Source organism: Acinetobacter sp. YH12097, from assembly GCF_013419225.1.
In the GTDB taxonomy this organism is placed as follows: domain Bacteria; phylum Pseudomonadota; class Gammaproteobacteria; order Pseudomonadales; family Moraxellaceae; genus Acinetobacter; species Acinetobacter amyesii.
On the sequence record NZ_VPAN01000011.1, the window covers coordinates 1 to 85,888 of the forward strand.

The following is an 85,888-nucleotide window of genomic DNA, read 5'->3' on the forward strand; positions in this document are numbered from 1 at the left end:
CAATTAATTTGATGGCTTCAGCTTTAAATTCTGTGGTGTAAGTCTTGTGTTTCTTGCTCATGGTAAACTCCTGATGAGTGTGTTTAGTTTACCAAGTTAAAACCTCCTGTTTTTTCAGCACACATCAAAAGGTCGTGGGTGCAAAAGAAAGTTGGAGAGATACATGGAAATCATTTCGAATCATTTATCATTATAATTGGGTTCCAGCTTTATTTGCTTATCCATTTGATGTATGTAACTTTGTTGCACGAAGAATTTTACTGCATATCAAACCATTGCCCGTTTGGCATGAAGATGTAGTACGAAAAAACAAAATGGATTTAGAGCGCCCAGAGGAAATCAGCGCAAAAGATAATTTTGAATTTACGATGTTTAAAATGATGGATAAATAAAAAGCCCTTTCGGGCTTTTTTTATATTAATCAAGGCAACTGCTTAATCGGACTGCCACCCAACGCCTGCATCAAAGTCACATAAGCATTGTATTGACTTTGCTTGGTTTGAACCAAAGACAGTCGAGCATTACGTGTGGTCTCCTGTGCATCAAGCAAGTTTTTCAACGCAATTGCACCATTTCGATAACGTACTTCAGTCAAACGCTCAGTCTTTTCTGCAAGCTGTACATTACGCTCTTGCAAAGCAACTTGTTGACTGAGCTCAGTACGATTAGAAAGCGCATTTTCCACATCGGCAAAAGCCTGATACAAGGTCTGACGATATTGAATAATAGATTTTTCATAATCCAAATCACTAATCGCGAGGTCTTTCTTCATATCGTTATATTGCAAGAAAGGTAAACTCAAACTCGCACCCAAAGCCAAAGCAGGGTTTTGTAATAAGTTACTCAAAGAGGTACTGCTCGATCCTAAACTGCCAGTCAAACTAATCGAAGGGTAGTAACTCGCTTTCGTTGCATCTTTATTTGCCAAAGCTTTACGTAATCTTAATTCGCTCGCTTGTAAATCTGGACGGCGAGACAACAACTCGGCAGGTAAACCTGCTGCAATTGTCGGTAATGCAATTCGAGGTAAACGCTGCGGCTCTGAAATATTCAGTTGTTGCACAGGTTGATGTAATAACACAGCCAATGCAGTACGTGTTTCCACTTTTTGTTGGGCAATTTGGCTTAAGGTTGCTTTTTGACTTTGTACAGATTGTTCCGCTTGCGTTAGATCTAAACCTGATACGGCTCCAGCTTTATATTGCACCTTGACCAAGTCATAGGTTTTTTGCGTACTGGCCAAATTTTGCTGCGCAATACTGTAGCGCTCATTTAAATAGCCAAGTTGCCAATATAGGTTTGCTGTTGTTGCAATCAAACTTTGGGCAGTGGCTTGCAGGTCTTGTTCAGTTGCTAAAGCTTCCCATTTTGCGGCCTCAGTCTGGCTAGCCAAACGACCAAATAAATCTACTTCATAACTGACGCCACCACTGAGTGATACACCTTTTGAGGAATCATCACCTGAGTTAAGGTCAAAGTTATGTCCAGTAGAGACACTTGAACTCACGCGTGGCCCTTGTTTATTTTCAGCCAAACCTGCTTGTAGTCGAGCTTGCTGTAAATTAATACCTGCTACAGCAAGGTCTGTATTGGCCGCTAAAACTTGATTCACCAACTGGTTTAATTGAGCATCATTAAACAATGTCCACCATTGGTCAGCATAAGTATCTGCATGAACTTGCTGACTCATGGCTTTTGCATTTTGAAATTGCGTCGGGATTTGTGTTGCAGGAGCTTCGTACGGCGTTTTAACCACAGCGGCACAGCCGACTAAGCTACTTCCGAGAATGAAGGCACTTGCAAGTTTAGTTAAGGTCATTTGCATCATTATTTCCTTATTCGCGAGAAAGCGCATCGACAGGGTTAAGCTGTGCGGCATTACGTGCAGGAATAAAGCCAAACACAATACCAATCATACTTGAGCAGACAAATGCAGCAACGATAGACGTCGTTGAATAGGCCATTTGGAATGTTCCACCGGCAAAATGACTAATCAATTGTCCAATACCCAAAGATAATAAAACCCCAAGCACACCGCCTAAGATACACACCAACACCGCCTCAATCAGGAACTGCTGTAAAATGTCACTTTGACGGGCACCCACGGCCATACGTACACCAATTTCTTGAGTACGCTCAGTCACAGAAACCAACATAATGTTCATGACCCCAATACCACCGACAATCAATGAAATCACCGCAATAGCAGACACCAATAAAGTCATTGTTGCAGTGGTTTGTTGAATGGTTTCACGGATACTATCGGAGTTCTGTGTAAAGACATCTTGCGCGCCATGACGTTGCACCAACAAGTTCAATATGGCGTTCTCAGCCGCAGCACTTGGGTATTCATCTTTTACGCGGACAATGATGCTGCGTACATTCGACTGACCTAACATACGACTCATGACCGTTGAATACGGCAAATACACATTCAGGCTATCTGAGTTACCCATCATGCTTTTTTGTTCTTCGATCACGCCAATGATACGGCTCGGCACACTGCCTAACAAAATGACTTGACCCACAGGGTTGGTGCCATCGGCAAAGAAGGTATTTTTAGTATTACTATCAATCACCACATCTTGCGCTTGCTCAGTCACGCTTTCTTTATCAAAAGGCTGACCCGAAGCGAAGTTCATTCCTTTGACATAGAAGAAATCTTCACTCACGCCATTCACTGTGGTCGACGCTTCTGTATCTTTAAAACGTGCTGTAACAGATGAATTGACTGAAGGACTAACGCCATCGACATAAGGTTGTTCCGCAAGGGCCGTCGCATCGGCTGGAACCAATGTTTTGGCTTGCGATGATCTAGAATTATCACCAAATCCACGACCTTGATACACCGTAATGGTATTGGTCCCCAAGCTGCTGATATTTTCTAAAATTTGCTTTTGCGAACCATTACCCAAGGCCACCACGGAGACCACAGAGGCAATACCGATAATAATCCCGAGCATGGTGAGGAAGGTCCGCATCCGGTGTGCATTCATGGCAAGGATCGCCATACGGAATGCTTCACCAAGACGGTCAACGGCAGAGCGCCAACTCGAGGTTTTTTTCTGGGTGTTTGGAACGAGTTGTTGCTTTTCTAAAGGTTCATCATCTGTTTCAGGCACATTGGGCTGATCTGAAATGATGTTACCGTCTGAAATTTCAATAATTCGAGTCGCATTTTTTGCAACATTATGATCGTGCGTGACCAAAATAATGGTATGACCTTTGGCATTGAGTTCGCGTAAAATCCGCATCACTTCAATACCACTATTCTTATCCAATGCACCGGTGGGTTCATCGGCAAGAATAACGTCACCACCATTCATGAGGGCGCGGGCAATCGACACACGTTGTTGCTGACCACCCGAGAGTTGGCTCGGACGGTTTTGAGTTTTTTCACCCAATCCTAGGTCGGTCAGCAGTTGCTTGGCACGTGCATTACGTTCGGTTGCATCTGCACCGGCATAGATAGCGGGAACTTCGACGTTACCCGCAGCATTCAAATCACCGAGTAAGTGATAACGCTGGAAAATAAAGCCGAAATATTCACGGCGTAACTGTGCCAGTTCATCAGGTTCAAGTTCACGGGTTTCACGCCCCTTGACCTTGTAACTGCCATTGGTTGGCTTATCAAGGCACCCCAAAATGTTCATGAGGGTAGATTTACCAGAACCGGACTGACCTACAATCGCCACCAGTTCACCTGGGTAAATCTCAAGATTAACCCCTTTTAGAATCTGGACTGTGCTTTCACCAGCAGGGAATTCACGAGTCAGATTCTTGACCTCGAGTAGAGGCGTCTGATTTTGACTCATCATTACATTCTCATTGGGCCGCCGCGATTACTGCGTTTTGCAGAATCATTACTAGTGTCTGAACCGTCGGCAATCACGACTTGATCACCTTGTTTTAAGCCACGAATCACTTGTGCGGTCACACGGTTATTTAAGCCAAGTAATACGGGTTGAGGTTGCGCAGCGCCATCCGCTTGTAATACACGCACCATGGCAACGCTCGCTTTACCTTGTTTGACCAGTGCCTTTTCAGCTTCAGTCAGTTCTAAACCTTTAGGACGATTTGGATGGTCTTTGTTCGATTTAGCTTCTGCGTTGGCATTTTTATCCGCAGATTGACCATCGGTAGACGTATTATTTCGGCTACGTTGTGGACGGTTTGAGGTTTGTACGGCAGCGGCAGGTACCGTTAAGACATTCTTGGCTTCATCTAAAATGATATACACCTGAGCGGTCATATCGATACGCAATTTGCCATCTTCATTTGGGACATCAAATAACGCATTGTAGTAAACCGCAGTACTTGAAGACGAAGAGGTATTGCTGTTGCTTTCGGTGTTAATTGAATTTGGTGCAGGTTCAACTTGGCGCAGGGTAGCATAGTGTTTTGTTTCACTGTCGCCCAAGGTTGTAAAATAAACACTTTGACCTTCTTGGACTTTCATGACATCGGCTTCAGAAATTTCAGCTTTAATGGTCATGGTGTTGAGTTTTGCCAATTTCACAATGGTTGGCGCACTTTGGTTGGCGTTTACGGTTTGACCTTCTTCCGTCACAATCGCCACGATGGTGCCATCCATGGGTGCAACAATTTGTGTATAGCCTAAGTCTTCTTTTGCAGTCGCTAAAGTTAAACGTGATTGTTCGATTTGTGCATTAATGGCTGCAATATCAGCTTGCGCAGTTTTATAACTTGCTAGCGCAGATTCAAGTTCTGCACGACTAGTCGCGTCTTGAGCGTACATTGCTTGTTGACGATTATATTCAGCTTGGACTTTTGCAAGATTTGCTTGTTTAACTGCCAATTGCGCTTGTTGGTTTTTGATGCTGGCTTCTGCAGTTTTTAAATCATTTTCCTGACGTACCGAGTCAATTCGGGCAATCAGCTGACCTTGTTTCACTTCATCACCGAGTTGCACATACATCTTTTTCACCTGACCAGAAACCTGTGCACCAACACTCACCATTTTGGTTGCTTCAAGTACACCTGTTGCAAGTACAGAGTTTTCAATGTCACCACGACTCACTTCAGCAGTAATATATTGCGGCTGAGTTTCTTTAGGTTTTAGGAAATGCCATGCAGTGACAGCGATTGCCAAAGCAACGATGATGGCTACGATCAATTTTGCTGGTTTTATTTTTGGCATGATTGGCAGTTAAAAGTTTAGAAAGATGATTGAATTATAAGATTTAAATACGGATAAATTGTGAACTTTTTGAACAAATAGTAATGATAATTATTCTTTTATACTGGAATGCAAGTTATTACAGCCTTTTTATTAGACTAGAAGAGTCTGCGCCCACACAAGCTGGCAATAGCTTGTTGTACCAAATGCTCAGGATTTTCATGACCTAAACCTTTTATTGACGCGTCTAAACGAAGTAATAGGGCAGGCCAAGTCAAAAAATCGTTGGCATTTAAACGGCGTAACGCTTGTTGATACAGCCCGACTTTGGTTTTCCAAATACCAATTTGCAAGGCATTTTGTGGCTGCTCAAACAGTTGCATCAGCAAACGCATTTCCTTACTGATACTCCATAAAATCAGCGACATCGGCTCGCCTGAAGCAATTAAGTATTGAAAAATTTTAATTGATTGCGCCAAATTGCCTTGCAGCATGGCATCATTTAAATCATAGGTAGTGTAGCGTGACTGATCTTGTAAGCAAGAGTACAGATGATCTATCTGAATCATCTCTGCTTCAGGAAAAGTATCTGCGACACGCATTAAACTATTTTTTGCAGCCAGTAAGTTATGCTCATGATGCTGTTCTAACCATTGCCAAGCATCATTGGCGAGTTGAATGCCGAGCTTTTGCGCCTCGGTGGCTAAGATTTGCTGACGATCTTTAGGGTAGTTTGCAGTCAGTGCAACATTGACCCCATTGGCATCAATGGTTTGGAAAAAACTGGTCTTTAAACTCGCACTATCTTGCTTCGGCATTACCACGAGCAGCAAGTTGCTTTCATTTTGCTGCAAATAGCTTTTTAACAGTTTTAGCCCATTGGCATCGGGTTTAATGTTGCCATGTGCCTCAATAGCCAGTTGACTAGAAAATAATGACAAGCTGTTTAAAGCATTAAAGACATTTTTCCAATCGGCCGCAGAGCTAATGTCATACCGTTGACGCTCGATTTCTCGAACGTTCCAACTCTTACGAAATGCATCCAGGAGATTTTGTTCAAGTAATGGCTCTTGACCATGCAGCACCCAGGCACCTTGCGCTTCATCTACACGTTTTAATGCCTGAAGATAGTCAAGTTTCATAAATCAAAATTACTCAGCTTTGGTCGGTGCAGTTAGTGGATTCGCTTTCGGTAAGCGGTTTGATGAAATTTGGCGCACGATCTGTTGTGCAATGTCATCAATAATCACTTGTTTTAAATATTTTTCTTCTTGGTCATCGGTGTTCACGGTTGCTACGTCGTATTGGTAGCTACGTGTTGCCATCAATGTACGTGGTTCAGTCACAGGGTTGCCTTGGGCATCTTCAATTTGGAATGTCACGTTCAAGCGCAGTAAAGTTTCAACCAATTTACCATTGAGTTCTAAACGACGCGGAGTGTAATCCAACACATGTAAGACATAGGCATTTTGATTATTGCTCAATTGCACGCCTGCAGAGCCTAAATAAATCGCTAACTTTTCATGTAAGTCATCTGTATCTTCAGGAAGTGCCAATCGCATATTGGAATAGGCTACAGGTACAGCAGCAGGGTTGGTGCCTTTTAAATGAAAACCACAACCGACCATGCCTGCGCTCAGGCCCATAGTTAATACAATTGCAGCAACACGTTGAACCAAGTGCATAAAGTGTCCTCTGTTTCCCGAAGGGATAATGTTGAAATCCTGTGTGGATTGTAAAGTCAAAGCCCGTTGACTGGCAACGGGCTTTGTTTGGGAATTGTTTTTTAATCCCTCCCGACCTCCCTTTAAAAAAGGGAGGAGACCCGATTTTTTATTGGGAGCGGGAAGTCCCCCTTTTATAAAGGGGGATTTAGGGGGGATTAAATTAAACCACCAAATTCACTAATTTATTCGGCACCACAATTTCTTTTTTGGTTGGACCTGTCAAGAATTGTTGAACTTCAGGTAATGCTTTTGCTTGTGTAAGAATGTCATCTTTAGAGGCATCTACAGATACTTCTAATTTGCCACGAAGTTTACCGTTTACTTGCACCACAATCGTTTGTGTATTGCGAGTCAGCGCAGATTCATCTACAGCAGGGAAGCGTGCTGATGTTAATTCGATACCAAACTCAGCCAATAAAGTTTGGCTTAAATGTGGTGCAAACGGTGCAAGTAAAGTTAGAAGGGTTGTGATTGATTCACGTGCAACGGCAACGTCATTGTCATCTTTCGCTTCAAACTTATTGTTGGCATTCAAAAGTTCCATCATCGCAGCAATTGCGGTGTTGAAGGCGTGACGACGTGCAATGTCATCACCCACTTTTTGAATGGTTTCGTGTGTTTTACGACGCAAGTCTTGTGCAGCGGTAGATAGTGTCGCTTTGTCGATGTTTGCAGCAGAGTTGCCTTGTTCAAGGAAACCAGTTGCTAGTCGCCATACACGTTTTAAGAAGCGGTTTGCACCTTCAACACCAGCGTCAGACCATTCTAGTGATTGATCTGGTGGAGCAGCGAACATCATAAATACACGTGCAGTATCTGCGCCGTATTGATCAATAATCGCTTGCGGGTCGATACCGTTGTTTTTCGATTTCGACATTTTTTCTTGACCGCCAACCACGACGTCTTGACCATCACCTTGATATTTCGCAGAAATGATACGGCCTTTTTCATCACGTTCTAAGTCGATGTCGGCAGGGTTAAACCATGTTTTCTTACCTGACTCAGATTCACGGTAGTAAGTATCTGCAAGAACCATACCTTGAGTTAAAAGGTTAGTGAATGGTTCGTTGCCTTGTACCACACCTTCATCACGCATTAATTTATGGAAGAAACGTGCATAAAGTAAATGCAGAATCGCGTGTTCAACACCACCGATGTATTGGTTCACAGGTAACCAAGTTTGACCCGCTTCAGGTTTCACCATACCGTCAGTGAAATCTGGAGATGCATAACGTGCATAGTACCAAGATGATTCTACGAAAGTATCTAAAGTATCTGTTTCACGACGAGCATCGCCACCACAGCATGGGCAAGTGGTTTCATAGAATTCAGGCATTTTGTTTAGTGGATTGCCTGAACCATCTGGAACCACGTCCGTTGGCAATACAACAGGAAGTTGTTCTTCGGGTACTGGAACCTGACCACATTTTTCACAGTTGATCATTGGAATTGGACAACCCCAATAACGCTGACGAGAAACACCCCAGTCACGTAAACGGAATTGAACTTTCGAGTTGGCAAGTTCAGTCGGTTCTAATTTTGCAAGGAATGCATCATATGCACCTTGTAAATCTAAACCATCAAATTCGCCTGAATTCACCAGTTTGCCTTCTTTAGAACCGTACCATTCCTGCCAAGTTGTTGCGTCAAAGTCTGCATCGTCTGCACCTTTGGCATCAATCACTTGCTTGATGGTTAAGCCATATTTGTTGGCAAACTCGAAGTCACGTTCATCGTGTGAAGGCACTGCCATCACCGCACCTGAACCGTAAGACATCAAGACGTAGTTCGCGATCCAAACAGGAACTTCTTCACCTGTAACTGGGTGCTTCACAGAAAGACCAGTTGCCATGCCTTTCTTTTCAGCCGTCGCAAGATCGGCTTCTGCAACAGAACCCATACGGCATTCTTCAATAAATGCAGCAAGTTCAGGGTTTGTTTCAGCAGCTTTTAACGCCATTGGGTGTTCTGCTGCAACTGCAACATAAGTCACACCCATGAGTGTGTCAGCACGAGTGGTAAATACAGTTAAACCATCTGCATAAACGTCTGGATTCGCTGAAGGGAAGGTGATTTCCATACCCTGTGAGCGACCAATCCAGTTACGTTGCATGGTTAAAACTTGCTGTGGCCAGCCGTCTTTTAATGTTTCTAAATCGTCAAGTAATTCTTGCGCATAGTCAGTGATGCGGAAGTAGTACATTGGAATATCACGTTTCTCAACCAATGCACCTGAACGCCAGCCACGACCATTTTCAACTTGTTCGTTTGCTAAAACAGTTTGGTCTACAGGGTCCCAGTTCACTGTTGAAAGCTTACGGTAAATTAAACCTTTTTTATAAAGCTGAACGAATAACCATTGTTCCCAACGGTAATATTCAGGTGTGCAAGTTGCAAATTCACGATCCCAATCTACAGAAAGACCTAACTTTTTAAGCTGATTACGCATGTAATCAATGTTTTCAAAAGTCCATTTTGCAGGAGCGACTTGATGGGCAATTGCAGCATTTTCAGCAGGTAGACCGAAAGCATCCCAACCCATTGGTTGTAGCACAGTTTCACCTTGTAAGCGGTGGAAACGGCTGATCACGTCACCAATTGTATAGTTACGCACATGACCCATATGCAGTTTGCCACTTGGATAAGGGAACATAGAGAGGATATAACGACGTGGTCCTTCTACTTGGTCGGCAACTTTGAAGGCTTTGCGATTTTCCCAGTCTTGTTGGACTGTAGGTTCAATCGCACTGGCTTGATATTCAGGGTCAATATGAGTAGTCATAAACGTAAATAGAAATAACGGTTAAAAAGTTTGTGCTACAGCATAGCGCAAAATACGCCTAGAGTGAATTTTGCGATGCTGCCTAGATGTAAATAATTTAAGTCAAAATTGAAGGCTTTGGCGTAAATTATTGTGGTGCGGAGGCTACGGCTTGACCTTGGCGGAGCGCTGCATTGGCTTCGCGTTGTTGTTCCGCTAGTTGCTCATTTTGTTCATTCGACTGTTCGGCTTCACGTGAAACCTCTTCTTGGTTTTTTGCTGGAGTTGATTGCGTAGTCGTTGTTGCACCATAGGTATTCACTTTACCTTTACGCTGCGCATTTTTTGGCGGTGGCGTGGTGGTGTAATGCGTTGAACCTTTTGCATCCACCCACTTGTAATATTCTTTCGCTGAAAGGTCCAAACTGGTCAGGCAAAATGCCATGCTAGATAAAATACAGGCAGTGCGAGCAATCGTCGTCTTCATCATAAATTCAGTCCCAAAGTTAGAGTGATCATGCAAAATTATGCTGAAAATTTTGCGCTTTTTTGACAGCAGAATCTATGCATTTTTTAGCACAAAGGATAAAAGGGGCATCGTGTGGGATGAATAACTTTGTGAATGATGAATTGTGGAATTAATAAGCAATCAAAATATTGTGTTTTTATCATTTAATCCATGCCTTAAGTTGAAAGTGAGGCAATTGAATTAAAAACCCACAGCAATTCATTTAATTTATTTATTAGATTTATAAAAGTATTTTATTAAATACATGCTAACTGGTTATAAATAAACAAACTACAAAGAATGCAAAGAACGGGAGTGTGCTTAAAAAACAAACGGTCTGTAAGTAATCAGAAAAAAGCCCATTTTTAAACTTGACTTTAATGGTTGAAACTACAAAAATGCTGTCTTTAGTTTTATATGCCTTAGATCGATCACCCTTCGAATGAGTGCATTTTAGCAATGGACTTCTTCTCTAGCCGAGAGGTTGAACAAAGCCAACAAAATATGTTTATCCCAACATGTTTTAGACCCCATATTGCTCAAACAGCAAGCAGGTCAGATTTTTTTCTTATTGCTATGAAAACTATGAAATTTGTGTGCTATAACAGAGCACACAGTTAATGAATTAACCACGACAAATGCCCTCCATTTGTGCGTGAAAAAAGATTAGGGTGAATCACGTTGGAACTTTTATCTGGTGGTGAAATGCTTGTTCGCGCTTTAGCGGACGAAGGCGTTGAACATGTTTTTGGATACCCAGGCGGCGCAGTACTGCATATTTATGATGCGCTATTTCAACAAGAAAAAATCAATCATTACCTAGTGCGCCACGAGCAAGCTGCTGGTCATATGGCTGATGCTTACTCACGTGTCACAGGTAAAACAGGTGTCGTACTGGTGACATCTGGTCCGGGTGCAACAAATACCGTAACTCCAATTGCAACTGCCTATATGGACTCAATCCCAATGGTGATTTTGTCAGGTCAGGTTGCAAGCCATCTTATCGGTGAGGATGCGTTCCAAGAAACGGATATGGTTGGTATTTCGCGTCCAATCGTAAAACACAGCTTCCAAGTACGTCATGCAAGCGAAATCCCTTCGATTATTAAGAAGGCATTTTATATCGCTTCAAGTGGCCGTCCGGGTCCTGTTGTCGTTGATATTCCAAAAGATGCGACGAATCCTGCAGAGAAATTTGCTTACGAATATCCTGAAAAAGTGAAAATGCGTTCGTATCAACCGCCGCATCGTGGTCACTCAGGTCAAATTCGTAAAGCAATTGATGAATTGATTCATGCTAAACGCCCAATTATTTATTCAGGCGGTGGTGTGGTTCAAGGCAACGCTTCTGCACAGTTGACAGAACTTGCACATTTATTGGGTTATCCAGTAACCAGTACCTTAATGGGTCTTGGTGCGTATCCGGGCAATGATGAACAGTTCATCGGTATGTTGGGTATGCATGGTACTTACGAAGCCAATATGACGATGCACAATGCAGATGTGATTCTGTGTGTAGGCGCGCGCTTCGATGACCGTGTAACCAATAATCCAGCGAAATTCTGTCCAAATGCAAAAGTCATTCATATTGATATTGACCCAGCAACGATTTCAAAAACAATTATGGCGCACATCCCAATTGTGGGTGCAGTAGAGCCTGTATTGACTGAAATGTTGGCTCAATTAAAGCAATTGAATGTGTCTAAACCAAATCCAGAAGATATCGCGGCTTGGTGGAAACAAATCAATGAATGGCGTCAAGTTCATGGTTTGAACTATGATAAACCAACTGATGGTTCAATGAAGCCACAGCAAGTTGTTGAAGCGTTGGATAAAATTACCAATAGCCAAGCCATCATTACTTCAGACGTTGGTCAACACCAAATGTTTGGTGCGCTTTACTATAAATACACACGTCCACGTCAATGGATCAACTCAGGTGGTCTAGGAACCATGGGTGTAGGTTTGCCATATGCTATGGCAGCAAAACTTGCCTTCCCAGATCAACAAGTAGTGTGTATTACTGGTGAAGCATCGATTCAGATGTGTATCCAAGAACTTTCTACATGTAAGCAATATGGCTTGAATGTAAAAATTCTATGCTTGAATAACCGTGCATTAGGTATGGTTAAGCAATGGCAAGACATGAACTACGAAGGTCGTCACTCAAGTTCTTATGTTGAGTCACTTCCTGACTTCCCTAAATTAATGGAAGCGTATGGGCATGTAGGTATTCAAATTGATCATGCAGATGAACTCGAATCGAAGCTTGCTGAAGCAATGGCGATCAATGACAAGTGCGTGTTTATTAACGTGATGGTTGACCGTTCAGAGCATGTATATCCAATGTTGGTTGCTGGCCAGTCAATGAAAGATATGTGGTTAGGCAAAGGAGAGCGCACACAATGAGACATATTATCTCTGTACTTGTAGAAAACGAAGCAGGTGCGCTTTCACGTTTGGTAGGTTTATTCTCTCAGCGTGGTTATAACATTGAGACATTAAACGTAGCGCCAACAGAAGATCCGACGCTTTCGCGTTTGACTTTAACCACGTATGGTGATGAGCACAAAATTGAACAAATCACTAAGCAACTCAACAAGCTTGTAGAAGTTGTAAAAGTTGTTGATTTGTCTGAAGGTGCTCACATTGAACGTGAATTAATGTTAATTAAAGTCAAAGCACTCGGTTCAGCACGCGCAGAAATTAAACGTACTGCGGATATTTTCCGTGGACAAATCGTAGACGTAACGCCAACGACATATACCATTCAAATCGCAGGTACAACTGAAAAGATTGATGGTTTTATTGATGCCTTAGCTGAAAATACAATTCTAGAAGTTGTACGTTCAGGTGTTTCAGGTATCGCACGTGGCGAAAAAGTTTTAACTATCTAATTTTATATATTCACCTCACTCCTATGGGTGAGGTACTTGAAACGTGAATAATCAAACGGAATCACGGTATCAAGTTAAAGGAAACAAAAGCATTTTAGCGGAGACAGCAATGCAAATTTTTTACGATAAAGACACAGACTTATCTATCATCCAAGGCAAAAAAGTAGCAATCATTGGTTATGGTTCACAAGGCCATGCTCATGCGCTTAACCTTAAAGATTCAGGCGTTGACGTAACTGTAGGTCTACGCGCTGGTTCTACTTCTTGGAAAAAAGCTGAAAATGCTGGTCTTAAAGTTTCAGAAGTTCCTGCTGCTGTAGCTCAAGCTGACTTAGTTATGATTTTGACTCCAGATGAGTTCCAATCACAACTTTACCGTGACGTAATTGAGCCAAACATCAAGCAAGGTGCAACACTAGCATTTGCTCATGGTTTCTCTGTTCTTTATAACCAAGTTGTTCCACGTGCTGACCTTGACGTAATCATGGTTGCTCCAAAAGCACCTGGTCATACTGTACGTTCAGAATTCCAACGTGGTTCAGGTGTACCTGATCTTATTGCTGTTCACCAAGATGCTTCTGGTAATGCACGTAACGTTGCGCTTTCTTACGCTTCAGGTGTTGGTGGCGGCCGTACTGGTATTATCGAAACTTCATTCCGTGAAGAAACTGAAACTGACCTTTTCGGTGAGCAAGCAGTTCTTTGTGGTGGTGCTGTTGAATTGGTTAAAATGGGCTTCGAAACTTTGGTTGAAGCTGGTTATGCACCAGAAATGGCTTACTTCGAATGTCTACACGAACTTAAATTGATCGTTGACTTAATGTTCGAAGGCGGTATCGCGGACATGAACTACTCGGTATCAAACAATGCTGAATATGGCGAATACGTAACTGGTGTTGAAGTAATCAACGAACAGTCTCGTGAAGCAATGCGTAATGCACTTAAACGTATTCAATCTGGCGAATACGCGAAGATGTTCATCCAAGAAGGTGCGTTGAACTATCCTTCTATGACTGCTCGTCGTCGTCAAAACGCGGCGCATGGTATCGAAGTAACTGGTAACAAGTTACGTGCGATGATGCCTTGGATCCAAGCGAACAAAATCGTAGACAAAGAAAAGAACTAAGTTCTGATATCTAAGTCAAAAAGCCCTTGTTTTTAACAGGGGCTTTTTTATGCCTTACAAAAGACGGTATCAAGGCTGCGTGCCTCAAATGATGTAAGCAGTGCTTTTATTCCTTGCGCTTCACTCAGAACAGTGTTCTGAGTTTGCTCATACCTTGGATTCAAGCGAACAAAATCGTAGACAAAGAAAAGAACTAAGTTTTGATTTCTAAGTCAAAAAGCCCCCTGTTTTTAACAGGGGCTTTTTTATGCCTTACTGAAATCAGCATAAAGGCAAGTAAAACCGTTGATAAAGAGAAAAACTAATTTCTCCAATCAATTGATTTGAATGTGAAAGCCCACTCATTTGAGTGGTATTTAAATTTGCTAAGTACCTAGAAAGGATAAAAGGCAGTACGTGGCCTCTTTGCGTCCACAACAGTGATTTGCTTTTTGGGCTTCATTCAAAGCAGTACTTTTTCTTCCTTGTATTCAAGTAAAAAAAGTTGTAGAGCAATAAAAGAACAAAATTTTATTTCTCAGTCAAAAAAGATGTTTTTAATGGGGATGCCAAAGATTGGAAACATGGGCTTTAAAAGCGGCACCAATTTAATCTAATGGTTTGAGTCATAGATAGTTTCAAAACTCCTATATTTGTGTCATCTGTGTTGAATTTAGGTTGTGATAGAGTAGGCATTATTCATGCTGCATGGAGTGTGTAATTGCAATGAAAATATCAAAAATCTCTCTTTTACTCGCTCTTTGTCTACCAGTGGTGAGTTTTGCACAAGAGGCAGATATAACACTGCCTGAGTTAAAGCCTTTACCTGATGTTCGCATATCCATGCAGCGGATGCTTCGCTCGACTGAAGGACGCTATTTCTTAGATTTGTATGCTGGTATATGGAATCCGCATGGGACTTTAACTGATCTACAAGAACCAAAACAAATTAACTTTAAAGGGACTCAAAAAGCAGATTTTCTCGATCTGAATTCAGTCAATGTTGGGACTGAACAAAATGCGGTAACAGCTTATCGATTGGCAGGAACATTGAATGCCAATACAGGCTACTTTAAAGCTGAACTGACGGAACAAACGGTACCACCATCTACAAGTTATCTACAGTTTGAGCCTGCGTTTAAAGCTGCAGATAAACCTATCCTGCTGTTTAAGTTTTATGGGGTGCAATCTGCAGACCAGCCTTATGGGAAGTCTCTAAAGCGCGTAGATGTGATTAATAAATCAAATGGCAAAGTTCTACAGTCATTACAAGGCTTTAATGCTTTTGGGAATAGTATCGGATTCTTAGATGTAAACTTTGATGGATACTATGATGTTGTACTTTCGGATACATCTGATGGTCGAAAAATAGAAGATAAGCAATTTATTTATTGGATGTACAACCCTAAAACGAAGAATTTTCAGCGCTCACCACAATTGGAAAAAATTGCAGGCTTCCCAAAATTAAAAGGAGAGTTGCAGCAGATTGATTTTGGATCAGGTCAAATCTTTCGAGTCGATCAAGGATTGCTTTATCCAGTCAGTGAGTAAGTTAAATTTTTTAAAAAGCCCCATAACTTGGGGCTTTTTTTATTTATAGAATTTTCTAAAGAAGAATGTAGGCAGTTTTAAAAGAGGTATTCAGTATTTTGAATAAAAAATCAAAGTAAAAAGTGCGTTGAAAGAGAGGAGCTGAATTTCAATATGCGTGATAATTCATGTAATAAATGAGATTCTAAAAAATTGAAAAACAAAAATCTGAAATTTAAAGAAAGAAAATATGATTTACAAAAGCTTAACATTGGAAACTAAGACGTGTTTCAAAACCTGTAATTTAATACAAAGGCTCAGTATTTGGTGACGTAATTCTTGTATTGCGTTTCAAAAGACATACCTGAAAGTGGTGATTATACATTCGAGATTCTATTTAAAATTTAAATTTAATCGGTCTTTACTATTAATATAGTTGAATATTCACGTAGTATTGGTTTGTTTGAAAATTATTTTGAACTATTTCACAAATATTTGGTGAAATATGTAACAGCCTATATTATTTTTAATGTTACTAAATTTAATAAAAACAATAAGATATGTTATACCAAAAAATAGGGATATGAAAAAAATCCCCAAAATTTGGGATAAAGAGAAAAATTAAATAAAAATATAAAAATTAAAAATATTTAATATATTACAGCCACATAATTTAAATATTCGTAAAAAATAATATTACATTAATATTCGTGTGAATATTCCACATTAGGTTCTTTTTTTCTCCACATGATTAAGAATGAATCAGCACCTAGGGAAAGTAAGATTAATTAGTTTTTCTTAACAAATATCCTTTGATGCACATACTAATAAATCTCATATGAGAATGGAGAAGTGAAATGTCTACATCTAAAATTTTAACCGCAGTACTATCTGCAACATTGTTCGTAGCACTTCCAGCAACATCTGCAATCGCTGGTGGTAAAAAAGAATCTAAACAATGTGGCGGTGCGCCGTGTGAAGGCGAAATCGACATCGAGTTACAGATTCTTAAAGCATGTGAGCTTTTGGTAGGTAAAGACATCAAACTCGTTGAAGACAGTTATAGGGGTGCTAGTGGCTTTACAGTTACAACGAACACTCCATATACATTAAATCTATCTACGCTAAACGCGGGTTCAAGTGCAGATACTTTTGTAAAACATGAAACCACTAGTGACAAAGTATTTACAAAAATCACGACTTCAAAAGGTGGTGTGAATTATCCAATCGGTTCTACACCTGTAACTGGTATGAGCGTTGATAACTTTGCTGTATCTGTAGCTCCAAAAAATACAATTTCAGGTACTCAACGTGCTGGTACATACAAAGATACTTTATATATCAAAGTAGCTTACTAATCCAAATTTCGGGAGTTGATTCTACACAGTTAGGGTCAACTTCTTTTTATTTTGAATTGATAATAATATTTAAATGTACTGGGGTGGGTATATGAAAAGTTTATTCAAAGTCGTTTCATTTAGTTTAATAACTTGCTTATTGAGTCCTCAAATATTTGCAGGAATTTCAATTAGCCCTGTGCAGTTATATTTAACCGATAAATCTAAACAACGCAGTGCGACATTTACTTTGGAGTCGAAAGGGGATGATGAGACACCACGTATTTTTGAGGCTCAAGCATTTAAATGGACTCAAAATGCTGCAGGCGAAGATGTTCTTTCACCTGAATCCAATATTATTATCAATCCGAAAAACTTTATTTTAAAACCAAATTCAAAACAAATGGTTCGTGTGGGATTTACTCAATCTGTGGAAAGTATGAATCTACAACAAGAAGAAGCATGGCGTATTCTTTATACTGAGCTACCACAAGTGACGAACTCTGAATCGAAAATTGCACTGTTATTAAGTATTAATGTGCCATTTTTTGTCGGCAAACAAGAACCCGCTTATTTGAAATTTATTGCTAAAAAATCGAATGGTCGCACCATTATTCAGGTTGAAAATTTAGCAAAATCACACATTCAAATCCAAAAACTTTATGTCATCGATAAAAGCAAGAAAACAGTCGCTGAATCTTCCGATATGAAATATTTATTGGCATTAGGTAAAAACCAATACGACATCGGGAGTGTTTCTTTACAAGGCGCTAGTAATTATAAAGTCGTTGTGGAAACAGATAAAGGTGACACTCCTTTGGAGTTTAATTTAGTTGAGTAGTGGCTATGAATAGAATTACATTGCTTCTATATTGTATTTTATGTGCTAATTCTGCTCATGCAGAAGCTGTTGATATGCCTGATGATTTATTTCCAACCAGTATTTGGGTAAACGAAGTAGACCGCAAGAGCGAAGTATTATTACTGACTGAAAATAACAAGTTTTATATAGAGTGCGCAGATCTTGATAAGCTGCAAATTAAAGTAGAAATTCTGAAACGACATGCAACTAAAAATTCATTTTGTTTGGTAACGGATCAAGATATTCATTCTGGATTTGATCCTCAATTGCAAGCTATCAAAATTAATCTTCCATCAAAATATTTCTTTGGGCTAGAAACGGATGCCTTAATCAGTCAGCCGATGCCTGCAAATTTTGGTGCATTTCTCAATTATGAAATGCACTTTGAAAATAACACTCAACATAATAATTTTGGTGTACTGCCTGAACTTGGGGTGTTTAAAGACAATTGGATTTTAAGAAATAATGCCTTTTATCGAAATAATAAAGGGGATGATTATCGTGAAGAAAAATTTGTAAGGTTAAATAGTAGTCTTGAGTTTGATTTCTCCAAAAATGCGACCAAGCTGATTATTGGTGATACGACCTCTGCCTATAGCGCATTAATTCATGGTGTGCGATTTGGTGGTTTGAGTTTTGGTACAGACTATACGTCACGTCCAGATTTTGTGTATTGGAATATTCCAAGTCTAAAAGGTAGTGCAGTTTTACCTTCGACTGTTGATTTATATATTGATGGCGTAAATATTTATCAGAAAAAGATTTCACCTGGAGATTATAACCTACAAACAGGTGCCAATATTGAAAGTGCTGGTACAGCGCAAATGGTTGTACAAGATGTATTGGGGAATACCACTGTTCGAAGTTTTCCGGTGTTAATTAGCAGTAAATTGCTCAAAGAAAATTTAAATGATTACAACATATCATTAGGGAAACTACGCTTCAGTTATGACGAAGAAAATAGCGATTATCGCGATTTTTTCAGTTCAGCCTATTGGCGTAGAGGTGTCACCAGTCGTACCACGTTGGGTGCAAGTGCTACCTATAGTGACAAAGTAAAAAATGCAGGACTGCTATGGACGCAAGCGGTCAATCGATGGTTTGTTTTAGACAGTATTTTTTTAGGCAGTAAAACCGATAATGACGATGGCTATTCTGCAGGTTTGGCTATCAGTCGTAATTTCGGGAAACTTAATTTTGGTGTGAGTTCACGCTACGCTACAAATGATTATCGGGCGTTAGGTTATGAAGATAATCATATTTTTCCAAAATTTGAAAATATGGCGTATTTGAGTTTTGCTAATTTTCCATTCTTTCAAAATTTAAATCTGAACTATATCGAACAAACCCAGTATGAATCTAATGATCCTTTATTTGAGTTAGAGGATCGCAAAATGCTCACTGTGGGTGTGAGTCGCGAAATTACACCGAATTTAATGTATACCGCCAACTATTTCCAAGAATTTGGAGATAGCGATGACTCAGGTGCCTTTATTACATTTTCTTATAATTTTGGTGGTGGTAAGCGTATTCAGGCTGATGCGGGTACCAATAAATCCGGCGGTGTCCGTTTCATTCAAAATGCATTCGGTGAATATGGTGCAAATTATGCGCTCGGTGTGGATTATCGTAATGATGAAACGGTATTAAATGCCTATGGTGGTTTGTCCACTGATGTTGGTGATTTAACCTTAAGTCATCTCTATAGTGAAAATGATTCAACAACACAGGTTGGCTACCGTGGCGCTATGGTGTGGTTGGGTGGTCAATACGCATTGACCAGTTTTGTCGATAATGCCTTTGCTTTAGTGAATGTTGGTGGTCGTGAAGATATTGATGTCATGCGTTCAATGTCTCCAGTCGCGAAAACCAATAAAAAAGGCTATGCCTTTGTACACGATATCGTTCCTTATATTAATTACGATATTTCATTTGATGAAAATCAATTACCGATCGAAAGCAAAGTTCCAAATGCTGCACATCGTTTAGTCGCATTAAGACAGCGTGGTTATAACATTAATTTTTCAGTATTTGATACACAACAAATATTGGTCAAAATATTGGATGAACAAGGTCATCAATTTGTTGCAGGAAGTGAAGTTGCAATTGATACCCCAGAAGCTGATGTTTATCCAGTGGGTTCAGATGGCACGGTAATGTTATATGGTTTGGTTGAAGGCTACTACAAGTTGACGGTGAGGACCAGTGGTGGTCGATCTTGCCAAACAGCATTAACAGTGCCGAAAAAGGTAGAAAACCAAACTCCTGAATTAATTACATTGCAGTGTAAATAAAGGAGTATTTCCAATGAAAAGTATTTTACTCATCTCAGCAGCGTTATTTAGTTCAATAACATTTGCTGCACCGAATCGTTGTGAAATGGGACGAATCAGTGAAACCAATATGCGCTTGGCGAATTACTATAATAGTCAAGCGGCGAGTTCATTTAGTGTCGATTGTTCCGGTAAATACCGCATACGCTTTAATAGCCGTAATTTGCAGGATACTTCGGGCAGTAGTTTTGTGACGAATGGCCCGATTAAGCTCAAAACACGAATGACTGTTTCAGGTGCGATGGAAAATCTGTGGAATGTTTCTACAGAGCAAGGCGCTGGCAAAAATAACTATGTGATTGCTGTGCGTTTGGTGGAGCGAGTGAATGCAACGACACCTGCAGGAATCTACCGCGATACAGTCTTTGTAAATATGGTGTTTTGAGAGGCTTAGCGAGTGATTTTATTTCATGGTTAAGGTGATTATATGCAGAGTGCTAAGTTCATGTCGCTAGATTGAAGCTTGAGTATAGATATTAATGTGAGTCTCTAGCTTCAATCTAAGTAGCTCCATTCTCTGTTGCAAATATAAAGTTGGATGTGAATGTCTTGAGTATTCGAGATGTTAAAATATCGATATAGCGTTAAGAATAAATAATTCAGAAAAAGTTTTTCTTATTAGAGTTCATAGGTTTAATATGTGATCTTGTTTTTATTTTAGCCATTTTATTTCGGCTAACGGGGAAGGTCAGTATTGAATCGCTATCATTCAAATGCTCCAAGTTGCGCATGTCGGAAAAAAGGTTCGATGTGCTTGGCGTATTGCGTTCAAACACGTCTGACATTTTTAAATGTCCTCATTTCTCTAATTAAACCTTTAAAGCTGAAATTTACCGTTCTTTGTCTTGTATTTGGTGCAATTGGGCTAAGTCCACAAGCTATTGCCCAATCATGTCAGTCAAAATTAGTCAGTCAAGAAGTCGCTCAGGCGCAGATGCCAAGCGGAGAATTGACCGGGCATGAGCATTGGCAAACGATAGAAAAGTTACCAGATCGTTGGAAAGATCGTTGGGATAATTATTCTGGCACAGCTTGGTATCGCTTGAAATGGCAATACACGTGTCAAGATGCAGGCTCAGATCCGCTTTCTTTGATGGTGAGTTACATCAATATGGCAGGGCAAGTGTATTTGAATGGTCAGCTGTTTTGGCAGGATGATTCATTACAAGAGCCTTTGTCACGAAGTTGGAATATGCCTCGGCAATGGGTAATTCCACCCAACAGCCTAAAGCAAGGTCAGAATGAAGTGCTGATACGAGTGGTGGGCGTCAATGCACTGAATCCAGGGCTTGGTGAGGTTAGTTTAAACCGCTATCACGATAATACCAAAGTGTATGAAAAACATTGGTTGGCTATGCGAGGCTTGCATAGCTACACCACTATTTTTGAGTTTATCTTGGGGATCATTGCGGGGCTGGTTTGGCTGTTTCGACGCGAAGAGAACGCTTTTGGTTGGTATGCCATAACCAGTTTTCTTTGGGTGCTATACGTTGGGCAACTTTTAGCTACCGAGACGCTTTGGGGGCTATCAACGCTAGATTTCTATCGTTTGCATATCTTTATCTTTCTTTGTTTTACGACAGCGACTTGTCTCTATCCTTGGCGTTTTGCAGGACGAAAATTTCCACGTCTTGAAAAAGTCATGGGGATGACTGTTTTTGTATTGGGTTGCTTGATTTTTTTTACACCACAGTCTTTGGTACAACCTGTCTTAGATTTGAGTTTTATGGTGGGCTATGCTTGCTATATGCTGAATTGCCTGACATTTTCGTGGATTGCTTATAAATCAGGACAAGTTGAAGCCAAGTTGCTGGCAGGGATTATGTTGTTGATTTATGTCCCAATTGGTGCCCATGACGGTTGGCGCTTAATGATGAATGAAGGGGATTTGATTTCGGCATATGCTTCCCCGATAACAACCTTGGGTGTGGCGATTATTTTTGCACTACGCTTGACTAAAAGTGTGAGACGAATTGAAAAGTTTAATCAAACGTTGGCAACAACGGTCACTCAAGTAAAGGAAGAGTTGACGCATACCCTACAAAATCATTATCAGTTAGAAATGGAAAATACCCGCTTGCAAGAGCGTATTCAAATTGCACATGAGCTACATGATGGCTTAGGTGGCTCCTTGGTTCGTTCAATGGCATCGGTTGAGCAGAGTTCCAAAGATCTGACCAATTCGCAATTTTTATCGATGTTGAAAATTTTAAGAGATGATTTACGACATATCATTGATAGCGGTTCAAGTTTAGGCACCAAACTGCCTGAAACCCCATTGTTATGGATGGCACCCTTTAGGCACCGTTTTAATCAGTTATTTGATTAGCTCGATATACACGCTAAATGGTCAGTTCCTGCAAAATGGGAAGTGGATGTTACTCCAATGGAATGTTTAACCCTACAGCGTGTAGCCGAAGAAGCATTAACCAATATTGTGAAGCATAGTCATGCGACCGTGGTGCAGATTCGGATTTATTATGAAAACTCGGCATTGATAATGGAAGTAGAAGACAATGGTGTGGGGTTTGATGTGAATTTGGTCAATCAAGCCGGTTTGAGTGTGGGGCTTCGTAGTATGAGTGGGCATTTAGAGCGGATGAACGCAGATATGCAAATCACTTCTCGTGCGGGTCAGACGATTTTAAAAGTGATTAAAAATTACGGATAAATCATGATTTTGTAGAAGAAATTAGTCAATTTTTTTCAATAAACTGTCATCAAATAATCATCAAAATGCAAAAAACTGCTGCTTAAACTGTGACTATACATTTATAAGAAGCATGTAAGATCATGACAGAATCGGCTATTAATTTAGGGCGTATGCAGGATGAACCTGCGCGATTTCAGTTCCAATTTAAGCATATGCAATCACGAATGGATGTGCAAACGGTCTCAACATTAATCCGTCCAGGTCTAAAAATCGCCATTGTTACAGATACGTGGGCGCCAGAAATTAATGGTGTTGCACATTCTTTATTACAGCTGTGTAAGGGCTTGCAGCAACAAGGCAACTCAATATTTTTAATACGTCCTGAACAGTCCGAAAGTTGTCAGGATTTCAAACCTGATCAAGAGTGTTTGGTTCGAGCGCAGTCGATTCCTAGATATTCAGGTTTACAATTTGGCTGGCCGCAATTGATCAAGCTGAGTAAAGCTTTAAAAAAAGCCCAAGTCGACATTGTGCATATAGTCACTGAAGGGCCTTTGGGATTTGCTATGCTTCAACTGGCGCGTTCTTTACAGATTCCTGTGTCCAGTGGTTTTCATTCGGCCTTTCATGATTTTAGTCGCTTCTTTGATTTAGCGTTTTTAATGAAGCCTGTACAACATTATTTACGATGGTTTCATAACAATACTCAACTCACCTGTGTCCCGAGCCAAGATACTGCAGATGCCCTGCATCGATTAGGTTTTAGTTGTCCATTGGTGGTGGTGGGGCGTGGTGTGGACCATAGTCGATTTTCTCCCTCACATTATCGAGCAGATCTGAGACAACAGTGGCAAGCAGATGAACATACCCGCGTGATGCTGTATGTCGGTCGGCTATCTCCTGAAAAAGAGGTAGATGTTTTAATTTCAGCCTATCGCTCGATGTTGGCTATGGATGCACGAACGAAATTGGTCATTGTGGGTGATGGCCCAGATCGTGCGCGATTAATGCAATTGGCAAAATCACTAGATGTTATTTTTATGGGAAGTTTAAGTGGTCAGGCTTTATCGGAAGCCTATGCTAGTGCGGATGTTTTTGTTTTCGCAAGTCAGGTTGAGACTTTTGGTAATGTGGTTTTGGAGGCGATGGCCAGCGGATTGCCTGTGATTGCATATAATGCTGCATGTGCCCAACTGCACGTGAGAAATCAGCAAACGGGATGGTTATGTCACTTATCTCGAACCGATGAATTTATTCGGCTTATGCAGCAATTGCCGCAACGCGCTAAATTAAAAACAATGGGCATCGAGGCGGCAAAAGACGCAGCTAAAATCGGATGGCAATATCCTGTACAACAATTTGAGCAAGCGCTATATCGCGTGGTGGATCAAGCCATGATGAGCCAATGGAGCTAGCGTTATTGGCTATATTGAAAAGTTCAACATCTTCAAAAATCAATATTCATCGAACTGTCATCAAAGCATCATTGCACTGTCAAAAAGAGAACCTAAGCTGAGTCAAACAAAGATCTAAACTTGTAAAAATAACAACACAAATCTAGCTCACCCCCAACACAGTCAGGCTTTGACTGTAGATAGGAGATTAGCGATGAATTTTAAAAATGCAAAAACAAGAATGCTGCATCTCGATTTAAAAGGCTGTATTTATCTCAATCATTTTTCACATCAACAAGTTGTCGCTGACATATTTAAAATGGTGAGTCGACTTGGTGATGGTGTGTTTTGGTATGTCATGTTGGTGACGGTTTGGATCGTGCAGGGCATCTCCTACAGTGTGCAAATCGTCTATGTATTACTGGGTGGTTTCGTCGGCACCTCGATCTATAAACTCCTCAAAAAGAAAACTGTGCGCCCAAGACCGTACCAAGTGCATCAAGTGATTCGCTTAGGTGAACGCCCTCTAGATCATTTTAGTTTTCCATCGGGGCATACTCTACATGCGGTCATGGCAACAACAGTGCTGGGCTATATTCAACCCATGTTGTTGGTCTTAATGTTGCCCTTTAGCTTATTGGTGGCATTATCCCGCATGATCTTAGGATTGCATTACCCGAGTGATGTTGCTGTCGGTGCTGCAATAGGCGCTGCAGTGGGTGCCGCAATTATTCTCTGTGCACCTCTTTTGGGTTTGGTTTTATAGTTTGATGTGGAGATCTTAATTGCAAAATCTGGTAATAAAAAAATTAAAAGGGTTTATCACGTCGAATTGCTGAAATTTGTTAAAGTAAGCCATCATTCTATAGACGATGTTAGGAAGACCCATGGGTTTACGCTGGACAGATACCATTGATATCGCAATTGAGCTGTATGAAGCTCACCCTGATGTTGATCCGCAATGGATTCGCTTTACTGACCTACATGCATGGGTATGTGCATTGCCAAATTTCACTGATGACCCTGAAAAGTCGACTGAAGGTCTGCTTGAGGGAATTCAGATGGCCTGGATTGATGAGGCAAGTTAATCCCTACATCGAAAAAAGCAATTTTTTTGTATAGCAAAAGCAGAAAATAGCGCATTATTCGGTATAATGCGGCAAATTTTTCACGTCAAATTGACTTAAGGAGCCTCTCATGGCTATTGAACGTACTTTATCTATCGTTAAACCAGACGCAGTTGCTAAAAACCACATCGGCGACATCTTTGCTCGTTTCGAAAAAGCTGGTCTTCAAATCGTTGCAACTAAAATGAAACACTTGACTCAAGCTGAAGCTGAAGGCTTCTACGCTGAGCACAAAGAACGTGGTTTCTTTGGTGACCTAGTTGCATTCATGACTTCTGGTCCAGTTGTAGTTTCAGTTCTTGAAGGCGAAAACGCAGTTCTTGCTCACCGTGAAATCCTTGGCGCAACTAACCCTAAAGAAGCTGCTCCTGGTACTATCCGTGCAGACTTTGCTGTAAGCATCGACGAAAACGCTGCTCACGGTTCTGACTCTGTAGCATCTGCTGATCGTGAAGTTAACTACTTCTTCGCTCAAACTGAGATCGCTCCACGTACTCGTTAATTCGAAGTATTCGAACCAGATAAGTGGTATACTGCTTGTCTGGTTTTTTTATTCTCTGAATAATTCTTCGCTCAAATACTGAGCATCTCCTTTGATCTTTAGACATGGTTTAGGTAATTACACATGAGTACTGAAGTAGTCGCTACATCAGCTGTTTCTGATGCACAGCAACAATCTCCATCCGCTCCGACGCAGAAAAATACTGTGGAGAAAGTGAATTTACTGGGCATGTCACGTCCGCAAATGGAAAAATTCTTCGAAGAAATGGGGGAGAAGAAATTCCGTGCTGGGCAGGTGATGAAATGGATTCATCAGTTCTTCGTGACTGATTTTGCTGAAATGACCAATATTTCTGGTAAATTGCGTGAAAAACTAGAAAAGATTTGTGAAATTAAAGCGCCTGAAGTGGTGCATAAAAATTATTCAAAAGACGGTACTCGTAAATGGGTGTTCCGTGTAGGTGATGGTGCAGGTTCATTGGTTGAAACCGTGCTCATTCCTGCAGAAGATAAAACCGGCGCACGTAAGACCTTGTGTATTTCGTCACAAGTGGGCTGTGCTCTGGACTGTTCATTCTGTTCAACTGGGAAACAAGGTTTTCAACGTGACTTGAGCCAAGCTGAAATTATTGGACAGCTTTGGATGGCGAACTTCTCTTATATGGAAGATGTGCCAGTTGCGGATCGTGAACGTTCAGTGACCAACGTGGTGATGATGGGCATGGGTGAGCCGTTGTTGAACTATGATGCTGTATTGAATTCAATGCGTATCATGTTGGATGACTTTGCGTATGGCATGTCGAAGCGTCGTGTGACTTTATCAACATCAGGTGTGGTGCCTAAAATTGACCAATTGGCACAAGACATTGATGTGGCCTTGGCAATTTCACTCCATGCGCCAAATGATGAACTACGTAACGAACTTGTTCCGATCAATAAAAAGTATCCGTTGGAACAGTTGATAGCAGCTTGTCAGCGTTATATCGCCAAAGATGGCAATGAAAGTTCACGTAAACATGTGACCATCGAATACGTGATGTTAGATGGTGTAAATGACCATCCTGAACATGCACAGCAAATGTTAAAGCTGTTGAAAAACTTACCAAGCAAAATTAATTTAATTCCGTTTAACCCGTTCCCGCATGCGCCATACGGTCGTTCAAGCCGTAACCGTATTATTTCTTTCCAAAAAACTTTGTCTGATGCCGGTTTTGTGTGTACGATTCGTCAGACACGTGGTGATGATATCGACGCTGCGTGTGGACAACTCGTGGGGCAAGTTGCTGACCGTACTCGTCGTGCGGAGCAATGGAAAAAGAAAGTTGCGCAGCAAAATGAGATACTGCGCTCACAAGGATAATAAAGAGGCAGCCAATTGAAAAAGTTAACGTATAAGTTCACTTTCGTTTCAGCTTTATGTGCATCGGTTTTGGCATTAACAGCATGTCAAACGCCTGAGATTGGGAAAAAAGACCCAGAGAAAGCCGTAAAAATCAGAACGCAATTGGCTGTTGAACACCTGAAAGCAGGGGATTTGGACTCTGCTAAACGCGCATTAGATCAGGCTTTAGAAGTGGATTCTCGCGATTCCCAAGCCAATATGATGATGGGTGTCTTACTACAACGAGAAGGCAGCCCAGCCAACTTAGAAAAAGCAGATAGTTATTTTAAGCGTGCAATTTCAGCAGACTCAAAAAATTCTCAAGCGCGTAACAACTACGGTACGTATTTATACCAAGTTGAGCGCTATAATGATGCGATTGAACAGTTCAGCATCGCAGGTTCAACTTTAGGTTATGATCAACGTTTCAAAGCATTGGAAAATTTAGGTCGAATTTACCTGAAAGTGGGTGATGTGGCGAATGCTGAAAAATCATTCAAACAAGCTTTGCAGGCTAATCGTGATTCCTATGTTTCAATGTTAGAGTTGTCTGAAATCTTTTATTTGAATCAGCAGTTCCCTGCTGCCACACAAATGTATGAACAATTTGTACGTGCAGTAGGACAAAAAAATCAGGGTGCGCGCGCACTCTGGATTGGCATTCGAACAGCGCGTGCCAATGGCGACAATTTGGGTATGCAAGTACTGGTTAACCAGTTACGTGCTTTGTTCCCAGAAAGTCCTGAATACCAACGCTATTTGCAATTACAGTACAGTACTGAGGCCGTATGGAAGTAAATCCTAATTCACCGCAATCGAATGGTTCGAGCGTAGCTCCAAATGCATTAGGAAATGTACAACGCCCAGGTGAGTATTTACGTCAAGTACGTATTACGCAAAAACTGGAACTTGAAGCTGTCGCATCAGAACTCAATATTCCATTAAAAACACTGACTGCACTTGAGCAAGATGATTATAAGTCATTGCCTGAAGCGACCTTTATTAAAGGTTACTACCGCACTTATGCCAAATATTTAAAAGTTGATGCAACCAATATCATTCAACGTTTTGATGATATTTATGCCAACGATACGGGATTGTTGCCAAATCACGCGTTAAATAATTCACCGATTAAAATTATGGGTAAATTACCCGGTTCTAACCGTGACCGTAATCGTAAATGGATCAAACGTGGTTTGATTGCATTGGCGGTGTTGGTGGTCATTGGTGCGATCGTGGCAGCGATTCAAGGCATGACCTCGGGCAGCGATAATGAAGACGCTGTGACCAGTGATGTCGCTTCAGAAGTTCAAGTCCTCGACATGAATGGCGGAAATGCAGCGGTCAGTGGCGATCAATTGACATTGACCTTCAGTAGCCCGACTTCAGTACATATTGTTGATTCGACGGGTAAGGTGTTGGCGACAGGTCGTCAAGCATCGACGCTCAACTTAAACGGTGAAACACCATTCCAAATTCGTTTGGATGATGCAACAGCAGTGTCATTAAGCTTAAATAATGAAAATATTTCATTGTCACCATATACCGTAAACGGCAAAGCAGATTTCCGTTTATCACGTTAAGGGACAACAGAGCAGACTGAACAATGATTGAAAATCCAATTAAGCGCCGTCCAACGCGTAAAATTAAAGTAGGTTCGGTGTATGTCGGTGGTGATGCGCCGATCAGCATCCAAAGTATGACCAATACTGAAACCTGTGATGTCGAAGCGACCGTGGCACAGATTCAGCGCTGTGTAGACGTCGGTGCGGACATCATGCGTGTTTCTGTACCGAGTATGGAAGCTGCTGAAGCTTTTGGTGAAATTCGTAAACGTGTGCAAGTGCCACTGGTTGCCGATATTCACTTTGATTATAAAATTGCTTTACGTGTTGCAGACCTTGGTGCAGATTGTTTGCGTATTAACCCGGGTAATATTGGTTCTGAAGCCAAAATTCGTGAAGTGGTTGCGGCAGCGAAGCACAATGACATTTCAATGCGTATTGGTGTCAATGCAGGCTCACTGGAAAAAGATATTCAAAAGAAATATGGTGAGCCTACAGGTCAGGCCTTGCTTGAATCTGCAATGCGCCATATTGATATTTTAGACCGTTTAAATTTCCATGAATTTAAAGTGTCAGTCAAAGCATCGAATGTATTCCTGACTATGGATGCTTACCGATTACTTTCTGCACAAATTGATAACCCATTACACTTAGGTGTGACTGAAGCAGGTGTCTACCGCACGGGTTCAGTCAAATCTGCTATCGCTTTAGGCGGTTTGTTGATGGAAGGCATTGGTGACACCATGCGTATTTCATTGGCCGCAGAGCCTGAAGAAGAAATCAAAATTGGCTTTGATATTTTAAAATCATTGGGCTTACGTTCAAACGGCATTAACTTTATTGCATGCCCAAGTTGTTCGCGCCAAGAATTTAATGTCATCAAAGTCATGCAAACATTGGAAGAGCGTTTAGAAGATATTCGTACCCCAATGGATGTATCGGTGATTGGTTGTAAAGTAAATGGTCCGGGTGAAGCCAAAGAAGCCGATATTGGTGTAGTAGGTGCAAGTCCGCGTTCACTGGTGTATCGTAATGGCGAAAAGAGCCATTTAATTGACACAAATCAGTTGGTTGACGAAATCGAAGCGATGGTTCGTCAACGTGTTAGCGATCTTGAAGACGCTAAAGCTAAAGAGATTATTCGCACAAGTTTTTCTGAGTAGATCATGAGTTCAATCGTCGCAATCAAAGGTTTTAATGACATTCTCCCTACGCAAAGTCCTGCATGGAGACGTCTAGAACAGCATCTATCTAGCCTGATGGATGCTTATGGTTATCAGCAAATTCGCTTGCCGATTGTGGAGCAGACTCATCTGTTCAAACGTTCTATTGGTGATGCAACGGATATCGTTGAAAAAGAAATGTACACATTCTTAGACAAAGGTAATCCGCCTGAGTCTTTGACTTTGCGTCCAGAAGGAACAGCAGGGTGTGTGCGTGCAATGCTTGAACATAACTTACTTCGTGGTGCTACACCGCGTGTATGGTATGTCGGCCCAATGTTCCGCTATGAAAAACCACAAAAAGGTCGCTACCGTCAGTTCCATCAATTTGGCGTAGAAACCTTTGGTGTTGCAACACCAGATCAAGATGCAGAATTGATTTTAATGACTGCGCGTTTGTGGAAACGCATGGGCGTTGCAGATAAAGTTCAATTAGAACTCAATACATTAGGTGAGTCTGATGAACGTGCAGCTTATCGTGCGGCATTGGTTGAATTTTTAGAGTCACATAAAAATGACTTAGATGAAGATTCACAGCGTCGTCTAACTACGAATCCACTGCGTATTTTGGATTCTAAAGATGCAAAAACACAAAGCATTTTGGAAAATGCGCCAAAACTTCACGACTTTATGGGTGAAGAAACGTTGGCTCACTTTGCTCAATTGCAGCAGTATTTGACTGACGCAGGTATTGGCTTTGTGATCAATCAAAAATTGGTTCGTGGTCTCGACTATTACAACAAAACGGTCTTTGAATGGACAACCACACACTTAGGTTCTCAAGGAACGGTATGTGCTGGTGGTCGTTATGACGGTTTAGTGGGGCAGCTTAAAGGTAAAGCAGACCAGTCGGTGCCCGCTGTTGGTTTTGCAATGGGTATGGAGCGTTTGCTTCTTCTACTTGAACAAGTGGAAGACAATACTCCTGTGCGTGACTGTGAGCTATTCTTGGTTTCAGATCCTGCAACTCAAGGTAAAGCGTTGGTACTTGCTGAACAAATTCGTGATCAACTTGAAGCGGCGGGTAGCAACATTCGCTTAAAAGTTGGTTCACAAGGTTCAATGAAATCGCAAATGAAAAAAGCCGACCAATCGGGTGCTTTATTTGCTGTGATTTACGGTGAACGTGAGCAAGCAGCAGGGCAAGTGCTGGTGAAAGAGCTAGCGATTGCAGAACAACACGAAGTGAATGTGGCAGACTTTGTTGCCTTCATTATCGAAAAAATTTCTTCAAAATAATCCCTATAACATAAGGAAAAGGTAATTTCATGAGCGCATTGAGTGAAGAAGAACAACTTGATAATTTAAAATCGTTTGCTAAAAAATATGGCTCTGCCATTGTTAGCGGCATTTTAATTGCGTTGATTGCCTTTTTCGGATGGGAATACTGGCAGAAGAAAACTTTGGCTGAATCGCAAATGCAAACAGCCAAAGTACAGCAGTTAATGGATGATGCTCAGTCGGCGACTGGCGATGCGTTTACACAACTTTCTGCGACTGCAGATAAAATTGTAAAAGAAGCGCCAGATTCGCCACAAGCCATCCAAACTCAGTTGCTTATGGCAAAATTGGCGTATGATAAAGCGGATTATGCCAATGCTGAAAAAGCTTTGAAAAAAGTTGAAAATTCAAAAGTTGATGATGCAGGCTTAGTTCAATTGGTGAAATTACGTTTGGCGTATGCACAATTGGCACAAAAGAAATTTGATGAAGCATTAAAAACTTTAGAAGCGGTTAAAGAACCTGCTTTTCAAGCAACTGCAGATGAAGCCCGTGGCGATGTCTATGTTGCAAAAAATGATATCGAAAATGCAAAGAAAGTTTATCAAAGTGCATGGGATGCTTTGGTTGAGCGACAAGAAGAACGTCAAATTTTACAAATTAAACTCGAAAGTGTAGGCGTTTTAGTTGATGATCCTGAAATTGAACGTCCGATTATAGATACACAAGTGGAAGCAACTGAATGAATAGAAAATACAAAATTACCTGTGCGCTGACAGTTTTAACACTTGCTTTGGCTGGTTGTGCAAATAAAGGAAAAGTAGAAAAAGTAAAACCAAATCCTTTACCAAAATTGGAACAGGCAAAAACTTTAGCACCTGTATTTTCAAACAGTGTGGCTTCAACTGAAGAAGCAGATCCACTGCGTTTACGTATGGATGCAGATAACGGCGTTGTTTTTAGCGTAAATCCTAACGGTGAAGTTCAAGCCTACAAAGGCAAAGAGCGTTTATGGCAGAAGAAAATCTCTAAGCAAGGTTTGACTGCAGGTGTAGAAGCTGCTGACGGTATCGTGGTTGTCGGTAATGCAAAAGGTCAATTATTTGCATTAGATCAGGCAACAGGTGAACAAAAGTGGACGGCGCAATTAACCGGTGCATTACTTTCACCGTCGTTGATTCAAGCAGGTCGCGTTATTTCAGTCACCAATGATGGTACGGTATACGCTAACGATGTGGCAACGGGTCAACAAACTTGGACCTATAACTTGCCAAATGTGCAGTTTAGTTTACGTGGTATGGCAGCACCGGTATCACTCGATGCACGTCATGTTCTCATCGCTTCTTCAAATGCCTATATCTATGTGATTGATGCATTGAGCGGTATTCCGAAAATGCAGCGTCGTGTTGCAGTGTCAGATGGTCGTTCAGATGTACAACGTCTCATTGATATTGACGGTGAACCGACTGTAGCAGGTCAATTTTTAATTACCACCAGTTACCAAGGCCAAGTGACAGCTCTTGATCTTGCATCACAACAAGTGATCTGGAATAATGATGCGAGCAGCATTCAGCGCCCTGAAGTTGCAGGCAATGGTGTCTTTGTGACACAAACTGATGGTAAAATTGTGGCTTACGAAATTACCACTGGTCAAACATTGTGGGAAAATGACCAATTGCTTAATCGTAATTTGAGTAACCCAGTGATGTTAGGTCAAGACCTTGTGGTTGGTGATCTGGATGGTGTACTTCACTTAATCAACCCAGCGACAGGTGAGTTGGTTGGTCGTTCTAAAACCAGTGGTGAAGTACGTTCACTACGTGTAATTGACAATCAATTATATGTGTCGACACGTAAGGGTGCATTAAGCATTTGGCAGAACCGTTAATTTTTCTGCGGCTTATGTTAAAATAAGCCAAACCGTATTTTTAACGCGGGGGATTGAATCATCAATGCCCCGTGTTTTTATTTATTTTAGGCATTTATCCTATTTCCATTCTTCCTAAGCTTTCTGATGTTCAGACCAGACCAAACTGGCTGATCTGGAATAAAGGTTAATCTATGAAACCCGTAATTGCGCTCATTGGTCGTCCGAACGTCGGAAAATCAACGTTGTTTAACCAGATAACCAAGAGCCGTGATGCTCTCGTTGCTGACTTTGCAGGTCTGACTCGTGACCGTAAGTATGGTGACGCGACTTATCAAAATAAATCTTTCATTGTCGTTGATACTGGGGGTATTGGCGAAACTGAGGGCGGTATCGACTCGTACATGGCAGAACAGTCAAAAACTGCCATTAATGAAGCAGATATTATTGTCTTCGTGGTCGATGCGCGCGCAGGCTTATTGGCATCTGATGAGCAAATTGCACGTGACTTACGTACGCTAGGTAAAAAAGTTTATCTTGTTGCCAACAAAGTTGATGGTGTACATGCCGAAGCAGCTTTAGTTGAATTCTTCAAATTGGGTATGGGTGAACCACTTCAAGTGGCTGCCAGCCATGGTCGTGGTGTTCAGCAAATGCTTGAAGAAGTGTTGGCTGATGTACCTGAAGATGAAAGTGAAGAACAACACGATAAAGACACAGGCTTACGTTTAGCGATTATTGGTCGTCCAAACGTAGGTAAATCGACTCTAGTGAACCGTTTGTTGGGTGAAGACCGTGTGGTTGCATTTGACCAACCAGGTACTACACGTGACTCGATTTATATCCCATTTGAACGTGATGGCCGTAAATACACATTAATCGATACTGCGGGTGTACGTCGTAAAGGTAAAGTGGACGAAATGATCGAGAAATTCTCGATTGTGAAAACTTTACAAGCGATGAAAGATGCGCATGTTGTGGTTATTGTTGTCGATGCACGTGAAGGGATCGTTGAGCAAGACTTGCATTTGATCGGTTATGCGCTTGAAGCAGGCCGTGCGATGGTGATTGCCATCAACAAATGGGACAACATGTCTGACTACGACCGTAAACAATGTAAATTAGATGTTGAACGTCGTTTTGACTTTATTCCATGGGCAAAAATTCACTTAATTTCTGCACTTCACGGTACAGGTGTTGGTGATCTTTATCCATCGATCCACCGTGCTTATGATTCTTCTCATTTGAAAGTATCACCTGCGAAAATCACTCAGATCTTGAATGATGCAACTGATGCGCACCAACCACCAATGGTTCAAGGTCGTCGTATCAAAATGCGTTATGCGCATATTGGTGGACAAAATCCACCGACTATTGTGATTCATGGTAACAAGGTCGATAAAACGCCAAATGACTATCGTCGTTACCTAGAAAACGTGTTCCGTAAAGTTTATAAACTTGAAGGTACGCCAGTCAAAATTGAATTTAAAACCTCTGATAACCCATTTGAAGGTCGTAAGTCGCAAATCGATGAGCGTACGGCGGCACGTAAACGTCGTTATGTTCAGAAGTTCAAAAAGGCGGAAAAGAAATTCAAACGCTAAGTTTAGATGAACAAAAAAAGCCTGCAGATATGCAGGCTTTTTTATTTCACTTTATTTATCTAAAAAAGATGTAGAAATTAGTTTTTACACTTTTTAGCTTGGCGGTAAATATCAATATTATCCAGATTAGCTTGAGCAATTTCCATGGCTTGCTGTGCGCTGCTGCTATCCTGTTGTGTATTTTTATTGCTAGAAAAAGCTGTCGCAAATTGTCCCATACGGGCCGCTGTTTCAGATTGACCTGAAAATGCGGATAGCGCGTTGCCAGCAAGACCAGCCCATTTTGAAACTTGATTATTTTGCTGTGCAGGCGCTTGGCTTAATGCCTGTTGCGATGCTTCCAATGTACGTTCAAAGGTCTTACGCTCAACGCTTAGGTCAGTGCAATCTAAGGTTTTTAAATAACTGGTGCTATAAACACTATTGTTGGTTTGATTAGCTTGATTGAAATTTGAGGCATAGCCACGGTCTGCTTGAGCCACGGCGTTAGCAGCTTCTTGACGGCTTTGATTCATACGAGCTTCAGCTTGGTCCATAATCGCGCCATTTTTGGCACCCATTACTGCAACAGCTGCATCCAATAAGCCTGCTTGAGCGAAACATGGTAGGACACAAAGTGAACTGATTAACGTGATTTTTCTTAGCATCTGGTTTACCCCGAGTTTTAAATTAAAGTTATAAGAATCTAGAGTATTTTATCTAATTGAAGATGTATTTAAAATATTTATTATACTTAAGTATTTGAATATATTTATAATATTAAGTATTTCTTAAGTGGTTAGAAATATTTTTAAACTGAGTTTTAAAATCTCGATAAGTCAAAGGACCGATGCGCTCATCTGTATTGTGGTGTATTTTGTGTCGGAGAGTCGCATAAAATATAGCGTCATGGACGTAGTGTAAAAGATATTGGATCAACAACTTATGGCGAAAATTCAGCTTGAATATAGTGCAATTACTGACTTCTTTGTGGAGCCGCATGGCTTGAGTCGTCAAGAGGTAATTGCCGTGCGTAAACAAGCCATTTATCAATATCGCAATCAATTACTCGGGCAGCGGATTAATAGATCAGTTGAAAATTCAGATTTTTCAAAGTCTGCGTTTGGTAAGCCTTTTCTTCCTGATTTTCCACACTTTCATTTTAATCATAGTCATAGCCAGCAGCATTATGTTTTGGCCAGCAGTGAAAAAATCGCCAATATTGGTGTGGATATTGAGGATTTAGATCGAAAAGTTCGTTTTGATGCGATGGCTCAACACAGCTTTCATCCCGAAGAATTGCTCAATTGGGACAGTTGTGAGCATGATCCTGATTTTTGGTTTAAAGTTTGGACCACCAAAGAGGCGGTACTTAAAGCGTCAGGTTTAGGGATTCGAGTGAACCTGAATGAACTGAATACCCAGTGTCATCCTGAGCAGAATGGTGGGATGTGTAGTCACCCCGCTATTGGCACTTTTGCTTATCAGAATATTCAACTACCGCATGTTATGCTGACGGTGGCATGGCAAAGTGAACAATCTTGCCGAGGCTTTCATTTGCCGAAAATTGAGTTGAATGTCTTATAAATCGGTATGAAATAGAAATCACCATGAAAAAAGCCCTGTTCTGGCTGAACAGGGCTTTTTTTGAAAATCAATCTAAACTGGCATTAGATTAGATTTTGCATTTTTTAGAACCTTGGTAAATACCAATGTTGTCGATGTTTGCTTGAGCAGCAGATTTGTTCGCTTGTTGAAGTTCAAGGTTGCTTGCATCAGAAGTATCTTGCTCACCAGCCAAGCTGTTTGCAATGTTGCCTGCACGAGCAGCTTTTTCAGAGTTACCACCGAAAGCAGCAAGAGCGCCACCCGCTAAACCAGCAAATTTGCTCAATGATTTGCCTGGCGCTTGAGCAGATGCTTGGATGTTTGCAATGTTTTTGTCAGCAGCTTCTAAAGAGCGCTTAGCATTCGCTTTTTCAACAGCAAGAGTTGCACAATCCATCGCTTTTAATTCTGAAGATGCGAATTGAGTTGTAGCAAAAGCAGAAATTGAAATAGAAGTAACAGTTGCAAGAACAAGTAATTTTTTCATGAAATAATTCACTTTTATTGTTAGAAAATAAACGCCCGAAAGTAATGGGCGGGTGAATATTATTCAAAAAAAGGAATTTTGTCCTGTTAAAATGTGACAATTGTGTAACTTTGTGTAATTTGCGTACAAATATGATTGCAAAATTAAATGATTAGTAACACGTTGCTATTTGGGTTTGTGTGCAATCCAAATATTACTTAAGCGGTTGACAAATTGCGGGCTAAACTTCGATAAATTAAATAAAAATTTAGCTTTCATCCCCACAGGTGTATGTGTGGCCATTAAGACCGAATCCCGTTTTTGTACCAAGGTATAAATTTGCTGAGCGACATCGCTCGGTTGAAGATTGACGCCCATTTTCTTAATACTTTGTGCATCCATGTCTTGCACCATCGCGGTTTGAACAAATAAAGGCATCACATCTAAAACGCGAATATTGTATTTTTGCCATTCAATATCCAAACTTTCAGTGAACCCGCGGACAGCAAATTTAGATGTGGCATAACTGGCTAAATCCGCTTGTCCATAAATTGCTGAAGCCGAAGAGAGGTTAATCACACGAGCAAAATTGCTTTGCTGTAAATAGGGGAATGCCGCATAGCAACCGTTTATCACCCCTTTGACATTGATATCAATCGTACGGTGGTGTGCAGACAATTTCGTATGTTCAAAGCTGCCTGAATACAGAATTCCGGCATTATTGACTAAGATATTCAGCTGACCTGCCCAAGCAACAAATTCAGCTAAAGCGCTTTGCCATTGCTCTGGTTGTGTCACATCTAAAAGCCCAGCTTTGGCATGGCTACCGAGTTCAGCAGCTAAGGAGGTGACTTGAGATTGGTTAATGTCGTAAAGCCCAACTTTATAGCCTTGTTGTATGAATAGTCGTGCAATTGCTGCGCCAATCCCTTGTCCTGCACCACTAATAAAAATACTTTGCATGTTATGCTTCCTTAAATTGAGTTGCTCATTCCCTGAGTGAATTTTGAGCATATCAAATTCTGTAATCGAAACAATGTACTGATGAGTAAATAGCTGGAGTTCACATGGAACAATTATTAGCAGTGATGAAAGAATTACGTGAAAAATGTCCATGGGATCAAAAGCAAACCCCTGAAAGTCTGACTCGTTATGCTATCGAAGAGGCCTATGAAGTTGAAGCGGCGGTTCGTTCAGGTCAGATTGACGAAGTACGAGATGAACTGGGGGATTTGTTGCTGCAAGTGGTATTTCAGTCGCAGATGTATAGCGAACAAGGCGCATTTGATTTTCAAGATGTGGTGCAAGCGATTACAGATAAATTAATTCGCCGTCATCCCCATGTGTTTCAGGCAGAGCAATTCTCAGCACTCAATGCGGATGATGTGGCAACACTATGGAAACAGATTAAACAACAAGAAAAAGCAGGGAAATCAGCATCAAGATTAGATGAAGTTAAACATGCACCTGCATTAAGCCAAGCAGATGAAATTCAAAAAAATGTGGCGAAAATTGGCTTTGATTTTCCAGATATGGAAGGGGCTTATGGCAAGCTTGAGGAAGAGCTAGGGGAGTTAAAAGAGGCCTTAGCAGGCAAAAAATCCGACGAAATATTTGATGAATTTGGTGATTGCTTATTTTCTCTAGTGAATGTTGGACGTAAGATTGGCATCTCAAGTGAGATGGCACTGTTAAGTACCATTCATAAATTTAGAAGCCGTTTTGCTTATATTGAAGCACAGGCCACATTACAACAAAAACATGTAGAAGACTTGTCCCTGACTGAAATGGATCAGTTATGGGAACAGGCAAAACAACAATTAAAACAACAGGCTGAATATGTACCACATCCTAAAGAATAAATACTCTACACAATTACTTGTCTTGGTTTTGGGTTTAATGGCAGATTTAACTTTTGCTCAAAGCCCTTCGGGCTACGCGGAATGGAAAGCCATGCAGCAAGCTCAAGATCAGCAATTAAAAAAGCAATCTGAGGCCTCGAAGTCCAAAGTGGCAACTGCACCGAGCAATGCCAACTATTATTTGTCACGACCCAGCACCCAACAAAATAGTCGAACAGATCAGGTACGTTTAAATACAGCCTCAGTCGATGAACTGCAGACATTGCATGGAATTGGTCAGAAAAAAGCAGAAGCCATTGTGCAATATCGCAAAAGTAATGGCTTATTTAAAAGCATTGATGATATTCAACAGGTTAAGGGAATCGGTCCTGCGCTGTTTACTAAAAATAAAGCAAAATTGGCACTTTAAGTGAAGTGTAAAAAAAAGAATTAGGTTAAGCTCAGCTTGAGCATCGAGATAATCAAATTGCCCTTTGATTGTGTTAGAGATATCATTAGCGACATCTTAAGAATTTTACGTTCAGACGTAGGAGACAGCGTCTTTTGCAAACTTTGCGCGCGTCCAAATGTGGTTTATCAACCGCACAATTACCTTCTTCCATTTTAGATGTGATTGATGCCTTAACTAAGGCAGGCTATGAAGCTTATATCGTGGGTGGCGGTGTCCGTGACCTAATGTTGGGTCATGCACCTAAAGATTTTGATGCCGTAACTAATGCGACACCAGCTCAGGTGAAAGAAGTCTTCGGGCGACGTTGCCGAATTATTGGTCGTCGTTTTGAGCTGGCGCATGTCTACTCAGGACGTGAACTGATCGAAGTTGCGACCTTCCGTGCGCCACCTAAAAAAGCCGTGACTTCTGCTGCGGGCATGATTTTACGTGATAATAATTGGGGTACGATTGAGCAAGACTTTGCACGTCGTGACTTCTCGATCAATGCAATGTATTACCAACCACGCAAAGGTGAAGTGCTAGATTTTTGTCATGCAGTAGATGACATTAAGCATAAAACGTTGCGTTTATTGGGTGATCCACAATTACGTTTTGAAGAAGATCCTGTGCGGATGCTTCGGACTTTACGTTTTGCAGCCAAATTAAACTTTAATATTGATGAAAAAATTCTGGATGTCTTTACTCCAGAACTTACTCAATTGCTGCGTGATGTGTCTCCACATCGTTTATACGATGAGTCACAAAAACTCTTTACCATGGGGCATCTCAATCGCGTCTTACCGATGCTGATCGATTTTGGTATCTGGTATCAATTATTTGCAGATATCAAACCGGTCGTAACGCCATTTATTGAGTTGGCAGCAAAAAATACCGATCAACGTATTTCGATTGGGAAAACCATTAACCCTGCATTTTTCTATGCCGTATTATTGTGGATTCCGTTCCAAGAACGTTGTACGTTCTATCTGAATAAAGGTGTGGTTCCTGCTGAAGCACGTGCTCAAGCGGGCTTAGATGTATTGAAACGTCAAGCTACACGAACCATTATTCCACGCTTTGCCGAAACATTTATTCGTGAAGTTTGGGAAATGCAAACCCGTTTACTAAGTCCAAAGCCACAGCAAATTGAAGCACTTTCAGGTCATGCACGTTTCCGTGCAGGCTTTGACTTTCTGCTGCTGCGTGAAAAATCGGGCGATATAAGCACGCAAGGCATGGGGCAGTGGTGGGATGCTTATCAGCAGATGAGCACTGACGAAAAAGAACGAGCAATTAGCCAATACAATCGTCAACGTGCCAAGAGTCGTCGTAAAGCGGCGCATGAAGATGTGGAAGCCAAAACTTCTACTCATCAGCAAGTTGAAATTGAACCGCTGGTGAATGAACCAGAAAGCAGAAGTCGCCGTCAACGTAAGCCTAAATCACATGCCAATAGTCTAGAGACAGTGTCAATCGTTGCAGCGTCAGCCAGTGGTGAAATTGGTGCAGATCATCCGATTTTAAAACGTAAACGTGTGAAACGAGATTTGACTCAGGTTATTTTTGGGCCAACACAATGACGCTGACATATATTGGTTTAGGCAGTAATTTAGGTGATTCTCTACAGATCCTCAGTGAAGCGGTGCATAAACTTGCAACACTCGGAACAGTGAAAGTCTCAAAACTGTATCAAAGCCCGCCAATGGGGCCACAAGATCAGCCGAATTATTTAAATGCAGCGGTTGCATTAGAAACTCATCTAGCGCCTTTGGCCTTGTTGGATGAATTGCAACGCTTTGAACAAGAGTCGGGGCGTGTACGCCTACGTCATTGGGGGGAGCGTACACTGGATTTAGATTTACTGATTTATGGTGAACAGCACATTCAAAATGAACGTTTGACGGTGCCTCATGTTGGTGTTTTAGAACGTGATTTTGTGTTGAAGCCTTTGTTGGATTTAGATGAGAATCTACATATTAAAGGACAACCATTAAAAGATTTACCTATTTTGAATAATCCAAATTTAACTGTATTGGATGCAGGAAACTGGGCCCATCTTTAATTTTTGTATGACCACTTGAGAAAGCCGTCATCTGAGGAATATTGAAATGATTAGTCTAAGTGACTTGAAAAAATTTAAAGCGGAAGGCCGCAAATTCTCCTGCCTGACTTGCTATGATGCGAGCATGGCAAAAGCAATGGAAGTTGCTGAAGTCGATAGTATTCTGATTGGTGATTCATTGGGGATGACCATTCAAGGGAATGACTCAACTTTGCCTGTCACTGTTGAAGATATGGTATATCACACTGCTGCAGTGCGTCGTGGCAATAAACATGCGTTTATTTTGACTGATTTGCCATTTATGACCTATGCCACTTTGAATGACGCTTTGGTGAATTCAAAGACCGTGATGCAAGCAGGCGCACAGATGGTCAAATTGGAAGGTGGTGCATGGTTGTCAGAAACAGTTGAAGTATTGACCCGTAATGGTATTCCAGTGTGTGTGCATTTAGGGTTAACTCCGCAATCGGTTCATGTGTTTGGCGGTTATAAAGTGCAAGCACGTACACGCGAAACCGCGGATCAACTCATTGCAGATTGTAAAGCTGTGGTTGATGCAGGTGCAGCAATTTTACTTTTGGAATGTGTTCCTGCCCAAGTGGGTAAAGAAATTAGTGAATTATTCCCAAATACACCTGTGATTGGGATCGGTGCCGGTGCAGAAACGGATGCTCAAGTCTTGGTTCAACAAGATATGTTGGGACTGACGTTTAGTCACGTGGCGAAATTTGTTCGCAACTTTATGAAAGAGCAAGCAGGGGAAACAGCAATTGTGGATGCGTTTAAGGCGTATCATACTGCCGTACTAGATGGTAGCTTCCCTGCCAAAGAACATACATTCCAAATTGAGCTGTAAGACATGAAAACTGAAACAACGATTCAAGGTTTAAGTGCATCGCTAAATCCAGCACGTGCTGCGCGCAAAATCATTGGTTTTGTACCAACGATGGGGAACTTGCATGAAGGTCACCTTAATTTAGTTCGTGAAGCACGTAAACTGTGTGATGTCGTGGTGGTGAGTATTTTCGTTAACCCAATTCAGTTTGGTCCAAATGAAGACTTTGACAACTATCCACGTACTTTGGAACAAGATCAGCACTTATTGGCTGAAGTGGGTTGTGACATCGTGTTTGCACCGACTGTTGAACAAATGTATGGCAACAAACCGCGCTTAACCAATATTAGCGTGGGCGGCATTACCAATGATTTGTGTGGCGAACAGCGTCCGGGTCATTTTGACGGTGTTGCTGTTGTTGTGACAAAACTCTTTAATATTGTTCAACCGAATTTTGCATTCTTTGGGCAAAAAGATTACCAGCAACTTGCAGTGATTCGTCAGTTTGTACGTGACTTAAATATTCCACTAGAAGTGATTGGTGTGCCGATTACGCGTGCTGAAGATGGTTTGGCATTGAGCTCACGCAATGGTTATTTAAGTGCGGAAAATCGTGCGATTGCACCAACGATTTACCAAAGCTTGAAAACGGCTGAGGCAGAATTACATGCTGGAACTCAACTTGCAGATGTGTTAGCGAATATTAAAGCAACATTGACAGCAGCGGGTTTTGTTGTGGACTATGTTGAAGCACGTACACCTGAATTACAGAAAATTGAAGAATTTGATCAAGACGTGGTGTTGTTTATTGCGGCTAAATTAGGCGCAACACGTCTTATTGATAATATGCAGGTTAAATATACTGCAGTTTAAAACGGCTATGGGGTAGCAAGCGATGAAGCGCATTTTAATTGTTACAGGACAATCTGGATCTGGAAAGTCATCTGCATTACAGATACTTGAGGATTTGGGCTATTACTGTATCGATAATTTGCCATTGGCCTTACTCCCCGAAATTGTTGAAAAACTCGATTCAGAAAATAATCTTGAACAATTGGCACTGGGTGTGGATGTCCGCAGTACACGTGCAGATTTACAAGAGTTCGATTTGGTTTTTCAACAGCTACAACGCCATGGCTCAGTCGATATTATTTATTTGACCACGCGTGATCAGGAATTGATTGCGCGATTCAGTTCATCTCGACGTCCCCATCCGTTGGCAAGTCGTTTCAAAAGTTTAAATGAGTGCATACAGGAAGAAAAATCTTTACTGTTGCCGATTCAATTACGCTCGACAGTACATATTGATACTACTGATAAGAGCGTACATGATTTAAAACATACCTTGCTGTCTAAACTCGGACAGGCAGATAATTTAATTTTGATCTTACAGTCTTTTGGCTATAAGCATGGTATTCCACTCGATGCAGATTATGTTTTTGACGTCCGTCATTTGCCCAATCCGCACTGGGATATGGAATTACGCAAGTATTCAGGATTGGATGAGCCAGTTCGTCAGTTTTTACAACAAAGTGAACAAACTAATGAAATGTTCCAAGATATTTATAATTTCTTGGATAAATGGCTGCCGGCATTTGCCGAAGGGCATCGTCATTACATGACGGTGTCGATCGGTTGTACAGGTGGGCAACACCGTTCGGTATATATCGTAGATAGACTAAAAAAAGCACTTGAGGCAAAATGGTCTATTCAGGTTCTACATAGAGAAATGAAGCACTGGTCATGATCGACACAACTGTTGACGTAATTAATAAACTGGGTTTACATGCGCGTGCATCTGGCAAGCTAATCGAAGTCACGACCAAATTTCGCTCGTCGATTCAAATTGGTAAGGGTGGAAAATTAGTAGATGCCAAAAATATTATGTCTTTGCTGATGCTTGGCGCAGGCAAGGGCACAACTTTACGCTTAGTGATTGAAGGTGCAGATGAAGAAAAAGCTTTATCTGAAATTCAAGCACTGTTTGCGGCAAAATTTTACGAGGCAGATTAAACGTGGCACGTCGACCGAACCGCTATACCGAAGAAGACTTTGAATCCTTAGAAGGACGTGCAAGTAAAACTGAGCAAAAGAAAGCTGTACAACGTATGGCTGCTTTGGGCGAGGAACTTGCAAAACTGAATCCTAAACAGATTAAAAATCTTCCTGTTGAAGAGCGTCTGATCGAAGCACTACTAGATGCACAAACAATTACTTCACATGAAGCACGACGCCGTCAGTTTCAACGTGTAGGTAAATTACTGCGTAATGAAGATGAAACCATGATTTTATCTTACTTAACCCCGCAGCAAGGTGCGAAAAAAACAGCGCAGCTTCAACGCTGGACTGAACGTATGATTGCCCAAGGTGATCCCGTCATTAAAGAGTTCATGAAAGCACATAATGCTGCTGAACATCATCCTATTCGTCAGCATATTTTGCGTATTCAACGTGATATAGCAAAAAATGTAAGCGAAGAAGAACTGACTGCGTCAAAGTTGAAATTGTTTAACTACATTCAACAAGTGGCTTTATTATCTGATAACTAATGAATTATTAGATAGCCAAGTGCTTAGATAGCTCAATGATCAGATAATTCAACATGATCTGATCATTGAAGCAAAACGTGATGTCTATAATTTCACATCAAAAAAGCGACCTGATCAGGTCGCTTTTTTTTTGCTTGAGTATTGAAAAATTCAAGCTTGGCTTTTGAGTTTGAATATTAACCAAATTCACCAACAGCGCGCTCTTTAGCCCATTCACGTAAAACAAACTTTTGAAGTTTACCTGTCGAGGTTTTTGGAATTTCGGTAATCACTACATCTTTAGGTACTTTGAAACGTGCAAGGTGCTGCTTACAGAATTCGATCAGTTCTTCAGGAGTTGCTTCTTTACCTGCTTTTAATTCAATAAAGGCACAAGGCACCTCTTGCCAACGAGGGTCGGGTTTTGCAACCACGGCAGCAGTCAGTACAGCAGGGTGTTGATACAGAATTTCTTCCACTTCGAGCGATGAAATGTTTTCACCGCCTGAAATGATTACATCTTTAGAGCGGTCAGTAATTTTGGCATAACCGTCGGGTTGGCAGACTGCTAAGTCGCCGGTATGGAACCAACCACCGGCAAAGGCTTCGGCCGTTGCTTCAGGGTTTTTCAAATAACCTTTCATTACGATGTTGCCACGGAACATGATTTCACCCATGGTCTGGCCATCATGTGGAACAGGTAACATGGTTTCAGGATCAATGACTTTCATGCCATCTTGAAGCGGGTATGGCACACCTTGGCGAGAATGCAACTGTGCTTGTTCTTGAATGGAAAGATCAGACCAGCCTGCTTGCGATGCGCAGAGTGCAGATGGACCATAGGTTTCAGTCAAACCGTAAACATGTGTGACATTGATGCCAATATTACGCATCCCTTCAATAATCGCAGCAGGTGGCGCTGCACCAGCCACCATCACTTCAACGCGATGGTCAAATTGCGCTTTTTTCTCTTCAGGCGTATTGATCAGCATTGAAAGTACGATTGGCGCACCGCAGAAATAATCTACTTTGTGTTCTGCAATCAGTTTGAAAATCAGTTCAGGGTCGATTTTACGTAGACAAATATTGGTTCCGCCATTGGCTGCCATTGTCCAAGCAAAGCACCAGCCATTACAGTGGAATAGAGGAAGCGTCCACAGATACGTTGCACGTGGCGTCATGCCGCAAGCGATGATGTTACTCGCTGCATTGATATATGCGCCGCGGTGATGATACACCACGCCTTTTGGATTCCCTGTGGTACCCGAGGTATAGCTTAAGCTAATCGCATCCCATTCATCTTGGGGTAAGTGCCATTCAAATTTGGCATCGCCTTGCGCCAACCAGTCTTCAAATTCGATTTGTCCAATCGGTTGTGCTGTGCCTTCAAACTCTGCATCTGCAACATCAATGACATAAATGTCTTGATCGATTAAAGCCAAAGCTTCTGTGGCTACTTGAGTGAATTCAGGGTCAACCAACAGGACTTTGGTTTCCGCATGTTCCAGCATGAAGGCAATGGTTTTCGCATCAAGGCGTGTATTTAGCGTATTCAGTACAGCACCCGCCATCGGTACGGCAAAGTGTGCTTCAACCATAGCCGGAACGTTCGGTAATAACACAGACACGGTGTCGTTTTTGCCAATGCCTAATTGTTGCAACTGATGCGCAAATTGACGACAGCGGTTATACGTTTGGCGCCATGAAATATGACGATTGCCGTGGATAATGGCATCCTGATCAGGATAAATATAGGCTGCACGCTCTAAATAACGTAGAGGCGAAAGTGCCACAAAATTTGCCGGGGTCCGTGGCAATTCATCGTATGCGCTAACCATCGTGGTACTCCAAGTCCATGTCTAATTGTTTTAAATCTGACTTAACAATAATTCAGTCCATAGCTCCTCTGCATTTATGCTTTAGTCGAGTATTTACACTAAATTTTTAAGTAATTGAAATTGAATAAAATAAAAACAATAAGGTGACGAAAATGAACCCTGTAGTTCTCAAAATTGATTTTTTAGCATAAATAATTTAGCTGAAAAATATACAGGTGTTGTTGGTTTTTTATACTGATTTTACCGATATTTTCGTGTGTGATCCTCTTCATTGATCAGGTTTGAATGATGCTTAACGAATAATGTAGAGCACTTTGAATAGTCTGTGTGGGGGTATAAACGAATGATTTTTTCTTTAATTGATCGTGGCTTATTTGCTGTTTTATAACAATAAACTTAAATTTGAGAAGATGCTGAACTTCGTATAATCTAAGTAAAAAATCAAGATGGCTTGTGCATTAACATTGCAAAAGCGGAAATCAAAAATAAAACAATACGGCTAAATACAATAAAAAGTATGGCGACAAGGATGAATATGACAATTCAAAACGACATTGCATGGGAAAATTGGTCAGGTGCTCAGAAGTCGATCCCGAAGTCATTTATACAACCGCAAAATCTTGAGCAATTAATGGATGTGGTGCAATCCCATCCTAAGATTCGCTTGGTTGGCGCAGGGCACTCGTTTAGCCCTTTGGCAAAAACTACAGATACCTTAGTACGTTTAGATCATCTCAAAGGCATTCTAGATATCGATGCTGAACGCTGCCAAAGTACCGTCCAAGCTGGCACAAGATTATTTGATTTGGGGGAGAAGCTCGCGGCTTTTGATCAAGCACTGATTAATCAAGGTGATATTGATCGTCAAAGTTTGGCTGGGGCTATCGCAACAGGAACACATGGTACCGGACTCGAATTACCATGTTTATCGGCATTGGTTACGGGTTTTGAGTTATTAACCGCGCAGGGCGAATTAATACAATGCAGTGCTGAACAGAACAGCGAAATTTTCCAAGCAGGGCGTGTTTCACTCGGGAGTTTAGGCGTGCTGACGCATGTAAAGCTGCAAAACCGACCGATGTATAAACTCAAAGAACAAACGCGATTATGTCCGCTGAAAGATGTCTTGCAGAATATGCAGCAATGGCAATATGAACATCGACATATTGAGTTCTGGGCATTTAGTCATGCCGATCAGGTTATTTTAAAAACCTTAGATATGACAGAAGATGACCTTCAACCGCGGAAAGAACAGTGGTTAGATGATGACGTATTGCTCAAATTTTGTGCAGAATTGACGCGAATTTTTCCACCACTGAATCCATGGCTACAAAAATTATTAGGTGTTTTTGTCAAACCTTCGATGAACGTAGACTGGTCAAGTCGAATTTTTCCTTCTGCTCGAAATACCAAATTTAATGAGATGGAATACCAGATTCCGCTGCAACACGGGATGAATTGTTTAGAAGAAATTTTGCATACCCTTCGACGACATAAGGTTCCGATGTTTTTTCCGCTAGAATATCGACTTGTACGTGGGGATGATATTTGGCTCAGTCCATTTTATCAGCAAGATTCGGCCTCAATTTCGGTGCATCAGTTCTATAAGCAAGATTATCAAGTCATCTTTAAGCTCGTGGAGCCGATTTTTTTAAAATATGGCGGGCGTCCGCATTGGGGGAAATTGCATAGCCTAAATGCACGGCAGCTTCAAAATGTGTACCCCAAGTGGCAGGATTTTTTTAATATTCGACAAGAATTAGATCCGAAGCAAAAGTGGCTCAGTCCAGAGCTACAGCAATTACTGATTGAATAAGCATCGTGTAAAGTTAAACGTTGAAGACCAATTGAACGATATGAAAAAGGGGATGGCATGGATGCATATTTTCAAAAGTTGAATACGCTGCTAAAGCAAAACGGGACGGGGATGCCGCAGTTAATTGTGGATGTTGCAGCATTAAATCACAACTTGGCGATCACTCAGCAGCAAATACCACAAAATCTACATACGCGTTTGGTGGTGAAATCCTTGGCCTGCATGGCATTGCTTCAACACTGTGCTACACAGCTTCAGACACAGCGTTTCATGCTATTTCATTTTGCACATCTGAAAACACTTTTCGAATCGATACCGCAAGCCGATGTGTTGTTTGGAAAACCGATGCCGATTCAGGCCTTGAACCATGCAGACAAGGCGTTTTTGCAGGCAACGCAATCGCAAGTGCAATGGCTGATTGATAGTGAACAGCGTTTAGCCCAATACCTCAAATTTGCTGAGCAGCATCAACTGTGTCTACGCATTAATATTGAAATCGATGTGGGGTTACACCGTGGTGGTCTGAAAACAATCGATGAGCTAAAGGCTATTTTGGATGTAATCGTTCGACATCCTCAACATTTAAAATTTTCAGGATTGATGGGCTACGACGCACATGTGGCGAAGATTCCACGACTGATCCAATCTGCTGAACAGACTTATCAACAATCCCAGAAAAGTTATCAACAATTCAAAGCTTATGTACAACAGCGCTATCCAACTTTATGTGATGAACACACCTGTTGGAATGGTGGTGGTAGTCCTAGTTTTAGTTTTCATTATCAGCAGAGCGTCTGTAACGAAGTCTCGTTTGGCTCGATGTTATTAAAACCCGCAGATTTTGAACTGAAAAATTTACAAGCTTTCCAAAGTGCCTTGTGGCTCGCCACACCAGTGTTAAAAGTGTTGCCGCGGACTGAATTACCACAGTTAGAATGGCTCAGTCGTTGGGCAAAATCTCAGGCTGTGTTTATTTATGGAGGCTATTGGCGAGGGGACTATGTTTATCCTCAAGGCAGTCAGCCCCATGCATTATATGGTCGAAGTAGTAATCAGGAACTTGTGCAAATTCCGCAGACAAGTAGCATAGACATAGATGATTATATTTTTTTACGCCCTGCGCAAAGTGAAATGATCATCCCTCAATTTGCACAGCTTTGGTTGTATCAATCAGATCAATTGATCGCCTTAGAGACATTCAGAGAATAAAAAAGCGTCCTTACGTTCTTTGGTTCAATTGTTTCGCAATTTTTTTTTACGTGCGTAACATCAGTTATGAATGAGAACGTGATTATTATGTTGACAGCATAAAGTGCATTTCGGCTGAAATCTGCTTGAATTATCAGGAGTCTTGTAAAAGGCGGTAGAAAAATCAACTTCCATGGGATTAGAGGTTTATTAAAGTTGGCAGGGCGTGTAAAATTTAGGTCGAATTTTATTTATCCACCGTTTTTATCTTTTGGGGGGTCTCCCTCGATCATAATCTCGCGGTGACATGCTCCATTGTACGGGGCATCACTCCTTAAGGATTTTTATATGCCAATTATCACTTTGCCAAATGGCGATCAAAAAGAATTTGATCATGCCGTGTCTGTGATGGAAGTTGCTCAAAGCATCGGTCCTGGTCTAGCAAAAAATACAGTTGCGGGTCGTGTAAACGATCGTTTAGTTGATGCGTGTGATTTAATTACAGAAGATGCAAGCCTACAAATTATCACGCCTAAAGATGAAGATGGTATTCACATCATTCGTCACTCTTGTGCGCACTTGGTGGGTCATGCCGTTAAGCAATTGTTCCCAGAAGCAAAGATGGTCATTGGTCCTGTCATTGAAGAAGGTTTCTACTATGACATCTGGATGCCACGTCCGTTTACTTTAGACGACATGGCAGCAATCGAAGAGCGCATGAAAAAGCTCATCGACCAAGACTACGATGTCATCAAAAAAATGACTCCACGTGATGAAGTGATTAAAGAGTTCACTGCACGTGGCGAAGAATACAAACTGCGTCTGATCGAAGACATGCCTGAAGAAACTGAAATGGGCTTGTACTACCATCAAGACTACTTGGATATGTGCCGTGGTCCGCACGTTCCAAATACCAAATTCTTAAAATCGTTCAAGTTGACTAAAATCTCTGGTGCTTACTGGCGCGGTGATGCGAAAAACGAACAGCTACAACGTATTTACGGTACAGCTTGGGCGGACAAAAAACAGTTAGCTGCCTACATCAAACGTATTGAAGAAGCTGAAAAACGCGATCATCGTAAAATTGGTAAAGCGTTAGACTTGTTCCATATGCAAGAAGAAGCGCCGGGTATGGTGTTCTGGCATCCAAACGGTTGGACTATTTACCAAGTGCTTGAACAATACATGCGTAAAGTTCAACAAGCCAACGGTTACCAAGAAATCCGTACACCGCAAGTGGTTGATTTCACGCTTTGGGAAAAATCAGGTCACGCAGCAAACTATGCTGAAAACATGTTTACGACTCACTCAGAGAACCGTAACTATGCAGTAAAACCAATGAACTGCCCATGTCACGTGCAAGTCTTCAACCAAGGTTTGAAATCTTACCGTGATCTTCCAATTCGTTTGGCTGAGTTTGGTTCATGTCACCGTAACGAACCATCAGGTTCATTACACGGCATTATGCGTGTACGTGGCTTTACGCAAGATGATGCGCATATCTTCTGTACCAAAGAACAAATCGGTACTGAAGTTGCAGACTTTATTAAACTGACATTAGATGTATATAAAGACTTCGGCTTTGAAGAAGTACAAATGAAGTTGTCTACACGTCCAGAAAAACGTGTGGGTGATGACAAACTTTGGGACATGGCGGAAAAATCTTTAGCAGATGCTTTAGATGCTGCAGGCCTAGAGTGGGAACTTCAACCGGGTGAAGGTGCATTCTACGGTCCGAAAATTGAATTCTCACTCAAAGACTGCTTAGGTCGTGTATGGCAGTGCGGTACAATTCAATGTGACTTTAACTTACCAGAACGTCTTGACGCATCTTATGTGACTGAAGATAACGACCGTGATCAGCCTGTAATGTTGCACCGTGCAATTCTTGGCAGTTTCGAGCGTTTTATTGGTATACTTATTGAACACTATGCTGGTTTCATGCCACCTTGGTTGTCTCCAATTCAAGCATGTGTGATGAACATTACCGATTCACAAGCTGAAGCATGTGAGTCAGTCGTCGCTAAACTTAAAGAAAGCGGTATCCGCGCGATTTCAGACTTGAGAAATGAGAAAATCGGCTTTAAGATTCGTGAACGTACTTTAGAGCGTATTCCTTACTTATTGGTTCTTGGGGACCGTGAAGTTGAGGAAGGTACTGTAAACGTCCGTACTCGCTCTGGAAAAAATTTGGGTACTATGTCAATTGATGCATTCGTTGACCTAGTAAAAGCAGCCGTAGCCGAACGCGGCCGGTACATTGTGGAGTAAAAGCGATTAAACAGCCTGACCGTAATCAACAGGGCGGAAAATCAAACCGTCCTGCCTTGAATGATGAAATTCGTGCAAAAGAAGTCCGTCTAGTAGACGAAAATGGCGAGCAAAAAGGGATTGTATCTCTTGCTGACGCTTTGCGTGCTGCAGAAGCAGTAGATCTTGACCTTGTTGAGATTGTTGCTAATGCTGAGCCACCAGTCTGCAAAATCATGGATTTTAACAAGCATTTGTTTGATCTAAAACAAAAGCAAAAAGAAGCGAAGAAAAAACAACATCAAGTACAGGTGAAAGAAATCAAGCTACGCCCTGGTACTGATGTTGGTGACTACAACGTTAAACTACGTGCCATTATCAAGTTCCTTGAAGAAGGCAATAAGGTAAAAATCACGCTTCGTTTCCGTGGTCGTGAAATGGCACACCAACAGTTAGGTTTGGCTCAATTGCAAAAAATTGAAGCTGACGTGGTTGACTATGGTGTTGTTGAACAAACACCAAAAATGGAAGGCCGTCAAATGGGTATGCTGCTTGGTCCTAAAAAGAAAAAGTAAGTATCCATTAAAAAAGCACTGCATTTGCAGTGCTTTTTTTTGCCTATATTTTGGTTTTTTAATCTCAATGATGTTCAAGGGCACCAATAATTTTTGCTGCGTATTGATTGGAAAATAGAGCAAAATTCATGAATGCGAACTTATGTCTGAGGGTATTAAGTAAGTTTCTTTAAGAAAGACAAATTTGATTATATTTTAATTGATATTCAATCGTTGTTTCGATTCAGACGTTTTGAAATGCTTTAATTTAGTTTTAATGTAGGTATAAAGTGAGCAAAGCTTTTTATTGAGCTAACTATGTGAGATCTATTTACATAAAACAGGCTGTGAAATAGGAATTTTCAGTACCCTCCAATAGATTTTCATCTTGGTAATATTAGGTCGTATATTCCATGTCATAAAAGCAATCAGAACAAAGTACATTTCATATAAATAGATAGTAATACAGAGTAGGATTATTTTTTGCAAGATACGCCAAAATTTAAAAAGAGTAGATGAGCAGCTTGTAAGCCAGACCCACCAAGGATTCATTAAAAACACCTATATGGAGTATTTAGTTTGGAATAAAAAATCAGAACATAAAATTTGCAATCTAGACACTATATTTTTGAGATGGGATGATTTTAATTCTTTTTTATCATGTTACGAATTTAACTATTTTTTTCAAAAAAAAGACCCCGAAGGGTCTTTTTTTATGAGGGTTTACTCAGCGCTATTTTCTTGGACAGGACTTTCTATCAATGCCTTTTTGCCAATTGGAATTTGGCGTGGCAGTTTTTCTTCAGGAATAATACGCTGTAAGTCCACTGTCAATAAACCATTTTCATATAGGGCTTGTTGCACTTCTATATGTTCATCTAAGCGTAAAGACAGTTTAAATGTACGACGAGCAATGCCTTTATGCAGGAATTCCACAGTTGTATCTTGCGCTTCAGTTGGTTTACCTGAAATGCTTAGCACTTGATTTTCTAAGTTTAGCGAAAGTTCATCTTCTGTAAAACCTGCGGTTGCCACCACAATGCGATAGCTATTTTCAGCCGTTTTTTCAATATTGTATGGCGGGTAATTTGGTGTGTCGCTTTGCATGGCATAATCAAATAAATCGTTGAAACGATCAAAACCAATGCTACGACGGAAAAGTGGGTTAAGATTTAAACTACTCATAATTAGAACTCTCTTTAATAAGCAAAGTTGTAACAATAAGAAATGTTCAGTGATGCTTGGCATCCACTGTTCACTAACAAGATCGTTTGATCCTTGTACATGTATCAATATCGGTCTGTGCTGATTTTTTTCAAGGGATTTTTATAAAAAAATTATATTTTTTGAATTTTTGTACCTTAAGTGATTTTAAAAGCAAAGTGATAATTCACATTTTAACGTTACTTTTCAGAAAAACTGACAAGCTTTCACTGGATTAAACATGTTATACATAAAGCAAAATGAGATTGCCTTACTGAAAATTAAAAAGGAATATAGATGATTGATCTCTACTATTGGGGTACACCCAATGGACATAAAATTACCATCGCTTTAGAAGAAATGGGTTTGGAATACCAAATTTTTCCGATTAATATCTTGGAAAATGATCAATTTCAGCCAGACTTTTTGAGAATTTCTCCGAACAATAAAATCCCTGCAATCGTGGATCAGAATGGCCCACGAGGAGAGTCGATTTCAGTTTTTGAGTCTGGTGCGATTCTGCAATATCTTGGACGTAAAACAGGTTTGTTTTATCCAGAAGATGAGTTTGAGCGCGTTGAAGTTGAACAATGGTTGATGTGGCAAATGGGTGGTTTTGGGCCCATGTTAGGACAAAATCATCATTTTAGTCGTTTTGCACCTGAACGTATTCCGTATGCAACTGAACGTTATGTAAATGAGTCTAAACGCTTATATAAAGTTTTGAACCATCAGTTGATTGGTCAAAAATTTGTGGCTGGAGAGTATTCGATTGCAGATATGGCTATTCTGCCTTGGGCACTGCGTCATGAATGGCAGCAAATTCAGCTGGAAGATTATCCATACGTGAAAGACTATATCGATCGACTGACGGCCCGTCCAGCGGTACAAAAAGCCTTAGCAATACACGTTTAAAAAAAGAGCATGGAAACATGCTCTTTTTTTACGAAATAAATAGAAGCTTTTTCCACCAAGGTCTTTGGTTTTCTTTCAGGGTCTTGAGTGAGAAGGGCTGTAAGGCAACAAAGGGGAGGCTACACCATTTTCGATATAAGGTTTGAACTTGGCACGTAAAAGTGACTGCTCAACCCGCTTATCAATGTGTGTAAGTCCAGAGCTTTTGATTAATTCAGCTTTTTGAACTTCGCCGGTGGCTAAAACATACAATTTAAAACTAAGGTCACGATTTTGATTGCCCAGATCGTCATTGTTGAAGTTAAAGAAAGGTCGCTTTTGCCAAATCATTTGATCTTGTGTAATCACGTGTTGTTTGGCAACTTCAGAAGGACTTTGTGCATATAAAGCGGTCAAAATTTGTAATAACACGATAAAACTTAAGCAAAGAATTTTTTTCATAAAGTGAGTTAAAATTATTCAATATTTGCGTGGCAGATTAGAAGTCTCATGTATAAAAGTAAAGTGCGGAAAGACTCCCCTTAAGATTTTAGATAGGACGGAAGAAAATTCTAACGCTGTGTTAGAATGCGGCGCTGCCGAAAAGAACGCGTTGTTGACGGCTTAGTTGGACGATTTTGCGATGAAAGACTTTTTCTTAAATTTTACCCGTATTGTTGAAAATAACCCAAGAATCTATTGGAGTATTATTTTGGGTATTGCAGGCTGCTTAGTGCTATTTGTCGCTGAAATTGTGCATGTTCAAAATATTCTTGCAGATTTACATACCAAAGATCAAAACTTGATGCGGGCTGCGATTGAACCGATTTCTTCACAATATAAATGGTCGAGAATCGTTGTGATTATTGCAGCAGTGCTTTGGTCAAATTTTGAATATTTGAAGTCGAAGAAAAAATTAGGTCTCTAAGCATTCATTTCGATGTGGTCATTTTTAGTTTTATTCTTCGCGGCATTTGGGGCTGCGACCTTACTTCCTTTACAGTCCGAAGCCGTATTGCTCGGCTTGTTGAGCTATGGTCAACATAATCCATGGCTGCTGATTGTGGTGGCCAGTATTGGTAATATTCTCGGTTCTTGTGTGAATTGGTGGCTCGGTTTAAAAGTAGAACATTATAAAAATAAAACATGGTTTCCCGTGTCAGAGCTGAAAATGCAGCAGGCACAGGGTATTTATCACAAATATGGTTATTGGTCTTTGCTACTGAGTTGGCTGCCGATTATTGGAGACCCAATTACTTTAATCGCGGGTTTAATGAAAGAAAACTTCTGGCGATTTTTCACACTGGTCAGTATCGCCAAAATTGGACGTTATCTGTTTATCTACGGGCTATTTTTTCAATTACATTGAATATTTTTCAGCTGAATGCGCTCTTTAAATTGAATTTTAAAGATCTGATAAAACTTACGTGGCGCTTCGATTTTTGCCAGTTCAAATTTCTTTAATAGCAAGCGGGCAATTGGATCACTTGGACTTTGTATTAAACGAATATTGGAAATTTGGTTCTTACGATCTACGCTAAAACTAAAATCTATGCTGAATTGTTTTGCTTCAGATTCCGTCATCGGCAGCTTCATTGCGGGGACGTCTTTGTATTGAAATGTTCTATGTTGTCCAGACTGTTGGAACTGCAAGCCCTCGGGCTCAAAATCAGCCCAGCAGGTTTTGATGGGCTTTCTTTTTGGTGTTTTACGTGTCGATGAATAGTCATCAGCATTAAATTCAAATGGCTGCGTCGCTCGGAAGGGATAGCTGATGCCCGATTCTATATAAGGCCTGAAGCGTGCCTTTTTTACCGCGCTGATGACCATATCATCCAAATCTGGCAAGCCTGAACTGGTGATGATTTTGACTGCGGTAATGTTGCCCGAGTTGTCTGCATCAATTGCGACATTGACAAATCTAGGGCGTCCTTCCAGATCTCCTGGCTCAAATTTAACTTTGGGTGCGCGCATCCAGCTGACAGGTCTGTCTTGCAATATTTTTACTTCGCTGGCGGGCGCAGTCTCAGCGGCAGCATACTGCGTGCACATCACTGTGCCTGCACAGAGCATTAGACCTATTGCTGTATATTGTTTCAACATAGTCATTCCATCAGTGCGCGGCACGCCAATGCATTATTTTAATGCCGCTAAAAATTGAGATTATGAGCAGCCATTCACTTTAAATTGAATTTCATCTTTAAAGTTCGACTTTTTGTAGACCCATAGGGTGCTCGCAGTACGTTTAACCGAGATCTGACTATTTCTTAGTGCTTCAACGACTTTCTGATCGAGTGTATAAATGCCAGAGCCTTGCTTGATCTTGACCTTTTTCACTTGTCCGTGTTTGTCCACTTTAAAGTTAAATTTGACTTTACGGTCGTGCTGTTTCAACTCATGGCTAGTGAGATCTAATTTTGGTTGAGATACATATTGGAATGGCGTTTTCTTATCTGCACTTTGTGCCTTCCAAACTTTTGAATCAAAGTTGAAATCACATTCAGGCGTATTGCCTTTAACTCTCAAATTAAACGCTTGATAGCCAATAATGGCTTTGGCTTCACCATTTTCTAAATGTGGTTTGACTTTAGCTTTTTTGACAGCAGAAATTAAGATTCGGTCGAGTTGATCGACACCTGTACTTTCTTCAACACTTGCATCGGTAATTGTACCTTTTGCATTCGCTGTGACACGAATAATGGCTGCGCGATCACGTTGCTTGAGGTCTTCATTGGCATATACTGGTTTTGGAAAAACCGACCAATTTAAACGCGTGGTTAAATGCGCAGGAGCAACTTCAATATTCTGTGCCGGAAGTTGGTGGGTTTTGGTAGAAGCACTAAACGCTGTAGAAAATGGAGCGCAGGCCAAAAGGGTTAAGCACAGATATTGTTTCATAAGTCTATTCTAAGATCACAAAGTGAGTGATGAATGCGTCGATATTGCTGCGCAGTATTTCCTGTATTGGAAATACTGGCAAGGTTTAAATGGAAAATATGCCATTATTTTTTTGACTGATGGGTAATGTCGATCCAAAACAAGTCACGGGTTTTTGCCCAACTGATCGCAACTACAGCCATGGTCATACAGCCACCAAACAGTGTCGCCATGATCGTGCCCATATATTTTGCAGCCAATCCAGATTCAAATGCACCAAGTTCATTACTACTGGAGACAAACATGCCATTGACCGCGGCAACACGCCCACGCATATTTTCCGGCGGGTAGAGCTGTAAAATGGTTTGGCGAACCACCACGGAGATGCTGTCACATGCGCCGGTCATTGCCAGTGCGAAGAGTGATAACCAAAGATTGCTTGAAAATGCGAATAAAATGGTAAATACACCAAAACCCGTTACAGCCAATAACATATTGCGCCATGCATGATGGGTTGGCGGGAATTTGGTTAGTGCAATCATGGTGATGAGTGCGCCAATAGACGGTGCTGCTCGTAAGTAGCCTAAACCTTCAGGCCCCACTTTTAAAATATCTTCGGCAAAAATCGGTAAGAGGGCAATCACGCCACCAAAAAGCACAGAAACCAAATCGAGTGAAATCGCCCAAAGGACAATTTTGGTTTTCCAGATAAAACGAAAACCTTCACTTAAACTATCTTTTAAATTGTCAGATTCAATTTTAGGGAAGCTGCGTTTACTGAGCAGATTAATGAGGACGAAGCAGACCGTCAGTAGCGCCGCAACACTGAGCAAACTGGTTTCACGGCCTAAAAATGCCAACATGAAACCGCCGAGCATTGGCCCAATAATCACCCCGCTTTGCCAACCAATCGTTGTCCATGTTGCACCATTGGCATAGAGCTGCCGCGGGATCAAAAAAGGTTTAAGCGACGTTGCAGATGGATTATAGAAACCACGGATGGTTCCAAGCCCAAAAATGACCGCATAAATCCCCCAAGACAGTTGGGTGACATCAATTTGCCCGAGACCATATTGGTGAAATAGCCCCCAAAGAATCAGTGGCATCGGTACAGAAAAAAACAGACAAATTTTCATAATGGTCTGTTTATTGAAACGATCTGCAAAATATCCTCCCCACAAAGAGAGGGCAATAAAAGGAATTGCTTCGGCTAAACCAATTAAGCCCAGTGTTAGCGGGTCTTTGGTGATTTGATATAGTGAATAAGCAACGATAATTTCTTGAATCAAAATGGCTAAGGTCAGACAAAATTGATTGAGCGTAACAATCGAGAAATCCCGATAACGTAGGGCTGCAAAAGCATCCTGTGCAGGTTTCATAATGGGCATTAATAGTTGGTGTGCCGACATTATATAAGCCTTATTGGGCATCGCTTATAAAATCATCGGAAAATCTATATCAGAAAATTAATTAAGATCGATATTCGGTAGAAAGATTTGCTTTTGTTTTGAGCAAAGATGCTTTAGAATACTCGCTCCCTTACCTGCAGGGCGTCTTTGCAATGGTGCAGACGTGCCGAACAGGTGTTCAAAAGAGGTTCTTATGCCTAAGATGAAAACTCGCCGTGGTGCAGCTAAACGCTTCAAGCCAACTGCAAACGGTTTTAAACGTCACCAAGCGTTCAAACGACACATTTTGACCAAAAAATCTGCTAAGCGTATCCGTCAATTACGTGGCTGTGTAATGGTTCACGTAAGTGACGTTGCTTCAGTTCGCCGTATGTGCCCATACATCTAAGGAGATTTATAAATGGCTCGTGTTAAACGTGGTGTACAGGCTCATCGCCGTCATAAAAAAATTCTTGCTCGTGCTAAAGGTTACTACGGCGCTCGTTCACGCGTATATCGTGTAGCGTTCCAAGCAGTAATTAAAGCAGGTCAATATGCTTACCGTGACCGTCGTCAAAAGAAACGTCAATTCCGTGCTCTATGGATTGCGCGTATCAATGCCGGTGCTCGTCAAAATGGTTTGTCGTACAGCCGTATGATCGCCGGCTTGAAAAAAGCTCAAGTGATTATCGACCGTCGCGTACTTGCTGACATCGCTATGCATGACGCAGTTGCATTTGCTGCTTTAGCTTCTAAAGCTAAAGATGCATTAGCTGCATAAGTCTTTATGACTTAAAAAAGACCGCTTTTAGCGGTCTTTTTTTATGGACGAATTTGATTAGACATCTTATTTTTTCGACCATATGGCTAAAAACACAATGATGCCAATTGTGATTGCGGCAAATTTTATAAACTCAAATTGTTTAAAAAGTAAATAAAAGCCATAAAGTAAAGCGAATAGCATGGCAAAAATTAAAACTAAAGAAAAAAATGCAACCCATGGTTTTTCAGGCTCTTTATCTGTTGAAGTGTTGGTGGCGGAAAGAGCTTGATCAGATGTTGCCTTGAAATAATTAACTTTGGGGTATTTTTTCTGTAGTTGTTTGAGTAAAGCTTTCTCTTCATCATTGACTAAATTTTCGTGGTTGAAATGATTGGCTGTATAGCACGTGACATCTACATGGTGTTCTGACAGTTTGTACTCATAATCCAATAGTTGTGCATATTCTTCGGTTGTAAATAAATGGATCGGTGAGCTTTCGTTTTTTACATGTTTTAAATTTTTGATAGCAGCTTCGATTGAATTGAGCATTTTAAGCAGACTTAATCCAACTTGAGGTGAAGCTTGATGATTCTCCAAAAGAAGAGGGAGTGAATCATCCTGAAGGTCATAATAATACAAATTATGGATCAGTTTAAATTGAGGCTGAATGTGGGTAGAAAACGGATGTTCAAATAAATCCAGTTGAATGCTATTTACTAAACTGCTCCAACTCGATTTTTTATCAAAGCAAAAGCATTCGTTCCGCTGTTGTTGATTGAGCTCAATCAATGTAAACAGCCCGAATGCGTCATGAAATTGTGTGGAACTTGCACCCCAAAACTCCCGAGGATCACCAATAGGGCTGATATCTAAAATTTTCGTTTCAGATTGGATTTGAACCAGTGCAAAGGCTTGATTTAAATTGTTGTGGAAAACAGCAAGAGGGTAGTTGGTTTTTACAAAGTCAAAATGAGTATGTTGATTAAGTTTTGCATGCTCAAAAAGAAGATCAAATGGATAAAGTGAGCATGTTCTAATCCGCTTTTCAGCCATATACATGATCAAATGATCCACTGAGTCATGTAGTAATGCGTTGGTTTTAAAATCGCGAATCAAGAAAATGTTGCAAGCTTGGCCGCACCATGGGTGCAAAATCTCGTCATAGTAAATCTTCTGGTCAAAAAAGCGTTGAGCGTTATATTGCAAACCCAGAATAAATTGCTCGTAATGATCTAGCATAATGAATCATTTTTTTATTTTTCAATTGTAAGTTATCTTAGCTTGAATTTGATTCAAAAGGTAACGGCCTGGTGCGCAAACAGTATCACTTCCGCCAAGTAGGTGATGATACGTATATTTGGGATGTACATCGTTTAGTAAAACTCAGTCAAAATTTTAAGATTCAGCAAATCCCTGTAAATGACATTCAAGAGTTAAATGAAGCATATTGGTTTCCAAAATCTGTACCGACCACACAGCAAATTATTGAACATCTGCAATTGGTAAATGATGCAGACTTAAGTTATCCCATTATTTTATGTGCCAGTGGTCGAGTGATGGATGGGATGCATCGAGTCGCGAAAGCCTGCATTTCTAATCAGTCACATATATTAGCCGTTCAATTTGAACAAACCCCAAAGCCTGATTTTATCAATATCGATGCAGATCTTTTGGATTATCGTAAAGAATAAAAGTTAACCTACAGATCCAATGCTGTTATCTTGGAGTAGATTCACCAGACTCAAGTAGATCATCATGACAATGAAAAGAATAAACGTAGTCGGTACATCAGCCACTGGAAAATCAACCTTTTCCAGAGCTTTGGCGGAAAAATTAAGGTTACATTATATTGAACTGGATAACCTATTTTGGCTGGATGATTGGCAGGAGTGTCCTGACGAAATCTTTTTTGCACGTATCGAAGCTGAAATTGCCAAAGCAAAAAATGGTTATGTTATTGATGGCAACTATACTCGGGCGATTCCGGTGAAATGGTCGGAAATAGATACGGTGATTTGGCTCGATCTACCGTTTCCAGTCAATTTATACCGCTCTGTAAAGCGCGCGATTTCTCGGGCTAAGTCCAAACAAGATCTTTGGCCGGATTCAAATAATCAGGAAAGTTTGTGGCGAATGTTTGGTCGAGATTCAATCGTTTGGTGGATGATTAAAACCCATAAAAAAAATCGTGAAAAATATCTACAGATGATGACTGCACCTGAATATCAACATATTCAATGGATTCGATTAGAGACACCAACTGCAGTTGATGCGTTTTTAGAACAATTGGGCTCTTATGTTTTTGATGTTTAAGTTTTATATTGCAAAAATAAAAAGTGCAGCCAAGTTACAGAAATAATCTTTATACCAAGCTTTGCGCCATGCCTAATGTATGGATAGAAAAAAACAAAAGGAAAATAAAATGTTGGCTGAAATTGTTGGAATGGGTCAAGGCAACATCACAGTAGAACTCGAAATGATTCCCCGCAAAGGTGAGGCGGTCAAAATCATGTATGGTGCAGATGCCGAGCTTGAGGGGGAAGTAGTCTCTATTAGTCATTATATTAATCAACATGCCGATCAACATCGCGTTCGATTAGAAATTCGTCCGTTTAATTATTTAACTACCTCATAATTTTGAGGTCTTTCATATATAAGCATGTTCATAAAAAAGCCCTTCCATGAGAAGGGCTTTTTAGTGTTGATCATATTTATACAGTTAAAGTCCGAAGTAATAAGCCAATAAGCAAATCACTACCGTAATAATAATTAAAGTAATCACTCCACCTGCACCGGGTTTATGGGTTGGATTTGGCGTGTGTGCATGTTGAGGATTTGATTTTCTTTGTTCAGTTTTAAAACCATCCAGAGGAGAGCTTTCAACAACAGGAGTTAAGCGTGCAGTTTTATAGTGATTGGCGACTTTCACAATAAATTTTGCCGTTAAATCTTCAGTTTTTTGAGCAAAATGTCGCAAATTTAACTGTTCTTCAGGTGTATAGATGCTGCCATCTGCGTGATAGGGATGCTGAATTTTAGACTGAATATGGCGGTTTAATGCTTCTAGGCGATGTAAGCTGTCATGTGCGAAATCCGCTTGTGCATCCGTTGGCAAGAGTGCAAGTTTTGCGGATTCATTCGATTCGCTGCTTAGATCAGGCTGCGTACCATAATAAGGTGTGCCTAACACCTCCGGCTCAATAAAACCTTCCGCCGGTTTTTGCAAAAATAATTCTGCTTCAGTGAAGTTATGAATATCATCCCATTTTGGTAACTGCATATCCGCTTCGATGCGTTTAATGAGTTTATGGTTCAGCTCATAGCGCCAAAAAGTTTCGCGACGTATTTGTAGTTGTTGGGATACAGGTGCTTCATAGTCATTTTCTGCGTTATACCACTCGGCAAGTTCTTTACCAAAAATCCATGCCTGCTTTTTATTTTGTTCGTGGCTCACAATAAAATGGGCAAAGGGAAGAAGTTCAACGTTAGCATTCGGATTTTGTTCATCATTTAGCAAGCTAGAGCTATGTAAGCTTAAGCGTTGTACCCCGTGTTTTTTTAAGCCTTCTAGCCAAATTTGGAAATGTTGAGCCAATAAATGCTGTGATAGCAAATCACGAAAATGGAAACTGTGCTGATCAAAAATGTGGTGATTCAACCAACGTTGAAAACTCAAACCTTGGTTGAGAAATTCATTGCCATAAGTGACGAGTGTGAGCTGTTGTTTCCAGATTGGATCGAGTGCCATAAAGATTGGATCCCATTGATATTGTGTTTATCTTATACTTTTTTTAAAACTTGATGCTAATGCAATTTTAACTTGTGAATGCGCTTCATCATAACGGCTAAAAACTGTTAGAATAAGGGGTTTATATTATTTTTTTAAATTGTTGCTTTGAGAGTTACTATGTCACTGGAAGCCCTGACCACTGAAGCGCTCGCTGCGATTGCAGCAGCAGAGGACCTTGCTACACTCGACCAAGTGCGAGTGCAATTTACAGGGAAGAAAAGCCAGCTCGCGGAACAATCGAAGTCGCTCGGTAAAATGGACCCAGAAGAACGTAAAGTTTTTGGTGCTCAAATTCATGCCGTTCGTGAATCGATTACTGGCGCACTGACTGCTCGTCAAGCTGAATTACAAAAAGCTGCATTAGAACAAAAGCTTGCTAGCGAAACGATTGATATTACTTTACCCGGCCGTGGTCAAACGGTGGGTAGTATTCACCCTGTGACCCAAGTTCAAGAACGTATTTGCCAATTTTTTACCAAAGCTGGCTTTACTGTTGCGACTGGTCCAGAAGTTGAAGATGATTATCACAACTTTGAAGCATTGAACATTCCGGGTCATCATCCTGCACGTGCGATGCACGACACTTTCTATTTTGATGCGAATCATTTACTTCGTACGCATACCTCAGGCGTGCAAATTCGTACGATGGAAAATCAGCAGCCTCCAATCCGTATTGTGTGTCCTGGTCGTGTTTATCGCTGTGACTCGGACCAAACGCATTCGCCAATGTTCCATCAAATCGAAGGTTTGTATGTGGCTGAAAACACCAGCTTTGCAGAACTAAAAGGTTTGTTGGTTAACTTGTTAAATGAATTCTTTGAAAAAGATTTGAAAGTACGTTTCCGTCCATCTTATTTCCCATTTACAGAGCCAAGTGCGGAAGTGGATATCATGGATGAACGTGGTAAATGGTTGGAAGTTTTGGGCTGCGGTATGGTGCATCCAAACGTTTTACAAGCCGCTGGCATCGACCCAGAAAAATACAAAGGCTTTGCCTTCGGTTTAGGTGTAGAGCGTTTTGCCATGTTGCGTTACGGCATTAATGACCTGCGTATGTTCTACCAAAATGATGTGCGTTTCTTACGCCAATTTGCTTAAACAGTTTTATACCTCTCCCTAACCTCTCCTAAAAGGAGAGGGGGTGTCCATCATGACTTAGGGTTCGTCCTCTTTCTTTAAAGGGGCGCTAGAGGGGATTAGAAATTTAGAATTAATAGGTTTTTATACAATGAAAATTAGCGAAAATTGGTTGCGTACATGGGTTAACCCAGCCATTGATAGCGATACACTTTCTGACCAACTGACCATGTTAGGTTTAGAAGTTGATGATTTATCTCCTGCTGCAAAACCATTTACTGGTGTAGTAGTCGGTGAAGTTTTAACAGTGGTTCAACATCCTGATGCTGACCGTTTACGTGTCACTACTGTAAACATCGGTTCAGGCGAGCCGTTACAAATCGTTTGTGGAGCTCCAAACGTACGTGTAGGCATGAAAGCTCCTGTAGCAACCATTGGTGCAGTACTTCCGGGCGATTTCAAAATTAAAAAAGGCAAGCTTCGTGGTGTTGAATCACAAGGCATGCTGTGCGGTGCGTCTGAAATTGATCTTGAAGATAAAATCGACGGTCTATTAGAGCTTCCTGCCGATGCACCTGTTGGTGTAAATGTGCGTGAATATTTAGATCTTGATGACAATGTGATTGATATCAGCATCACGCCAAACCGTGGTGACTGCTTCAGTATTCGTGGTATTGCACGTGAAATTGGTGTGATTAATCAACTCCCTGTGACTGCCCCTGAAATTAAAGAAGTTGCTGCAACAATTACTGATGAGAAGAAAGTTGTTGTTGAAACTGATGGTTGCCCACGTTACTTAGGTCGAGTGATCAAAAACGTCAATACCAAAGCACTAACTCCTGAGTGGATGGAGCGTGCATTAGCTCGTGCAGGCATTCGTCAGCACAGTATTTTGGTCGATATTACCAACTACGTTTTAATGGAATTGGGTCAACCTTTACATGCATTCGATGGCGGTAAAGTTGAAGGGGCAGTTCGTGTACGCCAAGCAACAGCAGCAGAAAAGTTAACGTTGTTGAATGAACAAGAAGTTAAATTATCTGAAAACGTGATGGTGATTGCGGATGATCAAAAAGCCTTGGCGATTGCAGGGATCATGGGCGGTCTAAGTTCAGCCGTTTCTGACGATACCACTGAAATTTTCCTTGAGTCGGCGTTCTTTGATCAACTCTATATCGCAGGTCGTGCACGTAGTTTTGGTTTGCATACCGATGCATCTCAGCGTTATGAACGCGGTGTAGACTTTGAATTGCCGATGACTGCAATGCATCGTGCTTCTCAGCTTATTGCTGATTTAGCTGGTGGTGAGTTTGGTCCAATTACTGTTGCTGAAAAAGTAGAGTTATTACCAAAACGTGAAGCCATTGAACTGAACCAAGCGCAAGTTGATCAACTGCTCGGTTATAAAGTTGAATCTGCATTTATTACGGATGCTTTAACGCGTTTGGGTTGCAATGTCACTGTGAAAGCAGAAGGTGAGTGGACTGTTTTACCACCATCACATCGTTTTGACATGGCGATTTATCAAGACCTCATCGAAGAAGTAGCACGTATTCACGGTTACGACAATATTCAAATTAGCTTGCCGGTGATTGATGTCAAACTAGCGAAATACCAAGACCAATTTGAATTGGTTCAGTTACGTCAAACTGCAGTGGCTTTGGGTTATCAAGAAGCGATTAGCTTTAGCTTTGCAGATGCGAAACTAGAGAAACAATTGAATCCACAGGTTCAACCACTAGCGCTTGCAAACCCGATTTCTAGCGACCTTGCAGTGATGCGTTCAACCTTATTATCAAGTTTGATCCCATGTGTGCAATACAACGTGAACCGTCAACAAAACCGTGTGCGTTTCTATGAGCTTGGTCTACGTTTTGATTATCAAGGTGCGAACAGCATTCATGATCTTAAACAGATCCCAACATTTGCACTAGTTGCAACAGGTTCACGTACGACTGAATCTTGGCATAGTAAAGCACAGCCTATGGATTTCTTTGACTTTAAAGGCGATGTAGAGGAGATTTTAAATTCTGCACGTTTAAATGTTGAATATGTACGTTCAGAGCGTACGTGGTTACATCCAGGTCAATCTGCTGAAATCTTAGTCAATGGTCAATCAATTGGTTATTTTGGTCGTTTACACCCATCTTTAGAAGATGAGTTGGATTTGGCGACTACTTGGGTCGCTGAATTAGATCAATCGGCTGTTTTGCAAACTTATGTATCTAATTTTACAGAATTATCACGTTTTCCGTCGGTTCGACGTGATATTGCGCTTTTAATTAGTGATAAGATTAATGTTAGTGAAATTCAGCAACTTATCGAAAAAACCGGCGGTGAGCTTTTAGACGCAGTTTGGTTATTCGATGTGTACACTGGTCAAGGTGTCGAAGAAGGCAAGCGCTCATTGGCATTTGCAATTCAATGGCAACATCCAACACGTACATTAGAAGATGCTGAAATCAAAACCGGTATGGATAACATACTTCAGGTGTTGGAAAACACTTACCAGGCGACATTGAGGGCTTCATGACAGCATTAACAAAAGCAGAAATGGCTGATCATTTAAGTGAGCTCACGAGTTTAAACCGTCGTGAAGCAAAACAAATGGTCGAGTTATTCTTCGATGAGATTAGCCAAGCGCTAATCTCTGGGGAACAAGTTAAACTCTCTGGTTTCGGTAACTTCGAGTTGCGTGATAAACGTCAACGCCCAGGCCGTAACCCGAAAACGGGTGAAGAAATTCCGATTTCTGCCCGTCGTGTAGTGACCTTCCGTGCGGGACAAAAATTCCGTCAACGTGTTGGAAATGAGCAGATCGATTGATCTGCTTTTTTTTGCCTTTGATTTAGGAGGCGCAGTGTTCATCATCTATCGCACAAGTCATGTTGAAGAATATTCGATTTAAGGTGAGACGATATAGTTGAGTTGAGTTGAGTTGAGTTGAGTTGTCGTAAAGATTGATTGTGGCTTTCTTTGAGCTAAATCTTCAGTTTTTATTTTTCAATAAGCATGGGTTTAGTATTTTGAATATTAGCTATTTTTTATTAACTAGGGTTTAAAGTTTCAGGCAATAAAAAAGAGAGCCAAAGGGCTCTCTTTTTGTGCTGAATAATCGGTTTAGATTATTGAGCTTCAGAAGCAGCAGCAGTAGCTTCAGATGCAGCAGCAGTAGCTTCAGAAGCAGCAGCAGTAGCTTCAGAAGCAGCAGCTTCAACAGCAGCAGCGTCAGACGCAGCAACTACTTCAGAAGCAGCAGCTTCAGATGCAGCAGCAGGAGCAGCTTCTTCAGTTTTTTTAGCACAACCAACGAAAGCTAAAGTAGTAGCAACTGCAGCAGCAATAGCGATTTTTTTGAATAACATGGCATCACTCTCTAAAATATGAGATTAAAAAATAACCTGCGTTAGTCTGTTGTGTGCTTTTATTATGCCTAATTTGAATAGGTATTAAAAATGCATAGAGCAGTCTAACTGGTCTGCGTGTATGCTATCACTGAGTATTTTGAAATGCTACTAGCGACTTTGAAAAAACCGTGAAAAATAGGTGAAAAACGACCATTTTTTAACAGAAAATAACAATTAAGAGAAAGATTTATATTGGGGAAATAGCAAATAAACCACTAAAAAGAATAGGGTTTTTTAAAATATATTTTTTATAATCATCAACTTGAAAATAAGTTTACATGGAAATCCATTAAATGTTTCTTTGTGTAACCAAAGTCAACCAAATAAAAAGGCCATCGTTATAGATGGCCTTTTCAGTCAAACATTCAACTTAGTTGGATGCTTTACGTTTCATTTGATCAAAGAAATCATCATTGGTTTTGGTTTCTTTCATACGATCAAGCAAGAATTCCATCGCTGCAAGTTCGTCTTGTGTATGAAGCAATTTACGTAAAATCCAAACTTTACGTAGGTTATCTTCAGACATTAGGCGCTCTTCACGACGTGTACCTGATTTTTTGATGTTCATCGCAGGGAACACACGTTTTTCAGCAATACGACGGTCTAGGGTAATTTCTTGGTTACCTGTACCTTTGAATTCTTCGTAGATCACTTCATCCATCTTACTACCAGTTTCAATCAACGCAGTTGAGATAATTGTCAGTGAACCACCTTCTTCAATATTACGTGCTGCACCGAAGAAACGTTTTGGACGTTCTAAAGCGTGTGCATCCACACCACCAGTAAGAACTTTACCAGATGAAGGGATTACGGTGTTGTACGCACGGGCTAAACGAGTAATTGAGTCAAGTAAAATCACCACGTCTTTTTTATGTTCTACAAGACGTTTAGCTTTTTCAATCACCATCTCTGCAACTTGTACGTGACGAGCAGGCGATTCATCGAATGTTGATGCAACGACTTCACCACGAACAGTACGTTCCATTTCTGTTACTTCTTCAGGACGTTCGTCAATCAGAAGGACAATCAAGAAACATTCAGGATTGTTACGAACAATCGACTGTGCGATGTTTTGTAACAACATGGTTTTACCCGCTTTTGGCGGTGCAACGATAATAGAACGTTGACCTTTACCAATCGGAGCAACCAAGTCAACCACACGTGCAGTTAAGTCTTCAGTTGTACCATTACCTAATTCCATCACCAATTGTTCAGTTGGGAATAAAGGTGTTAAGTTCTCGAAAAGAATCTTATTACGTGAGTTTTCTGGTGTGTCGTAGTTAATTTGATTAACTTTTAATAATGCAAAGTAACGTTCGCCTTCTTTAGGGGGACGAATCGTACCTGTAATGGTGTCACCAGTACGAAGGTTAAAGCGACGGATTTGTGATGGGCTCACATAGATATCGTCAGGGCCGGCTAGGTAAGAACCCGCTGCAGAGCGTAAGAAACCAAAGCCGTCCGACAGAATTTCTAGAACGCCATCACCAAAAATCTCTTCGCCGTTCATTGCGTGGCGCTTTAAGATGGCGAAAATAATATCTTGCTTACGGTTACGAGCCATTCCTTCGAGGCCCATAAACTCGGCAATCTTGATGAGTTCGCCAATCGGTTTTTTCTTGAGTTCGGTTAAGTTCATAGGTGGTCAGATAGAATCTAAAATTCTGAGGTACAGGTTGGAAAAGGGAGCAACAAATGTGCCGCGATCGTGCAAGAAACGATAGCAATTGGTTTGCACAAAACAATTCAGAGATCTGATTCGTTATATGAAGAGAGATGTGAAAAACAATTCTGTTGCCGAGCGGCATTTTATGTGTTGTGTGTTGTAAGAAAATGACAGGATTTGAGATCCTTTATTTCTTGAGTAAGCAATATAAGAGAGAACACAGCATTTGTCAATTTATCAGGCAAAAAAATACGCTGTATAAAACAGCGTATTTCCATGGGTTTTTATCGAAAAATATTAGATGTTTTCTTCGATGAAAGCTGTCAATTTAGATTTTGGTGCAGCACCGACTTGAGTTGCTACAACTTCACCGTTTTTAAACATTAATAATGCAGGAATATTACGGATGTTGTAGTTCACTGCAGTTTGTTCGCAAGAAGTTACGTCTACTTTAACGATTTTAACTTTGCCTTCAAACTCAGTTGAAAGTACTTCAAGTACAGGTGCAATGGCTTTACAAGGAGCACACCAACCTGCCCAGAAATCTACAAGTACAGGAGTATCAGACTCTAGTACATCGGCTTGGAAGTTTTCATCAGTTGTATTTACGATATTGCCAGACATGGATTTTGCTCCGGATTTAATTTTTAAGTTGACTCTATGCTTATAAGTATTACATAGCCAACTATAACAATGTAGGGGGTTATGTAAATTTTCGACCTGAATGGTCAGTTTGTCTAATGGATGATCACGATGCCGATGATCGTGTATGACTATCATTGCTTCAGATAAAAAAACGATAAGTTCCGTTCGAACTGCTCATAAATGGCTTTTAAATTGCATGTATGTGAATTAATCTAAGCACAATTCTGAACAGGTTTTTTTGAATAATGTCTGATTTTTTGATTGATGAAGAATTACTTGCTGCTATCGATATGGGATCGAACAGCTTCCACTTGGCTATCGCACGTGTAGACCATGGTGAAGTGAAAAAAGTTGCATCAATGTCAGAAAAAGTACAGCTTGCCGCAGGTCTAGACGAAAATAAAAATTTGACCGAAGCCGCACAGCAACGAGGATTAGCCTGCCTAGCACGTTTTGTAGGGCGTTTAAATCCTGTCCAAGCCAACCGTTTACGTATTGTAGCGACCAATGCCTTGCGCCAAGCAAAAAATGGTCATGAATTTATTCAAAAAGCCGCTGAAATTTTACCGAAGCCGATTGAAATTATTGCTGGTCGTGAAGAAGCCCGTCTCATTTATTTGGGGGTTTCACATACCATGGCAAACAGTGGTCGCCGTCTAGTGATTGATATCGGTGGGGGGTCTACAGAGCTGATTATTGGTGAAGAGTTTGAACCGATTCATACAGAATCTGTGCAAATGGGCTGTGTCGCTTTTACCAAAGCGTTTTTTGCTGATGGTGAAATTAACCTGAAAAGTTTTGATAAAGCGGTAAATGCTGCTCGCAAGGAAATTGCAGGTATTGCTAACACTTATAAAGCTGCGGGCTGGGATACTGTTGTCGGTTCAAGCGGTACGATCAAAGCGTGTCGTCAGATTTGTGTCAATATGGGCTGGAGTAACGATCAGGAAGAACTGACACGTGACGGTCTATTTAAACTCAAAGATAAATTGCTTAAATATAAGCATGTCAATGAAATGGAATTTGATGGTCTAAAAGAAGACCGTCGAGCAGTTTTGCCAGCCGGTATTGCCATTTTATATGCCGTCTTTGATGTGCTGAATATCGATAAATTGGTCTATTCGGATGGCGCATTACGTGAAGGCGTGATGTATGACCTCTTGGGTCGTTTCCAACATGAAGATGTTCGAGATCGTTCTGTACATGCGTTGATGGGTCGCTACAACGCAGATGTGAAACAAGCTGAGCGTGTAGTCAATACCGCGCAACAACTGTTTAATGGTGTGGCGACCGCACTGAATTTGACCAGTGATGACAGTGATTTACTGCGTCGTGCGGCATATCTGCATGAAATTGGTTTAGCGATTAGTCATAGTGGTTACCATCGTCATGGTGCCTATTTGTTGCAACATTCGGATATTCCGGGTTTCTCGCAAATTGATCAAAACCATTTGTCGCATTTAGTGGCGCATCATCGTCGTAAGTTACGCAGTGATGCACGTGTCGATGTGATGAAAGTCGGTGGTAACAAACTTGTTTACTTATGTCTATTGCTTCGTTTAGCAGTTTTATTAAATCATAGTCGCAGCGATGAGATGCTTCCTGCCATTGAATTAAGCGTGGACAATGCGCAACAATGGCAACTTAGTGTTTCTGGTGATGCCAAACAGTGGCCTTTGTTGGTTGCAGACTTGCATGATGAGCAAGTGCAATTTAAGCATTGGGATATTGAACTGAATATCCAGTCGGAACAATTTATCAATTAACAGACCAGTTAAGTTAGGGATAATGATCGACCTATGAAAAATAAAGCAGCTCAATCTAAAGCCTGGACTACGGTTCAGATCGCACGTCATCCTGAACGTCCGCAGTTTTTGGATTATGTTGGCGAAATTTTTACAGAGTTCGATGCTTTGCACGGTGACCGCCTATTTGGTGATGACGGCGCGATGATTGGTGGTTTGGCTCGTTTAGATGGTCAGCCTGTGATGATCGTAGGTCAGCACCGTGGTCGTAGTACACGTGAAAAATTACAGCATAATTTTGGTATGAGTAACCCAGAAGGTTACCGTAAAGCACAGCGTTTATTGGATATGGCGGAGCGTTTTAATCTGCCTGTCTTTACCTTTATTGATACCATGGGTGCGTACCCAGGCGTGGGTGCAGAAGAACGTGGTCAAGCTGAAGCGATTGCAACCAGTTTGGCTCAGCTTTCTTCACTTAAAGTGCCTGTAGTGGCAACGGTATTGGGTGAAGGTGGTTCGGGTGGTGCGCTCGGTATTGGCGTGGCTGACCGTGTGATTATGCTATCTCACAGTATTTATTCAGTGATTTCACCTGAAGGCTGTGCATCTATTTTGTGGAAAACTGCAGAGAAAGCAGAACAAGCAAGTGAAGCATTGGCATTGACGGCAGATAAATTGCAGAAGATGGGCATTGTGGAATACGTGGTGGACGAAGCGGAAGGCGCACATTTAAACCCTGAAAAAGTCATGCAGGATTTGAAAGTGGTCTTGAAGCAAGCTCTAGAAGAACTGCAACCAATGGATGCAAACGAACGATGCGAAGCGCGTTATCAGCGTTTAATGAAGTTTGGCAGCGACAATTTAGGGCTGACTGCTTAAGTCAAATTCAGGCGCTGCCTGAACAAAGCCGATTTTTAATAGGATGTAGTGGTGGCATGGATTCCATGTTGCTGCTGCATCTTATGCCGTTTTTGTGCCCTGAAAAAATACGGGTAATTTATATTGATCACCAACTACAAGAGAGTAGTCACGCTTGGGGGGAGTTTGTACGTGCTCAGTGTGCAGCGCTGAATCTTCCATTCATCATACAAAAAGTTCAGGTTGCGCAAGGTAACCTTGAAAATCAAGCACGCTCGGCCCGCTATCAAGCCTTTGCCCAACATTTACAAGCAGATGAAATATTGGTACTCGCGCATCATCAGCAAGATCAAGCCGAGACACTGATGTTGCGGCTACTTTCAGGTGCGGGTGTCCATGGCCTTGCTGCCATGAAAAAATTCGATGTACGTGAAGATTTTGCTTTATGGCGTCCGCTATTGGATCTTTCACGTGAGCAAATTTGCCAATGGGCAGCACAACTGCATGTGCAAAATATTCAAGATCTCACTAATTTTGATACCGACTATGACCGCGCGTGGAGTCGTGAAATTCTATGGCCTGTACTCAGTGGTCGATTTCCTAAAATGCAGCAAGCCCTGAGTCGAACCAGTTATTTGATGCAAGATGCTGATGAAATTTTACACGAGGTGTTGCAACAAGATTTGGCAGCCTGTGGTTCATCGCAAACTTTATCTTTAGTGGTTTTACAACAGCTCAGTCTGGCACGTCAGCGTCAGTTGTTATCGCACTGGATGAAAGGTGAGGGGCAATATCGTCCAAGTTTTGAAATGGTACAGCGATTATTTTCAGAAGTGATTGGCTCACGCGAAGACTCGCAAGCGGCATTACACTGGAATGGATTTTATTATCTGCGCTTTCAACAGCAACTTCATCGGATTACCAAAGCGGATTATCTGCCAGCAGAATCCATTCAAGAGGTTGAGGTTATAACTTGTGTTGCAGGTCAGTCTCTCAAGTTGCCTACAGGCCATTTTGTGATTCAATCCTCAGAAGTTGGCTTATCACCTGAATTATTGGGGCAGCAACTGCAGATTCGCCCACGTCTTGGCGGTGAAAAAATTCATTTATATGGTCGTATCGGAAGTTGGCCGTTGAAAAAAGCCATTCAGCAGGCGCAAATTTTTCCATGGCAGCGTCATACTATTCAAATATTAAGCCGAGATAATGTTATGCTAGGCGTCTTTACGCCTCAGGGCTTTTGGTTGGCGCAGTCTGAATTTTGTACTCAAGCTGGCTGGCAACCGACATTATCTCTTAACGCTAAATCTGCAATATCGGATCTTCAATCATGAGCGCAATTCTAAATTGTAATATCAGTTTCATTGGTGGCGGCAACATGGCACAGGCTTTAATTGGTGGCCTAATTGCACGTGGTGTCCCGACTACACGTATTACAGTTTCAGATCCCGTAGAAAAAGTACGTGAGCTTTTGGCTGAAAAAGATTTGCATGTGACGGATGATAATGTTGCAGCAATTCGAGATGCTGATATTGTACTTTTTGCAGTTAAGCCTCAGGTGTTGGCAAAAGTTTTGGCACCATTACAAGGTTTGCTAGAAGGGAAGTTGGTAATTTCAATTGTTGCAGGTGCAGAAATTGCAACGATTTCAAAATTATTAGGCACAGAGCGTATTGTTCGTGTCATGCCAAATACACCTGCTTTAGTTCAAACCGGTGCGCATGGTTTGTATGCAGGTGAAGCGGTTTCGGCTGAAGATCGTGATCTTGCAAGTCAAGTTTTGGCTTCAACTGGTTTAACACTTTGGGTAAACTCTGAAGCGCAGATTGATGCGGTAACAGCAGTTTCTGGCTCAGGTCCTGCATACTTTTTCTATATGATGGAAAGTATGATCCGTGCAGGAAAAAACATGGGCTTGGATGAAAAAGTGGCTACAGCACTCACCTTGCAAACTGCATTAGGTGCCGCACAAATGGCGATTACCAGTGCCAACAGTCCTGCGGAGTTGCGTAAAAATGTAACTTCTCCAAACGGTACAACACAAGCCGCGATTGAAGTATTTGATCGTGCTCAGATTTCACAAAATATTCAGGCCGCTTTAGCCGCAGCGCAAAAGCGTAGCCAAGAGTTGGCACAAGAGTTAAGCGAAAGCACCAAATAATTCGATTTGATTTAGGAAAGTTCAAGTATGGGCTCTGCTCAAATTTTTGGAATCATTATTAACGTTGCAATTTTGCTCGTATTTTTCCGTTTTTTAATGCAGCTTGCTGCCGTGAGTCCATATAACCCTGTGGTTTTGGCAACAGTAAAAGCAACAAAAATTGTCGACATCTTTAGCCGAATTTTCCCAACTTTGGCCAAAGGTCGAGTGAATACCGCAGCATTGGTGTTGGTGGTGATTCTGTATTTGTTAAAAATGTTTGGTTTGATGTATTTGTCAGGCGTGGCGGTGAATAGTCCATTCCATCTGATCATTATGACCTTTGTGACCATGATTCAGGATTTAATCCGTTTCTGTCGTTACTTAATTTTTGCATCGATTATTTTGAGTTGGGTCGTGATGTTTAGCCAGTCACGTTCGCCTTATATTGAAGTGGTTCAAGAGTTGGCAGAACCGCTACTTGCGCCATTCCGTCGTATTCTTCCAAATATGGGGATGATTGACTTGTCACCAATTTTTGCGATTTTGGCATTGTTGGTTGCGGAAACCATTATGAAGCAAGTCGCAATTGCATTATTGACTGGTCTTTAATCTGAGCTAAGACGAGTTAAATTAAAAAGGACGCCGAGGCGTCCTTTTTTGTGGATTTAATATGTGGTGTAAAACAAGATATTTCTACTAACTAAGAAACATCTCACCTCCATCCCAACCTTCCTCCTATAAGGAGAAAGGTGTGAATGAACGTGAATGAATTAGTGTGCTTCGTCCCAGTTATTGCCTTGACCCACTTCCACAATCAGTGGAACGGAAATTTTCAACACAGATTGCATCACTTCAGTCAGTTGGGCAGACAGTTCATCGGCAATTGCAGCATCAACTTCAAACACCAATTCATCGTGTACTTGCAGTAACATTTTGGCTTGATCTTTCGGTAAGATTTTATCGACGGCGATCATGGCCAATTTAATAATATCCGCTGCAGAACCTTGTAGTGGTGCATTGATCGCTGCACGTTCAGCGCCTTGTTTCACCATTTTGTTGCTCGCCATAATGTCCGGTGTATACAGACGACGACCTAAAATGGTTTCCACAAAACCTTGTTCACGTGCGACTTGGCGAGTACGTTCCATATATTCCAAAACACCAGGGTAGCGTTGGAAGTATTTACCAATATAGTTACGCGACTCTTCTCGAGTGAAACCCAGTTGACGGGTCAAACCGAATTCTGACATACCATAGAGCAGACCGAAGTTCACCGCTTTGGCTTGACGACGTTGGTTGCTGGTCACTTCATCGAGTGGAATGCCCAAAACTTCTGCCGCAGTACGTTTATGTACGTCTTGCCCATGATTGAAGGCATCGACCAAGGCATGATCTTGCGAGAAATGCGCCATTAAACGTAATTCGATTTGCGAGTAATCGGCTGCCAATAAAATGCGACCTTCAGGTGCAATAAAGGCTTTACGGATTTGACGTCCAATATCTTCACGGACAGGAATGTTTTGTAAGTTTGGATCGGTAGATGACAAACGACCTGTAGCCGTTAAAGCTTGGTGGTAACTGGTATGCACACGATGTGTGTCATTATTCACTTGCTTTAACAGACCATCGGTATAGGTGCTTTTCAGTTTAGAGAGACCACGATATTCCAAAATTAAATCAGTAATCGGATGATCGATTTTTTCTAACACACTTTCACTGGTACTGTACTGACCTGTAGAAGTTTTCTTACCGCCTTTTAAACCTAATTTATCAAACAGAATCTCGCCGACTTGTTTTGGTGAGCTGACATTGAAGCTTTGACCCGCAAGATCGGTAATTTCTGTTTCTAAATTTTGAATGGTATTGGCAAATTCCACACCGAGTTGGTCGAGGAAGTCCATATCTAGCTCAATGCCGTTTTCTTCCATAGAGGTTAGAACACGGGCAACAGGCATTTCAATATTGTGCAAAATATTGATCAGTTCCGGATGGGCTTGTAACTTTTTATCGAGTACTTCATACAGACGATAGGTCACATGGGCATCTTCTGCGGCATAATGGGCTGCCGTTTCGAGCTCAATTTGGTTAAAGGTCTTTTGTTTTGCACCTTTGCCCGCCACTTGTTCGAACGTCGTTGTGAGATGACTTAAATACAAACGCGCGACGTCATCCATCCCATGACGTGTAGCCACAGAGTTAAGGACATAAGAGGCCAACATGGTATCGAAATACCAACCTGCCAAATGAATGCCATGATTTTCTAAGACATGTGCATCATATTTGAGATGATGACCAATTTTTTTTACGTCATTATCTTCAAGTAAAGGTTTGAGTTGATTCAGGATCGTGTCGCGATCAAGTTGTTGCGGTGCACCTTCATAATTATGCGCAAGCGGCACGTAATAGGCATCATGTGCATCTAAAGCCACCGAGAAACCTACAATCTGCGCCACGCGGTAGTCGAGGCTAGTGGTTTCGGTATCAAAGGCAAAACGCTTTTCAGTGCTCAGACGTTTAAATAACACATCCCAATCTTCTTGGGTCAATACCGTGTGATAACGAGCTTCACCAAGTAAATCATCAACACTGGTTTTGTCCGCTTGATCTTCCACTTCAGGTGCATTGGCTACAGTCGCCGTGGTGTTGATGGCTTTGGCTGCTTGTTTGTAGGTTGCACCATTGGGGTTGTTTGGATGATCTAATGACTGCAGTTGGTTACGGAATTCTAGTTCCGTATATAAATCACGCAGTGCTGGAATATTTGGATCGGCAAGTTTCAGATCTTCGTATTTAAGGCCCATGTCGAGGTCGCAAACGATGCTCGCCAGTTGGTGGTCAAGAGCAATTCCTTCAACATTGTCTTTAATGTTTTGACCGACTTTACCTTTAATACTGTCAACATTTTCTAAAATTCCGCCAATCGAACCGTACTCGGTTAAAAGTTTCGCTGCTGTTTTTGCGCCAACACCGGGTACACCACGAATGCCGTCAGAGGCATCGCCCATCAGCGTAAGGTAGTCAATGATTTGATTCGGCCACACCCCAAATTTTTCAAAAACGCCTTGAACATCCATCGGTTTGTCTTTGAAGCTGTCTTCTAAAGTGACACGCTCAGTAACGAGCTGCGCCATGTCTTTATCACCGGTGGAGATCAAAACTTGATGACCGGCTGCTTCAGCGCGTTTGGCTAAAGTTCCGATAATGTCATCGGCTTCAGCACCCGGCAACATATGCAGTGGGATCCCTAGAGCACGAATTAATGCATGAAGATATGGAATTTGTTGTGATAATTCTTCGGGCATACTTGGACGGTCACCCTTATAAATTGGGGACAATTCATGACGGAAGGTTGGTTCAGGTGTATCGAAAATAACGGCCATATGCGTCGGTTGAATACGACGCATTAATTTTTGGATGGCAGAAATGGCACCTCGGATTGCATTGGTATGCAAACCGGTTGAAGTGGTTAATGGTGGCAGTGCATGGTAGGCACGAAATAAAAAGTATGAGCCATCGACCAAGACAAATGGTGGCATGGATAATTTCCTAATCCTGAAAACGGTTTTATTGTACGTGATTTTTTGCCCGCACGCAGAGTCTAGATTGTATATGTAACTTACCGAATCACTGATGAATAGTTTTAATCCATCGGTCAGGCTCATGTATCATCAAAACATTCAGGAAAATGACGAAGCAGGTATGCTGAAACAGAATAATGAAATCAAGATGATTTGGTTGATGACGCTGATCATGGTAGGGATCGGGGCATGGTACTTAGATGTCCGAATCTTGAGTTATATCAGTGGCATCGGTTTTATGCTCAGTGTGATGAATTATGTCGATGATTTACAGCACGGCGCTGATGCACTGACCTTATCAAAACAACCATTTCAAGTGACATCAAAGGTTCCGTTATATATTGCATCGTTATTAACGGTCGTTGGACTGTTAACAGAATTGGGATATTTGGTTGCGATCGGGATTAGCCTGTGGGTTTATTTTTTTCTGCGTTGGCTGAAACGATTAGAACGTCAGCTGCATCTATTGCAAGGACGTGCGCTTCAGTCGCAATCCAGTCATGCGGCTACTTCAATATCAGCGTCGACAATAGACCGTCCTGAAAATTTTGATTCTGACAATACACCATCTGTGCATCCCGCGACGGCAATTGGTACAGCTAGACATCAGGCAGTAGTCAATTCAACGCCTTCTAATACACCATCCAAGTCTGCACCAAATCTATCTAGTCAAATTCAGCAATGGCTTTTCCAAGGCAATCCCGTGTTAAAAGTGGCGGTATTGGTCTTGGTGATTGGCGTGGTGCTCTTACTTAGATTTGCCACAGAGCACTGGCAACTAAGCTTGGCCATGAAACTGCTGATCGTGAGTTTGATCAGTGCTGGTGTTGTCGGGCTGGGTTTTTGGCTACAAACCAAAAATCGAAGTTTTGCCTTAGCGCTAGAAGGTCTAGGTCTTGCAGCGCTGTTTTTGACTTTATTTTTTGCCTATTACAATGCCGTGATTTCGGGCTTTAGCATAGCCTGTGTACTGTATGCAGCGCTTATGGCATTGACGATTTGGCTCAGTTTGAAACAGCAGTCGGTAGAACTGGCAATTATGGCAATGCTGATCGCCTATCTTGCTCCATTTACCTTGCCTGTTCGTGATGCAACTGCAACGGAATTTATTGCCTATTATCTTGTAATTAATCTGGCTGTTGCGGTCATGAGTACTTTAAGACCGTGGAAATATCTGAATCAAATCGCATTTTTGATGACGGTGATCATGGGGGGTGGATATGCTTTTTACCACGGATACACCACCGAACGGCAGATGATGAGCGTGCTGGTTTTAGCCCATGCCGCGATTTTCATCTGGCTTGGTTTTCGTTTTAGCCAGTTATTGGCGAAACAAGATCTTGCGCATTTTCAGCTTAAACCTGCCTTGGATATTGCACTGATATTTGCTGCACCAGTGCTTGCTTATCTGGCATTGTATTTGATGTATTTTGAGGAAACGGTATGGCAGGCGGGGTATAGCCTGTTATTCGCAGCGCTTTTTGCCGCACTGTATAGCATCAGTAAACGCAGTGCTGTGATCCCACTGATTGCACAAAGTTATTTGAGTTTGACCTTAATATTCTTGGCATTGATTCCACCAATAGTATTGAAAGAGCAGTGGAGTGTGATTGGCTGGGCGGTTGAAGGTGCATTGATTTTTATATACGCCCTATACAAGCAATCAAATATCAGCCGTTATTTAGGCATGGCGCTCTTGGTGATGGCAGGTTGTTCAAGTCTATACTATTTGGTTCAACTGCCACATTTCCCTGCACAGATGTATTGGGGCGTGTGTTTAAGCTATTTGGCGGCCATTATCGTGACGCATGCTGTTCCTGCATTTCATAAACAACTTTCAAGTTCGAGTATCGCTTTTCAATGTGTGCAAATGCTCTCAGCAACCACCATGTTCATCATGTTGCTCTTAGATTGGTTGCAGACTAGCCATCAATTGGCCCTGAGTCTATTTATTGTCAGTGTGGCCTATCTGATGGTGAATGAAGGCTTGTTAAAACAAAAAGCTTCGTGGAGTTGGTCCATCATTAAATGGACGGGTCTAGTGCCTGTTTATGTGATGGGGCTGTACCAAGTCATTTCAGTGAGTGAGAACGGTCAGTTACTTTGGCATTCAACGATGGAGCAGATTTATTTTGCATTCGCTGGGCTGTGCTTGACGCTGCTTTGGCTACGACCATTACTTGGTGTGCGTGAAGAAAAAGAATGGGTCAGTCTCGGAATTTTGAGCAGCTTGGCGTGGACAAGTCTGACGCTGATACCCGGTATGCCATATATCAGTGTGGTAATTTTGCCGCTATTATTTTGTGCATGGTGTTATTGGCAAGCCAAAGAACCTGTCTGGAAAATGTTTTGGCAAGCGCGTAGCAGTTTGTTTTTGGCTTTGAGTTGGATCATCAGTTCGCAATTATTTAGTCAGCAGGCCTTTGTGGGATATATCTTGCCGATACTGAATCCATTTGATGCGGTGAGTTTGCTGTTGTTGGCGGCTTTTTTATGGATGCTGAATCAACAGTTAAAAGCTGGTTTAGATCGTAGCTTGGCTGCTGTGTTGAGTGTCCTTGGGCTACTTTGGTTAAGTAGCTATGTTGTGCTCCGTGCCTTACATATATATCTGGATACGCCTTATAACAGTTTAGACATTTGGAGCGATGAGACCATTCAACTGAGTTTTACTATGCTGTGGGTGTTATTGGCTTTGGTGAGTATGCGCTTCGCCACTCAGCGCCAATTACGTTCAGTTTGGCTACTTGGTGGCAGTATTTTGGTCTTGGTTACTTTGAAATTGGTCTTGCTGGATTTATCTCATGTCGGCACTCTCATGAGAGTAATTTCATTTATGGCCGCAGGTTTTGCCATGCTTTTGATTGCCTATATTGCCCCTATGCCGAATGACAAGATTGAACCATAATGAAATTCTTAAAGGTACGAGATCACTAAGCTGTACAGGTCGATGGCTATAAAAAGTGGATGATAAAAAAGCCCTGCACATTTGAAGATATGCAGGGCTTTTCATATCAAGTCGATAGACCATTATTTGAGTTGAGGCTCTCGTTGAATCTCTTGTGCATTGGCATATTGATCGACGTCAGCATCGCTTGCTTGTGTAGAAAGCGGGTGGTCAACAAAACCCATTTTCGGTACAGGGATTTCAATTTTATTTTCGACAAAGGCATTGCGAATCCGTTCTTGCATTTCATCACGGACTTTTAGGAAATTCTCTCTTTGACACCAAATGGCAAAAAGCAATTCAATGGATGACTCTCGAAAGGCAGTGACGGTCACGGCAGGTTTAGGATCGGCCAAGACCAATGGATATTTACTGACGGCATCTAATAAAACTTCACGGACTTTGATGATGTCTTCATGAAAGTTAATCGCAAGGGTAATTGGAATTCGCCGTATTGGAAACTTAGACAGGTTATGTACAGGTGCCCGAATCAGTTGTTCATTCGGCAAACGGACATAGACATTGTCTTGCGTGAGTAACTTGACCGACAACAAATCAATCGAGATCACTTCACCTTCAATGGTATGCCCGCGAATCAGTGTCAATTGAATGGTATCACCAACCTCAAAAGACCCTTCACCGATCAAGAACATCCCGCTGATCAGGTTGGATGCGGACGTTTGCGAGGCAAAACCCAGTGCGACCGTTAAAATACCTGCTGCACCCAAGAAGACGCTGAGTTTAAAGCCGGCTTCTTTTAAACTGGCCATCACAAAGATTAAAAAAATGAAATAGAAAATCCCGCGACGCCAAACCAACTGCTGATGGGCATTGAAACGCATACCTACAGTGCGGATAAAGGTGTTTGAGATAAAACGTGCAATCAGAAAGCCGATGACTGCCAGTAAAACAGCCACCAATAATTCTGTCAGCCGATCAGTATTGAGATTGGCGACCATTCCTTTTAGGCTGCTGGTAATTTCTGTCGAAATATTTAAATCTGCCATGGCTCACCGTTAGAAAAATGAATCAAACATATTGAACAGCACATTGGCTGACTCGCGTGGCGGATGCAGATAAATCACGTCACCTGCTTGTGGCGGTGTACGGTTTTCAATTTTGACCCGCGGCGGTTTGTCATGACCCTCATGCACGACCCGAATTTGTGAAGTCCATAAACGTCCTGTACTTTCACTATAAAATAATGGCAAAGCCGGTACAGGCACATTCATACGGTCAAAGCGAATCTGTTGATTACTCACGTTATGAAACTCAATAGGGGTTACAGCACGAAAAGCACGAGGTTTGAGTTGTTTAAGTTCTGTACGACCATCAACTGCTGTGGCATAGCAAATTTCACCCATTCGATGATTCGGACCAAACCAGGTATCTTTTGGTAGAATAACAGGTATATCAAACAAAGGTTCTCTAAGACCTTCGACAAAACCAGCAATCCAAAGCGGTGTGCTGATATATAGCGTTCCGCGCTGTCCAGCTGGAATATAAATCGGATCGACTGGTTTAATCACCACAGACCGATCGGCCAAACGTGGCATAATTTGAATTTTGTCATGTGTCTGGCGGAACATATAACGTTCCATTTTAATGGGCTGTGGAAAACCAAATTCAGGGTCTTGAATCGGATGCCATTGCTGCTCATAGTCAAACTGAAAGGTCGGGCGATGGTATTCCATACGCCACTCTTGCATGCCGCGCGTTACACGGAACAATAAAGACCCAAACTGCCAACTGCGCGGGTGATTCAGTTCAAATTGATATTCCCCCCACCATTTACGTTTTGGGGATTCCTTTTCAGTCAAATCATTTTCTAATGGCAATGCGTATATCCCTTGTCCTGATAAATCCTAAAAACAGACTTCACGCTGTCAGATGCTTAGAGTACACTCAAAACAACTTTTTTCATCATTATAATGCGTGATGCAAGTACTTAAACAATTACAAATACCATATAGTTTTGCCAAACGTCATGGCGTATTGCTTCGATATGAGGGTGATCAAGCTTTTATTGTACGTCGTGACAGCACGCCACTGTTGGCTTTACAGGAAGCACGTCGCTATTTAGGGCATCCTGCACAATATCAATTATGTAGCGAGCAAGAATTTAATCAATTACTCAGTGCAAGCTTTGCCGGAGACACCGGTGAGTCTCAACAAGTGGCAGCGGGTCTGGAAGATCATCCTGATTTACTTAGCCTTGCGGACTCTGTACCAGAAGCTGAAGATTTGATGGATCAGGAGGATGATGCGCCGATTGTACGGTTAATCAATGCCTTATTGTCTGAAGCGATCCGTGTCGGGGCTTCAGATATTCATATCGAATCTTTTGAAAAAAAGCTGTCTGTCCGCTTACGTGTCGATGGTCAGTTACGTGAAATTGTGCAGCCACGTCGTGAACTAGCACCACTGTTGGTGTCACGTATCAAAGTCATGGCCAAACTCGATATTGCAGAAAAGCGAATTCCACAAGATGGTCGTATTTCACTACGTTTGGCGGGCCGAGAAGTTGATGTTCGTGTATCAACCTTACCATCTTCCTATGGTGAACGTGTGGTGATGCGTTTACTCGATAAACAAGCTGGGCGTTTAAACATGACCCATTTGGGCTTGATGCAGCATGACTATGATCGATTGAAACAACTGGTACATCGTCCGCATGGCATTATTTTGGTTACGGGACCAACGGGTTCGGGTAAAACCACCACCTTATATGCGGCATTGTCTGATCTAAATGATGGTTCAAAAAATATTTTGACTGCGGAAGATCCAATTGAGTATCAACTTGAAGGGATCGGGCAGACGCAGGTCAATACCAAAGTGGATATGACCTTTGCTCGTGCATTAAAAGCCATGCTTCGACAAGACCCAGATGTGGTGATGGTCGGGGAGATTCGTGATTTAGAAACTGCTGAAATTGCAGTACAAGCGTCATTAACGGGCCATTTGGTACTTTCAACGCTGCATACCAATACAGCAATCGGTGCAGTGACCCGTCTTAAAGACATGGGGATTGAACCCTTTCTACTGTCAAGCTCATTGATAGGTGTGGTGGCGCAGCGTTTGGTTCGAACCTTGTGCCGTCACTGTGCGACTTGGCATGATGCCGATGATTTTGAAAAAGACTTATTTAGGCATCTCGATGCATCGGCTGAGTTAAAATTGCCTCAACCTAAAGGCTGTGAACAATGCTCGCATACTGGATTTACAGGGCGTACCGCAATTTATGAAATCGTCCCGATTGATGAGCAAACACGTCGCCTCATTCATGGTAATGCTGCTGAGTTTGAGTTAGAAAATCATGTACGTGCAAATGCGGGTTCAATTCGTGATGATGGATTGCGTAAAGTTTTGGCAGGTAAAACCACCATTGAAGAAGTGCTCAGAGTGACGAATGAAGCGGCTGAATAGTCAGTGTGAAATATAAATAAAGCCCCGAAGCCTGTGTAAGGATTCGGGGCTTTGCTTTAGTTAATCTTTTCAAAATGAATTACAGCATCATATGCTTTGTCTGTCAGAGTGAGGTGAGTTGCATCACTCAGTTTCATTTCAATGCTATTACTCTCTTTATATTTCAGAACATCATTATTCACTTCGGCCATACCGGATGAAGCACTAGAAGTGCGCTCAGTATTATTTTTATCGAGCCAAAATTCGTCTTTAATTTGGTAGTCATCGCCTTGTTTGCTAATGGAAAGTTTGCGTAGGCTCTCCGTGTCAGGTGTTTGTTTCCATTCCCCTGAAAAATCAGGCGCAGGTGTTTGGCTACATGCGGCTAAGGCCAAGCTTAGAAAAAGCATCGAAAAGTATGTTTTCATTGTAAAGTCCTGAAAATGATTTTAATTTTTTATGGATGTATAGTTAATTATAGTTTGAATATTAAACATTTTTTAAATTTTATTCATTATTCTTTCTATCGAATGTCTCATAATTTTTTATTTTAATTTGAACAAAAACAGCCCAAAAATATGGGCTGTACGGTCTTTCACTTACCACAAACTGACAACTTTCTTCATCAATTCAGCACGAATGGGCGCGGTTGGGTTACCTGCATTGCGCTGCGTTTCATTTTCATAAAACTTTTGCCAAGTTTGAACCATCTCTAAAGTGACATCTTGAGTTTTAAGCTTTTCAACGTCGGCTTTGGTGATGTTGGCTAAGCACGCTGCAGCACCTTCTGGGCCTGTACCCCAACCAATGATGCCTTGACCATAGGCAGGTAAAGACATGTTGTTCGGTGTTGGCGGTAGCGCAAGACGTTGAATATCTGGATTGACCAAGGATTTAATGTGAGGACGGACTTTTTCAGACAGGGTTAATTCGGCAAAACTTAGTGTAGATGCGCTGATGAGCAATGTACTGATAAGGAGAGGTTTAAGCATCATAGATCAACAAATGAATGTAAATAATAATCGTTATATATTTTAGCAAGGTTTTGGTAGCTGAATAAGAATATTTAAATGCATTGGAAATGGATAAGGCTTTATTTTGAGCTCAGCTGTAGATGTGTAGAGGTCAAAAAACTCAAAGCACTATTTTATAAGGAATTAAAACAGTGCTTTGTATAGATAGGTACAAATGGATTTAAGTCAAAACATTTAAAGTGACATTAGGGTGTGTTGACATTTACAGCCGATAAATTGAGCTAAAGAGGCAACCATATAAATATACAAGCTAAAGCAACAGCGCTTTGATAGTTACGTTTTAGCTTATCGTATCTTGTGGCAATTCCTCTAA

81 protein-coding genes and 1 pseudogene are annotated in these 85,888 nt (G+C 41.3%); 55 read left to right on the plus strand and 27 right to left on the minus strand.

What is annotated here, in order from left to right:
- Positions 1-134 precede the first annotated feature (134 nt).
- Positions 135-392 carry a hypothetical protein gene (locus FTU37_RS06760; protein ID WP_257225235.1) on the plus strand — a complete coding sequence of 86 codons (258 nt, stop codon included), beginning with the start codon at positions 135-137 and terminating at the stop codon, positions 390-392.
- A gap of 29 nt (positions 393-421) precedes the next feature.
- Here FTU37_RS06760 and FTU37_RS06765 read toward each other — a convergent pair whose 3' ends face one another.
- From FTU37_RS06765 to FTU37_RS06795, 7 genes are all read right to left on the minus strand, one after another.
- Positions 422-1,825, minus strand: a complete 1,404-nt coding sequence (locus FTU37_RS06765) for an efflux transporter outer membrane subunit (RefSeq protein WP_180059701.1) — start codon at positions 1,823-1,825, stop codon at positions 422-424.
- A gap of 10 nt (positions 1,826-1,835) precedes the next feature.
- Positions 1,836-3,815, minus strand: a complete 1,980-nt coding sequence (locus FTU37_RS06770; RefSeq protein ID WP_180124072.1) for a MacB family efflux pump subunit — start codon at positions 3,813-3,815, stop codon at positions 1,836-1,838.
- 2 nt (positions 3,816-3,817) lie between these two features.
- A complete protein-coding gene (locus tag FTU37_RS06775) occupies positions 3,818-5,161 on the minus strand; it encodes a MacA family efflux pump subunit (RefSeq protein WP_180124047.1) in 1,344 nt (447 codons plus the stop codon).
- A 137-nt stretch (positions 5,162-5,298) separates the two neighbouring features.
- A complete protein-coding gene (gene holA, locus FTU37_RS06780) occupies positions 5,299-6,282 on the minus strand; it encodes a DNA polymerase III subunit delta (RefSeq protein WP_180124048.1) in 984 nt (327 codons plus the stop codon).
- Positions 6,283-6,291: 9 nt separating this feature from the next.
- Entirely contained in the window at positions 6,292-6,825 is a 534-nt protein-coding gene (gene lptE / locus FTU37_RS06785) for an LPS assembly lipoprotein LptE (RefSeq protein WP_078192675.1), read from the minus strand.
- 202 nt (positions 6,826-7,027) lie between these two features.
- Positions 7,028-9,649: a leucine--tRNA ligase gene (leuS, locus tag FTU37_RS06790; RefSeq protein WP_180124049.1), complete on the minus strand. Its 2,622-nt coding sequence runs from the start codon at positions 9,647-9,649 to the stop codon at positions 7,028-7,030.
- 127 nt (positions 9,650-9,776) lie between these two features.
- On the minus strand, positions 9,777-10,118 hold the full coding sequence (locus tag FTU37_RS06795) for a DUF4124 domain-containing protein (RefSeq protein ID WP_249708160.1): 342 nt from the start codon (positions 10,116-10,118) through the stop codon (positions 9,777-9,779).
- 699 nt (positions 10,119-10,817) lie between these two features.
- On the opposite strand from FTU37_RS06795, the gene FTU37_RS06800 reads away from it, so the two are divergent.
- The 22 genes from FTU37_RS06800 to der all read left to right on the plus strand — a co-directional run bounded on the left by FTU37_RS06800 (position 10,818) and on the right by der (position 34,736).
- Positions 10,818-12,545: an acetolactate synthase 3 large subunit gene (locus tag FTU37_RS06800; protein ID WP_168378448.1), complete on the plus strand. Its 1,728-nt coding sequence runs from the start codon at positions 10,818-10,820 to the stop codon at positions 12,543-12,545.
- Positions 12,542-13,033, plus strand: a complete 492-nt coding sequence (ilvN, locus tag FTU37_RS06805; RefSeq protein ID WP_078189625.1) for an acetolactate synthase small subunit — start codon at positions 12,542-12,544, stop codon at positions 13,031-13,033. The genes FTU37_RS06800 and ilvN overlap by 4 nt, the downstream gene beginning before the upstream one ends.
- Positions 13,034-13,142: 109 nt before the next feature.
- Positions 13,143-14,159: a ketol-acid reductoisomerase gene (gene ilvC, locus FTU37_RS06810; protein ID WP_078192867.1), complete on the plus strand. Its 1,017-nt coding sequence runs from the start codon at positions 13,143-13,145 to the stop codon at positions 14,157-14,159.
- A 705-nt stretch (positions 14,160-14,864) separates the two neighbouring features.
- Positions 14,865-15,689, plus strand: a complete 825-nt coding sequence (locus tag FTU37_RS06815; RefSeq protein ID WP_257225236.1) for a hypothetical protein — start codon at positions 14,865-14,867, stop codon at positions 15,687-15,689.
- An 836-nt stretch (positions 15,690-16,525) separates the two neighbouring features.
- The gene (locus FTU37_RS06820) at positions 16,526-17,026 is read left to right on the plus strand and encodes a hypothetical protein (protein ID WP_180011654.1); all 501 of its coding nucleotides are present in this window, start codon (positions 16,526-16,528) and stop codon (positions 17,024-17,026) included.
- 91 nt (positions 17,027-17,117) lie between these two features.
- Positions 17,118-17,846: a molecular chaperone gene (locus tag FTU37_RS06825; protein ID WP_180124051.1), complete on the plus strand. Its 729-nt coding sequence runs from the start codon at positions 17,118-17,120 to the stop codon at positions 17,844-17,846.
- Between the two features lie 5 nt (positions 17,847-17,851).
- Complete coding sequence (locus FTU37_RS06830) at positions 17,852-20,161, plus strand: fimbria/pilus outer membrane usher protein (protein ID WP_180005390.1); 2,310 nt, start codon at positions 17,852-17,854, stop codon at positions 20,159-20,161.
- A 13-nt stretch (positions 20,162-20,174) separates the two neighbouring features.
- Positions 20,175-20,585: a hypothetical protein gene (locus FTU37_RS06835; RefSeq protein ID WP_180025983.1), complete on the plus strand. Its 411-nt coding sequence runs from the start codon at positions 20,175-20,177 to the stop codon at positions 20,583-20,585.
- A gap of 369 nt (positions 20,586-20,954) precedes the next feature.
- On the plus strand, positions 20,955-22,529 hold the full coding sequence (locus FTU37_RS06840) for a 7TM diverse intracellular signaling domain-containing protein (RefSeq protein WP_168378454.1): 1,575 nt from the start codon (positions 20,955-20,957) through the stop codon (positions 22,527-22,529).
- 57 nt (positions 22,530-22,586) lie between these two features.
- Positions 22,587-22,871 (plus strand): sensor histidine kinase, encoded by a 285-nt coding sequence (locus FTU37_RS06845; protein WP_168378455.1) that lies wholly within the window; start codon positions 22,587-22,589, stop codon positions 22,869-22,871.
- Positions 22,872-22,990: 119 nt separating this feature from the next.
- Positions 22,991-24,268, plus strand: coding sequence for a glycosyltransferase family 4 protein (locus FTU37_RS06850; RefSeq protein WP_373686294.1), 1,278 nt, complete (start codon positions 22,991-22,993; stop codon positions 24,266-24,268).
- A gap of 193 nt (positions 24,269-24,461) precedes the next feature.
- Positions 24,462-25,013, plus strand: coding sequence for a phosphatase PAP2 family protein (locus FTU37_RS06855; protein ID WP_180089874.1), 552 nt, complete (start codon positions 24,462-24,464; stop codon positions 25,011-25,013).
- Positions 25,014-25,134: 121 nt separating this feature from the next.
- Positions 25,135-25,335 (plus strand): Fe-S cluster assembly protein IscX, encoded by a 201-nt coding sequence (gene iscX, locus FTU37_RS06860; protein ID WP_078189615.1) that lies wholly within the window; start codon positions 25,135-25,137, stop codon positions 25,333-25,335.
- Between the two features lie 109 nt (positions 25,336-25,444).
- Positions 25,445-25,876, plus strand: coding sequence for a nucleoside-diphosphate kinase (gene ndk / locus FTU37_RS06865; protein ID WP_078189614.1), 432 nt, complete (start codon positions 25,445-25,447; stop codon positions 25,874-25,876).
- 123 nt (positions 25,877-25,999) lie between these two features.
- Positions 26,000-27,235 carry a 23S rRNA (adenine(2503)-C(2))-methyltransferase RlmN gene (gene rlmN, locus FTU37_RS06870; RefSeq protein ID WP_168378458.1) on the plus strand — a complete coding sequence of 412 codons (1,236 nt, stop codon included), beginning with the start codon at positions 26,000-26,002 and terminating at the stop codon, positions 27,233-27,235.
- 15 nt (positions 27,236-27,250) lie between these two features.
- Positions 27,251-28,054, plus strand: a complete 804-nt coding sequence (pilW, locus tag FTU37_RS06875) for a type IV pilus biogenesis/stability protein PilW (protein WP_078189612.1) — start codon at positions 27,251-27,253, stop codon at positions 28,052-28,054.
- Positions 28,045-28,839, plus strand: coding sequence for a RodZ domain-containing protein (locus FTU37_RS06880; protein ID WP_180025979.1), 795 nt, complete (start codon positions 28,045-28,047; stop codon positions 28,837-28,839). Before pilW ends, FTU37_RS06880 begins: the two co-directional genes overlap by 10 nt.
- 23 nt (positions 28,840-28,862) lie before the next feature.
- Positions 28,863-29,984: a flavodoxin-dependent (E)-4-hydroxy-3-methylbut-2-enyl-diphosphate synthase gene (gene ispG, locus FTU37_RS06885; protein ID WP_180007218.1), complete on the plus strand. Its 1,122-nt coding sequence runs from the start codon at positions 28,863-28,865 to the stop codon at positions 29,982-29,984.
- A 3-nt stretch (positions 29,985-29,987) separates the two neighbouring features.
- Positions 29,988-31,283 (plus strand): histidine--tRNA ligase, encoded by a 1,296-nt coding sequence (gene hisS, locus FTU37_RS06890; protein WP_078189609.1) that lies wholly within the window; start codon positions 29,988-29,990, stop codon positions 31,281-31,283.
- 29 nt (positions 31,284-31,312) lie between these two features.
- Positions 31,313-32,011: a tetratricopeptide repeat protein gene (locus FTU37_RS06895; RefSeq protein WP_078189608.1), complete on the plus strand. Its 699-nt coding sequence runs from the start codon at positions 31,313-31,315 to the stop codon at positions 32,009-32,011.
- Entirely contained in the window at positions 32,008-33,153 is a 1,146-nt protein-coding gene (bamB, locus tag FTU37_RS06900; RefSeq protein WP_180124053.1) for an outer membrane protein assembly factor BamB, read from the plus strand. Before FTU37_RS06895 ends, bamB begins: the two co-directional genes overlap by 4 nt.
- 173 nt (positions 33,154-33,326) lie before the next feature.
- Entirely contained in the window at positions 33,327-34,736 is a 1,410-nt protein-coding gene (der, locus tag FTU37_RS06905) for a ribosome biogenesis GTPase Der (RefSeq protein ID WP_180073270.1), read from the plus strand.
- A gap of 77 nt (positions 34,737-34,813) precedes the next feature.
- Here the strand turns inward: der and FTU37_RS06910 are convergent, their stop codons facing one another.
- Positions 34,814-35,383: a hypothetical protein gene (locus FTU37_RS06910; RefSeq protein WP_180124054.1), complete on the minus strand. Its 570-nt coding sequence runs from the start codon at positions 35,381-35,383 to the stop codon at positions 34,814-34,816.
- 277 nt (positions 35,384-35,660) lie between these two features.
- Between FTU37_RS06910 and FTU37_RS06915 the strand changes: the two genes are divergently transcribed.
- Positions 35,661-36,302: a 4'-phosphopantetheinyl transferase superfamily protein gene (locus FTU37_RS06915; RefSeq protein ID WP_180124055.1), complete on the plus strand. Its 642-nt coding sequence runs from the start codon at positions 35,661-35,663 to the stop codon at positions 36,300-36,302.
- Between the two features lie 88 nt (positions 36,303-36,390).
- Here the strand turns inward: FTU37_RS06915 and FTU37_RS06920 are convergent, their stop codons facing one another.
- Complete coding sequence (locus FTU37_RS06920; protein ID WP_180102551.1) at positions 36,391-36,810, minus strand: hypothetical protein; 420 nt, start codon at positions 36,808-36,810, stop codon at positions 36,391-36,393.
- A 165-nt stretch (positions 36,811-36,975) separates the two neighbouring features.
- On the minus strand, positions 36,976-37,752 hold the full coding sequence (locus FTU37_RS06925; protein WP_180124056.1) for an SDR family oxidoreductase: 777 nt from the start codon (positions 37,750-37,752) through the stop codon (positions 36,976-36,978).
- A gap of 104 nt (positions 37,753-37,856) precedes the next feature.
- On the opposite strand from FTU37_RS06925, the gene mazG reads away from it, so the two are divergent.
- The 9 genes from mazG to yjgA all read left to right on the plus strand — a co-directional run bounded on the left by mazG (position 37,857) and on the right by yjgA (position 44,530).
- Positions 37,857-38,651, plus strand: a complete 795-nt coding sequence (gene mazG, locus FTU37_RS06930; RefSeq protein ID WP_180124057.1) for a nucleoside triphosphate pyrophosphohydrolase — start codon at positions 37,857-37,859, stop codon at positions 38,649-38,651.
- Complete coding sequence (locus tag FTU37_RS06935) at positions 38,629-39,060, plus strand: ComEA family DNA-binding protein (RefSeq protein WP_180124058.1); 432 nt, start codon at positions 38,629-38,631, stop codon at positions 39,058-39,060. Before mazG ends, FTU37_RS06935 begins: the two co-directional genes overlap by 23 nt.
- A gap of 134 nt (positions 39,061-39,194) precedes the next feature.
- A complete protein-coding gene (gene pcnB / locus FTU37_RS06940; protein ID WP_180124059.1) occupies positions 39,195-40,664 on the plus strand; it encodes a polynucleotide adenylyltransferase PcnB in 1,470 nt (489 codons plus the stop codon).
- Positions 40,661-41,146: a 2-amino-4-hydroxy-6-hydroxymethyldihydropteridine diphosphokinase gene (gene folK / locus FTU37_RS06945; RefSeq protein ID WP_180124060.1), complete on the plus strand. Its 486-nt coding sequence runs from the start codon at positions 40,661-40,663 to the stop codon at positions 41,144-41,146. The genes pcnB and folK overlap by 4 nt, the downstream gene beginning before the upstream one ends.
- Before the next feature lie 46 nt (positions 41,147-41,192).
- Positions 41,193-42,002: a 3-methyl-2-oxobutanoate hydroxymethyltransferase gene (panB, locus tag FTU37_RS06950; RefSeq protein WP_180020987.1), complete on the plus strand. Its 810-nt coding sequence runs from the start codon at positions 41,193-41,195 to the stop codon at positions 42,000-42,002.
- A 3-nt stretch (positions 42,003-42,005) separates the two neighbouring features.
- Positions 42,006-42,854 carry a pantoate--beta-alanine ligase gene (gene panC / locus FTU37_RS06955; protein WP_078192648.1) on the plus strand — a complete coding sequence of 283 codons (849 nt, stop codon included), beginning with the start codon at positions 42,006-42,008 and terminating at the stop codon, positions 42,852-42,854.
- Positions 42,855-42,876: 22 nt separating this feature from the next.
- On the plus strand, positions 42,877-43,728 hold the full coding sequence (gene rapZ / locus FTU37_RS06960; protein ID WP_078189595.1) for an RNase adapter RapZ: 852 nt from the start codon (positions 42,877-42,879) through the stop codon (positions 43,726-43,728).
- Positions 43,725-43,994, plus strand: coding sequence for an HPr family phosphocarrier protein (locus FTU37_RS06965; RefSeq protein WP_067763492.1), 270 nt, complete (start codon positions 43,725-43,727; stop codon positions 43,992-43,994). Before rapZ ends, FTU37_RS06965 begins: the two co-directional genes overlap by 4 nt.
- A 2-nt stretch (positions 43,995-43,996) precedes the next feature.
- Positions 43,997-44,530: a ribosome biogenesis factor YjgA gene (yjgA, locus tag FTU37_RS06970; RefSeq protein ID WP_078189593.1), complete on the plus strand. Its 534-nt coding sequence runs from the start codon at positions 43,997-43,999 to the stop codon at positions 44,528-44,530.
- A gap of 176 nt (positions 44,531-44,706) precedes the next feature.
- Here yjgA and FTU37_RS06975 read toward each other — a convergent pair whose 3' ends face one another.
- Positions 44,707-46,347, minus strand: coding sequence for an acyl-CoA synthetase (locus tag FTU37_RS06975; protein WP_180124061.1), 1,641 nt, complete (start codon positions 46,345-46,347; stop codon positions 44,707-44,709).
- 535 nt (positions 46,348-46,882) lie between these two features.
- On the opposite strand from FTU37_RS06975, the gene FTU37_RS06980 reads away from it, so the two are divergent.
- The 4 genes from FTU37_RS06980 to infC all read left to right on the plus strand — a co-directional run bounded on the left by FTU37_RS06980 (position 46,883) and on the right by infC (position 52,176).
- Positions 46,883-48,163 (plus strand): D-arabinono-1,4-lactone oxidase, encoded by a 1,281-nt coding sequence (locus tag FTU37_RS06980; protein ID WP_373686292.1) that lies wholly within the window; start codon positions 46,883-46,885, stop codon positions 48,161-48,163.
- Positions 48,164-48,220: 57 nt separating this feature from the next.
- Entirely contained in the window at positions 48,221-49,372 is a 1,152-nt protein-coding gene (locus FTU37_RS06985; protein ID WP_180124063.1) for an alanine racemase, read from the plus strand.
- Between the two features lie 327 nt (positions 49,373-49,699).
- Entirely contained in the window at positions 49,700-51,622 is a 1,923-nt protein-coding gene (thrS, locus tag FTU37_RS06990; protein WP_180065882.1) for a threonine--tRNA ligase, read from the plus strand.
- A gap of 5 nt (positions 51,623-51,627) precedes the next feature.
- Entirely contained in the window at positions 51,628-52,176 is a 549-nt protein-coding gene (gene infC, locus FTU37_RS06995) for a translation initiation factor IF-3 (protein ID WP_078192643.1), read from the plus strand.
- Between the two features lie 702 nt (positions 52,177-52,878).
- Here the strand turns inward: infC and FTU37_RS07000 are convergent.
- The gene (locus FTU37_RS07000; protein ID WP_168378471.1) at positions 52,879-53,340 is read right to left on the minus strand and encodes an Hsp20 family protein; all 462 of its coding nucleotides are present in this window, start codon (positions 53,338-53,340) and stop codon (positions 52,879-52,881) included.
- Positions 53,341-53,655: 315 nt separating this feature from the next.
- Between FTU37_RS07000 and FTU37_RS07005 the strand changes: the two genes are divergently transcribed.
- Entirely contained in the window at positions 53,656-54,273 is a 618-nt protein-coding gene (locus FTU37_RS07005; RefSeq protein WP_168378472.1) for a glutathione S-transferase N-terminal domain-containing protein, read from the plus strand.
- A 75-nt stretch (positions 54,274-54,348) separates the two neighbouring features.
- Here FTU37_RS07005 and FTU37_RS07010 read toward each other — a convergent pair whose 3' ends face one another.
- On the minus strand, positions 54,349-54,684 hold the full coding sequence (locus FTU37_RS07010) for an energy transducer TonB (protein WP_180124064.1): 336 nt from the start codon (positions 54,682-54,684) through the stop codon (positions 54,349-54,351).
- 211 nt (positions 54,685-54,895) lie between these two features.
- Here FTU37_RS07010 and FTU37_RS07015 point away from each other — a divergent pair, with 211 nt between their 5' ends.
- Entirely contained in the window at positions 54,896-55,180 is a 285-nt protein-coding gene (locus FTU37_RS07015; protein WP_180124065.1) for a hypothetical protein, read from the plus strand.
- A gap of 12 nt (positions 55,181-55,192) precedes the next feature.
- Positions 55,193-55,621 carry a YqaA family protein gene (locus tag FTU37_RS07020; RefSeq protein WP_111884728.1) on the plus strand — a complete coding sequence of 143 codons (429 nt, stop codon included), beginning with the start codon at positions 55,193-55,195 and terminating at the stop codon, positions 55,619-55,621.
- Here the strand turns inward: FTU37_RS07020 and FTU37_RS07025 are convergent.
- From FTU37_RS07025 to FTU37_RS07035, 3 genes are all read right to left on the minus strand, one after another.
- Positions 55,609-56,355: an energy transducer TonB gene (locus FTU37_RS07025; RefSeq protein ID WP_180124066.1), complete on the minus strand. Its 747-nt coding sequence runs from the start codon at positions 56,353-56,355 to the stop codon at positions 55,609-55,611. The genes FTU37_RS07020 and FTU37_RS07025 overlap by 13 nt on opposite strands.
- Positions 56,356-56,415: 60 nt before the next feature.
- Positions 56,416-57,150, minus strand: coding sequence for an energy transducer TonB (locus tag FTU37_RS07030; RefSeq protein WP_180124067.1), 735 nt, complete (start codon positions 57,148-57,150; stop codon positions 56,416-56,418).
- A gap of 104 nt (positions 57,151-57,254) precedes the next feature.
- Positions 57,255-58,508, minus strand: a complete 1,254-nt coding sequence (locus tag FTU37_RS07035) for an MFS transporter (protein ID WP_180124073.1) — start codon at positions 58,506-58,508, stop codon at positions 57,255-57,257.
- Between the two features lie 223 nt (positions 58,509-58,731).
- Here FTU37_RS07035 and rpmI point away from each other — a divergent pair, with 223 nt between their 5' ends.
- Together rpmI and rplT are read left to right on the plus strand one after the other, a co-directional pair.
- Positions 58,732-58,926: a 50S ribosomal protein L35 gene (gene rpmI / locus FTU37_RS07040; RefSeq protein WP_065994397.1), complete on the plus strand. Its 195-nt coding sequence runs from the start codon at positions 58,732-58,734 to the stop codon at positions 58,924-58,926.
- Between the two features lie 12 nt (positions 58,927-58,938).
- Positions 58,939-59,298, plus strand: coding sequence for a 50S ribosomal protein L20 (rplT, locus tag FTU37_RS07045; protein WP_004647525.1), 360 nt, complete (start codon positions 58,939-58,941; stop codon positions 59,296-59,298).
- A gap of 66 nt (positions 59,299-59,364) precedes the next feature.
- On the opposite strand, the gene FTU37_RS07050 is transcribed toward rplT, so the two are convergent.
- The gene (locus tag FTU37_RS07050; RefSeq protein WP_180124068.1) at positions 59,365-60,519 is read right to left on the minus strand and encodes a hypothetical protein; all 1,155 of its coding nucleotides are present in this window, start codon (positions 60,517-60,519) and stop codon (positions 59,365-59,367) included.
- 71 nt (positions 60,520-60,590) lie between these two features.
- Between FTU37_RS07050 and FTU37_RS07055 the strand changes: the two genes are divergently transcribed.
- The 3 genes from FTU37_RS07055 (at position 60,591) to FTU37_RS07065 (ending at position 61,915) form a co-directional block, all read left to right on the plus strand.
- Entirely contained in the window at positions 60,591-60,971 is a 381-nt protein-coding gene (locus FTU37_RS07055; protein ID WP_180124069.1) for a hypothetical protein, read from the plus strand.
- 70 nt (positions 60,972-61,041) lie between these two features.
- Positions 61,042-61,593 carry an AAA family ATPase gene (locus tag FTU37_RS07060; RefSeq protein ID WP_180007236.1) on the plus strand — a complete coding sequence of 184 codons (552 nt, stop codon included), beginning with the start codon at positions 61,042-61,044 and terminating at the stop codon, positions 61,591-61,593.
- A gap of 109 nt (positions 61,594-61,702) precedes the next feature.
- On the plus strand, positions 61,703-61,915 hold the full coding sequence (locus FTU37_RS07065) for a hypothetical protein (RefSeq protein ID WP_180007268.1): 213 nt from the start codon (positions 61,703-61,705) through the stop codon (positions 61,913-61,915).
- A gap of 84 nt (positions 61,916-61,999) precedes the next feature.
- On the opposite strand, the gene FTU37_RS07070 is transcribed toward FTU37_RS07065, so the two are convergent.
- Positions 62,000-63,028, minus strand: coding sequence for a hypothetical protein (locus FTU37_RS07070; RefSeq protein WP_180007237.1), 1,029 nt, complete (start codon positions 63,026-63,028; stop codon positions 62,000-62,002).
- A gap of 159 nt (positions 63,029-63,187) precedes the next feature.
- Between FTU37_RS07070 and pheS the strand changes: the two genes are divergently transcribed.
- From pheS to FTU37_RS07085, 3 genes are all read left to right on the plus strand, one after another.
- Positions 63,188-64,168 carry a phenylalanine--tRNA ligase subunit alpha gene (gene pheS / locus FTU37_RS07075; protein ID WP_078192633.1) on the plus strand — a complete coding sequence of 327 codons (981 nt, stop codon included), beginning with the start codon at positions 63,188-63,190 and terminating at the stop codon, positions 64,166-64,168.
- A 130-nt stretch (positions 64,169-64,298) separates the two neighbouring features.
- Positions 64,299-66,680 carry a phenylalanine--tRNA ligase subunit beta gene (gene pheT, locus FTU37_RS07080; RefSeq protein WP_180124070.1) on the plus strand — a complete coding sequence of 794 codons (2,382 nt, stop codon included), beginning with the start codon at positions 64,299-64,301 and terminating at the stop codon, positions 66,678-66,680.
- On the plus strand, positions 66,677-66,973 hold the full coding sequence (locus tag FTU37_RS07085) for an integration host factor subunit alpha (RefSeq protein WP_004649746.1): 297 nt from the start codon (positions 66,677-66,679) through the stop codon (positions 66,971-66,973). Before pheT ends, FTU37_RS07085 begins: the two co-directional genes overlap by 4 nt.
- A 299-nt stretch (positions 66,974-67,272) precedes the next feature.
- Here FTU37_RS07085 and FTU37_RS07090 read toward each other — a convergent pair whose 3' ends face one another.
- The 3 genes from FTU37_RS07090 to trxA all read right to left on the minus strand — a co-directional run bounded on the left by FTU37_RS07090 (position 67,273) and on the right by trxA (position 69,844).
- Positions 67,273-67,512, minus strand: a complete 240-nt coding sequence (locus tag FTU37_RS07090) for a hypothetical protein (RefSeq protein WP_168378482.1) — start codon at positions 67,510-67,512, stop codon at positions 67,273-67,275.
- Positions 67,513-67,924: 412 nt separating this feature from the next.
- The gene (gene rho, locus FTU37_RS07095) at positions 67,925-69,193 is read right to left on the minus strand and encodes a transcription termination factor Rho (protein WP_067731074.1); all 1,269 of its coding nucleotides are present in this window, start codon (positions 69,191-69,193) and stop codon (positions 67,925-67,927) included.
- A gap of 324 nt (positions 69,194-69,517) precedes the next feature.
- A complete protein-coding gene (gene trxA / locus FTU37_RS07100) occupies positions 69,518-69,844 on the minus strand; it encodes a thioredoxin (RefSeq protein ID WP_078192629.1) in 327 nt (108 codons plus the stop codon).
- Between the two features lie 266 nt (positions 69,845-70,110).
- Here trxA and ppx point away from each other — a divergent pair, with 266 nt between their 5' ends.
- Genes ppx through FTU37_RS07125 form a run of 5 tightly spaced genes read left to right on the plus strand, consistent with a single transcriptional unit; the run spans position 70,111 to position 75,220 of the window.
- A complete protein-coding gene (gene ppx, locus FTU37_RS07105) occupies positions 70,111-71,631 on the plus strand; it encodes an exopolyphosphatase (RefSeq protein WP_078189571.1) in 1,521 nt (506 codons plus the stop codon).
- A gap of 33 nt (positions 71,632-71,664) precedes the next feature.
- Positions 71,665-72,489 carry an acetyl-CoA carboxylase carboxyltransferase subunit alpha gene (locus FTU37_RS07110; protein ID WP_078189570.1) on the plus strand — a complete coding sequence of 275 codons (825 nt, stop codon included), beginning with the start codon at positions 71,665-71,667 and terminating at the stop codon, positions 72,487-72,489.
- On the plus strand, positions 72,426-73,802 hold the full coding sequence (gene tilS / locus FTU37_RS07115; protein WP_180124071.1) for a tRNA lysidine(34) synthetase TilS: 1,377 nt from the start codon (positions 72,426-72,428) through the stop codon (positions 73,800-73,802). Before FTU37_RS07110 ends, tilS begins: the two co-directional genes overlap by 64 nt.
- Positions 73,799-74,629, plus strand: coding sequence for a pyrroline-5-carboxylate reductase (gene proC, locus FTU37_RS07120; protein ID WP_168378486.1), 831 nt, complete (start codon positions 73,799-73,801; stop codon positions 74,627-74,629). The genes tilS and proC overlap by 4 nt, the downstream gene beginning before the upstream one ends.
- A gap of 27 nt (positions 74,630-74,656) precedes the next feature.
- A complete protein-coding gene (locus FTU37_RS07125; protein WP_168378487.1) occupies positions 74,657-75,220 on the plus strand; it encodes a YggT family protein in 564 nt (187 codons plus the stop codon).
- Between the two features lie 161 nt (positions 75,221-75,381).
- Here FTU37_RS07125 and polA read toward each other — a convergent pair whose 3' ends face one another.
- Positions 75,382-78,147 carry a DNA polymerase I gene (gene polA, locus FTU37_RS07130; protein ID WP_168379814.1) on the minus strand — a complete coding sequence of 922 codons (2,766 nt, stop codon included), beginning with the start codon at positions 78,145-78,147 and terminating at the stop codon, positions 75,382-75,384.
- A 163-nt stretch (positions 78,148-78,310) separates the two neighbouring features.
- Here polA and FTU37_RS07135 point away from each other — a divergent pair, with 163 nt between their 5' ends.
- The gene (locus FTU37_RS07135; RefSeq protein WP_180124074.1) at positions 78,311-81,097 is read left to right on the plus strand and encodes a DUF2339 domain-containing protein; all 2,787 of its coding nucleotides are present in this window, start codon (positions 78,311-78,313) and stop codon (positions 81,095-81,097) included.
- A 122-nt stretch (positions 81,098-81,219) separates the two neighbouring features.
- On the opposite strand, the gene FTU37_RS07140 is transcribed toward FTU37_RS07135, so the two are convergent.
- Together FTU37_RS07140 and FTU37_RS07145 are read right to left on the minus strand one after the other, a co-directional pair.
- Positions 81,220-82,143, minus strand: coding sequence for a mechanosensitive ion channel family protein (locus FTU37_RS07140; protein WP_180024385.1), 924 nt, complete (start codon positions 82,141-82,143; stop codon positions 81,220-81,222).
- Between the two features lie 9 nt (positions 82,144-82,152).
- Positions 82,153-82,974 carry a hypothetical protein gene (locus FTU37_RS07145; protein WP_078192622.1) on the minus strand — a complete coding sequence of 274 codons (822 nt, stop codon included), beginning with the start codon at positions 82,972-82,974 and terminating at the stop codon, positions 82,153-82,155.
- 100 nt (positions 82,975-83,074) lie between these two features.
- Between FTU37_RS07145 and gspE the strand changes: the two genes are divergently transcribed.
- Positions 83,075-84,562, plus strand: coding sequence for a type II secretion system ATPase GspE (gene gspE / locus FTU37_RS07150; protein WP_078189563.1), 1,488 nt, complete (start codon positions 83,075-83,077; stop codon positions 84,560-84,562).
- A 56-nt stretch (positions 84,563-84,618) separates the two neighbouring features.
- Here the strand turns inward: gspE and FTU37_RS07155 are convergent, their stop codons facing one another.
- The 3 genes and pseudogenes from FTU37_RS07155 to FTU37_RS07165 form a co-directional block, all read right to left on the minus strand.
- Positions 84,619-84,969 (minus strand): hypothetical protein, encoded by a 351-nt coding sequence (locus FTU37_RS07155; RefSeq protein ID WP_180007244.1) that lies wholly within the window; start codon positions 84,967-84,969, stop codon positions 84,619-84,621.
- A 171-nt stretch (positions 84,970-85,140) separates the two neighbouring features.
- A complete protein-coding gene (locus tag FTU37_RS07160; protein ID WP_180124075.1) occupies positions 85,141-85,533 on the minus strand; it encodes a DUF4951 domain-containing protein in 393 nt (130 codons plus the stop codon).
- 263 nt (positions 85,534-85,796) lie between these two features.
- Positions 85,797-85,888 (minus strand): annotated as a pseudogene (locus FTU37_RS07165) (IS5/IS1182 family transposase); the annotation flags it as partial.

Coding starts and splice junctions, on each gene's coding strand:
- der (WP_180073270.1), top strand. CDS start 33,327: ATGAAACCCGTAATTGCGCTCATTGGTCGTCCGAACGTCGGAAAATCA.
- FTU37_RS06830 (WP_180005390.1), top strand. CDS start 17,852: ATGAATAGAATTACATTGCTTCTATATTGTATTTTATGTGCTAATTCT.
- trxA (WP_078192629.1), bottom strand. CDS start 69,844: ATGTCTGGCAATATCGTAAATACAACTGATGAAAACTTCCAAGCCGAT.
- FTU37_RS06845 (WP_168378455.1), top strand. CDS start 22,587: ATGGAATGTTTAACCCTACAGCGTGTAGCCGAAGAAGCATTAACCAAT.
- FTU37_RS07035 (WP_180124073.1), bottom strand. CDS start 58,508: ATGAAACCTGCACAGGATGCTTTTGCAGCCCTACGTTATCGGGATTTC.
- FTU37_RS07135 (WP_180124074.1), top strand. CDS start 78,311: ATGCTGAAACAGAATAATGAAATCAAGATGATTTGGTTGATGACGCTG.
- leuS (WP_180124049.1), bottom strand. CDS start 9,649: ATGACTACTCATATTGACCCTGAATATCAAGCCAGTGCGATTGAACCT.
- FTU37_RS07020 (WP_111884728.1), top strand. CDS start 55,193: ATGTGGTCATTTTTAGTTTTATTCTTCGCGGCATTTGGGGCTGCGACC.
- FTU37_RS07005 (WP_168378472.1), top strand. CDS start 53,656: ATGATTGATCTCTACTATTGGGGTACACCCAATGGACATAAAATTACC.
- FTU37_RS06775 (WP_180124047.1), bottom strand. CDS start 5,161: ATGCCAAAAATAAAACCAGCAAAATTGATCGTAGCCATCATCGTTGCT.
- iscX (WP_078189615.1), top strand. CDS start 25,135: ATGGGTTTACGCTGGACAGATACCATTGATATCGCAATTGAGCTGTAT.
- FTU37_RS07090 (WP_168378482.1), bottom strand. CDS start 67,512: ATGTTATTCAAAAAAATCGCTATTGCTGCTGCAGTTGCTACTACTTTA.
- FTU37_RS06770 (WP_180124072.1), bottom strand. CDS start 3,815: ATGAGTCAAAATCAGACGCCTCTACTCGAGGTCAAGAATCTGACTCGT.
- ilvN (WP_078189625.1), top strand. CDS start 12,542: ATGAGACATATTATCTCTGTACTTGTAGAAAACGAAGCAGGTGCGCTT.
- ndk (WP_078189614.1), top strand. CDS start 25,445: ATGGCTATTGAACGTACTTTATCTATCGTTAAACCAGACGCAGTTGCT.
- ilvC (WP_078192867.1), top strand. CDS start 13,143: ATGCAAATTTTTTACGATAAAGACACAGACTTATCTATCATCCAAGGC.
- FTU37_RS06815 (WP_257225236.1), top strand. CDS start 14,865: ATGAAAATATCAAAAATCTCTCTTTTACTCGCTCTTTGTCTACCAGTG.
- holA (WP_180124048.1), bottom strand. CDS start 6,282: ATGAAACTTGACTATCTTCAGGCATTAAAACGTGTAGATGAAGCGCAA.
- folK (WP_180124060.1), top strand. CDS start 40,661: ATGACGCTGACATATATTGGTTTAGGCAGTAATTTAGGTGATTCTCTA.
- rlmN (WP_168378458.1), top strand. CDS start 26,000: ATGAGTACTGAAGTAGTCGCTACATCAGCTGTTTCTGATGCACAGCAA.
- rplT (WP_004647525.1), top strand. CDS start 58,939: ATGGCTCGTGTTAAACGTGGTGTACAGGCTCATCGCCGTCATAAAAAA.
- FTU37_RS06915 (WP_180124055.1), top strand. CDS start 35,661: ATGGCGAAAATTCAGCTTGAATATAGTGCAATTACTGACTTCTTTGTG.
- FTU37_RS06965 (WP_067763492.1), top strand. CDS start 43,725: ATGATCGACACAACTGTTGACGTAATTAATAAACTGGGTTTACATGCG.
- FTU37_RS06920 (WP_180102551.1), bottom strand. CDS start 36,810: ATGAAAAAATTACTTGTTCTTGCAACTGTTACTTCTATTTCAATTTCT.
- rpmI (WP_065994397.1), top strand. CDS start 58,732: ATGCCTAAGATGAAAACTCGCCGTGGTGCAGCTAAACGCTTCAAGCCA.
- rho (WP_067731074.1), bottom strand. CDS start 69,193: ATGAACTTAACCGAACTCAAGAAAAAACCGATTGGCGAACTCATCAAG.
- pheS (WP_078192633.1), top strand. CDS start 63,188: ATGTCACTGGAAGCCCTGACCACTGAAGCGCTCGCTGCGATTGCAGCA.
- FTU37_RS06795 (WP_249708160.1), bottom strand. CDS start 10,118: ATGATGAAGACGACGATTGCTCGCACTGCCTGTATTTTATCTAGCATG.
- FTU37_RS06895 (WP_078189608.1), top strand. CDS start 31,313: ATGAGCGCATTGAGTGAAGAAGAACAACTTGATAATTTAAAATCGTTT.
- panB (WP_180020987.1), top strand. CDS start 41,193: ATGATTAGTCTAAGTGACTTGAAAAAATTTAAAGCGGAAGGCCGCAAA.
- rapZ (WP_078189595.1), top strand. CDS start 42,877: ATGAAGCGCATTTTAATTGTTACAGGACAATCTGGATCTGGAAAGTCA.
- FTU37_RS06855 (WP_180089874.1), top strand. CDS start 24,462: ATGAATTTTAAAAATGCAAAAACAAGAATGCTGCATCTCGATTTAAAA.
- FTU37_RS07155 (WP_180007244.1), bottom strand. CDS start 84,969: ATGAAAACATACTTTTCGATGCTTTTTCTAAGCTTGGCCTTAGCCGCA.
- FTU37_RS07070 (WP_180007237.1), bottom strand. CDS start 63,028: ATGGCACTCGATCCAATCTGGAAACAACAGCTCACACTCGTCACTTAT.
- FTU37_RS07050 (WP_180124068.1), bottom strand. CDS start 60,519: ATGCTAGATCATTACGAGCAATTTATTCTGGGTTTGCAATATAACGCT.
- FTU37_RS06765 (WP_180059701.1), bottom strand. CDS start 1,825: ATGCAAATGACCTTAACTAAACTTGCAAGTGCCTTCATTCTCGGAAGT.
- ppx (WP_078189571.1), top strand. CDS start 70,111: ATGTCTGATTTTTTGATTGATGAAGAATTACTTGCTGCTATCGATATG.
- pheT (WP_180124070.1), top strand. CDS start 64,299: ATGAAAATTAGCGAAAATTGGTTGCGTACATGGGTTAACCCAGCCATT.
- mazG (WP_180124057.1), top strand. CDS start 37,857: ATGGAACAATTATTAGCAGTGATGAAAGAATTACGTGAAAAATGTCCA.
- panC (WP_078192648.1), top strand. CDS start 42,006: ATGAAAACTGAAACAACGATTCAAGGTTTAAGTGCATCGCTAAATCCA.
- FTU37_RS06835 (WP_180025983.1), top strand. CDS start 20,175: ATGAAAAGTATTTTACTCATCTCAGCAGCGTTATTTAGTTCAATAACA.
- bamB (WP_180124053.1), top strand. CDS start 32,008: ATGAATAGAAAATACAAAATTACCTGTGCGCTGACAGTTTTAACACTT.
- FTU37_RS06825 (WP_180124051.1), top strand. CDS start 17,118: ATGAAAAGTTTATTCAAAGTCGTTTCATTTAGTTTAATAACTTGCTTA.
- FTU37_RS06880 (WP_180025979.1), top strand. CDS start 28,045: ATGGAAGTAAATCCTAATTCACCGCAATCGAATGGTTCGAGCGTAGCT.
- FTU37_RS07025 (WP_180124066.1), bottom strand. CDS start 56,355: ATGTTGAAACAATATACAGCAATAGGTCTAATGCTCTGTGCAGGCACA.
- lptE (WP_078192675.1), bottom strand. CDS start 6,825: ATGCACTTGGTTCAACGTGTTGCTGCAATTGTATTAACTATGGGCCTG.
- FTU37_RS07110 (WP_078189570.1), top strand. CDS start 71,665: ATGAAAAATAAAGCAGCTCAATCTAAAGCCTGGACTACGGTTCAGATC.
- FTU37_RS07060 (WP_180007236.1), top strand. CDS start 61,042: ATGAAAAGAATAAACGTAGTCGGTACATCAGCCACTGGAAAATCAACC.
- FTU37_RS07015 (WP_180124065.1), top strand. CDS start 54,896: ATGAAAGACTTTTTCTTAAATTTTACCCGTATTGTTGAAAATAACCCA.
- polA (WP_168379814.1), bottom strand. CDS start 78,147: ATGCCACCATTTGTCTTGGTCGATGGCTCATACTTTTTATTTCGTGCC.
- FTU37_RS07000 (WP_168378471.1), bottom strand. CDS start 53,340: ATGAGTAGTTTAAATCTTAACCCACTTTTCCGTCGTAGCATTGGTTTT.
- FTU37_RS06935 (WP_180124058.1), top strand. CDS start 38,629: ATGTACCACATCCTAAAGAATAAATACTCTACACAATTACTTGTCTTG.
- tilS (WP_180124071.1), top strand. CDS start 72,426: ATGCGAAGCGCGTTATCAGCGTTTAATGAAGTTTGGCAGCGACAATTT.
- FTU37_RS07065 (WP_180007268.1), top strand. CDS start 61,703: ATGTTGGCTGAAATTGTTGGAATGGGTCAAGGCAACATCACAGTAGAA.
- ispG (WP_180007218.1), top strand. CDS start 28,863: ATGATTGAAAATCCAATTAAGCGCCGTCCAACGCGTAAAATTAAAGTA.
- FTU37_RS06980 (WP_373686292.1), top strand. CDS start 46,883: ATGACAATTCAAAACGACATTGCATGGGAAAATTGGTCAGGTGCTCAG.
- FTU37_RS07140 (WP_180024385.1), bottom strand. CDS start 82,143: ATGGCAGATTTAAATATTTCGACAGAAATTACCAGCAGCCTAAAAGGA.
- FTU37_RS07160 (WP_180124075.1), bottom strand. CDS start 85,533: ATGCTTAAACCTCTCCTTATCAGTACATTGCTCATCAGCGCATCTACA.
- FTU37_RS06975 (WP_180124061.1), bottom strand. CDS start 46,347: ATGGTTAGCGCATACGATGAATTGCCACGGACCCCGGCAAATTTTGTG.
- proC (WP_168378486.1), top strand. CDS start 73,799: ATGAGCGCAATTCTAAATTGTAATATCAGTTTCATTGGTGGCGGCAAC.
- gspE (WP_078189563.1), top strand. CDS start 83,075: ATGCAAGTACTTAAACAATTACAAATACCATATAGTTTTGCCAAACGT.
- FTU37_RS06820 (WP_180011654.1), top strand. CDS start 16,526: ATGTCTACATCTAAAATTTTAACCGCAGTACTATCTGCAACATTGTTC.
- FTU37_RS06910 (WP_180124054.1), bottom strand. CDS start 35,383: ATGCTAAGAAAAATCACGTTAATCAGTTCACTTTGTGTCCTACCATGT.
- FTU37_RS07125 (WP_168378487.1), top strand. CDS start 74,657: ATGGGCTCTGCTCAAATTTTTGGAATCATTATTAACGTTGCAATTTTG.
- thrS (WP_180065882.1), top strand. CDS start 49,700: ATGCCAATTATCACTTTGCCAAATGGCGATCAAAAAGAATTTGATCAT.
- FTU37_RS06985 (WP_180124063.1), top strand. CDS start 48,221: ATGGATGCATATTTTCAAAAGTTGAATACGCTGCTAAAGCAAAACGGG.
- FTU37_RS07085 (WP_004649746.1), top strand. CDS start 66,677: ATGACAGCATTAACAAAAGCAGAAATGGCTGATCATTTAAGTGAGCTC.
- FTU37_RS06925 (WP_180124056.1), bottom strand. CDS start 37,752: ATGCAAAGTATTTTTATTAGTGGTGCAGGACAAGGGATTGGCGCAGCA.
- hisS (WP_078189609.1), top strand. CDS start 29,988: ATGAGTTCAATCGTCGCAATCAAAGGTTTTAATGACATTCTCCCTACG.
- FTU37_RS07030 (WP_180124067.1), bottom strand. CDS start 57,150: ATGAAACAATATCTGTGCTTAACCCTTTTGGCCTGCGCTCCATTTTCT.